Below are 115,343 nucleotides of genomic sequence, written 5' to 3'. Positions count from 1 at the left end.
ACGGGATAGCCAAACAATACCACCAAAGGATGCCGTTGGGCCCGGTAAACCAGGCGCTCCCGCGGTGTCGCCACTTGCCACATACGGGTGGTTATGAGCGGGAAGGCCCCGACACTGGAGGCACTGACTTTACCAACGTGACCATGGTGATAATTGTGACTTTCAAGCCAGGACGTGGTTGGCGCCAGGGTAAGAGCTCCGAAGGAATGAAATAGCCAGTGGGCGACCCGGAATTCTTTGAGAATCGCACCGTGCAGGTAATCATGAAAGGTTATAAAGGAGCGCACGATCAGCAGTGCTCCCAGTATTGAGAACACCAACTTCAGCGGCCACCACTCCAACATTCCCGCGACGGCTAGAGCGGAAATCATTAACACAAAGGTTGAGCCGACGTACCACCAGCTTTTAGCTGAAGACTCTTCAACAAAAGGTTTGGTGGCTTCGAGCAATTCCCTGCCTACCCGGACGTCCGCACTATGCTCTGGCAAGCTCTCGTCCGCTGCTCGGACGTTATACTGATGCATCACCAACCTCCCCCTTTCACCTTAAAACTAGATCCACTGACATGAGAATTCCAACAGCATTATGGAAGAGTGAATTTCGGGGTCTACCTTTGCCCTCCCGACAGTAAAAACTGGAAAGTAAAAGACAAGACCTGATCCCGGAAGCTCGTAAAATAGATCTGTCCGGGTTTCCACTGGTTTTTAAGGCCGCTGTCGCCCGCGCATTAAGCGTGCTGCCCACGGTCGCTGCGCCATTCGCTGGGTGTCTGGCCGGTCCAGCGCCGAAACGCTCGAGTGAAATTCGCCGGATTGAGGTAGCCAAGACGGGTTGCCACATCCTGCAGCTGTAGCGTTCCTTCCTCAATCATCGCGCAGGCGTCTCGCCTTCGTGTTTCATCTAGCAGCTGTTGAAAAGACGTGCCTTCATCACTGAGCTTGCGCGCTACCGTGCGGCTGGTCATATGCATTTCGTGGGCAATGGTTTCGAGGCTGGGGTATCCACCGTTGGGAGCTTGCACGAGCTTGGCGCAGACACGCAGGCCGATGCTGTCACCGGCGCTTCCTAATTGTGCCAGCTCGCGTTCACAGAGCTCAATTGCCTGCTTCGATGCCTGAGGATCTGCCATAACCGGTTGCAGGTCGAGAAGCGCGGCAGGAAAACGCAGCAGGTTTGCATTCTGGGAGAATACAACCGGTGGGAGACGATCACGGTAGGCGTCGTGGTATGGCGGTTTCCGCCAGTCGAAACAAACGTCAACCTCGAATGCAGACAAGGGCTTGCCAAGGATGGCTGCTGCGCCACGAGCCATACCGATCAAAATATGTTCATAAAAGAAAGAGCGAAGTGCTGGAATTTCGTGTTTTTCACGAAGCCGAACAATTGCGTTTGAGCCTTCAATGAACAGCTCCATGGTGAAGTTGCGCTGGCGTGATTCGAAGTAGCGCGCGGTGAGTTCCAGGGCTTCACGCATCGAACTGCAGCTCATGATGGCGTAACCCAGAAAACCGTTAACGGTTGGGCGCATGCGTAGCCCGCATTCGTACCCTAGCCCCTCGTCATCACAGAGTGTCATGGCGCGGTATACCGCCGCGCTCCACTGTAACGGGGAGATGCGCGCATTGGTCTGTTCCAGCACCGTAGGGGCGATAGGCAGACCTGCCAGCAGCGTGGCCTGGTTGTGCCCGCGATCATTTACCACTTCCAACAATAATTGCAGGTAAGACGCAGGTATAGAGGGCTTGTCGAGTCCGATTAGTGCTTTCATGTCTGATAATGATAAGCGATCTGTCCGGCCTTCGCCTCATGTTTGATCGCTATTTTACGCGAGACTGTTCTCCAACAACTGACTCACAAGGAGAAGAACCATGAGTAGTTTAGCAACGACCGTATTGGGCAAGGGTGCAAAGAACAACGCTTCGGCCCCGGCCAAGGGCGCTGTAGCAAATAATTCAATGGTTACTGCCCGTGTGGCGAACTTGAGAACACTGGCCGAATCGGACCCGCAGGCGGCCCAGGATCAAACCTGGACCTGGCTGCAGGAACTCGGTGAGCGGCCGTCCGCGGATGCGGCGCAGCACGACCTGATGGCCCTGCTGGACCTTGGCGTGCCGGCTGATGTGGATGGCCGTTCCGACGGGGTTTTGCTGCGTTGGGTCGACGACAACAACCTGAGCCGCGGCGGGCGGCTCCTGTTCCCTTTGGTTAAGGGTTACGTGGCTGCGTTCGGCAGTCCGTGGCTGGGCAAGAAATACGACCAGGCGAATGGTCGCGGCACCAACACCCTCACCCCGGCCGCAAAACGCCTTACGCGATTGATTGCCCCGCGCTACCGGATGCACCGGAATGGCGACGTGTATGAGGGGTTCGAGATGTACACTCGTGTCCAGGAAAGCGTACTTGTGCCCGGCAGCAAAGTCCTGGTTCTCGATTTCCAACCCGCCGAGTTGGGTAATCCCTGGCCGGTTAACCTGATTCACGACGAGGTCGTCGAGATTGCTGCGGGTGTGTTCCTGGGCACCAAGACCCTGCGTGTGAATGGCGGCTACCAGCAAGTGGCCTGGTGGGCCACCAAGAACCCAGTGGAGGCATAAATATGAAAGCTATCACGCTCGAAGGCGCTAATGTTGCCATCACGGGAGCGGCGCGCGGCATTGGCCTGGCGACCGCCCGAGCTTTTGCCGCCAAAGGCGCCAAAGTCTGGATTGGCGACCTAGACGCCGCCGAGGCCAAGGTCGCCGCTGAATCCGTGGGCGGCCAGGGGTTCGCCCTTGATGTTCGCTCGAAGCAGTCCTTCGCCGATTTTCTCGGCCAGGTGGACGGCCCGCTGGACATCCTCGTCAACAATGCCGGCATCATGCCCATGGGGTCATTCCTGGAAGAGGATGACAAGGTGACCGAGGCGATCCTCGACATCAACACGCTGGGTCCGATCTGGGGCATGAAGCTGGCCCTGCCCGGTATGGTCGAGCGCGGCCAGGGTCATGTCATCAACGTGGCGTCCTACATGGGCAAAGTACCGCTGGCTGGTGTTGCCACCTATTCCGCCAGCAAGCATGCAACGCTGGGCCTGAGCGAGGCGGTGCGGGACGAGCTGGCCGGCACCGGCGTCACCGTCACCGCGGTGTTGCCATCGGCGGTTCGCACGGAACTCGTTTCGGGTGTCCAGCTTGGCGGCGTGCTGCCCACGGTGGATCCCGAGGATATCGCCAATGGTATTGTGAAGTCCTGCCGTACCCGCGAGCCCGTCATGGCCATTCCCGGGTGGATGCGTCAGTACGAACTGATCGCCGCGATTGCGCCGGATACTTTAGTCGGCAAAATTCGTGGAAGCCTGGCACGAAAACGGACACTGGAGCACCTCGATCAGGGTAGTCGGGCGTCTTACCAGAACCGCGTCCGCAAGCTGAGCAGCAGTGGTGACGAGGGTTGAGCAAAGGTTCTTCCACTGTTCTGCTTGGCGAGCCACCAAGGTCGTGAGTAAGGAAACGAACGACACGGGATTAACCTCCTGTCGATAGGTGCATGGGAAGTGGCTGGCGGAATCATCAAGAATGCCACTTCCAAAACGCCCGGCAGGGTTTGTCACCGACGAATTGCTCGACGGCCACGCACCAATCACTTGGGCAGGCTCGCCGCAGATCATATCTGCAATCGGTACATTTCGGCGAGGGGAAAGCCTGGCTGCCAGAAGAGAAAGAGCAAAAGACAAGACCCAGAAAACTCATGTTGGGCACTAGATTGCCGAGAATCCAGGGAGCCTCTGAAAGACAGAGATGATCCGGAGTTGTTCAGAGGCTCACTAGGATTAGTCCTATTTCAGGAAGGGCAATTCCTGCTGACTCAGCTTACCCAGCAGCCCTGGCACCAATCGTTTGCCCAGGTACATCCCCCATGCTTCCGGTGATACCGGCTGAACCGCGATGTTTCGTTTCACCGCCTTGAGGATCGCGTCGGCAACGTGGTCAGCGGAGTAGTTTCGCTTCTCATAGAACTGCACGACTTTTTGCTGCACATCCCCCTCACCCATAGCGCCCTCCATAATGGTGTTTTGAACGATCGGCGTGTTAATAACGCCCGGGCAGATGGCGCTGACACCGATACCATGGCTTGCCATATCCGCTCGCAGCGATTCGGTCAAACCGAGAACGGCGAATTTGCTGGCCGCGTAGACCGGCATTTCCGCTCCCGCAAAAAAGGCGGCTGCCGATGCGGTATTGACTACGTGCCCACCTTGGGCGCGCTTTACCATCGCCGGCAAAAAGGCCTGGCAGCCATGCACTACGCCCATCAGATTGACGTCCATGACCTTGTGCCAAGTGTTCAGGGAGACATCGAGAAATCGCCCAGCACTGCCGATACCGGCATTGTTGACGAGGATGTCCAATGCCTCAATCTTCGCATGTACCTGTTCAGCCATCGCTTGCACGGAGTCCGGGTCGGCGACGTCGCACACCAGCGTTTGCGCCGAACCTCCGGCCTCGCGAATCATCTTGGCCGTATCGGCCAGACCCGATTCGTTCAGGTCCGACAGCCATACCTGCGCACCGGCCCGGGCAAAGGCCAGAGCGGTGGCCTGTCCAATACCGCTGGCTGCACCAGTAACCAGCACCTGTTTGTTGTTAAATGATTTCATTCAGTTCTCCTTACGATCTGACAGCCCTAACCATCGCCTTGAACCTCAGGAATATCCGTATCAGATTGGGTCAGACTGATTTTTAGTATTTCAGGGTCTTGCCTTTTGCCCCCTCGTGCAGAAGCATAAAATCGAGAGCAAAAGGCAAGACCCGACCCCGAAGCTTCTCGAAGCTTCTGGGAAAATCGGAACAGATTTATTTAAGAGGCTGTCAAACAAGTGAAAATAGTTCTGTCCCGGTTTCCTCTCACTCAAGACTCGGCCCCGATTCTCTATCAACCCCAAGCCTCCAGGGCACTGCGTACGGTTTGTGTTAACGGCTGCGGATAAATCTGGGTCAGTGTGACCGAATCACAGTTCTGAAACAGAAGGAACTGCGCGACGGCGTCAACCAGGGCCGAGATCACCGCATCGGTGTCAGAGCTGCGGGGTTCCAGGTGCAGGGATTTGATTTCCAGTTGCCTGATTCTCCGGTGGGCCTTGCAATCCATCCGGCCTATAAATTCATCGCGGTACAACAATGGCAAGCAGAAGTAGCCATACTGCCGCTTGGCTTCTGGTACATAGCATTCAATCTGGTAGTCGTACTGGAACAGGGCCTTGAGCCGGTCACGCTGGATCACGCTGTTGTCAAAGGGAGACAGAATTTTCAGCCGCTGTTTCAGCCTTGGAAGAGACTGTTCAAATGCCCCCGCTTCCAACAGGAACACGTCGCCGCCATTCACCTGAACCTGCTCCAAGGTACCTTGCGCGAGCCGATCGTTGACCTGGACTTTCACCGCCTTGCGCAGTTCGGTGTTGCGGCGCAGGTACGTCAGCCCCTTAAGTGACACCATCCCATGGCAACGCAACTGTTGATCAATCAGGTGCGTGGCAAACTCTTCCACGCTGGGCATGGCTGTATTAAGGTGAGCCGGCAACACCCGCTCGGTCAGATCGTAGGTTTTCTGAAAACCATCCCGATCACTGACCATCAGGTCGCCTTCCATGTACAGCTGTTCGAGGGCTTTCTTGGCGGGCTTCCAGTCCCACCAACCGGCCTGTTTTCTGGCGCCGGCCTCCACGTCCCGGGACCTCAAAGGGCCATCGGAACGGATGCGGGTAAGCAGCTCCCTCATCAGTTTCCTGTCCGGGTTTCGGTACCAGTGGGTTTGCCCGCTCTTGATGGCATGTTTGTAGGGTAAGGAAAAACGATAATCGTCGATTGGCAGAAAGGCGGCTGCGTGAGACCAGTATTCGAAGATGTCGCGACTGCGCAACAGCCGGTCGATCATCGCCGGTTCGAACCCGGGTACCCGGGAGTGAAGCACGTGATGGTGCGCACGCTCCACCACCGAGATGGTGTCGATCTGCACATAGCCCACGTGGTTGATGGCTCTGCGTGCCCCGGCCAAACCACGCCCAAACGGTTGGTTCTGCAACAACCCCTGGGCGTTCAGGGCCAGGCGACGCAGTCGCGCCAGATCCTTTGGCCGTCGAACTTCTATCATAGTCCTGCCACCTTACTGTTGGCCTCGCGCCTTGTTGGTATGATCACTTAAAAACCGGAGCAGGTTTATTTTAGGGCCTGCCACGTGACAAGGGGTCAGATTGAATTATAAATAATCAGTCTATAGAAAACCGGGACAGAGTAGAAAGCCGGGACAGTATTATTTAAGAGCCTGTCAAACCAGTGAAAATAAGTCTGTCCCGGTTTCCCTTCATGTTTGTGGGTTAGGTTCCGTTGCGAGCATGAGGGCCGGGTCTTGCCTTTTTCCCTCCCCATCCTCAAAGGCAAAAGGCAAAAGGCAAAACTTGAACACCCCAGCAGCTCTCGCTCTATCGGTCATGACGTGTTGACAAGGATTACTCTGCCGGGAGCCTGGAATACAGGCGAGCACTTCCGCAAAGGTTGCAGCTTGATAAGCCAAAGGTATTGAAGAGCGATACTTTCTGTTTGTATTGGTCCGTGTTAGTCCGTGGCCCACCTTGCCCTGGGCAGTTTCCCCTGAACGGCGTTGCGAAATATTGTCTCCAGGTCATTGGCATCGACGGACCGCGGGTTGCCCGCGGCCGAAGGGTCCTCTGCGGCGAGGCGACCAACCTCCTTGGCCTGGTCGAGCGGTACATCCAGCTCCGCCAGGGTATGGGGGATGCCCAGGTCCCGTCGGAACGCCAGTACCCACTGCAATACCGCCTCGAAGCTTGTCTCCGCCAGGCCGACAACCTGGGCGATGGGTTTCATGCGATCTTCAATGTGGTCCCGGTTATGCACCATGACATAGGGCAGCACGATGGCATTGGTCAGGCCGTGGTGGGTGCGGTACATCGCCCCGACGGCATGGGAGATGGCATGCACGCCACCAAGCCCTTTCTGGAAGGCAATAGCCCCCATGCTTGCCGCGGCCAGCATTTCGGTACGTGCCTTCAGGTTATGCCCGTCCTGGTAGGCAACCGGCAGCGCCCTGGCCACCAGGCGCATACCTTCCAGGGCAATGCCATCGCAAATCGGATGGAAACCCGGTGCGCAGTAGGCCTCGAAGCAGTGTATGAACGCATCCAGCCCGGTCGCGGCGGTGACCGGGGCCGGCAGCCCCGTGGTCAACTCGGGGTCGAGGATGACGGTCACCGGTAGCATCCTGGGATGAAAAACGATCACCTTGCGCAGTTCGGCTTCGTTCGAAATGACCGCGGCCCGGCCGACCTCGGAGCCGGTGCCGGCGGTGGTGGGGATGGCGATGACGGGCGCGATGCCTTCCGGGTCGGCGCGTTTCCAGTAATCGCCGATGTCCTCGAAATCCCAGATCGGACGCGTCTGGCCAGCCATGAAGGCAATGGCCTTGCCCACGTCCAGGCCGCTGCCGCCGCCCAGGGCGACCACGCTGTCATGTCCGCCCGCCCGATAGGCGGCCACGCCGGCCTCGACCATACGTCCGGTGGGGTTGCCCTCCACGTCGGCAAACAGGTCGGCGTCCAGGCCGGCGTCCGTCAGCGCCTTCAGCGTTCCAGTCACCATGGGCAGGTTGGCCAGGCCACAGTCGGTGACCAGCAAGGGGGCCTTGAAGCCCAGTTCGTTGCACAGCAATGGCAACTCCTGCAAGCGGCCAGGGCCGATCAGCATACGATTGGGCAGGCCCCAGTTTGCGATCAAGGATTGTTCCCGGCTCATCTAGCCTCCACTGGGTAGTCTCAAATGAAAACTCTTGGGTTGGGTCAGGGCGTCATAGCCCAGTTCCGACAAGGAGGCACCGTGGCCGCTGTGTCTCACGCCGGTCCAGGCCAGGGCGGGGTCGAGCACATCACAGCGGTTCATGAACAGGGTGCCGGTTTGCACCTGGCGGCCCAGGCGTTCGGCGGCCTCCAGGTCCGGTGTCCAGATCGAGGCGGAGAGCCCGAACTCGCTGTCGTTCATCAGCCGGATGGCTTCGTCGTCCGAGGCGACGGCCATCACGCCCACCACGGGGCCAAAACTTTCCTCAGTCATCACCCGCATGCCATGGTCCACACCGGTCAGGATCTGTGGTGCCATATAGGCGGTGCCCGGCTTGTCTTGGGCAAAGTGCTTGGGGTCGATCACGGCGGTGGCGCCGGCCTGGACCGCCTCGGCGACCTGGGCGCGCACGAAGTCGGCGGCACCCGCCCTCACCATTGGCCCCAGGGTGGTGCCCCGGTCCAGCGGGGTGCCCAGGGACAGCTTCAGCGCTTCGGCCGCCAGGGCCTCGACAAAGGGTTGGTAAACGTCCCGATGGACATAGAGGCGCTCCACCGAGCAACAGGACTGGCCGCTGTTGAAGAAGGCACCGTCCGCCAGGTTGACCGCGGCGTCGGTTATATCCGCGTCCGCCCGGACATAGGCCGGGTCTTTGCCGCCCAGTTCCAGGGCGGTGCCGGCGAATTGACCGCTTTGTGCCACCGCTTGCTGAATGTTGCGGCCACCGCGCACCGAGCCGGTAAAACTGACAAGGCGAATGGCGGGTTCCCGTAACAGGGCGGCGGTGGTGCAATGGCCGAGGTGCACCGCCTGGAAGACCCCCTCGGGCAGGCCTGACTGCCGTAATACCCGCTCCAGGCGTTCGGCGCAGATCAGGGTCTGTTGCGCGTGTTTCAACAAAACGGCGTTGCCCGCGGCCAGTGCCGGCCAAACCGAGTTGACCGCCGTCATGTAGGGGAAATTCCATGGCGCGATGGTCAGCACCACGCCAACCGGGTCGCGCAGGATGTAGCGTTTGAATCCGGCCTTGCCCGCGATCTCGATCGGGGCCAGCGCGCGGGGCGCTATCTCAAGCATGTAACGGGCGCGTTCGGCGAACCCCCTGGCTTCCCCGGGGCCCTGGGCTATGGGGCGGCCCATTTGCCAGGCCAGTTCTTCCGATAACTCATCCTGCTGTTCCAGCAACGTATCCACGGCGTTGTCCAGAATGCGCAGGCGTTCATCCAGGGCGGTGTCCCGCCAGGCCCGCTGGGCCTCCGTGGCCCGACTCACGGCCTGCCGGGCCTGGGATTGGCTTAAATAGGGCCGCTCGGCATAAAGGGAGCCATCCACAGGGCTGATAATGCGTGCCATATCCGACATAAGCGTTTCCACTCCATCAGATGATTTCAAAATAACGTTGCAGTTCCCAGTCGGTAATGGCCTTGCGGAATTCCCGCTCCTCCCACTCACGGGTCGCCGTGTAATGGTCGACGAAGGCGTCGCCGAAGTAGTCCCGTGCCACCTTGGACTGCCGCAGGCGGGCCGCGGCCTCCGTCAGCGTGGTGGGCAGTTGGCGTTCCGGGGGAAAGGTCATGTCGTAGGCGTTGCCCTCGATGGGAGTATCCGGCTCGACGCGGTTTTCGATTCCCCACAGCCCCGAGGCCAGGCTGGCGGCCAATGCGATGTAGGGGTTTATGTCCGCCGCCGATATGCGATATTCCACCCGCTGGGACTTGGGCAAACCGGGGATGGCCCGCAGCGCGCAGGTGCGGTTCTCAATGCCCCAGCTGGCGGCCGTGGGCGCCCAGGCGCCCGGAACCAGGCGAGTGTAACTGTTGACAGTGCAGGCGACCATCGCCAGGAGCTCCGGCATCAGGGTCTGCTGTCCACCGATGAAATGGCGCATGGTCTCTGACAGGTGATGGGGCGTGTTGCTCTCCTCATGAAAAGCCGAACCGCCATCGGGTTTGTGCAGCGATAAATGGATGTGGCCACTCTGGCCGGGATAGTCCGGGGACCATTTCGCCATGAAGGTGGCCATCATCCCGTGGCGTTCGGCATACACCTTGGTAAAGGTCTTGAACAGGGCGGCCTTGTCGGCAGCCCGCAGGGCTTCGTCCACACCCAGGGCGGCCTCGAGCACGCCGGGGCCGGTTTCAGTGTGGAAGCCTTCCATCGCCATGTCCAGGTCCCGGCAGTAGGTCATGAAGTCGTTATAGAACTCGCCCATCACCGAGTTGCGCAGCACGGAATAGCCGAAGAAGCCCGGCGTGATGGTCTTCAGTTCGCGATAGTTCTTCTCCCGCACCGACTGGGGCGTCTCCTGGAACATGAAGAACTCGAACTCGAAGCCGGTAAGGGTTTTGAAACCCAGTGAGTCCGCCCGTTCCAGTACCCGGCGCAGCAGTCCACGGGGGCATATCGCCTCGGTGCGCCCGGTGAATTCGCACAGGAAAAACAGGGTATTGCCTTCGAAAGGGATCTCGCGGCAACTGTCCGGAACAATACGAGCCCAGGCATCCGGATAGGCGGTGTGCCAGCCGGTGAATGCCACGTTGTCATAGAGCTGGTCGTTGCTGTCCCAGCCGAATACCACATCGCAGAACCCGAACCCGTGTTCCAGCGCGGAGAGAAACTTGTCCCGGCTCATGTACTTGCCGCGCAACACGCCGTCGATGTCGAAGGCCCCCACCTTGACCTGGGTGGCTTGGCGATCTTCGACGATGGCCTTGGCATCCTCAAGGGTTTTCACATCTTCGGGCTGCATCTGATATCTCCGCCTGTTTTCGTTCGGCTGTAGCTATTCAATTCAATGTTCTATTTATTTCGTCCGTGCAGGTCCGTGTCGTCCGTGGCTCAAACAAATACCTTCAGAACATTTTTAGCCACGGACGACACGGACTTGCACGGACAAAGACGATGGCTTTTTCAAGCAAGGCCAACTGAATAGTTATGTTTGGCTTAGTATATTCAGCTTAGCCAAGCCGAAGCGCCCTGCCACGCCATTCGGCTTCCATTCCGCCATTGGGTATCGAACAGTGCTACCTTTTCAAGGCAAACAACCAACATAAAACCGCATAAAACCGGGACAGATTTATTTTATGACCTATATCGGTGTCATGCGTGAGAATGGAGATCAGGATAAACGATGCTCTCAAAGATCATAAGTGGTGGACAAACCGGTGCTGATCGGGCGGCACTGGATGCAGCTCTTGAGTTGGCTTTTCCAATCGGCGGAAGCTGCCCTGTTGGAGGAATGGCGGAGGATGGGCCAATCAATGACGGGTACACGTTGACGGAAATCGGTGGTGGTTATCGCCAGCGAACGAAGCAAAACATCATAGATTCAGACGGTACCGCTATTTTTTATGAGTCTTATGTGGGTGGAGGGACGGAAACAACCGTTCTTTTTTGTATTCGGCAGAATAAACCGTACAAGCTTATTGATATTGCTTTGGTTGAACCTCTACTGGCAGCAGAGCTTCTTGGCGAGTTCGTCCGTGATTTCAACGTAAGTGTTTTGAACGTAGCTGGCCCCAGATCGGGCAACTGCCCTGCTATATACGACCACGTAAAGCGCTCGGTGGGGCTTGCCATCCAACAATTAACATAACCAAGATTGGCACGGCAAAGTATTCTGCATTTCGGGGTCAGATACCCTTTTGCCCTTCCCACCTGAGGGAAAACCAAATTAGTAAAAGATAAAACCTGTCCCCGATATTGCTAACACTTTTACCGACAACTTCTTTAAAAATTGAGGACCATGGATGCTACATGCCACGCCGACGAAAAAGGGTACCGGGCTCGCATTATTCGGGCACGCAGATGATCTAGAGAATCTTCACGAAACGATTCACTATCTGTGCGATGCTCCCAATGGAGCCGCGGATCAGCACGAACATGCATTGTCTGTGGCCTACGAAATCCGAAAGGCCTTTGAGCGCCAACGGGAAACACGAAAATCGCCGTCCGGGACGCAGTTCGGCACCCGTTTTGTATGGCCCCACATCATTTTTTACACCTCCTACCTCCGTCAACTTGCGGCATACCGTCCCACGAACAAAGAGCACCAGTCCAACCTGGCCAGGCTCGAGTACTGTGTGGAATCGGCTCTTGTCGGGTACGATCCGAAGGTTGGTAGTGAGGTGGTCTCAATCTATCCATCAATCGGGGCCGTAACCCCGGATTTCTTGGATGGCTACGTTACAGATGTGGCCTATTCGTACCTCTACGAAGGTGGCTCTGGTAAGCTGAGATTCCGCCGCTTGCCAGCCCTGATTCGATCAATGGCCCAGTGGTCGCCTGAGTATCTAGAATATTCCGCTATGCTTGAGCGGGAGGCCAAGAAGCATGGGTGTTCTCCCCACGAGCTACATGATTCTCGCGAATGGCCAGATATTGAATGGTGACCTCTAGGGAGCCTCTGATTAACTCCGAATCGCCTCTGCGCGATCTGAAGGCTGTAGATGCAAGACGCGGTTCGCAGCCAATGGCCCTGTTTTGATAAAGAACTTGGCCTTGGCAAGGGCCGCAACGCCGCAGGTGCAGCCTTCAGAGCGCGCCCTGCGGGGCGTTCAGAGCCATCCACACTCGGCGTTGCGCCTTTTTGCAAGGTCCAGACATTACTGCCAAGTCCAGACATGACTAAAAAGTCGCGCCTTGATTGTGAATGGCTCTGAATGCCAGAGGTGATCCGGAGTTAATCAGAGGCTCCCTAGCTTTGTTGCTAGACAAATTTCGGGCCAGGTCTTTCCTTTTGCCCTTCCCCACTCCTGATGGCAAAAAGATAAAAAAGCTAAAGACAAGACCTGTCCCCTAAATTCTCGCCCAATGATTCCAGACACCATCCGCTAGCCGGCCAATGCAGCGACTGGTTGGGAAGAACGGTTACTCTTGGGGTGACAGCCGGAAAAGATTAGCAGGACTCCGAGAGTGCCACAGAGTTAGGGAGACTCTGAATAAGTCTCGAAATCAGCGACAATACGGCCATCACCAACCACATAGGATTCGTTGCCACCATGGATCAGATGACCTTCTCCGAAGCCGAATACCAGAACAAGAAGCGCAAGACACGTCGCGAGATATTTCTGGAACGGATGGAAAAGTTGATTCCGTGGAAGCAGCTGGAGAAGAAGGTAGCCCGTTATTACCCTAAGGGCCAGAACGGAAGGCCTCCGTACCCGCTGTCTGCCATGCTGCGAGTTCACTGCATGCAGTTGTTCTATAACCTCAGTGATCCCGCCATGGAAGACGCCCTGTACGAGATCGAATCCATGCGGCACTTTGCCGGTCTGAAGCTGGATCGCTTGCCGGACGAGACTACCATTCTCAATTTTCGGCATTTCTTGGAGCAGCATGGCCTTGGCAAGGAGTTGTTCAAAGAAGTGAACAAGCACTTGGAGAAAAATGGCCTGATACTGCGCGAAGGCAGCATTGTAGATGCCACTATCATCTCTGCGCCCAGCTCCACTAAGAACAGTACCGGCAAACGTGATCCGGAGATGCACCAGACCAGAAAGGGCAACGAATGGCATTTCGGCATGAAGATGCACATTGGTGTCGATGACACGCTGGGCCTGATACACAGCATCGACACCACCGCTGCCAACGTTCACGACATCGTGCCCACCGACAAGCTGCTGCACGGTGAAGAGCAACGAGTTTTCGGCGATGCCGGATACCTTGGCATTCAAAAGCGGGGAGAGCATAAACACCGCGAAAACGTTTCTTGGTTCATTGCCAAACGACCTGGTTCCCGGAAGAAGCTGGATGCCGACAAACTGAAAGCTGAAAAGATCAAAGCCAGTGTTCGTGCCAAAGTGGAACACCCCTTCCGGTACATCAAGCAGGTCTTCGGTTATAGCAAGGTCCGCTATCGCGGCCTTGCAAAGAACAATAACCGGCTGCATTTGCTGGCTGCGTTCAGCAACCTGCTGATTGGTGAAAAATACATGCTGGCGTAAGGCCAGTGCGCCTGTTTTCCGCCAAAATGGCGGGAAACGGGCAAAAAAACACACAAATATTGGGAGAATCGCGTCTGAATCTTCAGATTTTTGCCGGCTAAAGCCAATGTCAGCAAAAATTAGCAGTTATTCAGACCTTCCTTAGCAGTGTTGTTCCGCGTGGAGTAATAAAGTGCCATTAGGATCGCCTGATCTTCGGCATAGAAGACTTTTTTCCCTGGTGTCGTGATCTGAAACAACTCCTTCAGAACCAGAGTGCATATTCCCTGGGAATAGACAGACTTACCATCATCATTATTCACCAGCCTGAAGTTCACGAAGTGTTTGCCACAACGGGCTTGCAGTCGACAACGCTTAAACTCACTCTTCCGGTGCCAATAGCCCCGGGCCTCTAAAATCTCCTCGGCTTCCTCATCAACACGGACTCTCTTTGAGAGCTCGTCAATCAGATCCATATAGCGATCGTTGATCAGCACTTCAATCCATAATGGACGCTGCCAACCGAATACCGGCTTGGTCAAAAGTACAATATTCATATTGCACGAGTTACCTATTGCATTTATTGAATAACCCTTTGAGTAATATAGAGAAAACCTGGACAGATATATTTTAGGAGCTCAGTTTCCTATCAGTCACAGGTGACTCCCGGCGGCGTTTCAGTGGGTTCAGGATCGCTGACGCAATCTCTCAAAGGCGGCGAAAAAATATAATCATCTTTGCAGGTTGCTGCTAATTGAAAATTCGAAACATTTGATAAGCCTGATCTATGACCGCTGTGTAGCGTGCTGATGGGCTTACACCGGTGCGGACTGCGCGTTGGCCTCTAAACTCAGTTGTTTTGCGATGGCCTGCAACGCTGGAATCACTTCGTAGATCAATTCATCCTTGGGGAAGTTTTCATAGGCTGAGTTCATCGCGATAACCACCTTGCGCGCGGGGTTGATGTAAAGAAACTGGCCGTAGATTCCAATCGCAGAAAAATCCCCACCATCCCGTTCGGTAGGAATCCACCATTGGTTTTTATAGCCCCAGGGGTAATTGGACATCTCCGGGTACGCGCTGGGCAGGGATTGCGGGGTATCGGTGGTAGTGGAGCGCTGCAGCCACTCTTCCGAGACAACACGCTCGCCGGTCATGGAGACACCGCCGTTTAGTACCATCTGCCCTACCCGGGCCAAGTCACGTAAACGCAGTGAAGAACCGGCGAAGGACATGCCCTCACCGCAGGCATCCTGCAGCAAATAGGCATCAGATTCAGCACCGATTTTTGACCAGAGTTTGTCGCGAAAATAATCCACAAAGGGCACTCCGGTGACCTTACGAATAATCCAGGACAGAATATGTGTGTGGATGCTGGCGTAATGGTTGTAGGTGCCAGGCTCGCGTTCTCGCACCATGGTTTTTGCGAACTCATCCATGGAGCCACGCAGCATGGCTACGGTCATCCGCACGATATCGGAATTGAGGTCATCGTATACTTCTGTGAAGCGAATGCCGGTGGTCATATCCAGCACCTGCTGAATGGTTACGCCGTCATAGCCGGAACCTTTCAGCTCGGGGATGATGTCGACTACCTGGGCGTCCAGGTCGGGAATCAGCCCTTCGTCGCGGGCGATGCCAAAGATGATGGCGGTCAATGATTTGGTGACAGAGAATTCAATGTGATGATCCTCTGCGGAATTACCGCGCGCATAATCCTCATGAACAATGTAGCCGTTCTTAAGAACCACCATGCCGGTCCAGTGGAAACGGCGCAGCAAATCCCCCAGATCTCGCTCTTCACCGTTGTAGGTATAGCTTTGGGGAAAAACCTGTTTCACCCGATCGTATTCAAAGCTCTGTATCGGACCGTTATTGGGAATACGGACTGAGGGACGCTCCAGGTGAAAATTGCGGAAGTTTCTATCGATATTCTTTGGCTTGAAGGACGCGGCGTAGGTCATGACCGCTTTAATATCCATCAATTTGTTCCAGACCTTACTCAGCCACGAGAAGTATCCTGTAGTCAGGGTCAGATCGCTCATATTGAATTACTCCAGCCATTGATTGTTGTTGGTTACTGGTCCATCCATGGGAGCGCTGTGCAGTACATGGGACGAGGTCCATTTGGATGAGGGAGCAATATAGAGGACTCACTAAGGCATGACTTGAATGTCCCTGCTACGGCAAGCCAGGTGAGAAGGCGGCTAAGCCTGAACTACGGGGAGACGGTCATGGCAACGGCGATAAAAACAGAAGAGACTTCCTAACACCGATGCAACGACACTTCTGCATCATTGGCGAGGAAAGACGGAGTGACGGAATAGTGCTGCTGAAGTGTGCGAGTGAAATGTGCCGAATCGGCGAAGCCCGCTCCTAATGCGATATCAGTGAGCCGACGTCCAGAAGTCAATTCTCCGATGGCGCGTCGCGCTTTGGCCCATAGAAGGAAATTGCGCATGCTGATACCCAGCTGCGCGGTGAACAAGTGGCTCAGGCGGCCTGCCGAAAGCCCCAGTTCGGTCGCTAGAGCATCGGCGTTTACGCCGCTTGGAAGTTCTTCGCGCAAACGATTTGCAACGCACAGCACTCGAGCATCAGCTTGTGGAAAATTGTAATAGTCAGGACAAATGGCTTGAAACAAGGCCTTAATTTGGCCGGCCAAATAACCGCAAGAGGAAGGCGTGTTGAGAATTTCCGTGAATACCGGTGCGTACTGCTGTACCAGGGCATCTGGTAAGTGCATCTTGCCACCATGCTCGCTCAGAACTTGTGACAGTGCGTGGAATTCCCGGCTGTGAGGATCCCAATTCACGCTCATGAAGGGTCTCAGCGAGGCGTGAAGCGTGGCTTTGATTCGCGGCAACACCAGAAGAGCGCGGCTGCTTATCACGTCACCGGTGGCCAGCGTGACATCCATCGGCTTCCCATCCAGTGACATCATCATAGTCACGGCATAACGATTGGAGACGTTGTCGGTGGCCAGACTGCCCATCCAGACGAACTGATCGTCCCATAAATAAAGTTCCGCGCCCACAACCGAGACCCTCTAAAAACTGGGACTGATTCGTCAGAAAAACCAAGACTGATCTATTTTCACTAAAACCGCGACAGATTTATTTGGGCGTAGGCTGGTAGTCGGCACACTCACCGCCGCTACGGGAGGCTGACATACGAGCATGAGGGCCGGGTCTTGCCTTTTGCCCTTCCCCACCCCGGAAGGTAAAACGATAAAAATTTCTTTATTCCAGACATCAAAAAACCCGCCAACCGGCGGGTTTTTTGGTGGTGCCTTATCGGAGTTAGCCTCCCAACAAGCCCAGGAGATCACCCAGCAACGGAGCATCACTCAGCTGCTCCTGGTTGAGCAGATCGGTTAGTGGAGCAAGAGGGCTGTCCCCACCCAGATCGCCACCTTCCAGCAGTGCGGTCAGCTCACCAACCAGCGGGAATGACCCACCGCCACCCTCGCTCAGGGCAATCAGCTGTTCAACCAGGTCACCCAGAACCGGGATGGAGGCCAGTGGGTTGCCGTCAAAGTCACCCAGGTTGGATGGGTCCAGCAGCATGATCAGGTCACCGAGTAGTGGCAGCTGTTCAGCGCCGCCATCTGGAAGCTCACCCGGGAAATCGTTGGGCAGCGCTGACAGAATATCGCCGATCAGCGGCAGGGTTGCCGGATCGAACTCAAAGTCTTCCGGCAGCTGCAGCATGTCGGCCAACTCACCGAGACGTGCAGGGTCCAGCGGGAAATCTTCCATGTTCAGCAAATCACCAATCAAGGGCAGATCCTCGGGTGACAGAGGCAGATCACCACCTGGCAGCTCAGGCGCTCCCGGCTCGGGAATCATGCCGAGCAACAGGTCGAACAGGGCGCCGCCGAGATTGAGCACGCCGTCTTCACCAATAAACGTTTGCGTGCCACTGAGAACATCCACAGAGACCAGTCCACCCAGATCAACACCCAGCAGGGAACCTTCCAGCAGGCCCAGATCGACGATTGACTTGCCATCATCCAGGTTGAACAGCTCTCCCAGTACCGGAATGGCATTGAACGCATCCAGCACCATCAACAGGGCGTCTTCAACCTGAGCAGGCAGTGGAATGCCGCTGTCGTCCACCAGGCGCAATTCGACGCCGAGTCCGTCGTTTCTCGGGAACAGCTGACCACCCAGAACATCGGAGAGCTCCTGGGGCAGGTTGTTGAAGTCACCGGAAGCGAAGGTCTCCGCCATGGCCTGTATCAGCACCGGAATCTGCTCTGGATTACCGCCGGTGAAGGCATCGGCCAGACTCTGGAGTTGCGTTACGTCCAGACCCAGATCCAGAGCCAGCGTGCAGTCCGCAGACGGATCGGTGGTGGTGACTGATTTCGGGTCACACACGGCAACCAGTGCAGATGAATACTGGGTAAAATCAGTACCTTCCAGAGTTGGCGTCTCTCCAGCATTCAGACTGGTCAAGGCCGTGAGAAGGTCTTCCACCAGAGGAATCTGCAGGATCAGCGCATTGTCGAGGCTGTTCAGGCCGTCCTCGGAATCGCCAAATTCCAGTGCGGATAGCAAGGTGCCGCCCAGTGAATGCAGGCCGTCAACCAGCATGCCGCTATCGAAACCGTCCGCACTCTGGGATGACTTCGGCTGTGCCAGCAGGGTGTTGTCCAGCAGGACGACCAGACCACCGGTACGGAAGGTATAAGTCTCGGACTGGACCAGACCGTTACCGGCGAGATCGGTGATGGTGGTATCCACCGTAATCTCGTAGAAGGTCTGGAAGCTCAGATTGCTGTCGGGATTAAACTCGATGGAGTTGCCCACCGGATTGATCACACCTTCTACAGTGCCAACCGGGTTGCCGTTCTCGTCGATCTCGGTAACGGTAAAGTTGCCAGAGTTGACGGACTGAGGATCGATCTCTTCGTCGAACTCGACATAGATATTGGTGTCGGTCGGAGCGAGCGTTTCACCATCCTCTGGGGAGGAAGCAACCGCTGACGGTCCCTGATTATCGACCTCGCCGCCCGTTCTGAATGCGGCGGAGTCGTTTGCGGTCAGGTTCTTGACCAGGTCACCTTCCTCGTCACAGAGAGCCCGCAGGTCCGTCGTGGCGGTTACCTGGTAGTCGGTATTGGGCATCAGGTCCATATCGGGGTTGATGACGACGGCCTTGCCCAGAGTGTTGTAAGACGCTGAGACCACGATTGCGTTGCCGTTAATGGTCAGCGGCAGGGAATTCTGGCTAACAGAAGCTGCGTCAACATCGGTGTTGAAGGTCACCCGAATGCTGCTGTTGAGGGCTACGTCCTGCTCGCCATCCTCAGGCACGAATTCAGACACTTCAAAAACGGTGCTCTCGGATGTGCAGAAAGTTTCCTGCACGCCACCCACAGTGCTGTCACCACCACCATCGGACGGCGAGTTTTCGGCCGGAATCCGAGGGTCGCTAGGACCGCTGCCACCGCCGCAGCCGGCGATGAGAAGGGCGAGTGCCGTCACGCCGATCCCCAGGTGAGATTTGAAATGAGTCATGGTGAGCCCCTTTTTTATTTCTGCATTATTTCAGTGTGTTTACCGGTGAGGATGGCCTCAACACGCCGGTTTGTAGCGCGGCCTTCATCAGTTGCGTTGTCGGCAACAGGCTGTGATTCCCCCATGCCCGTCGTCGAAATGCGCTCGGAACCAATGTTGAATTCCTGAACCAATACCTTCATGACAGAGTCTGCGCGGCTCTGGGAAAGATTCTGGTTGTAGCGTGAGCTGCCGGTACTGTCGGTGTGACCCTCAAGCAGAATCCGGCTGGTCGGGTACTGGGTCATTAATTCCGCCAGTTTTCCGATGTCATCGAAGTACTCCGGCTTGACGTCCGTGCCGTCGAGGTCGAACTCAACGTACAGGGTTTCCTTGATTTCACGGGTCAGCTCCCGGGCGCAGCCATCTTCATCCACCAAGGCACCCCGGGGGGTGTTGGGGCACAAGTCGCGTGGGTCGGGAACACCATCGCCGTCGGTGTCGGCGGGCGGAGCGACAGGCGGAGCGACGGGCGCAGGGAGCTCGGGAAGCTGGTTTCTGGGAGCCTGCGGATAAGAACGGTTGAACAGGAACTGAACGCCGGCAAAGACCTGGCCATCAACGTAGCCATCTTCCAGTTCTGTACGGGCACGCGCACCGGCTTCGAAAACAATACGTTCACTTACCATGCGCTGGAAGCCGCCTTCGAGGTACAGGGCGTCTTCGGTTTTTGAATCAAGTGCGCCGTCGACGTCAATGTCGGTGTAGCTGTAGCCCAGCCCCGCAAACGGACGCCAGTTGGCGAGCCGGAATTTCCCGGGATGAATGCGACCGGCGATTGAGCCCCGCAGAATTTCGGTGTCGATATCGGTTGAACGGGTCTCAGCGTCGCCATAGCTGAATGCCCCCATCAACGTGAAATTGGGGTTGAACTGATGCCCCAATGTAAGGCCGTATTCCGGGTAGTTTGCGAGGTTATCGATATTGGACGACTTGTCTTTCGAATTGCCGGAGTCGACAAAACCGACTTCAGCACCAACGAAGCTGTAGGACAACGGAAAATGATTGGTGTCAGCGTGCGCCCAGTTAAGGGGGAGTGCTACGCATCCAGCCAGCAGAAGCTTGGGAAGTTGAGTCATGGAAGCGTGATACCTTTCACGTATTTGGTTTTTGGCTGTCGCCCGAAGGGTCCTTGGCGAGTAATATTCTTGCTAAGCTCACAGGAATGTGACTGAATGTTTCTTTTTGTTAATGGGCAAGAAAATATATTAGTGGCCCATAAAGCAGCATTGGCCCGTAAGCTGGATACCGCTGTCAGTTCGACCAAGTCAGACTGTGGTAACCGCCTGATTTTACAATGGTTCACATTTTGACGTGATGCGGTGGGAGCAACTCAACGGTCCGTCAGATTGAATTCGATGATCCGATTTTGTTGTAAGCCCTCCGGAGAAGTCCCATCAGCGACCATGCGTCTTTCGGGTGCGCCCTGGTCGGCCAGATATCGCCCCACAGCCACTGCCCGCGCGGTGGACAGCTCCCCAACTAAAAGAGCAAAGGGGGTCAACGGGATTCTGGACCTCCCCTAGTCCACTCTGCCCCAGCTTCCCCAGCGAAAAACCGGAGCGAAAAACCGGGACAGATTTATTTAATAGCCTGTCAATCAAGTGAAAATAGTTCTGTCCCGGTTTCCGTTGCCCTAACGCGGAGCTGGCCCGGATAAGTAAGCAAGGCCCGCAGATTGACTTCGATACTTATCAAAGTATGATATGGTTCGAAACCCATCGAACTGAGGTGAAGCATGGCCAAGCAATCCCCTATCCCTTCCTGGGCGGAACAGCATGTTCCGGAGCAAGCCGGAAAGATCTTTCTGATTACCGGCGCTAACAGCGGTATCGGCTTTGAGGCAGCCAAGGTACTGGCGGCGAAGGGGGGCAAGGTCATTATGGCCTGCCGTAATCTTGCCAAGGCGGAGGAGGCCCGCGACGCCATCATCGGGGCGGTCGGGGCCGCTGACATTGATCTGATCGCGCTGAACCTGGCGGATCTGAAATCTGTGAGCGTCTGTGCCGAGAAACTCAACCAGCAGTACGAGCGTATCGATGTGTTGATCAACAACGCCGGTATCGGCTGGATTCAGCGTCAGCAGACCGTCGATGGCTTTGAGATGCAGCTCGGCACCAATCACCTCGGTCACTTCGCGCTCACGGCCCAGTTGCTCGGGTTGCTGCGCAAGTCGCCGGATGCGCGCGTGGTCTCCACCGCCAGCCTGGCGCATTGGGCCGGCAAGATCCATTTTGACGACCTGCAACTAAGCCGGAAGTACAACGGCGCCACCGCCTATTGCCAGAGCAAGCTGGCCAACCTGCTGTTCGGCCTGGAACTGCAGCGCCAGTTCGCCAACCATACGGTGCCGATTCGCTCGATCATCGTCCATCCCGGCTTGTCCTCCACCAGCCTCGCGAATGCCGCACTGGCCGAGCGTCACGCCGCCCTGGTGAAGATCAGCGAGCGCGTCGCGCCATTCGTCTCGCAAGCCCCGGACATGGGTTGTTTACCGACGCTGTATGCCGCTACCTCGGAACAGGTCCAGGGCGGCGACTACATCGGGCCTAAACACCTTTTTGAGATATTTGGGCCGCCGGCCAAGGCTAAAATTGCACGCCACGCCCAAGACCCGCGCATCGCAGCCCAGCTTTGGGCGGTTTCAGAGTCCTTGACGGGCCAGAATTACAAGACCGCACTGGCGGCGATCTAGCGAAAAAAGGCATTGAAAAGGGGCGGGTTGTGTTTTATTTAACAATTCGCCCTCCCCCGAAGCCCGGTACTGCTGAACCGCATGGGTGTTGACCAGCATCAGCTGGTAGCCGGCAGGCCGTCCACCAGCCAGTGTCAGTTGAAGACGGACTCCACCGCGACGGTGTAGAGATCCTCCCGGAAAGGTCGCAGTGCCCGTTCGATGACGGACAGTTCGTTGGGTAGGCGTTGCTGGAACAGTGTGGGCGTCAATGGCGCATTAAGCTCATGCCAGCCTCCTGTAGCGGCGCTGAGTGTGCCGACTACCAGCCTACTCCGGATGACGGGCAACGGGAGGCTGGCCACATGATTTTCAGATTTATCCTAAGGCCAACCAAGCCAGCGAAACAGTTCGGTCCCGGTTTTCGCCTTAAAATTTGGGGCTGCCGTTGGATTCAGTAGAGCTTCAGCCCCCCTGCGCCATTCTTTCGAGCAGTTCCTCGTATTGTTGACGCGCCAGCGGATAATCCCCCAGTGCCAGGGCTTCCTCGTAGTATCTCCTGGCTTCTTGCAAGCGCCCTTGCCCAAGAAGGAAGTGCGCATAGTTCCCTCTCACGTGCGGGCTCAAAGGCTCAAGCTCCATTTCCTGCCAATAGGATTCCTCCACCACCGCATAATCTTCCTGGGCGCGGGCGATACGACGCTCCTGCCGTAGAACCCATCGTAGCTCGAAGTTTTCGGACGCCTCATTTCTTGCCCAGTTGAGTGATTATCCCGACGTACAAGTTGTGTGCGCGCAAGTCGATTCCACATTAATTGCGGGTGGCGTTATGGTAAAAACTCCTGAGTCTTTTCCCTTGTAGAGCCTGGTCGCCTTACAGCCTAGCGGTCAACTGCTAGGCTTGTGAGAAGGCTCAATTGGGACCAAAGCGCATAGTCTCGGATTAGTTTTCCGCTGCGCTCCAAGCCAGCCGCAACTTCGGGCGATGGGTCGCTTTTTAATCACAGAGGAGAACTGCCATGTCCGACAAGTTAAACATTCTTTTAGTACACGGCGCTTGGGGTGACGGCTCCCATTGGCGTCATGTTATTCCGACGCTACATAACAAAGGCTACCGGGTTCGTGCTGTACAAAATCCGCTGACTTCGCTGCCAGATGACATCGAACGAACCAGTAAACTCGCCGCCGCTTTAAATGGTCCAACCCTGTTGGTCGGCCACTCTTACGGCGGCATGGTCATTACCGGCGCCGGTCATACACCTAATGTCGTAGGACTGGTGTATATCGCCGCATTTGCACCGGATGAGGGTGAAAATCCAGGCGGCCTGTTCGCGATGAGAGAAGCGCCTCCGGGAGCAGCGATTATTCGTCCAGATGACAATGGCTTTCTCTGGCTAGACACAGAGAAATTCCGTGAAAACTTCTGTCAAGATGTTGACGACACCGAGGCACTGGTCATGGCTTTAAGTCAAAAGCCAATCGCAGCCCGATGCTTCGAGGACAAGTCCGGTGCTCCGGCATGGAAAGAAAAACCTAGCTGGTATCAGGTATCTGCGAATGACCGCATGATTCCACCAGAAACGGAAGAATGGTTTGCCGAGCGCATGAAAGCTCAAAAAACGATCACTTTACAAGCAGGCCATGCACCCATGGCCTCGCATCCGGGTGAGGTTATTGCGTTAATTGATGAAGCTGCCAGCTCTTTCGGCTAAGTTCGGTTAACACGCCCTAGGCGGAAAAGTCGAAACCGAAAGTCGAAACCGGGACAGATTTATTTTAAGGCTATGAAGTCAGCGAAAATGGATCAGCCCCGGTTTCCACGCGGTTTAGTTGCCACAACTTTCACAATTTCTACAAGCGAACGCTCAAACGAAAACCCCGTACCATTGCTACACTATTGCTACACTAGGGAGAACGACCGCCCAAGCGCATTCGCCAGGCTCTAGTAAGCACAGGGAAGGCCATGTTTCGAGCTTTCAATAACCTCCTACTCCTGCTGCTCCTGGTACCGTTCTTCATCGCTTCCTGTAAGGAGGATTTCATAACGGCGATGCAGCTATGGCCGCTGTTTCTGGGATTCGCCATTTTCTGTGTCGTGGTTTCTGTGCTGGTTATTGCGCTTCATAAGCTTGGGGAGTTTTTACTGAGGCAGGTGCGGGAACGATATAGGGGTTAACTCACAGCAATAGCTCCCTCAACTATAGTGCTGGTGATATATTGGTTAAATACAGCCAAACCCCATCTCGTTGGTAGTGAGAACAAGCGCGCGGACAGAGTGCGTGTTTCCTGCTGTCAGCTCCGCCTGCCACTTGTTATCTCCTCTAAGTTAGCCCGTAGGGCGAAGGCTTCCCGGCCATTCCTGCCGTTGAGGGTATTTGACGGCCCCGGTCATTGAGGAGTGAGCTTATGAAAACCGCGCTCAGTCAACGTCACACCGCCTGTTCCATCTATGCTTTGGCACTTATTGGCCTTAATGATTTGGCATTCGCCACCGAGCCATCGATGTTCAATGGCCCGCCAGTGGCGGTGGGCGACGGGACGGCTCGCGTGATGGTCGTGGTCAACGACACCAACGAACCCGAGTCCATTTCTGTTGTGATGACCAAAGACGCACTTCAGGGGCTGCCCGAAGCCCAGGCGGATCAATCGGTATGGATCTTCCCGCTACCTCTGCCGGATGCCGGCCCCAACACGGGTTATGACCACGTGGTTCTTGACTGGAACCCGGCAGGGCACGAGCCCGAAGGGGTCTATTCCGTCCCTCACTTTGATGTGCATTTTTATCTGATCGACCATGAAACCCGTGAGGCGATCACGTTCCGCGGGGAGGATCGAGCCATGGCCATGGCAGCGCCAGACCCACAACTACTTCCCGAAGGGTATGTCATTCCACCCGATACGGAAGTGGAACAAATGGGAATGCATGCCCTCGACCCTGCCGGTGAAGAATTCCATGGCAGGCCCTTTAGCCACAACCTCATCTATGGCTATTACAAGGGTCAATTGATTTTCATTGAGCCCATGGTGTCATTGGCTTTTCTCCAGTTGCTCCCCGAGATGACGGCGTCGATAAAAAGGCCGCAAACATACAGCTATCCGGGGTGGTATCCGGCGAGCTACCGGATCGAGTTCGATGTCGGTAACGGTGAATACTCCATCGCGCTGGAGAAGCTGCAAAGGTTTGACTGAAGGGCGGCACCACTCGATATCCCGATCCCCCAAACGACCCAGGCCTATCCCAGGGTTTCCTTTTGATTGACACCCGCCCCGGACCTGTGATGTTATCACCGTTAACTATGTTAACACCTTTAACATTCAATCCTATCAGGTAAACCATGCCCAGACCGGCCTACCACCACGGCGACCTTCCCCAGCAAGCCCAGCAGCAGGCACTGGACATCTTGCGGACGGAAGGCGATACCGCCATCAGCCTGCGGGCCATCGCCAAGCGGATCGGCGTCAGCGCCCCAGCGCTTTATCGCCACTTTTCGGACCGGGAAAGTCTGCTGGCCGAGTTGGCGATTACCGGGTTTCAATTGTTACGGGACCGGTTACGGCGGGTGGATCAGACCGATCCCCGCCACGCGCTGCTCCATATCGGGCTGGCCTACGTCGCTTTCGCCGAGGACGAACCCAACCTGTACCGGCTGATGTTCGGCGGGCGGATACTGCCCAAGGGCGCGCACCCGCGACTGGACGAAGCCGGGCTCGAGGCCTTTCGGGTACTGGAGGAAACCGTGGCAATGGGACAGGGCGTGGGCTATCTCAAACCCCTGCCCTTGCCCCTGATGACAGCCACTGCGTGGTCGCTGGTGCATGGGTTTTCCGAACTGACCATCGACGGCCACCTGCCCGGCGCCGACATAGAGCCTACCCTGGCGGAGGGTGTTCTCACGCTTCTCCTCGACGGCTCCCGAAACGACCAATCACAGCAATCACCTCAATAACAGTAATAACACCAATAACACCAATAACACCAATAACACCAATAACACCAATAACACCAATAACACCAATAAGAGGAAACCAGCCCATGAGCAGCCCCAAACCCAGCACCATTCGAGTCGGTCGCCGCTACCGGGCCAACCGCCTGGACGGCCCCTACGACGCCATCGTCATCGGCTCCGGCATCGGCGGCCTGACCACCGCGGCCTGCCTGAGCAAACTGGGCAAGAAGGTGGTGGTATTCGAGCAGCACTACACCGCCGGCGGCTTCACCCACAGTTACGACCGCAACGGCTACGAATGGGATGTGGGCGTACATTACATCGGCGATATGGGTGCCGATCACACCCTCAGCAAACGCCTGTTCGACCACATTACTGACGGCCAGCTGAGTTGGGCGCCCATGGATGCCCACTACGACCGCATCTACCTGGGCAACAAACACGTCGACCTGGTGGCTGGTCCCGAGGCTTTTACCACCGAACTCAAGGCGGCGTTTCCCGGCGAAGAGCAGGCCATAGACACCTACCTGAAGTACCTGAAGCAGGTGGCTGGCGCCATGCCGGGCGTGGTGCTCGGCAAAGTCCTGCCCAATCTGCTGTCCAGCCCCTTCCGGGCATTGGCCAAGCGCAAGGCCCCCGAATTCCTGAACCGGACCACCCGGGAGGTGCTGGAAAGCCTGACGGACAACCAGGAACTGATCGCCGTGCTCGCTGGTCAGTGGGGCGACAACGGCCTGCCGCCGGCGGAATCCAGCTTCATCATCCACGCCCTGATCGCCCGCCATTACCTGTACGGTGGCTACTACCCCATTGGCGGAGCCTCGGAAATGGCAAAAACCATCATCCCGGTGGTCCAGCAAAGCGGTGGCGAAGTCTTCACCTACGCCGACGTCACCGACATCCTGATTGAAGACGGCAAAGCGGTGGGCGTCCGCATGAAGGACGATGAAGAGGTACGGGCACCGCTGGTAATCAGCAACGCTGGCGTGTTCAACACCTTTGGCAAACTGCTGCCGGCCAATGCCCCACACCAGGACTTCTATCTACAGAAGCTGCAGCACGTAAAGCGCTCCATGGCCAGCGTCTGCCTGTATGTGGGCATTCAGGACACCGCCGAAAATCTGGAACTACCAAAGACCAACCTGTGGATCTATCCGGGGCCAGATTACGAAGGCCAGGTTCAACGCTTCCTGGACGACCCGGAACACACCGACATTCCGCTGACCTACATCTCCTTCCCCAGCGCCAAGGACCCCAGCTTCGCCGAACGCTATCCCGGCCGGGCCACCATCGAGATCGTCGCCCCCGGCCCCTTCGAATGGTATGAAGCCTGGGCCGAAAAGCCCTGGGGCAAGCGGGGCGACGACTACGAGGCCAAAAAGGAGGCCTACGCCCAGCGGCTGCTGGAGAAACTCTACGAAAAAATGCCTCAGATTCGCGGCAAGGTTGACTACTACGAGCTGTCCACGCCACTGTCCACGGACTATTTCTGTCGCTACGAGCACGGCGAAATCTACGGTCTGGACCACACGCCGGAACGTTTCGAGCAGGACTGGCTCAAGCCAAAAACCCGCATCCCCGGCCTGTACCTGACAGGCCAGGACGTAATGACCTGCGGCGTGGTGGGCGCGATGATCGGCGGGCTGCTGACCACCGTTGCCGTCAGCGGCTTGAAGGGCCTGCCGCTGGCGAAACGCATGTTCGTGGGTTAAGGAAATCAGGGGCAGAGTCACATATCACTGCCCCAGTTTTCCTACTGCTCCCAATTCCCTCTCGACCTTAGGCCCGTCCTTGCCCGCCGCGGGTTTACTTCCCGGATAGCCAACTCCTGAAGGGGTACAGGAACTGCCCCACAATCCCTTCGGGCACGTCGTTGGAGCGGGTGCCGTAGCGGGAGGCCGTGGTGGTCGGCAGATAGGTGGTGCCGAACAGGACGTCGTAGACCGGCAGGAAACCGGCATAGTTCTTGTCCACTGCGGCGTCTTCGGAAGAATGATGCCAGTGGTGAAACTCCGGGGTGGCGATCAGCCAGCGCAGAACCGGGAAGCGCAAGCGTACGTTGGCGTGGATGAAGATGGCGTGGAACGACACGAACACCAGGTAGGCGTAGACCGCCGACGGCGCAAAGCCGAGGATGAAGATCGGCAGGTAACCAGCAAAGCGGTTCGCCAGGATTTCCAGCACGTGCAGGCGGGAGGAGGCCAGCCAGTCCATCTGTTCGGTGGAATGGTGCACCGCGTGGATCTTCCACAGCGCCGGGACCTCGTGCATGGCGCGGTGAATCCAGTAGGTGCCGAAGTCCACGACCAGCAGGATCTCGATGAACTGCAGCCAGATCGGCTGGGCGGCGATCCACTGCTGCAGCTCCCAGTTGGAGGCTTGGTGCAGGTAAACCTGGATCGGGATGATGGTAAAGAAGCTGATCAGCTGGATGCCCAGATGGCTGACCATGAAGTACTTCAGGTCGGTAACCCAGCCCTTGCGCAGTACCTTTTGTTCCGGGTCCTTGGGGAAGGCACGCTCCAACGGAATGAACACCAGTGCCAAGATCACTAGGGAGCCTCTGATTAACTCCGGATCACCTCTGGCATTCAGAGCCATTCACAATCAAGGCGCGACTTTGCAGTAATGTCTGGACCTTGCAAAAAGGCGCAACGCCGAGTGTGGATGGCTCTGAACGCCCCGCAGGGCGCGATCTGAAGGCTGCACCTGCGGCGTTGCGGCTCTTGCCAAGGCCAAGTTCTTTATCAAAACAGGGCCATTGGCTGCGAACCGCGTCTTGCATCTACAGCCTTCAGATCGCGCAGAGGCGATTCGGAGTTAATCAGAGGCTCCCTAGAGTAAGGATGAAGTAGTCCAGGCCAACGTAGAGGTTGCGGGTATCGATCCGCGGCGCTTCAATCTGACCCGATCCCACCAAAGCTGCACAGGTAGCGAGTAACATGCCGGTCAGGCCATAGCCCAGGGATTGATGTTTCAGGGCACAGTAGAGGCCAAAGCCAAAACTGATGGCGATGCTAATCTGCAGCGCCACACGCAACGTGAATTCATCGTAAAAGCCACGGAAGTCCGGCGTGGTGAGCAGCTCAGGCCAGACGAAACAGAAGGCGCCCAGCAGCGCCAGCGTGCCGATGCCGATGGAAATGACAGCGCTGCCCTTGCCCTGTCCGGGGGTGAGATCCACGTTCTCATAATACTTCCTTAGGGTTTTGCTCATTTCTGCAGGTCCTTGGTTGTCGTTATTCTTCCTGGTACGAGCGATATTCAATCACAGGCTTGTACCGACCGACAGGCTCGGGCGAAAAGTATTGAGAGCTAAGCAACTGGGTATTGTTATTCGATACCATGGCTGAAACGTTGCGGTCGGATTGTGAATCGACGGTATCGATGTCCGTACGACCGGGGCTTGGTCAATCGGTCCGGTTTTCGACAGATCCTACAGAGTACAGGCCTTGCGGTTCGCCTTAACGAACGCCATGACGCTACTGGCCGTAAGCTTGAGCGTTGGCGAAATCTCCATACCCCCACTCTTCAGCGCCTTCGCGGCCCACTTGTTACTGGTATTAAGCAAGTGGTATCGGCCTTCACCCTCATAGAACTGGCTGTCACCATAGACCCCGCGCTTGAGTTCAACCAGGTTGTTACCAGCGTCCTGGGTGAAACTGTTGGCTAGATACCGCTTCAGGGAGTCGGTTTGTTCAGGGTTGAGGCAGGTGTCGACAACGTCACTGCCAGGGAAGTAGCGATCCGGTGAAACCGGCAGTGCGGCAACGTGCATGACGGCGCCCCGCGACCAGAAGATCGCCTGGAGAGTCACGCCTGTCGTAATCTCCCGAGCTTGGTAGAACCCCTCATCACCCCAGCCAAGTTCGTAATACTCAGCCCCTCCAAATCGTGCTTTGAGTTCCGGAATCATCGGGTTAAGTTCGTCGGCGGCAATCACGAGCCCTACGTGCCAGCCATGGCCAACAACGTACAGTCTGGTCGTACGAGAACTGTCAGCATTGATCTCTGGCTCAAGGACATAGGGTTTTCCGGAGCATCCGTAAAGGGCGACCAAAACGAATAGAAGGCCAGCCGCTTTCATCCTGATACCCCGCTGAGACAGGCTTCGGTAATCTACACTAACAGAGAATGGATGGGGCCGAACCGAATCGGGCGGATTGAACCCAACCCGGTTTTATACGGTTAGGGCCTGGCCCGGGAGGAATTGAAAACGATCAAAGAATTGGCGGCGAATGGTATCGCTCAGTTGGGGATGCGGGGTATTACGGTCGTTTTGATCAACCAAAAACCGAGCGAGCATATATGACCACCCCTTTAGCTGTAGTAATTCAGACTTTAGCATACAGAACCCCGGCGTTACCGGGGTTCCAAAATTCGGGACTCACTCATTATTCGGCAGAAACACTCTCCTCAAATTCGTCCCGATCAATCACGCCATCCTCATTCGCATCCTCGACCTCAAGGGGATCGACGTTGCCTGCGGCAGTGGCGCCATAGACGTTCAGCTCTTCGGCACTGATAAGGCCGTCAGCATCGGTATCCAGATCTTCAAAGCGCGGCGACTGCGCACTGGTAGCGCCTTGCTGTTCTGTCCAGCTGCCCTGCTCGTCTTTCTGTTCCCCGTATCCGGCGAACGCCATGGGGGTCATCAATGCGAACGACATTGCGGTTGCAACGGTTAGGGTCTTGATATTCATAATGCACCTCCCGGGTAGAAAACTGGTGGCGATTCTCTGGAAGGGAATCTGATTCGCTCTCTACCCTACGATTCCATTCAACTCCGGCTTTCCATTAACAGCCAGTGAAGATTGGTTAATATGCAACCGGCTTTGCCATCGTGTTGGAGTATTACCTGGGGCCGGTTCTGCCGGTCCCGGTTTTGTCATTACTCGAAATTCCGGTCAGGTTTTTACCGTGGCCTGTCGAATCCCAAACGGGTTGTGCGACTACAGGAAGATACCAGGCGGTGTAACCGCCTCAATCACCAAGGAGTGAGTGACAATGACCCGGATGATATTCGTAAACCTGCCCGTTACCGACCTGCCAACCGCCATGGCGTTTTATCAGGCCCTGGGTTTCGAAAACAATCCCCAGTTTACCGATGAAACCGCAGCCTGCATGGTCTGGAGCGAATCGATTCATGTCATGCTGCTGACCCGCCACAAGTGGCGCACCTTCACCGATCGCCCAATCCCCCGTCGACGTCCAGCGAAGTAATGTTGGCAATCAACTTCAACAGTACCGAGGCCGTCGATGCCATGGTCACCACAGCCGCAAAGCATGGCGGTATTGCCGACATCAATCCGCTGCAGGATCTGGGGTTCATGTACAGTCGCCACCTGGCCGATCCTGATGGCCACGTCTGGGAAATGTTCTGGATGGATGTCGCGGCGATGACGGCGGGCTGACGCTGCCACTGAAGGCTGGTCTGCTCATGCCGCGCCTGTATTCATCGGGCGTAACCCCCATGAGTTTCTTGAACATGGCAATGAATGAGGAGGCGCTAGCGTAACCTAAATCCAAAGCAATACGTTCCACCTTAATACCCGCTTCAAGACTTTTCATGGCCTCCACGGTCCGGAGCCGCTGACGCCACTCCGATAGGGGCATGCCCAGGTCTCTCCTCGCCCTTCGCATCAGCGTCCGCTCTGTCGTGTGAAACTGTCTCGCCAACTCAGAAAGCGGGCGAACGTCGCCAGGAGCTTCCTCGATAAAGGCGAGAACCGAACCGAGCAGTGGGTCGGCCGAACCGGGTAGATAACTCCCTGCGCATTTCGCGGAGATGAGTTGATCAACAAGCACCCGAAGCAATCGCTCTTCAGCTGGGGAATACGGTGACGACAACGACTGCCTCTTGAGGTGTTCGAGGATACTTCGGGTTAACTGGCTGACTTCCAGGGCGCAGGGCACCTTTGGCAGATCGTCAGTGAAAGGTGCGGAGACATACAGCGAGCAGTGGCTAGCCTCATAGCGATTCAATCCTTGATGCTCAATTCTGGGTGGGAGCCAAAGCCCATACTGGGACGGTGCGAGGTAATGTTGCTCACCAATTTTTACCTCCATCACGCCGCTGTATGAGTAAACAAACTCTCCCCAATCGTGGGAGTGTCTCGGGGCCATCCTGGTATGGCTGTACACATGGGTGCAACGCGAACGTTGGTCCCTTGCGGAAGGAAATTGGAAACCTGGCCTATGGGTCGGTTTTCTGTTCGCCGTAGAGTACCTGTTCCTGGGTGAAGCCCTGAGGCATACCTCTGCCTCTCACGCTGTGGTATTTCTGTACACCGCACCAGTATTTGCGGCCCTGATTCTGCATTTCCTGATTCCGACGGAACGCCTGAACGGGCTGCAATGGAGCGGTATCGGATTGGCGTTTGCGGGTACAGCCGTTGCTTTTTGGGGCACGGATGCAGCCTTGTCCCCAACGAGTCTTTCCAACATGCTTCTCGGTGACACACTGGCCATACTGGCTGGAGCTGCCTGGGGCGCAACCACCGTTGTAATCAGGACCTCCCGGCTGGCGGGGGCCTCACCAAGAGAAACACTCCTTTATCAACTGGTGATGGCGTTTGTACTCCTCATTGTTGCCGCCTTTGCAACAGACCAGCTCAGCTTCGTTCCGAGCACGATTGCTATTGGCAGCATTGCTTTTCAGAGCATCTTTGTTGCTTTTCTCGCCTTTCTTATCTGGTTCTGGTTGCTTCGGAATTACCACGCATCCCCAATCGGCATTATGTCCTTTATGACACCGATATTTGGGGTTTTGTTGGGGGGCTGGTTGCTCCCCGAGCCGCTGGAGCCCGCATTTATGGCGGGTAGCGTCCTTGTGATTGCCGGCGTGATACTTGTAAGTGGCCAGAGCCTCATCAGGTCAAGTCTAGGAGCACCGAAATAACTCCGAATCGTCTCTTCTCAGTCAAAGACGCGAAGCGCCAGATGCGCCCACCTGAAACCGGTCCGTTTTAGGTCATATTGCCATTAGTTGGTCCTATGGAAGAACGAATACGTTTAAGAATCAGGCCGGGCGGACGGCCTTCGGGGCACCGGCTTGACTATACTGTATTGCAAGGTTAGCCAAAGACGATAGGGAGATCGTTATGAGCGCAACCCTTGAGGAACGCCTGCTCACCGTCCGTGATTTGAGACTGTCCTATTCCTCCATCCTACCCGCGGCAGTCACGGCCATTCCCGCCATCCTGGAGCGGGCCGCGCTCGTCAATGCGACACTCATTGCCGGCGACTTGTCCGCGGCCCGTCAGTACGCCACTGACTGCGGCACCTTAGGCCACAATTTGTGGCAGCAGATAAGGGGCAACGCAGAACTTGAAAGCGCGGTTGTGACCGCAGTGAGAGCCTCCGCAACGCCGCTCCAGCAGGCCGTTGATGCCTTACCCGGAGAACTATCCGCCGACCAACTGGTCGCCAGGGCCCTCGCCCTGGCACAGGCGACGACCAATGACCTCCCCGACAACCTTGAGGACATCCTGCACTCGGTCCTGTCCGAAGCTAACAACCATATAGAAACGGTCCTCGGCAGTTACAACCTTCGACACTACCAGGGCTTGCGCAGACTTTCGGCAATGTCCGCCATATTCGGTGAACTTCGCGCCACCTGGATCCACTGCCTCGCGGACTTCAATGCGGCGGTACAGAGCATTCCCATCCTCTTGAAGGGGCAGCCGATCTTTAACAACGCCATTTTCCTCCAGCATCAGCAGGTCATTGCGGACTTTCGCCACAACCTGACCAGCGCACAGCGGTCCATCAAGGAATCAGCGAGCAATGACGAAACCCTCACACGTGCAGACGATCTTGTGGTCCAAGTCAAAGTCGGTTTGCCGAACCTGATCAGCGTGGAGGCGCACCTTTATGTCCTTGGGTTTGTGCTGCGACGGCTGGGAAAAGGCGAACAGAGCGAACAGGTCGGAAAGACAGCGGCAGAAGCCGGTCTGCTATTGCGTGAAGCCCTGGCTTCGATAGCTGCCGCCAAACGCATAGCAGCACACCTGATTGGCCTTTATCAGGATGACGACGTCCTTGAGCTGCTGAATGCCGCTGGAACGCGCCCGTTTGACGACAGCTCTCTGCCTAACGGACGGAACACGCCAATTCATAATCTGGGCGACAACGACGATGGCGACTTTGTCGAGGTTCGAGGCTACGTCCAGTCTATCAGCACCGGTCGACTTGGTTCCGATGCCAAGCTGATCAGCCGGGCGCGGCTGAAGGACCCGTCCAGTGGCGCCTCGACGATGGTCGCCGGGCTCTTTGTCCATTTCCGGCACCTCGGCATTTCGGGGGGTAGCTACCTGATTGCCAACGGCATCTTCCGTTCAGCGTCCAACCTGGTCGGGAACGAAGCGGCGGTCGAGCTGGACCGCCTGAGTCTGTCGGAACTTGCCGGTAGCCGCTGGCGTATCGGATTTCTTCGGCTGTCGGACCCCTGGTTTCAGCAATGGCGCAACGGCGCCAACATGAGTTGGTCCTGGGGCGTGCACCGCCCACTGGCCAAGACGGAGGGGGTGGGACCCGAAGGAGCATCGGAGCCGATTTTCACGCCTTTCTTGCGAGGAAGCTGACATGGCCGCTACTGAATGTATTGTTGAAGAGATTGCCTTTCACGACGCCCTTAAAGACTTCGAAAAGGCAGCCAATGCGGCTGAGAGTGTGCAATGGGGAGAACTGGGCCTCAGCGTGCTGACTGCGTATGCCGGTGCGATTATCGGCGCTCTATCGACAAAGAATCCTCTAGGGATTGCTGGCGGTGCCGCGCCGGGCCTGGTTGGTGCCTACAGGTCCATCATGAAGGATATCGAGGACGTGCCGGCTGCCAATGCTGCGGCGGACGCAGTGAAGGAGGCCTTTAAAAAGCTGCAGGAATGCCGCGAGGACCACAAGAACGAAGATGGCGAGGACCCCTTCGGCGATGCGCCGACCCTTTCCCCGTTCGACGACGGCTTCCTAATCATCCCCTTCGCTGAACCCGACCCGGATCCAGAAGTCAGCGATGACGAAATCATCATCTTCGACGAGGAAGACATCGAGGCCACGGAGACCGAGGATGGGGACATCATCATTATCGAGGACGAATAACCGCACCGGTATGACGTTCGTCGCCAACCTGCGGTCAGAAACGATCGAGGCCTTTGCGGCGCAAGAGGCGTCGCTGGCAGCCTACCTGTTGTCCTCCCACCGCGTATCTCCAGCGGCATTGGAACAAGCCCGTCTGGTGCGGGACGCCAACCTCCCGCTGTTCGCCGACAATGGCACCAAACCGCTCATCGACCAGGTGATTGACAAATTCCAGCACGACGCCAAAGTCATCAGCGCCCAGATCCGGGAAATCCGCCACGAACTGGGACACGTGCCACGGGGCCAGGAAATTCCCGCCATCCTCTGTCAGCGGGCGAACGAATTGGCCGCCGAGGTGGTCGAGCATGCCACCCAGGTGTCGGAGGCCGTCGACACCGAGCAGTTGCTGGCCGCCCAATTGTCGATGGCTCCAACGGACCTGATTGCCCAGGAGGATTTTGCGACTGCATGCCTCATTGCGCTGAATCTGGAGCGGGAGACCACGCACTGGCCAATCCCGCGTATTGATAGTCGTAACCGTCGCTCCCTGCGACTGTGGCGGCGCATTGCCGAGGATGCTCGTTGTCAGGGTATTCGGGTTTACGCGGTGCTGAGCGCGATGGACTACAACACCGCCCGGTCCGCTGGGCGCCTGGCCGCACGAGCCGGAGTCACCCACGCCGCAATTGGTATGGCCGGCGTCGCGAGTGACTCGAGTGCCGTCGACTTTTTTGTCGTCCACACCGCCAGCTTCAGTCTGGATAAGCCCGCACCACGGCGTTATATCAGGCTGGCACAATTGCTGCGAGGTATCACCAATGGCTACGCGGAAGCCGGCGGTGACCTTCACCGTTTTCATTGTCTCGGCCTCGGTGCCCCCTTTATGATGCCGGTTCTGGCAGCCGCACTCGACGACACAACCGCGATCACCACAGACGCCACCAGCCCGATTCACGACGCCGTCCGCGACCATGTGTTCTATGATCCGGAACACGCAGGGGATCGAGCGAGCACCCGGGAGATCGTCGTGCGGATTGTCAACGGCGGGAACTGGCCGTTTATGAGTCCATTCACGCAGGCCTTCCGCGATCAGTTCGGACACGATCCCGAGAGCGCTCGCCGGTGGTTCGCAAGCCTTGACCAGCCCCACATCACAAAGGCCCATCTGCGTACTCCGAGTATACTCACACAGGCACTACCCTTGTTTTGCGAGGCCGAGCCAGACACCTCAAGGGTAGCCTCGAAGACCCGTATTGCTCACAATCACTGGTTCCTCAACCGATTGACACGCGAGTTAGGCTCAACGGCTGAACGTCGCGACAAGGCGCTCCTGGCAATTCACGATCTCGTCGCGAGCAAGAAAACCATAACCACCCGTGGCCTGGTTGGAGCACTTAGCGTATTCGCCGAAACCAACCCGCGCAGAAGGTGAGAACACCAAGTCAATGAAATAGCCACCAGCCTCCGTGCCGATGCGCTGCTGGTACTCCACAAAAGCGAATGCTTTTCCCATTCCCAACAGACTCTGTTGCAAGTGGCCAATAATGGCCTGCCCCAGATCGTTCTCCCGATGAGTTCTATCCTGCAAGTTGAGGAAATCGAAGAGAGCAGTGGTTATAACTCTCACCAATCAAGTCGGTAAATTCGTATAGGCCAGCCAAGACGCAGGCGCCAAAAAACTGGATAATGGCGGCCTTAGTTTTATAGCCCGCGTCATTCTCCAACCCAGGTAGCCCTCGTAATGGAAATCAACGTCAACTTCCTCGACAACCTCCGCCTGGAAGCCAAGTTTGATGACTTCACCGTCATCACCGACCAGCCCATTCGCTACAAAGGCGACGGCTCCGCGCCCAGTCCGTTCGACTATTTCCTGGCGTCGTCGGCGCTGTGTGCGGCCTACTTTGTGCGGGTCTACTGTCTGGCGCGGGACATTCCGACCCACAACATCCGGCTGTCGCAGAACAACATCGTTGATCCGGAGAATCGCTACAACCAGATCTTCAAGATTCAGGTGGAGTTGCCGGAGGATATCTCCGACAAGGACCGGCAAGGCATTCTGCGCGCCATCGACCGCTGCACGGTCAAGAAGGTGGTGCAGACCGGCCCCGATTTTCAGATTGAAACCGTCGAGAACCTGGACGAGGACGCCCAGGCCCTGCTGATGGTGAAGCCCGACAGCGAGCATCACACCTTCATCGAGGGCAAGGACCTGCCGCTGGAACAGACCATCGCCAACATGACGGCGATCCTCGCGGACTTGGGTATGAAAATTGAGATTGCATCCTGGCGCAACATCGTGCCCCACGTGTGGTCGTTGCACATCCGCGATGCCGCCTCCCCCATGTGCTTCACCAACGGCAAAGGGTCCACCAAGGAGAGCGCCCTGTGCTCGGCGCTGGGTGAGTTCATCGAGCGCCTGAACTGCAACTTCTTCTACAACGACCAGTATTTTGGCGAGGACATCGCCAACAGTGACTTCGTTCATTACCCCAACGAGCGGTGGTTCAAACCGGGTGCGGACGACGGGCTGCCAGCCGGCATTCTTGATGATCACTGCCTGGCCATCTACAACCCGGACGGTGACCTGGCTGGCTCCAACCTGATCGACACCAACTCCGGCCGGGTGGATCGTGGTATCTGCGCCCTGCCCTATGTGCGCCAGTCCGACGGTGCGGTGGTGTACTTCCCCTCAAACCTGGTGGAGAACCTGTTCCTGAGCAATGGCATGAGTGCCGGCAACACCCTGTACGAAGCCCAAGTACAGTGCCTGTCGGAAATCTTCGAGCGGGCGGTGAAAAAGCAGATCATCGAAGAAGAGCTTACCCTGCCGGACGTGCCGAAAGCGGTACTCGCGAAGTACCCGGACATTGTCGAAGGCATTGAGGCGCTGGAACGTCAGGGCTTCCCGGTGCTGGTAAAAGATGCATCCCTGGGCGGCCAGTTCCCGGTGATGTGCGTCACCCTGATGAACCCAAGAACCGGCGGCGTGTTTGCGTCCTTTGGCGCCCATCCCAGTTTCGAAGTTGCCCTGGAGCGCAGCCTGACCGAACTGTTGCAGGGCCGCAGCTTCGAGGGCCTGAACGATGTCCCTCCCCCCACCTTCAACAGCCAGGCAGTAGCCGAGCCCAACAACTTTGTGGAGCACTTCATCGATTCCACCGGGGTGGTGTCCTGGCGTTTCTTCAGCGCGAATTCGGACGTCGAGTTCTGTGAATGGGACTTCTCCGGCAGCAACGAAGACGAAGCGGCCACCCTGTTCAAGATCCTTGAGGATCTAGGCAAAGAGGTGTACATGGCGGTGTACGAAGACCTGGGCGCTCCGGTGTGCCGGATACTGGTGCCAGGCTACTCAGAGGTCTACCCGGTCGAGGAACTGATTGAGGATAACACCAATGTGGCGCTGGACTACCGCGAAGACATCCTCAATCTCCATGCCCTGAATGACGAACAGCTGGCCGATCTGGTGGAGCGGTTGGAAGAAAGTCAGCTCGATGACTACATGACCATCATCACCCTGATCGGTGTCGAGTTCGACGAGAATACCGTGTGGGGCCAGCTCACGATCCTGGAGCTGAAACTGCTGATCTGCCTGGCCCTGCAATGGCACGAAGAAGCCCAGGAGTTTGTCGAAACCTTCCTGCAGTTCAACGACAACACGGTGGAACGCGGCCTATTCTACCGCGCAGTTCAGGCGGTGCTGGAAATCACCCTTGATGACGAACTGGAACTTGGGGATTACCTGGTTAATCTCCAGCGCATGTTTGGCGAGTACACCATGGCCGCCGTGGTGGGCTCGGTGGATGGCAGCGTGCGCTTCCACGGCCTCACCCCGACCAATTCGCAGCTGGAAGGACTGGAAAAACACCTGCGGCTGATCGAAAGCTATAAGAAGCTGCATGCGGCGCGGGCGGCCAACTACCGGGTTGGCCGTTCTGAAGAATCAACAGAATCCGCGGTCTAGTTCGCCGATAACTCTCCGGTCCACCAGTCCCTAACACGAAATACACGGGAACAGGTTGAGCTGTCATTGAACAGCCTGTTCCCGTGTGGGATCCCCACCGGGCGATCCCACTTTACCCCTCCGTTCCCCGTTATCCGCTTTTTTCTACCGTTTCTGCGTATCCCCGTTTGCCCCTTATCCCCATCCAATCGACCAGCTGGCCGCTCGATCACTGCTGATGTTTCAGGATATTCAACAAGCACCAAACGCTAATTGACATCTCATTCTGCCATGACCTAGAGTCCTCTTACATTGCAGTATCGTATTTCGCTCTGAAGAATTTTAAGTCACAAATACAACAAACGGAAAGAGGAAGACGTAATGGCAAATCTGAAACGGCACCTGCTCGCCTTCGCTTTGGCAACCACCCCTGCTCTGGCCTTCAGTGCGGACGACATCGAACTTCCGGGCACCCTGGGTATTACCGCTTACGGCACCGGTTCTGCGGGATACAGCCAGATGGCTTCCATCGGCAACCTGCTCCAGAACGAATACGGCGTCTCCCTCCGTATCTTGCCGGGTGAAAACGACGTTTCCCGCATGACGCCCCTCAAGACCGGACGTGTGCCTGTTTGCGCGTGCGGAATCGCCGCCTTCTACGGCGCTGAGGGTGTGCTGCTGTTCGCCGACAGGAACTGGGGGCCTCAACCCATCCGGGTGGTGACCACCTCCATCGGCAGCTTCGGCCTGAGCATCGCCGTCGCCGGTGATATCGACGCAGAAACGCCCTATGACATCAAAGGCAAGCGCGTTTCCTACCTGCGCGGCGATGACGCCAACAATCTGGGCACCGAGGCCATGCTGGCGTTTGGCAACCTGACCTGGGACGACGTCGAGCGGGTGGAGTTTCCCGGGTATGGGCGTTCCTTTGAGGGCATCGTCGCCAACCAGAGCGACACCGCGTTCTCCGCGACCGTTGCCGGCGGTCCCCAGCAGTTGGCGGCCAGCCCCCGGGGCATCAACTGGCTCACCCTGGATCCAGAAGACAAGGAGGGCTGGGCCCGGCTAAAGGCGGTCGCGCCCTACTTCCAGCCCCACAAGGTCACGTCCGGTGCGGACATCAGCCAGGATAATCCCTGGACCGGCTCCAGCTATCCCTACCCCATCGTGGTGGCCAATGCCGACACCGACAGCACGCTGGTCAAGAGCCTGCTGAGGGTCTTCACCGAGGACTACGACAAGTACAAGGATGCCGCGCCAGGTAACGAAGGCTATGCCCTCGAAAACCAGAATATGGAGTGGGTGGTGCCGTTCCATGATGCGGTGGTTGAGTACTACAAAGAGATTGGCCACTGGACCGAGGCCATGCAGCAACACCAGGACATGCTGGTACGCCGGCAGCAGATTCTGCAGGACACCTGGCAGAGCTTTACCGCCGGCGAAACTCCAGACGAGGACGAGGCGTTCCGGGGCGCCTGGATGGCGGCACGGGCCGAGGCCCTGCAAGCGGCAGGAATGTCCCCCATTTTCCGCTAAGCCACATCCACCCCAGGCGGGAGGCGTGATCGTCTCCCGCCGCCAGGCCTGATTGGAGTTACCGCACCATGACGCAAGCACAAGCACCCGGCCGGGACGAAGCAACGGTATCCGGCATCCGGCAACTGGACGGTGTATGGCGGTGGGTTCCCCGCCTGGCCACACTGGCGCTCACACTATTCACCATCGACTACCTGTTCAACTTGCGGTTGATCAACCTGGTCACACAGGTGGAAAGTCAGTTTTTCTACATGGTGGTGGCGCTGATGCTGCCGCTGGTGTTCCTGCTGTGGCCGATGAACCGGCTTGCGGCCCGCAACCACCTACCCTGGTACGACATAGTGCTGTTTTTCGCCTCGGCGGTGATCTGCGGTTTCTTCGTGTACAACGCCGAACAGGTTCTCGACCGGGGCTGGGAATACGCCGCTCCGTCCTACGCCGTGGTGATGAGTTTTCTGTTCTGGGTAACCGTGGTGGAAGCCATCCGCCGGGCCGGCGGCCTTCCCATTGCCACCATTGTCGGTTTGGCCAGCCTGTACCCGATTTTTGCGGACGTTGTGCCGGGCCCGATACAGGGCTTTCCTTCGTCACCGGAACAAACCGCCATCTACCTTGCCATGAGCCGGGAAGGCATTATGGGCATTCCGCTGCAGGCCTTCGCCAACCTGGTCATCGGCTTTCTGCTGTTTGGCGTGGCGCTGCAGAAAACCGGAGGCGGCAAGTTCTTCATCAACCTGGCCTTTGCGCTGCTCGGCCATGTCCGTGGCGGCCCGGCTAAGGTGGCGGTATTCTCCAGTGGTTTGATGGGGTCCATGAGCGGCAGCGTCATCACCAACGTCATGACCACCGGGGTGATGTCCATTCCCGCCATGCGTCGGGTCGGCTTCGGCAAATCCCACGCCGCGGGTGTGGAGGCTTGCGCCTCCACCGGCGGTGTGCTGATGCCACCGGTGATGGGGGCGACTGCCTTTATCATGGCGGCGTTTCTCAATATTCCCTACGGCACCATCGCGTTGGCGGCGGTGGTGCCCTCGGTACTGTACTTCCTCGGACTGTTCATCCAGATAGACGCCTACGCCGCCCGCCACGATCTCAAGGGACTGCCCGCGGAAGAACTGCCGTCGCTTCGGGACACCCTGAAGGAAGGGTGGTACTTCATCTTCGTGTTCGCGCTGCTGATCTGGATGCTGTTCTTTCTTCGCCAGGAGGCGACCGCACCCTTCTACGCCACCGCCTTGCTGCTGGCAATCAACCAGGTGCTGCCCTACCAGCGTTGGTGCTGGCAGGATGTGAAGGATTTTCTGTCAGACGCCGGCAAGCTGTTCGCGGAGCTGATTGCCATTCTCGCGGGCGTGGGCCTGCTCGTTGGCGCTCTGTCAGTGACGGGGTTATCCGGCACCATCGCCAACGACCTGATCTACCTCGCCGGCGGCAACACCTTGGTGCTGTTGCTGATGGGAGCGCTGACCAGTTTTATCCTGGGCATCGGCATGACCGTGACCGCCGCCTACATCTTCCTGGCCGTGGCTCTCGCGCCCGCACTGGTGAATGGCGGTGGCATGAATCCCCTGGCGGTACACCTGTTCATCCTCTACTGGGGCATGCTCAGTTTCATCACCCCACCGGTGGCTCTGGGGGCCTTCGCCGCAGCCACCATTGCCGGCGCTCGGGCCATGGAAACCGGGTTTCAGGCCATGCGGTTGGGCAGTGTTATCTATTTCATTCCGTTCCTGTTCGTGCTCAACCCCGCGCTGATCTTCCAGGGTAGTTGGGACGAAATTCTGGTGGTCATTTTGCAGGCTCTGGCAGGGGTCGTTCTCATCGCAGGCGCCATGCAGGGCTGGCTGCTGGGCATAGGCCGCCTGACCGCCGGCGGCCTGCTGCAATGGCCAATGAGAATCGCCCTGATCCTCGGCGGCCTGCTGTTGGCGATTCCCGGTGGCGGTCCGGTGCCCCTGAGCAATCTCCAGCTGTCGCTGATCAGTGCCGTTCTGATCATCCCCGCCATTGCCGTAGCGTCGCTGACTCAGCGCCATGACCTTGGATCCACCGCAAACGACCAATCACTGGCCAGCTGAATCGACGATTATCCACCTCGGGGACAGGCTTCGCCTCGAAGCCTGTCCCGCATTTTCGGCCTTTCAGAACCGACAATTAAATCGGGCTCGGCTTTTATTCGGTATACTCTTGGGGTTTTTAGTTCGCTTCTGAAACTTCCAGCACATACCGAAATTATGAAACCAGCAGAATCCCAATCGACGTTTGTCACAGCCCTGATCACAGAACACGCTCCGGAAGAGGTGTTGCAGCTCGGCCTGGGGGACGTCAATTTGACACTCTCGGTCTGTCAGGCGCTTGAACGACTGGAAAATTCGGCGCTGACGCTGATCACGCCAACCATCGCTCAGCACGCCAGCTTTCTGAAAGAGCTGAAAAAACAGGAGGCAACCTCGCTCGGTAACCTGGTGGAGTTGATCAGAACGCCGGCCGATGAGGTACTTCCGGATTTTTATTTCCAGAACCGATCCGTCGACCTGGCCATCATCAACGATACCGCGCCATTCGACCAGGCGCTGGTTGCGCTGTATTACGTGGACAAAATGCTGGTGTCCCGGGGCACCGTCGTCATCAATAACGCGACTCACCCGGTGATGAGAAAAATCTGCCGTTACCTGCTGACGGAACGGGACTACACGCTACAGAAGTCCCTGGACGCTGCCACCAGGCAACCCTTGCTTGCCCGCTTTCTGCGCAGTCAGTTCAACCGGGCTCCGGACTTCATCAAAGGTACGGTCAAAAACGTTATCCATCCTGATCTGCTCATGACGGATGACGACCTGGGCCTACAATGTTCAGTGGTCGCGTTGACCAAACCCACGGTCGAAGGCGAGATAGACATGGACTTCGATACGCTGTTGGCGTCGATTATGGACGAAAACAGTTCGAACCCATGACGAACCCATCCCCCGGGCTCACGCTCCCGCTGAATCGAGACGCAGTTCACTGCCCCATCTGTGGGCAAGAGAATCAGTGTGCCGTCACCGCCGGTAAAAACCCGGCCAGCTGCTGGTGCTTTGCGCCGGACATTACCGTTGGTGACGCCGTAACGGCGGCGGTGCCAACGGCAAAAAAACGCACCGCCTGCGTCTGTGCCGACTGTATTTCCCGCCTGACCGCCGGGCAATAAACAAACACCCTGCCATCGTTTGCCAATCCTTCATCCCCTGCCAATTTTTCATATCGCCGGCCAAGGTTCCAAATCGCCCTCCAGCATTCCCTAAGCCACCAGCGTTTCCTAAGCAAGAGCGTGCGAAAAGCGTTCCATGAGAAATCCATGCGAGTGCCCTGCGAGCGCAAAGAGGGTTCCAAGAGGGTTCCAAGAGGGTTCCAAGAGAGTGCCAGGAGAGTGCCAAGAGAGTTCCAAGAGAGTTCCAAGAGAGTTCCAAGAGAGTTCCAAGAGAGTTCCAAGAGAGTGCCAAGAGAGTGCCAAGAGAGTGCCAAGAGTCTGAAAAACGGCCTACCATAAATAACCAGGCCATATCCCAGCCGGCGCTATGGAAGCGTAAGGTCGCTTACTCCGTATTGAAGGGCGTCGGTCCAAACAAAGGAGAGACACCATGCCCAATCATCCCGTAGTCTCGCAGCAGCAATGGGTAGAGGCCCGCAAGGCCCTGCTCGCCAAGGAAAAAGAACTGACCCACTTGCGCGACGAGTTGGCCCGACAGCGACGGGCGTTACCCTGGGTGAAGGTCAGCAAGCCCTATACCTTCGAGGGGCCGCAGGGAACCCGGTCTCTGGCGGAGCTGTTTGGCTCCCACAGCCAGCTGATCGTCTACCACTTCATGTTCGGTACTGACTGGGATGAAGGCTGCCCAAGTTGCTCGTTCTGGGCGGACAACTTCGAGAGTATCCCCATTCATCTGGCGCACCGGGATGCATCCCTGGTGGCCATCTCACGGGCCCCGTACGAGAAGCTGGCCGCCTATCGCCGCCGTATGGGCTGGACGTTTCCGTGGTACTCGTCCTTTGGCAGCGACTTCAACTTCGACTTTCAGGTGTCCTATACCAAGGCGCAGGTGGACTCCGGCCGGGCCGAGCACAATTACGCGCCGATGAAGGTGTTGGAGGAGCTGCCCGGAATCAGCGTGTTCTACCGGGATGACGCTAACGATCTGTACCACACTTACTCTACCTACCAGCGAGGCCTGGATATGCTCAACGGCGCCTATCACTACATGGACCTGCTGCCCAAAGGGCGTAATGAGGACGATCTGCCCTGGACCATGGCCTGGTTGCGTCGCCATGACCAATACGACGACTGAGCGAGTGCGGGACGCCCGGTGAGGCGCCGTCGAACGCCCTTCGCCCTGACTATACTGTGTCCTAAGGAGCCTCTGAACAATGTCAGGATCTTCTCTGCGCGACCTTCTAGGTGTTCAGAGCCATCCAGGAGTTGTTCGTAGGCTCCCAGACACAGCGGCCCCCAAACGCCGGTCATAGCCCCAGGAGGTAAGATATGAGCGTTCAGGATCAGCTAGAGAGCACCATCAAAGCCCTGGTTCAGGACGGCAAGGGCATTCTTGCCGCCGACGAAAGCAGCCCCACCATCGCCAAACGATTTGCCGCCATCGCCGTGGAATCCACTGAGGAGAGTCGCCGTGACTACCGCTCGCTGATTCTGTCGACGCCCGGTCTGGGCCAATACGTTAACGGTGTGATTCTGTTTGAAGAAACCCTGACTCAGACCGACAGCCAGGGAACGCCGCTGCCGGACGTGGCCAGTAACCAGGGTATCGTGCCCGGCATCAAGGTGGACAAGGGCAAGGTGCCGCTAGCCAATGCACCCGGTGACGAAATCACCCGCGGGCTGGATGGCCTGGAGGCCCGGCTCGAAAGCTACATCGGCCGGGGTGCCCGCTTCGCCAAATGGCGCTGTGTCTACCATGTTGCAGGCCATAACCCCGGCCGCCTGGCGGTGGAGGCCAACGCCAATGTACTCGCCAGCTACGCCGCCGTCTGCCAGTCGCTGGGCGTCGTGCCCATTGTCGAACCCGAAGTGCTGATCGACGGCGACCACAGCATCGAGCGCTGTGCGGATGTTATGGAGAGCGTGCTCCATGAGGTCTTCCATGCGCTGCATCGCAACCGGGTGGCACTGGAGTATATGCTGCTCAAACCCAGCATGGTGACACCGGGCAAGGACCACCCCCAACAGGCCTCCCCGGAGCAAGTCGCCACCGCCACCCTACAAATTTTCCGCCGTACCATACCCGCCGCAGTACCGGGTATCAACTTCCTCTCCGGAGGTCAGACACCCGAAGAGGCAACTCGTAATCTAAACGCAATCAACGGCCTGAAAAACCGCCCCTGGAACCTGAGCTTCTCCTATGGGCGAGCCTTACAGGAACCGGCGCTCACGGCTTGGCGGGGTGATCCCGGGCGGGTACAGGCAGCCCAGCAGGCGTTGCTCCACCGGGCCCGGATGAACAGCCTGGCGGCCCGGGGCCAGTACAGTGACGATCAGGAGCAGGACACCGCTTGGGAGCTGTAGGCCATGGCGCAAGGAGCTAGCAGCCCGCCCGACAATCGCCCTCGGCGTCGAATTCCATGGTGCGCCCGCTCAGCGGAACATGCACCGGCATCATGCTGGCCTGAATGAACTGTTCGGTTCGGGTGCCAGCCAGCACCTTACCGTCGCGGGTCGCCGCTTCGTTGGCGTGGGAGGCGATGACGGCGTTGGGCCGCAGCAATTCGTTGACCACGTACGCCGCCTCGGTGGGGCCTGTGGTATAGGTATCACCGATGTTCACCACCGCCAGTTTGGCGCCGTAATGGCCGGCCACCACCAGCTTCTGGTCGGCCATAATGCCGGTGTCCCCGGAGAGGTAGACCACCAGACCATTGGAGAACGTCAGGACATACCCGGTGGGCGGGCCAACGCTGGCATTCACACCGGCCGCCTGCAGATACTCCGCCAACGGCCCGGTCAGGTAACCCGGCGCCAGACCATTACTGTGGGCGGCCGGTATGGTGGTGATCTCCACGTTACCGAGGATCAACCGTCCGCCGAACCGCACCAACAGGGAGTCGTCCGCGTTACCATCGATAGCGGCCATGCGGATGGCAAAGAATCGTGGCATGTCGCTCCCGGTGACAATCTTGGCGCCCTTGGCCACGGCGATTCTGACCGAATTGGAGTCCGGCAGCGCGTCCTCGTCTGTCTCCGGGGCCGCACAGCTGCCGCTGTTCACCTTGCGAATATGACGGTCGCCGATGTGATCTCCATGGACATGGGACACCAGAACAATATCGATGTCTCCCAGGCGAGGATCATTTGGTCCCGCCACGGTGCGGCCGGCATCGTAAAGAATGCGGGTGCCGCTGGGATCTTCCAGGATCAGCGCCCGATCTTGGCGGCAGAACTCCCCGGAATGACTCCCCAACGGCGTAATCTTAACCGTACCAGACGCCGCCAGACTCGCTGGACTGAACAACAGCAGAGACAGCATTAACGCAGTGAGAATATGCAGTTGCTTCATGGTTCCGCTCCCAAGGTCATGGCGGGAAACGGCGACCACATCCCGCCAGAGGTGATCTTCCAAAGGAAAGCTTAGCCTCAGATCGAAAAAGCGGGAATCCGAGGCGCTCCTGAAGCCAAAATCAGCCGCCGATCAGGCGGCCGAACAGACCGTTTGGGTGGATGTTTCCAGGCAGCCATAGAACGGCGCCACGTCGCGAATCTTGCGGGCCTGCGGCCAGACTGCCTCCGCTTCCGGATAGCCCTTGCGGAGGTAGTTCAGCCACTGTTTGAGCCGCCCGGTGACGTAGCGGTCCCCTAAACGCGGCTCCAGCTCTGCCCCATAGGCTTTGATCAGTGCCACCACCTCGGACCAGCGCATGACCGGCACCGTCTCACCGGCTTGGCTGGCCTTGATTTGCCGGGCCAGGTCGGGACGGGTGATCAGGCCACGGCCGATCATCACGTCATCACAACCGGTGACCTCGCGACAGCGCCAGTAGTCCGCCACCGTCCAGATCTCACCGTTGGCGATAACCTGACAAGTCACCGCCTCCCTCACCCGGGCAATTTCTTCCCAATAGGCGGGGGGCTTGTAGCCGTCGACCTTGCTGCGGGCATGGACCACGATCTCGGCAGCACCGGCCGCCGCCAGCGCCTCGGCGCAAGCCACCGCCATGGAGCGGTCATCGTAGCCCAGCCGCATCTTGGCGGTCACCGAAACCTCGGCCGGCACCGCGGCCCGCACAGACGCCGTGATGTGGTGCATCAGTTCCGGCTCACGCATCAGCACACAGCCGCCCTTGTGGCGATTGACGGTCTTGGCCGGACAGCCAAAGTTGATATCCACCTGGCGGGCGCCCAGCTCCGCGGCCTTGGCGCCGTGGCGGGCCATCATCACCGGATCGGAGCCCAGCAACTGCACCGCAACCGGCACGCCGGCCTGTGTCCGCGCGCCCTGATGGAGCTCCGGTGCGTACTTGTAGAAAATGCGCGGTGGCAGCATGCCCTGCGTGACCCGGATAAATTCCGTCACGCTGCGGTCGATACCGCCTACCCCGGTGAGAATTTCACGAATGGGGGCGTCGACCAGCCCTTCCATCGGGGCGAGGATAATTCGCATGGGTGCTCCGCAAACCGATCAAATGATGAACAGCCGCGCATTCTAACGGTTTTGAGACCAAATGAAAGCCGGCCTTTGCGATACGGGAGCCAACGGTTGGTTATGGCGGCACGCTCGGAATCGGGGGGGTTATTGTCCGAGCGCGTAGTTAACCCAGTAATCCATCAACAAGGCCATCGCCACGGCAGGCTTGCGAGGTACGGCTGCGGCGCGCGGTTTCATTGACGGTCTCCTTAAGACTGAGTCTATAAGATCAATCTAGATGAGAACTGCGCGTTTGTGTAGCCATTTTCGTAACACAAGAGGACAGATTTCGAATCTGTCCTCCCGAAATAAAAACAAAGTCTTAAAGCCGTTCGATGCCGGCAAATTTGCCCTGTTCATCGAACTGGATTTTAAAGCTGCCGTGAATGCCGTCGCAGAGGAAAAAAGGCGAGAGTATCCGGGCCGGGAAACGGACCGACCGTCCGTCCCGGGCCCGGGCGTGTACATCCCGGGCAGCCCCTTGGTAGAGCTTTATCCACTCATCGGGGCTGATCGAAAGGTCCACCACGATCTGCTGCATGGCAACCGTTAGTTGGCCAGTTCGAGCAGCAGTCGGTTCAAGCGGGCGACATAAGCCCCCGGGTCCTGCAACTGCTCACCACTGGCCAGGGTGGCCTGGTCGAACAGTACCGCGGACAATTCACCGAATCGAGTCTCGCCCTGCTCGCTTTCCAGACGCTGCACCAACGGGTGGTCGACGTTGATTTCGAAGATCGGCTTGCTGTCGGGCACTTTCTGGCCCGCCGCTTCCATGATCTTCTTCATCTGCGCGCCCATGTCGTGGTCGCCCACCACCAGGCAGGCCGGAGAGTCCGTCAGCCGGTTAGTGACCCGCACTTCCTGCACCCGGTCCTCCAGGGCTTTCTGGATGCGCTCCAGCAGGTCCTTGTGGGCCTTAGTGGCCTCTTCCTGCTGTTTCTTGTCCTCTTCGGTCTCGGTCTCGCCCAGGTCCAGCTCACCACGGGCCACGTCCTGGAACGGCTTGCCGTCGTATTCGTTGAGGTAGCCCATCATCCACTCGTCGATGCGATCGGAGAGGATCAGCACCTCCAGGCCTTTCTTGCGGAACACCTCCAGGTGAGGACTGCTCTTGGCGGCGACGTGGCTGTCGGCGGTGATGTAGTACAGCTTCTTCTGGCCGTCCTTCATCCGGCCGATGTACTCATCCAACGACACGTTCTGGCTGGCTTCGCCGGTATGGGTGGAGGCGAAGCGCAGCAGGCCGGCAATCTTCTCACGGTTACCGAAGTCTTCGGCCGGACCTTCCTTCAGCACGGTTCCGAACTCGTCCCAGAATTTCTGATACTGTTCCGGCTCCTTCTTGGCCAGCTTCGACATCATGTCCAGCACACGTTTGGTGAGCGCGGACTTGATGCTCTCCACGGTACTGTCGTTCTGCAGGATCTCACGGGATACATTAAGGGACAGATCGTTGGAGTCGATGACGCCCTTGGTGAAGCGCAGGTACAACGGCAGGAACTGCTCGGCATCGTCCATGATGAACACGCGCTGCACGTACAGCTTGAGGCCACGGGGTGCTTCCCGGTTGTACAGATCAAACGGCGCCCGGGCTGGCAGGTACAGCAGACTGGTGTAATCGAGCTTACCTTCCACCTTGTTGTGGGACCAGGTCATCGGGTCTTCGAAATCGTGGCCGATGTGCTTGTAGAACTCCTTGTACTCCTCGTCCTTGATTTCGGTACGCGGCAGGGTCCACAGGGCGGTGGCGTCGTTGACGGTCTCTTCCTTCGCCTCTTCGCCTTCTTCGGTGGCTTCCACCTTCATGATGACCGGGAAGGAGATGTGATCGGAGTACTTTTTCACCAGCGACCGCAGGCGCCAGCCACTGGCAAACTCCTTCTCGTCGGCCTTCAGGTGCAGGACGATTTCAGTACCACGGGTTTCACGGGTGACTGGCTCAAGGGAAAATTCGCCGTCGCCTTTGGATTCCCAATGAACCCCCTCTTCCGCCGGAGCACCGGCCTTGCGGGTAAAGACTTCGACGCGATCCGCCACGATAAAGGCAGAGTAAAAGCCGACCCCGAACTGACCAATCAGCTTGCTGTCTTTTTTCTCGTCACCGGACAACTGCTTGAGGAACTCAGCGGTGCCGGACTTGGCGATAGTACCCAGGTTGGCAATGACGTCGTCGCGGGACATACCGATGCCGTTGTCGGTGAGGGTTACGGTGTTGGCCGCTTCGTCGTAATCCAGACGAATGCTCAAATCCGGGTTACCCTCGTACAACGAGTCGTCCTTGAGGGCCGCAAAACGCAGCTTGTCTTGCGCATCGGAGGCGTTGGAAATCAACTCGCGCAGGAAGATTTCCTTGTTGGAATAGAGGGAATGGATCATCAGGTGGAGCAGTTGCTTCACCTCGGTCTGAAATCCCAGGGTTTCTTTTTGTGATTCAACCGTCATGGCTTGATAGTCTCCTAACTGCAATGAAACACACGGAAGGCGACCACCGGACAACCGTTGGCCGGTCGTCGCCTTCAACACTTATTCGATGCAATCAGAAGTGGGGCCGGACGGGAGCATTTCAAGCCCTAATCGCTCAGCGCTCTAGTCTTCCAGCAGGAAATGAGCGCGGGCGGTGGCGATGGGCTGGCTGCGGGATTTCTGCCAGGCGGTGATCATGACGTTGGCGACCCGGTTGCCCTGGCGGGTCAGACGGCATTCGGCGTAGGTTTCCCGGTCGAGGCCGGCACGGAGGTAATCCAGGGAGAAGTCGACAATTCGCGGCATCCGCAGCACTTCCTGGGACATCATCAGGTAGATGGCGGCAGACAGTTCCATGAACCCACCGATCACGCCACCGTGGATGGCCGGCAGGATCGGGTTACCAATATTGGAATCTTTGCGCGGCAAGCGGAAAATCAGGTCGTCTCCAAACCGCTCGCACTGCAGCCCGATGAACGTGGCATAGGGAATTCCCCCCAGCAACCGGGAAAAATCGCCCGTTTCCTGGGTGTAACGCAAGACTTCGGCGGTGGTCATGCCTCTCCTCCAACGATCAGGTCGCGAAAGGACTTCGGCGTGGCCTCCTGGCCTATGCGCATAAAGGTACCGACACAGTGGGCAATCACCTTGTCGGTATCCTGATAGGCCTCGCAACGGGTGAATATGATGTTCTGGGTGACCCGGTAAGCCTCCGCCCGGGCATAAACCGGCCGATGGGGTTCCGCCGGACGCATGTAGTCCACCCGCAGGTCCAGGGTCGGACACAGTTCGAACTCCGGTAAGGCACAAATCATCACCGAGCCGGAAGCGGTATCCATCAGGGTTGTAATGGCACCACCGTGGATCACCCCGGTTTCCGGGTTGCCGACGATCTGCTCACTGTAAGGCAGACACAAAACCAGCCGGTTCTCATCGGCCTCTGCCACCGTCAGCCCCAGCGCCCGGGATTGGGCCAGGGTGTCGATAAACCGGTTCACCCGGTCTCTACGTGTGTTATTGGTCATGCTTGTGGGCCTTTACGTCGTCTTGCTGTCTGATGGTTAGGGCTTGTCCGCGGCCCCTTCGGGCTCCTCGAACACCTTGCCGGCGCGCAGCGCTGTCAACGCCTCGGAACGGAACTCCCGGCGATACAGCACCGCCACCACTAGGGTGGACGCGGCGATAAAGGCCGCCGGGTGAATGAACCAGGCGACCACCGCCAGCGCATAATAATAAGAGCGTAGCCCCAGATTGAAGGTATCCCCAGCCATGTTGCAGACCTTGGCGGCACTTTGGGCGAAGGCTTCGCGGGCTGCGGGACTGACCGTCTTGTCCCCCGGCGATGGTGCGCCGCCGATCAACACCGAGACAAAGTTGTACATCCGCATCGACCAGGTGAACTTGAAGAACGCGTAGATAAAGACGATCAGCAGCACCACCATCCGCAGTTCCCAGATTTCCCGACTGGGCAGGCTGCCAAACGGCAAGGTGCTGAAGATTTCCATCACCTCCTGGGAATAGCCCAGAGCGGTGATGATACCGGCCAGAATCAGTAGGCAGCTGGACGCGAAGAAGGCGCCGTTCCGTTCCAGGTTGCCCACAACGGAGGCGTCGGAGATGCGGTTCTCCCGCCGCAACATCACCCGCATCCAGTCTTCCCGGTACAGGTCCAGGGTGTTGGACAGGCAAGGACGATCGTCCGCACGCCTCTTGGAATAGGTGCTATAACCCAGCCAGCAGATCACAAACCAGACCAGCGCCAGTAAATCCAGGTATTCGGTCATTAATACAGGTTCCGGGGACCAGGGACTGAAACTCAGAGGCAAGACGCGCATCATACCCGAAGGGACCCTGGCGCTCCACAAGCCGCCAGGACGAACCTCATCCTGACTTCGGGAATGTGGTATAAGGGGCCTAGCGGGCGTCAAGGGTGAAACAGGGAAATACCCAGGGCATCTGCCTACACCTCATCTTAGAGGGTGGCTGCCAACAAGACCAATCAGTATGGAAGGGAGTGAAGAGTGAGAAACCGCTTTTACCTGCGCTGGATAGCGCTGATGCTTGCCATGGGGCTGATGACCGGGTGTGCGGTGAATCCGGTAACCGGAGAAAGCCAGCTGTCGTTGATTTCCGAGAGCCAGGAATGGTCGCTCGGAGCGGAACAGTACGTACCCACCCAACAAACCCAGGGCGGGCAGTTCTATCTCGACCCTGAGCTGACCATCTATGTCCGGGATGTGGGCCGAAAACTCGCGGCGGTCAGTGACCGTCCCGATATGCCCTACGAATTTGTGGTGCTGAACAACGGCGTTCCCAATGCCTGGGCCTTGCCTTCCGGCAAGATTGCCATCAACCGGGGACTGCTGGTGGAGCTGGAAGACGAGGCCCAGCTGGCCTCGGTGCTCGGACATGAAATTGTCCACGCCGCTGCTCGCCACAGCGTCCAGCGTATGCAGACCGGCATGATCATCAACGCAGGTATCGCTGGCGTTGGCATGGCGGTGGCTAACTCCGAGTGGGGGCAGATGGCAATGGGCGGTGCCGCCATGGGCGCACAACTGGCCCTGGCCCAGTATGGCCAGTCGGACGAACTGGAATCCGACCATTATGGCATTCGCTACATGGTGGAGGCAGGCTACGACCCGATGGCCGCCGTGGAATTGCAACAACTGTTCGTGGAAATGTCCAAAGGCCAGGAGAGTAATTATCTGACCAGCCTGTTTTCGACCCATCCGCCCTCCCAGGAACGGGTAAACCGCAATCTGGCCTTGGCCCGGGAACTGGGTAGCAACGGCTACCGGGGACGGGATGTGTTCGAAAAGCGACTGGCCTTCCTGAGAAGCCGCCAGCCGGCCTACGATGCCTACGATGACGCCATCAAGCAGATCCAGAGCGAAAATTTCCAGAACGCCCTGACCAACGTAAATAAAGCCATCAAACTGGAGCCTGGCGAAGCCATGTTCTATGCCCTGCGCGGCCAGTTACTGGAGCACCTGGACAAACCGGCCGCCGCCGCCGAGGACTTCGACAAGGCGGTGTCACTGTATCCGGAAATGTTCCGCTACCGCCTTCAGCGGGGACTCAATGCCTATGGCCGAGGCGACCTGGCCTTGGCCAAGAGTGACATCACGGACGCCAACCGCCTTGTGCCAACCGCCATCGGATACCTTCGCCTGGGAGACATCGCGGTGCGGGAAAACCGCCGGGATGACGCCGTCGCTCTTTACAGCACCGCGGCGGAAGCCGGCGGCAGTGTGGGCGAGGAAGCCCGCCGCAAGCTCGCCAAACTGAGTCAGGGCTAGCTCCTCCAGGCCCCACCGCCTACTTAGGCGGCGGGGCTCAGGTTCAAACGATCCAGAACCAGCGTGGCGATTTCTTCAGGCCGCTCCAGCATGAAGCAGTGGCCGCCGGGCACCCGTTCCGCTGTCACCAGCGAGGACTGCTTTTGCCACCGCAACGCAGACTGCCCCACGAACGGGTAGGTCTTACTGCCATAGATGATGTGGGTCGGAGTCTTCACTCGTCGCAATAACGGCCACAGCCGGCGTGGGTACGAACCAAAGACTTCCGACTCACGCTCGGGCCGGCACTTGAGGGTCACCCCACCCTGTTCCGCCGGCTTCAGACCGTGGTCCAGGTAGCTCTTCAGGCTGCGTTCGTCCCACCCCCGAAATATCCCCCGATTGTGAAAATTCTCTAGGGCATGCTGCGGCTCCGGCCAGTGGGCTCGTCGCTTGCGCGCGCGGCTGGCCATGGCGTTGCGCTTCCATAGGCCGACGGCCCCAGACAGCGCCATGAGCCGAAGCATGTTGGGAGAAAACAACACCGGGTCCAGCAACACCGCCCGCTGAAACAGGTCCGATGAGCGCGCCATCATCAGCGCCGTCATCACGCCACCGAAACTGTGGCCCAGTCCCAGCACCGGCACCGGTTTGCCCTCCCCGTCCCTATAGTCAGGTAAATGGTGACGCAATACCTCTTCGCACAGTGCAGCCGTGCCATTCCAACCGTGAAAGCGGCCACCGTGGTCACTGTCACCATGGCCCTGGACATCGCTGATAAAAAGATCGGCGTGATCAAGCAACGGCGCCAGCATATGTTCATAGACCAGCCCCGCATAGCCATTGCCGTGGACAAAATGAATCAGCGGCCGCCCGCTGGGCTCGGTCCGCCAGCCACGCAGGGTAAATCCGATGGATGTGCGATAACTCCAGGGCTGCAGTTGCCTTGGTAGTTGGTGGTTGCTGTGTTTGGCCACGGATCTCCGCCCCCTTTCTGTGACAATTGCAACGTATCTTCTTTGAAAAGCACCGGTTGAACAATTGCCTTTGCTATCAGATTAGCCCTTCAGACCGACTTTTACGGCACTCGGGGGGACAGTTGCCGGGCTGACGGCGATGCTGCGTCAGCTTTCGCATTGACATCTAGAGCAAAAACTCTAAAAATCGATTTACCCTAACAACAACCGGACGAATTCCATGTTAGCCAGACGAATGCAACCCATGGCTTTCCAGGCCCGGCGCCTGTACGTCGAATTGATGTTCCAGGTGATGGGCAATGCCCTGCAGGCCATCAGTGAAATCGATTCCACGGTACGGGAAGAAGCCAAAAGCCTACCTGAAGGTTTCCTGTTCGAGATGATGGTGATGCCCAATGGCGCCAAACTGATCATCGAGCACTTGGGCGAAGGTCGCTTCCGGTACCACCGTGGCCAGGCCCCACGCCCCGTGGACCTGTCGATTAAGTTCAAGCACATTGCCCATGCGTTTCTGGTGCTCTCGTTTCAGGAGAAAACCTCTGTGGCGTTTGCCAACGACCGCATGCTGGTGGACGGCGACATCAGCTACGCCATTCGCATGACCCGGGTACTGAACCGACTGGAGGCCTTCATCCTGCCCCGCCTGATTGCCGAGCGCGCGATCAAGGAGTACCCGAAGAACCTGCACCTGCCCGAGAAGGTCCTCAATGCGGCGAGGATTTACCTGAAGGTGGCAACCCAATTCGTTGAGACGGTGGTAGCGTAATGACAAACAAATACTATGAATTCTTCTGTCCGGTTAAAGTCATCGCCGGCAAAGCGGCACTCGAGCACATTCCTTACGAACTGAGCGGCCTGGGCGCACAACGGCCGATGATCATCACCGACAAAGGCGTTCGCGCCGCCGGTCTGCTGGAGCCCGTCGTGGCCGCCTGCGAAGAGAGCGACCTGGAAATTGTCTGCATCTACGACGACGTGCCACCGGATTCGTCCACCGGCGTCGTTCGGGACATCGCCAAGGTCTACCGCAGCGAAAAGTGCGACTCGATCATTGCCGTCGGCGGCGGCTCCGCCATTGATACCGCCAAGGCAGTCAACATTCTGGTTTCGGAAGGCGGCGACGATATTTCCGAATACGCCGGTGCCGGTGTGCTCAAGCGTGCCCTCAAGCCGTTCTTTGTCGTGCCGACCACCGCCGGTACCGGCTCCGAAGTGACCGCGGTCGCGGTGATTGCCGACACCGAGAAATCGGTCAAGCTGCCGTTTACCTCTTCGTTCCTGTTGCCCAACGCGGCCATCATTGACCCGCGCATGACGCTGACGCTGCCGCCACACATTACTGCAGCCACCGCCATGGACGCCATGACCCATGCAACCGAAGCCTTCACCTGCATGGCCAAGAATCCGCTCAGCGACGCCTACGCTACCGCTGCGGTGAAGAAAATCAGCAGCTCCCTGCTAAGCGTCATGGACAACCCCAAAGACGCCGACGGCCGACTGGAACTGGCTCAAGCCTCGACCATGGCCGGCATTGCCTTCTCCAACTCCATGGTTGGCCTGGTCCATGCCTTGGGTCACGCGACCGGCGCGATCTGTCACCTGCCCCACGGCCTGTGCATGAGCCTGTACCTGCCCTACGTGCTGGAATATAACCTGGAAAGCATCCGTGCTCCCCTGAGCGATCTGCTGCTCTACCTGGAGGGTCCGGAAGCTTATGCCGCCACGCCGGCCAACCGCCGCGCCGAGGCCTCGATTGCGGCCATTCGCCGGTTGCGCGATGCCCTGTACAAGCACTGCAAGCTGCCGCGCACCCTGAAGGAAACCGGTAAGGTGGACGAGTCGCAACTCGACGCCATCGCCGCGCTGGCGCTGGACGACGGCTCCATCATGTTCAACCCTCGCGAAGCCTCGCTGGAGGATGCGCAGGCGATTTTGCGCAAAGCCTGGGCCTAATCACGTCGCCTTATTGTGGCCCGGCAATCCGTCCGGGTCACAGCCCCCCCCTCCCATTCTTTTTACCCCAAGCCATTGAATTCAGCCGGGCAGACGTTAATACTTCCGGTAGTGGCGCATGGATGCAACGACACAGCCGTCAACAGCTCACCGTAGAGCCGTAGCAGCCCGAGAAGGGCTAAACCGGTCCCGCCATGCTGGACCTTAACCTATCCAGAATCCAGGGTTCCTGCGCCTATGTCCGCTCTGTCACGCCACTTTCAGGCCTTTTTCGCCACGGCAGCCATGCTGCTTGCGACGGAAGCCTGGGCAAACGAGACGCCGGTCTCCGAGAGTGCCGCGACGGAAGTTGATGGCATCCTGCGGCTTAACGTGTCTCCCAAAGGCTACCCGCCGTACCTGATCATCGACGACGACCGGATGTCAGGGATTATCTGGGACGTGGTTGCGCGCATCTCGGAGCAGTTGCAATACCAGATCGCCCCCATCAAGATCCCCCGTAAACGGGTCGATGAATTGGTGTACAAAGGCTATGTGGACGCCACGCCCCGCGCCATCGAATGGACTCAGGAGCCGGACCGCTTCCTGTTCACCGACCCGATTGTTAACGTTGAGGAAGTCTTTTTCTATCCCGCCGGCAAGGAATTTCAGTTCCAGACCCCGATGGATCTCGAAGCCAAGACCATCGTGACCCACCTGGGCTACCGCTACCCGGCGCTACGACAGATGTTCGACCACGGTCTCGCCCAACGCTTCGATGTGAACGACGATGTCGACCTGTTCCGCTACCTGTTGGACAGCGATCGTTTCGACGCGGCCATCGCTGACCGCCTGGTCGGCCAATGGATCATCCGTAACCACCCCAGCATGGACGGCATGCTTAAAGCCACCGCCAACTCCTTGAGTGATTATGGTTTTCGGCTGATGGTCCGCAGGGACCTGGACGGCTTTGTCGCCGCCTTCAACGATAAATTGGCGGAGCTCAAAGCAAGCGGAGAATTGGAACAGATTCTCTCGGCCTACCGTTAAACGGCCGGTTCACTCCAGCCTGCGCAACAACAGCATGGGCGAGACATTCAACACTGGCGCCAACTGCCAGCGGCCAAACACCGCCAGCAGCATCGAACTCACCAGCGGAATGGGCAGAATAACCCCCCAATGCCACTGAACATCCCCTTCGAACATGCGCTGTTGCAGCGCCCACACGGCGGCCTCTGCCGCGAGCACCCCAAGCACGCCGGCAATGAACCCCAGCAGCGCAAACTCCAACATAGTGCTGCGTACCAGCAGCTGTTGCCGGCCACCCAGGGTACGCAACAACGCCCCTTCACGCTGTCGGTCCCGAAGGGTGGCGCTGACCACCGCCGCCATCACCACCAGAGCGGCCGCCAGGATCAGTGCCAGGATCGCCTCCACCGCCTGAGTGACCTGACGCACTATGGCCTGGATCCGCTCGATGATATGGTCCACTTCCAGCACCGATACCGTCGGATAACGAACCGCAAATTCATTCAACGCCGACTTCCGCTCGCTGGGCAGGTGGAAACTGGTCATCCACGTCGCCGGCAACCTGCGCAACTCACTGTCTGGAGGGAAGGCCATGTAAAAGTTGGGCTTCATACTGTCCCATTGAACCGTCCGAATACTGGTCACAGGTTCAGTAATCACCTCGGACCCAACGGTGAACCCGAGCCGATCGCCGACTCGTAAGCCTAGCCGCTCCGCCAGCTGGGCCTCCACCGAGACACCTACCCTTGCGCCGTCATCAAACCACCGCCCCGCCACGATCTGGTTGTCCTCCGGTAGCCGAGCCATCCAGGTCAGGTTCAGTTCCCGATTCAGCTCACGAACCTCACGATCCTTGCTGACCGCCTGCCGCACTGACTGATCGTTAAGCTCGGTCAGTCGACCTCGTACCATGGGATACAGCGCCTCCAGGGGATAGCCGCGTTCACTCCAGAAGGCCGCGACGCCAGCCACATCCGAGGGTGCAATATTAATCAGGAAGTGATTTGGCGCCTGCTCAGGAAGCTGGTTCTGCCAGTCGCTGAGCAGGGATGTGCGCACCAGCAACAGTGTAGATGCCAGCATGATGGTCATGGCGAACACCGAGATCTGAGACAAGGTACTGCGACGATGGCGATACAGCGCCACCAGCGCCAGACGCCAGGCCGTGGCGCCACCAGCGACCCGACGCAACACCAGGATCAACCCCCAGGCCACCAGGGCCAACACCGCCAAGAGCATGGTCAAGCCCGCCAGCAAAGCCATCACCAATGAGACTTCCTGCGCATACAGCCAAACCAGCACCGCGATCGCGCCACCGGCCAACAGCATGTCCGACCAGGCCCTGCGGCTGGCCTCACCCGGCTCGCTACGCAGAACCCACATGGCGGGCACCTTCTGAAGACGGCGCACTGGGGGATAGGCGAAGGCGAACAGCGACACCAGCGCCGTCACCAGCGCCGGTACCAGCCCCCGGAGCTCCAGCGTGCTGTCGATGGGCCGCGCCAGCACCTGCTCCAGGACCTCCGCCATCGCCCAGTACACCGGCAACGCTACCAGCAGGCCACCAAGGCAGCCCGCGCTGCCCCACAGCAGTAACCGGCGCAGGTACAGGCGCCCGATGCCCGGACCGGTCATTCCAAGCGTTTTCAGCAAAGCCACGGTATCCCGCTGCCCCAGCGCATACTCCCGGCTGGCAACCGCGACCGCCACCGCCGCCAGCACCACCGCGAGGCTGCCGCCGAGCAGCAGGAAACGCTCCGCGCGTTGCAACGATCGCGACAGGGTTTCGCCATCCCGCACACTCTCCCACTCATGACCGGGCTCCAGCTGCGGCCGCAGCCACTGGTGGTACCCTTCCAGTGCGGACTCGTCACCGGCAAACAACGCCACGTACTCCACCCGACTGCCTTCCTGGATCACCCCTGTGGCGGCTACATCGTCAGCGTGCATCATGATTCTTGGCGCCAACGACGCCATGCTGAATCCGCCATCGGGCTCCCGCAGCAGCAGACCGCTCACCGTCAAGCTGAGATTCCCGACTTCCAGGCTATCCCCTACCGCCAGCGCCAGCAGCCGCATCAAACGAGGATTCAACCAGACTTCGCCTCGCCGCGGACCCTGACCGACGAATTCCCGGTCGGCACTCGCATCCGGCTGCATTTCAATCTCGCCACGCAGCGGGTAATGATCGTCCACCGCCTTGACCGACACCAACTGAAAGCCCGCGTCGCCAAACACCATGGTGGAGAAACGCACCATGTGGGCGGTCCGGATGTCCCGCTCGCTGGCCTCCTGCCACCAGGCTTGCGGTATCGGCCGACCATGCTCTGCCTCCAGCTGTCGGTCTGCGGCAAGAAACGCACTGGCGGACGTGACCAGCGTCTTCTGCAGCAACGCGGCGAACAATCCAATGGTGGCCACGGTGGCCACCGCCACCACCAATGCGAGAATGACCACCCGGACATCCCGCTCCCTAAGGTCCCGTCGCGCCGATGCCAGTTTGTCCCGGCTATGCATCACAGTGCTCCCTCGAATTCCTGCACCCGACCGGCTTCGATGGCGAACCGGCGCTGACATCGGCTGGCCAGCTGGTCGTCGTGGGTCACCAGTATCAGGGTGGTGCCCTGCTCCTGGTTCAGCGCCATTAACAGCTCGGAGATGGTACGGCCGGTGTGGGTGTCGAGATTGCCGGTGGGCTCGTCAGCGAACAGCACCGAAGGGTTGGACGCAAATGCCCGGGCGATTGCCACCCGCTGTTGCTCACCACCGGAAAGCTGTCTGGGTGTATGTAGCAGGCGCTCGCCCAAGCCGACCCGATGCAGCAGGTCCCGAGCCTGCTCCGCCGGGGCCTGGTGGCCAGCCAGCTCCAGCGGCAACATCACATTCTCCAGTGCCGACAACGCCGGCAACAACTGGAACGACTGGAATACGAATCCCACCCGGTGAGCCCGTAACCGGGCGCGCTGGTCTTCGTCCAGTTCACTGATGGCTTCGCCATCGAGCTCGATGCGCCCCTGGGACGGACTGTCCAGCCCAGCCATCAGCCCCAGCAAGGTGGTCTTGCCAGACCCGGACCGGCCCACAATGGCCACCGATTCGCCCCGCTTGATTTCGAAGTTGACGCCCTGCAAGATCGTTAACGTATCAGAGCCAAGGTTCACTTGGTGGGTTAGTTCAGACACCTTCAACAGAGTGTCCCGGGAAGCGGAGGGTTGCTTGCAAGCGCTGGGTTGATTGCAAGCGCTGGGTTGATTGCAAGCACCAGATTGACTGAGAGATTCGCTCACTACCACTCCTTGTACCTGAACGGTATCTTTAGGCTGCTTTGCCGCAGCCGGAATTGATGGAATTCGTCACTCGCGAAGAGACTTATGGATACGGTAAAAACCACGCTTAGAGCAACCGTTTTTCTCATCCTCACGGCGTTAGCAGTGCCCCTGCAAGCAAACCAGGGTACCGTACTGGTGCTCGGCGACAGTCTGAGCGCGGCCTACGGCGTTCAGCTGGAGAAAGCCTGGGTATCGTTATTGCAGCAGCGGTTGGCCAATGCCCAACTGGCCAACTGGCAGGTGGTGAATGCCAGCATCAGCGGCGAAACCACCGATGGCGGGCTGCGACGACTGCCCGAGTTGCTGGCACGGCACGCACCGGATGTGGTGATCATTGAACTCGGCGGAAATGACGGCCTCAGGGGATTTCCACCGTCGATCATTGAATCCAACCTGTCCCGGCTCATCGCGCTGTCCCAGGATGCCGGTGCCCGGCCCCTGCTGGTTGGCATTCGCATCCCGCCCAACTATGGCGCTCGGTATACCTCGGTGTTCGCCGATATCTATCCCACCCTGGCGGAGCGTTTTCAGGTGCCCTTGGTGCCATTTTTTCTCGACGGCATCTACAACCGGGATGGCATGATGCAGCGTGATGGCATTCACCCGACCGCCGAGGCCCAACCCCGGATGCTGGACAACGTCTGGCCGCACCTGGAGATCTTGCTGGAGTGACGCACCCTTGTCAGCGAATTAACCAGACGGCACTCTAGCTCACCAGCGAATCCAGGAACGCCACCGCCCGACGTTCCGACCAGTAGTAACCATCCCGGGCATGTTCCACAAACCCCACATGCCCGCCCCATCGCGGAGCTTCCAGAGTCACCGAGCTACCGAGCACTCTACCGTCCCGAGGAAAGCACTGCGGCGACAGAAACGGATCGTCCACGGCATTAACAATCAACGACGGCACCCGTATCGCTTTCAGGCGACCCAGGCAGGAGCACTGCGCCCAATAATCCTCGGCGTCACGAAAGCCGTGCAGCGGTGCGGTATAACGGTCATCGAACTCTCGAAAGGTGCGAATACGGGAAAAGCCCTCAACATCGATGACACCGGGGAAGCGTTCGGCCTTCACCAACATCTTACGGTGTAGATCCCGCAGGAACCGCTGCATGTAAATGCGCCGGGACGGCCGTGCCAACACCTCGGCGCTGCCGGCCAGGTCACAGGGGACGGAAAACGTCACCGCTCCCCGAATACGGGTATCCAACTGTGCCGCCTGCTGAGCCAGATACAGCATGGTGAGATTGCCCCCCATACTGAAGCCCGACAACGCCAGGCTTTTGTAATCCTTCTGCAAGGCATGCTCGACAACGCGGGCCAGATCTTCGGTGGAGCCGCTGTGATAGAAACGCGGCAACCGGTTCATTGCACCGCCACAGGAACGGAAATTCCACGCCAACACATCCCAACCCGCCCGCAGCAGGGCCCTTGCCAACCCCAGCATGTAAGGACGGCGACTGTGGCCCTCCAGCCCATGGGATAAAACCGCAAGTCGGCGATGACCGCTGCGATACCAGTCCAGGTGGAGCTCGTCGCCGTCTGAAGTTGTTACCCGTTCCTGCTCGGGTTCCATCAACGATACGTTGCGAAACAGGGTGGGCCAAACGGATTGCAGATGGCCGCTGCGTAGCCAGCCAGGGGGGCGATAGTGGTACACCCGGTGGCCGGTGCCCAGTGGAATGGGATGGGGTTCATGCGAAAAACTGTTCATACTTCAATCCTGCCTGGTACAGCCATGACAAATCAATTTTGAACAAGATTTAACCATTTAATTCAGGGGGTTGACCCGAACCGATAAAGCCCTTATGATGCGCGCCTCACTGATGCTGTTCCCCGATAGCTCAGTTGGTAGAGCAACGGACTGTTAATCCGTTTGTCGCTGGTTCGAGCCCAGCTCGGGGAGCCACCTATTCGAAAAAGCCGCTGCACCTCAGCGGCTTTTTTTTGGATCGCCGATAACCGCGCCTTACTGTCCTTTTTACGACGACTTGTGCCCGCCAGGCAAGCCCTACCCTCATGAGCAGGGCCAGCCTGACAACAGCCGACCAATATCAACCCACCTGCGGCCGGTTCATAAACGCCCTTAAAACCTGGTACAGGGTGTAGCTGTCCCTGGCGCCAGCCAACTCACGAATCGAATGCATGCCGAATTGCGGCACACCGATATCCAGTGTAGTGATCCCTAACATCCCGGCGGTCAACGGTCCGATGGTGCTGCCGCAAGCCATATCGCTGCGAACCACAAAGCTCTGGTGAGGCAAACCAAGCTCGTCACTGATGTGACGGTACAGGGCTGCCGATCGGCTGTTGGTGGCGTAGCGCTGGTTGTGGTTGACCTTGATGACTGGCCCCTGGTTGATCACCGGGCCGTGATTGGCGTCGTGCCGGTCGATGTAGTTGGGATGGATGCCGTGGGCATTGTCCGCCGAAATCATCATCGAGCGGGCAATGATCCGGGTTTTGTCCTCATTTCCGCACCAGCGCTCCAGCACCGAACTGAGGAAGGGGCCCTGGGCCCCCTCGGCAGACACACTGCCCACTTCCTCATGGTCGTTACAGACGAACAGCGACGGCTCGCTGCCATCTCCTGCCAGTAGGGCCTGGATGCCGATATAACAGCTCAGCAGATTATCCAGCCGCGCCGACGCGATGAACTCATCCCGCAGCCCCACAATGCTGGGAGGCTGGGCATCGTAGAAGCTGAGCTCATAGCCCAGCACCCGATCTACCTCGAGACCCGGGCTTTCGGTTGCAATTTGCGCCTTCAGCAGGTCGGTAAAGCTGGTGCTATCGCTCTCAGGCACCTGCATCAGGATCGGGGGCAGATCAGTCTGAGGATTCACCGAACGGCTGTTGTTGGCCTCCCGATCGAGGTGAATCGCAAGGCTCGGGATGAACGCCACGGGCTTGCGGAAATCCACCAGGGTATCGGCAACCTGGCCGGCGTTATCCAGATAGGTGACCCGTCCGGCCAGGGACAGATCGCGATCAAACCAGGGATTGAGCAGAACGCCACCGTACATCTCCACCCCCAGCTGGAAGTAGCCTTTGCGGCGAATCTCCGGGTTGGGTTTTACCTTCAGGCAAGGGCTGTCGGAATGCGCACCCACCATCCGGATGCCCCGCTCGATGGGCCGTCCGGACCCGGTCCTGAACGCGACCAGTGAGGAGCCATTACGGACCACGTAGTAGCCACAAGAAGATTCCAGCTGCCAGGCATCCCGCTCGTCAAGCCGCTGGAACCCGGCTTGATCCAACTGTTCCGCCATTCGCGCCACCGCGTGCCAGGGCGTTGGCGAGCGCTCCAGAAAGGTGAGCAGGTTTTGATTAAAGTCCTGGTGTTCCATGATGCCTCTAATTAGCTGAAAATCAGTGTAATAGTATGGCATGATGCCATGTCTTCCGATAACACAGAAATGCCCTGGCCCTTAGCCGCAGGCAGGAGTTCACGTGTCCGTTCCCCGTTTTCTCGATATCGAATACTGCCAGTCCGATGAGGTGTTTTTCCCCACCGCCATCGCCTGGTCCCTGGCCGATGGCCGCCTGAAAACCGTGATGATCGAGCCGGACGAAAGCTGGCTGCCCACCGACTTCGATCCCCCGGATGTAGACCTGCAGCTGCTGCAGGAACAGGGCGTGCCCCTGATCGAACTCGCCCGCGCGCTGCACGAAGACCTGCCCGACGAAACCGTGTACACCGACGGCCTCGATCCCGATGAAACCCTGGTGGACCTGATTTTCGAGGCGGTGGGCATGGAATCCCCGTTCGAGCTGGCGCCGGTCAGTGAGCTGATCACCGGACTGGATCGCCACGACATCGAGGATCGCCGCCGTGACCTGATGTTCCAGCAGGGCCTGGACCCCCAATTGCCGGAGAACGGTGTCTTTGCCTTACTGTTGCTGGCGCAGGACGAAGGTCTTATCGCCCCGCAATGACTCGCCACCCTTTGATACGCCAGCACCGCACAGGGCTCGACTATTTGTGACCTGAGTCGACGCAACATTCGGTTACAGAAGGCAGAATCTGCCAGACTCCGCCTATTGCCAGGAACCACCATTACCATGAACAAGCTGTTGTCCGCTCTTGCGCTGCCCCTCGCCCCCGCCCTTCTGCTGCCAGCCCCCCTGGTTCTGGCGGACGAGCAGGTGCTCCGGGAAGAACTGCACTACGTTGGCCTGCTGGCGACGGCGCTGAACCATCGTTCCATCGGCGAGACCACCAAAGGCGCAGCGTGGAGCAATGCCGGTACCCTGGTGGTGGGCGGGCACCTTAGCGAGCTGTTCCATGCCGAGCTGCGCGCCGGCGGAGGCCTGTCGGAAGGCACCGTGGACGGCGAACTGGAGCTGGACATCGACTATTTCGCCAGCTGGTACATTGGCCTCCACTATCCAGTCACCTCCTACGCCAATGTCTACGGCCAGTTCGGCTTTTCCCACATCAGTGGAGACGCCGAGCTGACGGCCAAGGGGCTGGCCCGCCAAGCCGATCCGGACGACGCCTCGCCCTACGCAGATCTGGAAAGCAAATACCCGGACAGCGAATTCAGCGTTAGCTGGATCATTGGCGCCGACGTCCAGGTGTTCGATAACGCCTACCTGGTCTTGGAAGGGGGCCGCCTGTTCAAGGACACCGGCACCGGCGCCAATACCTTCCAATTCTCCAGCGGTGTTCGCTACGAGTTCTGAATGATCCCGCCCCCGCTAACGGCGGAACACCGCGCGGTGGCGAATCTGCCAGCACCGGTGAATCCTGGGATTGCGCTTGAAGTCCCGGTCGATGGTTGCCGGACTGATTTCCTCTATCGAATACGCCTGCTCCAGCTCGGCATCCAGCTTGAAGCGACGGAAGTTGTTGGAAAAAATCAGCAAGCCATCCTCCGCCAGACGCGCCATGGCCTGGCGGATGAGCTGACCGTGATCGCGCTGGATATCCAGCACGTCGGCCATCCTGGCGGAATTCGAGAAGGTGGGTGGATCCATGAAGATCAAGTCAAACTCTTCGCCCCGGGCCGGCGGCTGGGCCAGCCATTTCAGGCAGTCCGCCTGCTCCACCCTATGGGCCTGGCGGCTGGCGCCGTTCAGCGCCAGGTTTTCCCGCGCCCAGCGCACATAGGTGTTTGACATGTCCAGACTCAACGAACGACGGGCCCCGCCCACGGCGGCGTGAACCGACGCCGCACCGCTGTAGCAAAACAGATTCAGAAAACGTGTGCCGGCGGCATGCTGCTGAATCCAGTGGCGAACGGGCCGGTGGTCCAGAAACAATCCGGTATCGAGGTAGTCCTTCAGGTTGACCCGCAACTGGCAGCCATACTCATGGACGGTCATGAAGTCGCCGGATGCCCCCTGCTTCTCGTACTGGCTGACACCCGACTGCCTTTGCCTCTGCTTACACACCATCCGGTCCGGCTCGATACCGAGCGTCTCGGGAATCACCGCCAAGGCTTCAGCAAGGCGATCCCGCGCCGCTCGGGCATCCACGGACTTGGGTGCCGCGTATTCCTGCACATGCACCCAGTCGTGGTAGAGATCGATCGCCAGCGCAAATTCGGGCATGTCGGCGTCGTACAGTCGATAGCAGTCAATGTTCTGTTTTCTTGCCCACTGGCCAATGAGTTTCAGGTTTTTCTTCAAGCGATTGGCGAACATGGCGGCGCGCTCAGGGTTGCGCACACGGGGCAGCAATACTCCCGACTCTGCGCCGTCCCGGGGAATCATTTCACTGGCCTGGTCGACATTGAACAGCAACAGCTGTGCCGGTAACTTGCCATTGAACAGTTTGTATTGCTTGAAACTGCGCAGGCCAATGTACTTGCCGTACTCCGGAGCGCCGGTAAACACCGCCAGTCGCCAGCCGGTGGCGCAGCGTTTGACCGAGGCTCCCAATTGGCGGTAAAGCTCAGGCAATTGACGGCGTTCATTCAATCGCTCCCCATACGGCGGGTTGGTCACCACCAGGCCAAATTCGGACGGCTGGGCGTCGAGTTCCAGCGCCTCAACGTCACGGCGCTCGACATGGACGACGCCCTCCAGACCGGCCCGCTGGACATTGCGCCAGGCGGTGGCGATCACCGACGGATCCTGGTCAAAGCCGGCAAATTTAAGGGCCGCCATGGATTTCCCCTCATCGGCCCGGCGCTCGGCCTCCTGACGCAACGCCAACCACAGCTCGGGCTGATGCCCCAGCCATCGCTCAAAGCCAAAGCGTTGGCGCTGTCGTCCCGGCGCCAGGTCCAAGGCCATCATCGCGGCCTCAATAACCAGAGTCCCGGAACCGCACATGGGGTCCACCAATGCCCCCCCCTGGCGCGCAATGTCCGGCCAACCCGCGCGCAGCAGCAGAGCCGCCGCGAGGTTTTCCTTGAGCGGTGCCGCACCTTTTTCGGTGCGATAACCGCGTTTGTGCAAGCTGTCACCGCTCAGGTCGATACCCAGTGCCAATCGGCCCCGGTGCAACCGTGCGGAAATCAGCAAGTCCGGGTCCGTCGCCGCCACCGAAGGCCGCTCGCCACTGGCGGTTCGCAACTTATCAACCACCGCATCCTTCACCCGCTGGGCGCCAAACTGGGTATTGCGGATAACCTGGCTCTGACCGGAAAAGGCCACCTTGAAGGAGGCTGTCACCGCGAGATGCTGGCTCCAATCCACCGCCAGCACGCCCTCATACATGGCATCCACGGAGCCCGCGTCGATCTCGTCCAGCTGGAGAATGACGCGGTTGGCCAGTCTGGACCACAAGCAGGCACGATAACCCGCGCTCAGCTCGCCCTTAGCCCATACGCCGGCAGGCGCATTACGCACCGGCTCCAACCCGAGTGTGGCCATCTCATCCGCCAGAAGGTATTCCACCCCCTTGGGGCAGCTGATAAAAAACAATTGGTTGGACAACTCAAACTCCTCGGATTATCGATCGCCGGCATAGTCTGCCAGAAATGGCGTTCCGCTTCCCTGCTATTTACCGTTGTCCGCCCCCGTTAAGGCCGGGCTGGCAAAGGTAAACCGGTGTTCTTTATTTCATACAAACATAAAGAAGCCGACATCTAGATGAAATAATTAGTGTACATCCGCGCAGAGTTCATCATACCTTGTAGGTGACGCGTCAGATATTGGAGCCAACGATGAGCTCCAGCAACAGGATCCTGACTGCCCTGGTTTCATCCGGAATGATCCGTGTGGGTTCGAGTGAGAACACCGGTTTCGGAAGGGTCCACGGCAGGTGTGCATTGATTTGCTCTGATTAAATCCATCATGTGAGGAACAGCATGAAGAGACAGAAAAGAGATGTGTACGCTCGCGCATTCAAACGGGGATATATGGCCGGAGTGTCCGGAAAATCAAAAGACAGCTGCCCAGCAGAACAGGCTGAATTGAGACAAGAATGGCTGAATGGGTGGCGCGAAGGCCGAACAGATAACTGGGAGGGCATGACCGGAGTATCAGGCATCCATAAAATGTCCAATGTAACCGCCTGATAGACGAGCAATAGACCCTGGCATTTGAGCGTCTGAGTAAACCCATTAAAGCGGGCGTAGGAACGCCCCCTAAAAAAGCAACAACGCAGAAGAAACTTAAACCAGAAAACCAAACGGGTCCCCCCGACCCGTATCACACCAAGAAACGCCACGGGGTTTGTTCCCCGCAAGGGCCCGCTTAGCGGGCCCATTCTTTTTATGGCGTCGGTGATCTGGCACCGGCACTCCAATCAGGTTATTTGAGGGCGCGAATCGCTTCCACCGCCTCTGCAATCAGCTCCGGTCCCCGATAGATGAAACCGGTGTACAGTTGCACCAGCTTAGCGCCCGCACGGATCTTTTCAGCGGCAGAGACACCGTCGGTAATGCCACCCACACCGATAATCGGCACCGCATCGCCCAACTCGGCGTAAAGCCCCTCGATCACCCGCAACGACGGCCCCCGCACCGGCGCACCACTCAAGCCGCCAGCCTCTTTCGCTAACCGATGACCGGCTACCGCGTCCCTGGAGATAGTGGTATTGGTGGCAATGACGCCATCCAACTCGGCCTGGCGCAATTCATTGGCGACAAAACGGATGCCTTCATCATCCATATCGGGCGCAATTTTCACCGCGATCGGTACGTATCTTCCGTGCTCGTCACTCTGGATACGCTGCTCTTCCTTGATGGCCGCCAACAGCCCCTTCAGCGAGTCGCCAAACTGCAGGTCACGCAACCCCGGCGTATTGGGCGAGGAAACGTTGACCGTGATGTAATTGGCCCGACTGTAGACCGCCGCAATCCCCTTACGGTAATCGCTGTTCGCGTCTTCGGCAGCGGTGAGCTTGTTCTTGCCCACATTAATACCGAGCACACCCTGAAACCGCATTTTGTCGACCTGCGCCAACAAATGATCAAGACCTTCATTATTGAAGCCCATGCGATTAATCACAGCCTGGTGCTCCGGCAAACGGAATAGCCGGGGCTTGGGATTGCCTGGCTGGGGCAAGGGCGTTACCGTACCAACCTCGACAAAACCGAACCCCAACGCCCCCAAGGCATCCACGTGATCCGCGTTTTTGTCCAGCCCGGCAGCCAAGCCGACGGGGTTCGGGAATTTCAGCCCCATCACTTCCACCGGCATGGGTTTGACCTCCGGTACCAGTGCAGAGAGCAACCCCATGCTGTGCGCCAGATCGAGGCCTGTGAGGGTCAGGCCGTGAGCGGTTTCTGGCGGTAACCTGAAAAGCAGGTGACGAAGCAGGCCGTACATGAGATAACTCCTTGCAGTAATCTTGGGGCGCTGAAAGGCCAGACAGCCCGCGCCGGTCGTGAGCGCGCAGTATACCGAAAGTTTTCCACAGACGCGCCTACGCCATGCCAATGACAGCTAAATGACTGTCTCATTAAGGTCCTGTGATGTTTTCCACGATTTCTGTGGATAAGTCTGTTGAAAATGAACCGCGACCTTTGGCTAAGCCTTACGGCATGCGCCAATCTACAAATTGGCTACTTTTTGATCAACCGTAACCACCTGAAAGTTGGTGGATTTGCAAGCTAATTTCAAGCGTTTTTTCATAGAGGCAATTAATTGTCACCTTCTTGTAACATTCTTTGGGTGTGCATAAAGATGACACTTGCCTCACAATTTAAGCGGTAGCCAGACTCAGGGAGTCGAGCGATGACGGAGCCTCTCTCGACCGTCGACAAAGCGAACCAGCTGGCCGGCGAAGCAGCGGCCGCAAGCCGCGTCACGGTCATCGGCATGATTCTGGATTTGGTGCTGGGCGCCATCAAGTGTGTGGCAGGCGCTCTGTTCCACTCCCAGGCGCTGATGGCGGACGGTGTCCACTCACTGTCGGACGCCGCCTCCGATCTGATCGTCATTGCGGTGATGAAGGCGTCCCGACGCGGCCCGGATCAGGGCCACCCCTATGGTCATCAACGCATAGAAACCCTGGGCACCATGCTACTGGGCAGCACCCTGATTGCCGTAGGCGCCGCGTTAGCCTGGGACAACATCCTGCGGCTGCTGGATGACCGCTCGCCTCCCCTGCCGGAATGGCCAGTTCTGGCCGCCGCCGCCCTCTCCATCGCCGCCAAGGAATGGATTTACCGTTATACCCGGCGGGTAGGACAGGCCATCCGTTCCGAACTCATCATCGCCAATGCCTGGCACAGTCGAACCGATGCCCTTTCGTCCATCATCGTACTGGCATCTGTTGCCGGCGCGATGGCCGGGTATGTCTGGCTCGATGTGTTGGCAGCCATCGTCATTGCGGTGATCGTGGGTCACATTGGCTGGGGCTTCGCCTGGCGCAGCGTCAAGGAACTGGTGGATTCGGGCATTCCCTCTCAGGAGATCGAACGGCTGACGTCCATTGCCCGCTCAACCGAAGGGGTTCGCAACGTTCATGAACTGCGCAGCCGTAAAATGGGCCGTGATATTCTACTCGATGTGCATCTGGTGGTGAGCCCGGACATCAGCGTCTCCGAAGGACACCAGATTGGCATGCAGGTTGTCGAACGGATGCGCGAATCCCTTAGCGATCTGGCCCAGATCACCTTTCATATTGATGCCGAGAACGATGAAGCGGGACCGCCAACGTCCATTCGGCTACCCAGTCGCCAGGATATAGAACGGACGGTGGCCGACCATCTGGGTGAAACGCTAAAACACGACCGGCTGCGGCTGCATTACCTGCGCAACAAGGTGCACCTGGAACTGTTCCTGGGCGGCCGGCGGTCCTTGGCCGAACAGCAGCCCCTTGAGCAACTGCACCGCCATCTGGAGGCCCAGCCGTGGTTTGGCAGCCTCCGTATCTGGCAATCCGATCGGCACTAGCGCATCCGCTAGCGCCGACGCCGGGCCTCCATCCGCACCAAAAACTCCTGCATGATCAACGAGTACAGCTCACCACCGAGAAAGCGATCCTCGACACCGGCGTCAATGCTGGGGTTGTCGTTGACCTCAATCACGGCAATGCGGTTACCCGCCTGCTTGATGTCGACGCCGTAGAGGCCGTTGCCGATCAGTTTGGTGGCGTTGAGTGCGGCCTGGATCACCTTGCGAGGGGTCTCGTAGGTGGGCAGAGTCTCAAAATCGCCGCTGTCCACCTGCTGATTGCCCCCGTGCTGGTATATCTGCCAGTGGCCTTTGACCATAAAGTACTTGCAGGCGTAAATCGCGCGCCCGCCCAGCACCCCGATGCGCCAGTCGTAATCGGTGTACAGGTACTCCTGCGCCAACACCAGCGCGGATTGGCGGAACAGCCCAGCCAGCGCCCGACGCAACGCCGGTTCGTCCTCGGCCTTGATCACACCGCGGGAGAACGAACCGTCTGGAATCTTCACCACCACCGGAAACCCGATCTGGCCGACAATTTGCTCGACCGCATCCTTCTGGTCCCGGGACAGGATCAACGTTCGAGGCGTCGGCACCTTGTTGTGTTTCAGCAGGTCCGCCAGAAACACCTTGTTGGTGCAGCGCAGGATCGACACCGGGTCATCAATCACCACCAGCCCCTCCGCCTCGGCCTTACGGGCAAAGCGATAGGTGTGGTGATCGATGGCGGTGGTTTCCCGAATGAACAGGCCATCGTATTCCGGCAACCGGCTGTAATCCCGCTTGGTGATCTGCTCGACATGGATGCCCAGCTTGCTACCGGCCTTGGTGAAGCGCTCTAGCGCCACCCCATCGCTAGGTGGCAGCGACTCCTCCGGATTGACCAGCATGGCCAGATCGTAACGGTAATGTTTGCGGCCGCGGGGCTTGCGCCAGATGACCCGGCTGAACCGATCCAGCGATTCCGCAAAGGCATCCTCCTCGGCATCGGTCAGGTCGGCGGGAGACAGCGGTTTCATGGAATCGATCTGCCAGGTGCGTCGACGCCTGAACACCACCTCCAGAATCGGACACGGGAAACGCTCAAACAGCGACCGGGACACCCGCTGCAACTCGGACTGGGGAATCCGACCGAAATAGGTACGGACCCGCACCTTGTCCGCCGCCGGTTCGGCACCCGCGTGCTTGTCCAGCCAGTCCAGCGCTTGCGAATCCAGCTCGCTGAGTTCCAGTGAGAACAGGCCCTTGCGGCTCAGATCGTTGAGGGTCGCCACCGAAGGCACCACCTTCTGGCGCCGGGCTTCCGCCAGCAGCGAACAGTAATAGCCGCGACTGAGGTAGCGTGCGCTCTGGCATAAATTGATAACCCGAGTACGGTTGCTTTCCCGGTGCGGCAGGTTGAGGTACTGGTCAAAGGTCAGCACATCGTCACTGGGAAAAAACGGCGCCCAGTCCTTCTGATGATCAACGACAATGAGCAATCTGGACATCCGTGACGGGCCCTCCCTCAGATAGACGCCAATCGGGCCACCGGTGCGGCCCGTAGAGCGAACAATACACCGGCCCAGCACGGCCGGGAAGCACTGGAAGATGCGTGCATTTACGCATGCCCGACGGGGCTATTCAGGAAGCAGTTTGTCGATGATAATAAAGAAGCCACCTGTTTGCGGATACCGCCGTGAATCCTAGCCATCTGGATACCCAATCCGATCCTGAAACCTGCGCCGCCACCACAATCCGGCCGCACCTGAGAGCCGCCGTCAAAACCGATCTGGACGCCCTGGTGGCCCTGGAAGAACGGCTGTTTGATACCGACAGGATCTCTCGCCGAAGCTTTCGCCGCTTCATCACTATGCCGCGGGACCGGCTGTTGGTGGCCTTGGTGGATGACGCCTTGGTGGGCTACTGCTTGGTGTTCATGCATGCAGCCACCCGGCTGGCCCGGATCTACTCTATCGGCGTGGCACCAGAAGCCCGTGGCCAGGGTATCGGAGAGGCGCTGATCCTTGGGGCCGAGGCCACGGCGCAATCGGCTGGCCGTATTGTCATGCGCCTGGAGGTGCGCTCCGACAATGAGGGCGCCATAGCCCTCTATCGTCGGCTGGGCTATCGCCAGTTTGGAACCTACCGGGATTACTACGCGGATCATGGGGACGCGCTGCGTTTTGAACGGCGTATTTTGTTCTACGAACCGTCCCAGGACTTTCCGCTGGTGCCCTACTACCCTCAAACCACCGAGTTCACCTGCGGCCCGGCCGCCCTGATGATGGCGATGGCAGCCGTGAACCAAAAGCAGCCGGTGACCACCCTGGAGGAACTGCGCATCTGGCGGGAGGCGACCACCATTTTCATGCTCGCCGGCCACGGCGGCTGCGGCCCCCATGGCCTGGCCCTGGCTGCCTGGTCCCGGGGCTTTGAAGCGGCCGCCTATGTCAGTAAGGAAGGCCCCCTGTTCACTCAAACCGTTCGGCACGCCGACAAAAAGCGGGTGTTGGAACTGGTGCATCAGGGCTTCCTGCGGGACATCGCCGAGACCGACATCCAGCTTCATCACGAATACCTGTCGCTGTCACAGATGTCCGCCGCCCTTGCGCAGGGCCGGATCCCGGTGATCCTGATCAGCAGCTGGCAGCTGAGCCAGAGCCGGGTTCCCCACTGGGTCACGGTCTGCGCGGTGGACGACCAGTTCGTCTATCTCCACGACCCGGAAGTGGATAGCGCCAGCGGCGAGACCATCGCTGACAAACAGTATCTGCCTATCGATCGACGCATCTTCGAACGCATGAAACAGTACGGCAAGCACTCGCCGCTGCAGGCGGCGGTGATTATCGGTCCCAAGCGCAAGACCTGAGCGCCTCAGGCGGTGCGGATCGCCGCCTCTTTCAGCTCGGCGATTTCGTCCCGCAAACGGGCTGCGTTCTCAAAGTCCAGGTCCGCGGCCGCCTTGTACATCTGGTCTTCGAGGACGGCAATGTCCTTGAGCAGCTGTTCAGGGGAATGGCCGGCCGCCTTGGTCCGGTATTTCTCGGCCTCTTCTGCCGCCTTCTGGCCAGGGCGCTCGGCCCGACGCCGTCCGCGACCGCCGCCACCGGCCCCCTCCATGATATCGGCGATTTTCTTGTTCAGGCCCGTTGGCGTGATGCCATGTTCCTCGTTATGGGCGGTTTGCCTGGTTCGACGGCGCTCGGTTTCGCCCATGGCCCGCTGCATGGAGCCAGTCACCCGGTCACCATAGAGGATCGCCTTGCCATTCACATTTCGAGCCGCCCGACCGATGGTCTGGATCAGCGAGCGCTCCGAGCGCAGGAAACCTTCTTTGTCGGCATCGAGAATGGCCACCAGGGACACCTCCGGCATGTCCAGCCCTTCCCGCAGCAGGTTAATCCCCACCAGCACATCAAACTCGCCCTGGCGCAGGTCACGAATAATTTCTACCCGCTCCACGGTGTCGATATCGGAATGGAGGTAACGTACCCGTACATCGTGCTCCAGCAGAAAATCGGTCAGGTCTTCAGCCATGCGCTTGGTGAGCGTGGTGACCAGCACCCGCTCAGCCACAGCCACCCTGGCCCGGATCTCCGACAGCAGGTCGTCGACCTGGGTGGAGGCCGGTCGCACCTCGATTTCAGGATCGAGCAGACCGGTGGGCCGCACCACTTGCTCCACCACCTGGCCGGCGTGTTTTGCCTCGTAATCACCCGGAGTGGCCGAAACGAAGACCATTTGCGGAGCGATCCGTTCCCACTCGTCGAAGCGCATGGGCCGGTTATCCAGTGCCGACGGCAACCGGAAGCCGTATTCCACCAGCGTTTCCTTACGCGAGCGGTCGCCCTTGTACATGGCGCCAATTTGCGGCACGGTCACGTGGGACTCGTCCACCACCAGCAACGCATTGGGTGGCAGGTAGTCGAACAAGGTTGGCGGCGCCTCCCCAGGCCGGCGGCCAGACAGGTAGCGGGAGTAGTTCTCGATGCCGTTGCAGTAGCCCAACTCCAGCATCATCTCCATATCATAGCGAGTGCGCTCCTCAAGCCGCTGCGCCTCCACCAACCGGTTATTGTCCCGCAGCTGGGTCAGACGCTGATCCAATTCGGCTTTAATCTGGTCCACCGCATCGAGCACCGTTTGGCGCGGGGTGACATAGTGGGATTTGGGGTAAATGGTTACCCGTGGCACCCGGCGCAGAACCTCGCCGGTAAGCGGGTCAAAGTAACTGAGGTTCTCCACTTCGTCATCGAACAGCTCGATGCGAATGGCCTCCCGTTCCGATTCGGCAGGGAATACATCAATGACCTCACCCCGAACCCGGTAATTGGCACGGTGAAACTCGACGTCGTTACGGGTGTATTGCAACTCCGCCAGGCGGCGCAGGATGAAGCGTTGATCCACCTGGTCGCCCCGGTCCAGATGCAGCATCATTTTCAGGTAGGACTGAGGATCGCCCAGTCCGTAAATGGCCGAAACGGTCGCCACGATGATCGCGTCCTGGCGCTCCAGCAATGCCTTGGTGGCAGAAAGGCGCATCTGCTCAATGTGCTCGTTAACCGACGCGTCCTTCTCAATGAAGGTATCGGAAGACGGCACATAGGCCTCTGGCTGATAGTAGTCGTAGTAAGAAACGAAATATTCCACCGAGTTGTCGGGAAAAAACTCCCGGAACTCACCGTAGAGCTGAGCGGCCAGCGTCTTGTTGTGGGCCATGATGATGGTGGGACGCTGCACCTGCTCGATCACATTGGCAACGGTAAAGGTCTTGCCGGAGCCGGTGACCCCGAGCAGGGTCTGGTGGGCGAGCCCGGAATGAATGCCATCCACCAGCCCGGCAATGGCCGTGGGCTGATCACCGGCCGGGGCGTAAGCAGAGTTAACCTTGAACATTTGACGCTTGGAGATCGCGTCCACATCTGAATTAGCCATTTGAGCTCAATAACCTCTGCATTCACAAGACAACTTATCGTCTGACAGCCTTCATGGTACCATCTGCGGGTTAAGGAGCCGCTGAATAACGCCTTCGCTCTCGCAGTACCGCATCACGGCGGCGAGGACTTATTCAGCGGCTCCATAAACGCCAGGTACGTTCGTCAATCCACGGGTACCGACGTAGTCTCATCAGACGCAGCTTTTAAGGAGCGCAAGTTTGGACCTTCAACTATCCAGCCGAGTACAGGCCATCAAGCCATCTCCCACTCTCGCAGTCACCAACAAGGCCGCGGAACTCCGTGCCGCAGGGCAGGACATTATTGGTCTGGGCGCCGGGGAGCCGGATTTTGATACACCGGATCATATCAAGAACGCCGCGATCGAGGCGATCAATGCCGGTCAGACCAAGTACACGGCTGTCGATGGTACACCAGCGCTGAAGAAGGCGATCATCGCCAAGTTCAAGCGCGACAACGGCCTCGATTACGAGCCCAACCAGATTCTTGTATCCAGCGGCGGCAAGCAGAGCTTTTTCAACCTCGCCCTGGCCATCCTCAACCCTGGCGACGAAGCCATCATTCCGGCCCCGTACTGGGTTTCCTACCCGGACATGGTGCTGGTCGCCGAAGGCAAGCCGGTGGTCATCGAAACCTCGGCGCAAACCCGTTTCAAGATCACTGCAGAGCAGCTGGAAGCCGCCATCACCGAGCGCACCCGCCTGTTCGTGATCAATAGCCCATCCAATCCCAGCGGCATGGCCTATACCCTGGAAGAGCTGACGGCGATTGGTGAAGTGCTCAAGAAGCACCCTAACATCATGATCGCCACCGACGACATGTACGAGCCGATTCTGTGGACCGGCCAGCCGTTCTGCAACATCCTGAATGCAACGCCGGAGCTGTATGATCGTACCTTCGTGCTCAACGGCGTGTCCAAGGCCTATTCCATGACCGGATGGCGGATCGGCTATGCCGCCGGACCGGCCAAGGTCATCGGCGCGATGAAAAAGATTCAGTCCCAGAGCACCTCCAACCCGGCCTCCATCTCCCAGGCCGCCGCCCAGGCTGCTCTGGACGGCCCCCAGGATTGCGTTGGCGAAATGGTCAAGGCCTTCAAGGAGCGCCACGATTATCTGGTGGAGGCACTCAACACCCTGCCCGGCGTGGAATGCCTGTCCGGTGACGGCACCTTCTACGTGTTCCCCAGCTTCCAGCAAGCTATTGACGCGGCGGACGGTGTCAACACCGACGTGGAACTGGCCGAGAAGCTGCTGCAGGAAGCCGGCGTAGCGCTGGTGCCGGGCTCCGCTTTCGGCGCGCCCGGCCATATGCGATTGAGTTTCGCCACCAGTCTGGACGTGCTTAAAGAGGCGGTCGCCCGCTTGCAGAAAGCTTTGAGCTAAATCTGCAATTTAGGGGTTGACGAGGCGCGGGCCTGCCCTTAATATACGCGCCTCGTCACACGACGACGTTCCCCGATAGCTCAGTTGGTAGAGCAACGGACTGTTAATCCGTTTGTCGCTGGTTCGAGCCCAGCTCGGGGAGCCACTATTTAAAAAAGCCGCTTTCTCATTGAGTTAGCGGCTTTTTTCGTTCTCACTCCAGCGATTTTTTCTGCCTGGCAATCTCCGTGGCCGAGCCGTGCGGGAACCTCTTTCCAAGAAACGCCGCAAGTACGTCCATGCAAGCTCGACCGTGGCCATCCATGGCCACAGACGGTCTTGGAAAGAAACTCCATACAACTCTATCCCACATCGGAGTTAACTCAGAAGCGCTACCACAGGAGCTCAATGCGGGCAGTGGAGGGGCTTCTGGAGCAGCGGCATGGATGCCGCGGTGCCCGGCCAGGTGCATGGACGCACCTTAGAGGGCAGCGGAAGAAGCCCCTCCACTGCCCGCTAACACCACCTCTAACAGGTCAAGAATCCCGAAGAACCAGCCTTAACTAGCGACAATCTCTTGATGAATAGCTTCCAATGCTGCCAAAGGGTCAGAAGCCTGGGTAATAGGCCGCCCAATCACCAAATAATCACTCCCAGCAGCCAGCGCATCAGCAGGCGTCATAACCCGCTGCTGATCCCCCCTGGCCGCGGACAACGGCCGTATCCCCGGCGTCACCAGCTTGAAGCCCACACCCCGCTCCGCCTTCAAGATCGGCGCTTCCTGGGCAGAGCAGACCACCCCATCCAGCCCACAACTGGCCGTCAAGGCCGCCAACCGCGACACCTGCTCAGCGGGGGACACAGACACACCAATGCCCCGCAAATCTTCCGTCGCCATGCTGGTCAACACCGTCACCGCAATCAGCAACGGCCGATCTGCACCGAACGATTCCAGGCGGGTACGACAGGCCTCCATCATCTTCTCGCCACCCGAGGCATGGACATTCACCATCCACACCCCCAAGTCCGCCGCCGCCGCAACTGCTGCCGACGTCGTGTTGGGAATGTCGTGAAACTTGAGATCCAGGAACACCTCGAAGCCCCGCGCCTGAATCGCCCTGACGAACTGCGGACCGGAGCGGGTAAACAGCTCCTTGCCCACCTTCAGCCGACACAACTGCGGATTCAACGTATCCACCAGCGCTAACGCCGGCTCCTCGGACGGAAAATCCAGAGCCACAATAATCTTCGGATCAGTTACCTTCTGCACGCAATCATTCCCACACTTAATTTAATCATCGGTTTACTCGGCTTCCACACCCTGTATCGGACGCACCGATTCCCAGGTTTTGCAGCTTGGACACAGCCAATGCAACTGCCGCCCGGAAAACCCACAGTTCACACAGCGATAGATCGGGCGGTTAGCCAACAATAAGTGTCCAATCCGACTAACCAATCGCCCCTCATCCGAGGTCATCCCTTTCTCATATCCGGCCAGTTCCACCAACCGCAGCAAGCCCCTGACACTGGGGCGAACTTCCAATTCTTTCCGCAACAGGTCAATTGCTGCCGCCCGGCCCGAAGCACGCTCCACCGATTCGACCACCGCCAATAACAGGCTGGTGCTTGGCCAACGCTCATAGAGCTTCGACAACTTTCGGGTCAAGCGCTTGACATCGCCATGCTCCCGCTCAAGCCCCATTAAGCGCTCGATGGCTTCCGAGCCAAAATCCGTATTCTGCTCAAACACCTTGAGACACTGAGCGGCCGCGTCCCTAAAACTGCCCTGGCGCAACAGAATCTTGACCTGAATAAAGGTGGCGCGGACGCAGGAGCGATCATAGTCCAGGGCCTCCTTGACCAACTTGCCAGCCCCCCAGCGGTCGTCCTGCTGCAAAGCCAGATCCGCCATCTCACAGTTAATATAGGCGAGCACCTTATCCAGCTCCGGACTCAAACCTCCGTCACGCAGGGTACGGGCCACCTGCCCCGCCTTGCCCCATTCTCTCTCCTGCTGATACACATCGATAAGCTGGCCCGCTGCTTTGCCGCCGTATTCCTTGTCCCCCATCAGTTGGTGAAAGAGAGATTCGGCACGGTCCAGCAAACCGGCATTGAGATAATCCAGGGCTAACTCAAAGGTGACTTGGGGCGAAAACCGGGTGGGCAGCTCAGGGCGCGCCAACAGGTTCTGATGAATCACGATGGCCCGCTCAGTCTCCCCCTTGTTACGAAAATGGGCGCCGATGGAAAGGTGGAGACCGACCGTTTCCGGATTGACCGCCAAGGACTGGACAAAATTCTCAACGGCCTGGTCTGAGTAATTGGTAAACAGGAATTGAAGCCGATCTCGAACCGACGCTTCATCGGATATAGCACGCCGGGACCGCGCACTCTGTCGCCCAGCGCGCCCCATAAACCAGCCAGCAGCCACTGCGGCCGTTAACAGCAGCCACTGAAATACTATATCCATTAGATAGTCCGGTTATTCTCGGCCCTTGAATGCGCGAGCGCACGCTCGGCACGGGTCAGCCGCTTCTGCAATTGCCGGCGAGAGACCGAGGCGCGCACGCTTGCTAACAGGGTTATCAGAATACCAGCCAGGGCCCCCAGCACGAAAGCAAGAATAATCCAGACCGCAACGCCATGGGAGGGAGTTTCGAAAACCAGAAAATTCAGCGATACCGGCTCCTGGTTGTTCAGGGAGAACACCAATGCCAACAACGCGAGGAAAAGTAACACCAATAAAATCAGAAGCTTGCGAAAGCCGGCCATAAAAATTTGCTCCTTCCAACTCAACGGCATTCGCCACACAGCATGAACCGGCGTCCAGCGGCAATCAGAAGCCCTGTTTCAAACTGTCGTTGACCTGCTCCCGAAGCTCCTTGCCCGGCTTGAAATGAGGCACATACTTCGCCGGCAACTGAACCGCCTCGCCCGTTTTGGGGTTTCGCCCCACCCGTGCGGCACGGTGGTGCAGCGAAAAACTACCAAAACCACGAATTTCGATCCGTTGCCCATTCGCCAGAGACTGGGACATGTGCTCGATGATGGTTTTCACCGCCAACTCGACATCTTTTACGGATAGCTGAGTTTGCTTGGACGCAATCAGCTCGACCAGTTCAGACTTCGTCATGAGGCTAATCCCTCTGTCATTCTTATGGGGAGCCACCAAGCCAGCTCCATGACCCTAGTTTAGCCAAACCTAAAAAAAACACAAAAAAAACGGGCTGTTACAGCCCGTTTTTTTATGACCAAAAGGAGAATTAGTCCTTATTGGCGTTTTGCTGCTGCATCTGCTCCTTGATGAGATCACCAATGGTGGTCGCACCGGAAGTTTCTGCCGCCTTGCTGCGAACGTTCTCGAGAGCCTGCTTGTCCTCTTCAACGTCTTTGGACTTCACAGACAGGTTGATAACTCGGTTCTTGCGATCGATGCTAATGATCTTCGCCTCAACCTCGTCACCTTCGTTCAGCGCATTGCGAGCGTCTTCGACGCGGTCACGACTGATCTCGGAAGCCTTCAGTACTGCCTCAACTTCGTCGTTCAGAGCAATGGTTGCCGCCTTGGCGTCAACGGAAGATACGGTGCCCTTAACGATGGAGCCCTTGTCGTTCAGCTGAACGAACTCGGCAAACGGATCGCTTTCCAGCTGCTTGATACCCAGGGAGATACGCTCACGCTCTGGATCAACAGACAGGATAACGGTTTCGACTTCGTCGCCCTTCTTGTACTCACGAACGGCTTCTTCACCCGTTTCGTTCCAGCTGATATCGGACAGGTGCACCAGACCGTCGATGCCGCCATCCAGACCGATAAAGATACCGAAGTCAGTGATGGACTTGATCTTGCCGGAGATGCGGTCGCCCTTGTTGAAGTTGCTGGAGAAGTCTTCCCAGGGGTTGGCTGCACACTGCTTGATACCCAGGGAGATACGACGACGCTCTTCGTCGATATCCAGGATCATCACGTTCACTTCGTCGCCAACCTGGACAACCTTGGACGGATGAATGTTCTTGTTGGTCCAATCCATTTCGGAAACGTGAACCAGACCTTCAACACCTTCTTCAAGCTCAGCGAAGCAGCCATAGTCGGTCAGATTGGTAACACGGGCCGTGACCTTGCTGTTCTCAGGGTAACGAGCCTTGATTTCAACCCAGGGATCTTCGCCCAGCTGCTTCAGACCCAGGGAAACACGGTTACGCTCGCGGTCAAACTTCAGGACCTTGACGGTGATTTCATCACCAACATTAACGATTTCGCTCGGATGCTTGATGCGCTTCCAGGCCATGTCGGTAATGTGCAGCAGGCCGTCAACACCACCCAGATCTACGAAGGCGCCGTAGTCGGTCAGGTTCTTGACGATACCCTTGATTTCCAGACCTTCAGTCAGGGTTTCCAGCAGTGCGTCACGCTCAGCACTGTTCTCGGCCTCGAGAACCGCACGACGGGATACCACAACATTGTTACGCTTCTGGTCCAGCTTGATAACCTTGAATTCAAGCTCTTTGTTCTCCAGGTGCGCAGTGTCGCGAACCGGACGAACGTCTACCAGAGAACCAGGCAGGAAGGCACGGATGCCAGCCAGGTCGACGGTAAAGCCGCCTTTAACCTTGCCGTTGATCACACCTTTAACCACTTCCTCAGCCTCGAAAGACTTCTCGAGAACTTTCCAGGCTTCGGCGCGCTTGGCTTTTTCGCGGGACAGACGGGTTTCACCGAAGCCGTCTTCAACAGCGTCGAGAGCTACGTCGACAACGTCACCGATCTGGATTTCCAGTTCGCCTTTATCGTTCAGGAACTGGGACGCAGGGATAACACCCTCTGACTTCAGACCAGCGTTAACAGTAACCCAGTCGTTGTCGATATCAACCACGGTTCCCTGGACGATGGAACCCGGCTGCATGTCAATTTCTTTCAGGCTTTCTTCAAAAAGATCCGCAAAGCTCTCGCTCATTATGTGTCCTATGATCAACGCAAGTTAACTCCGTGTTACCAGCAACACGGTCTGTTAGTAAGTTACCGAATACGGCCAATGGCTGGCGGTTTTACACCGAATCCGGCATTCCAACGACAAAAAGGTGCGATTAGGCCTGACCTGCCGCGGCGATCACCCTACCCAACACCTCTTCGATGCTTAAACCTGTAGAGTCAATGACTTGCGCATCCTCTGCCGGTTTAAGCGGGGCGGCAGAACGGTTCATATCCCGGTCATCGCGCGCCCGAATCTCTTCTAAAAGGGCATCAATATTAACACTGAGCCCTGCGTCCTTCAACTGACCGTAGCGCCTGCGGGCCCGCTCCTCGGGGCTGGCGGTCAGGAAAATCTTGGTGGGTGCGTCCGGAAAAACCACGGTCCCCATGTCCCGACCATCGGCCACAAGGCCGGGTGCCTGGCGAAAATCCCGCTGGCGCTGCAACAAGGCATCCCGTACCGCCTGAATCACCGCGACCCGGGAGGCATTGTCACCGCAGCCTTCCGTGCGAATATCGTCGGTAACGTCCTCGCCCGCCAAAATGACCTTGACCGGCTCCCCCGCCGGCGTGGGTTCAAAGGACACATCCAGTGACGCCGCCACCCGCACAAGGCCGGCTTCATCATCAAACTGCACGCCCTGCCGGAGCGCGGCCAGGGCGGTCAAACGATACAGCGCGCCGCTGTCCAACAGGTGCCAGCCCAGCCTGCGCGCCAACATCTGGGTAATGGTGCCCTTACCCGACCCTCCGGGTCCGTCAATGGTGATCACGGGAATGGATAACTCGGCCATAGCTCACACTCCCTCTGCGGCAATCTGGATTCCGGTTTGCCGCGCCAGCTCGACAAAGCCCGGGAACGAGGTGGCCACATTGGCACAGTCAGTCACCTGAATTGGCCCGGTGGCGCGCAAGGAGGCGACGGCGAACGACATGGCGATACGATGATCACCATGACTGTCGACAGTACCGCCCGCAATTTCCTGACCACCCTGGATGACGATGCCGTCTGGGGTGACGGTGGATTCGACGCCGACAGCGGCCAGCCCATCGGCCATCACCTGAATACGATCGCTTTCCTTGACTCGCAGCTCCTCGGCGCCACGCAGCACGGTCTCGCCTGTGGCGCAAGTAGCGGCAATGAACAACACCGGGAACTCATCAATGGCCAGCGGTACCTGATCTTCGGGGATGTCGATCCCGGTCAGCTCGGCAGAACGTACCCGCAGGTCCGCGACCGGCTCGCCACCGATCTCACGCTCGTTGAGAATCTCGATATTGGCACCCATCAGCCTCAGGATGTTGATCACCCCGACCCGGGTCGGATTCATGCCGACGTGGCGCAGCGTCAGGTCCGAATCCGGTGCGATGCTGGCCGCAACCAGGAAGAACGCGGCCGACGATATGTCGGCCGGCACATCAATGGCCGTTGCCGCCAGCCGGCCGCCGCCACTGACGCTGGCAGTCGCACCTTTGCGGTGTACGTGGTAGCCAAAACCGTCCAGCATTCGCTCGGTATGATCTCGGGTTGGTGCCGGTTCGGTCACCGAGGTGACCCCACCGGCATAGAGACCCGCCAGCAACAGGCAGGACTTCACCTGGGCACTGGCTACCGGCATCTCATAATGAATACCGGTCAGGGGTTGCCCGCCGCGAATCTTCATGGGCGGACGCCCACCTTCGGCGGTATCGATAACCGCGCCCATTGCCCGCAACGGATCGGCCACACGCCCCATGGGACGGCGGGACAGACTCTCGTCTCCAGTCAGCTCGGAATCAAACCCCTGTGCCGCCAACAAGCCGGCAAACAACCGCATGGCGGTTCCGGAGTTACCCAGGTACAACGGCCCCCGGGGCGCCTGCAACCCGTCGATCCCCACACCATGAATCCGCACGAAGCCGTTATCGGGCCCCTCGATGGTGACCCCCATGTCGCGGAACGCCTGCAAAGTCGCCAGGCTGTCTTCACCCTCCAGGAACCCCTTGACCTCGGTAATGCCGTCCGCCAGAGCACCCAGCATGATCGAACGATGGGAGATGGATTTATCACCCGGCACCCGGATATCGCCAGTGACGCTGCCACCGGGCTTGAGCTGGAAAGTTACCTGATTCTGACTCATGTCTGTCACGTACGCCTGTCCTGAAAGCATTTTTGAAAAATGTTCCCGAGCCGCCTTGGCGCGACTGAAAACCCTAAGCAGGGTAGCACTGTCCTGCTGCGCTATGGCCGTACGAAGTTGGCCCAGGTCACGAGTAAAATGGTCAATGACCCGCAGTACCGCCTGCTGGTTGGAAAGGAAAATGTCGTGCCACATAACCGGGTCGCTGGCGGCGATTCGGGTAAAATCGCGAAACCCGCCAGCGGCATAGCGGAAGATGTCCATGTTCTCATCCTCCCCCGCCAGCGTATCCACCAACGAAAACGCAATCAAATGCGGCAGGTGGCTGGTGGCCGCCAGAACCTCGTCGTGATACGCCACCGACATGGTCAGCACCGTTGCGCCACAGCCTTCCCATAACGCGGACAGCCTCGCCAGCCGGTTGGGCTCGGTGTTGTCCGCTGGGGTGAGAATGATCTTGTGATTAGCAAACAGATCCGGGTTGGCTGCGCGAACCCCGCTTTTCTCGGAACCGGCAATGGGGTGACCGGGAATCACGTGGGGGCCAACCTCACCGAACACCGACTGCACCGCACTGACAAAACTGGCCTTGGTACTGCCAACATCGGTCAGCACCGCATCGGCAGACAGATAGGGTTTGATTTCCTGAAGCACCGCTTCGGTCGCCCGCACCGGGACCGCGACCACCACCAGGTCGGCACCACGAACGGCCTGCTCAAGGGTCTCCGCCGCCTCATCAATGATGCCAAGCTCCAGGCCGGTCAGAACATCGTCGAATCGCTTGTCGGCAGCCACCACTTCGCCCGCCAACCGGTTCGCGCGGACGGCCGCCGCCAAGGAGCCACCGATGAGACCCAGGCCAATCACCGCCATACGTTGAAAAACAGGGCCCGAATCAGCCACCCAAAGCTCCTTGGTCAACCTGCCCCAATGCCACAGTCAAGGCATCCAGAAGACGCTGGTTTTCTTCAGCCAAACCAATCGAGACCCGTAAATGGCGGGGCATGCCGTAGCCTGCGATGGGCCTTACTATGACCCCTTGCGCCAACAACGCCTGATAGATATCGCCGGCCCTGTCACCGACCTCCACCGCGATAAAGTTGCCCGCAGAGGGAATGAAATCGAGGTTCAACGCCTTGAACCCCTGTTCGAGCTGGGCCATGCCGGCGTCGTTAGCGGCCCGGGAGCGCTGCAGGTAGTCCTCGTCGTCCAATACGGCCGTTGCGGCAGCCAATGCGATGGAGTCAACATTAAACGGCTGACGAACCCGGTTGAGGATATCGGCAATGGCCGCCGAACTGACGCTGTAGCCAACCCGCAGCGCCGCCAGCCCCCAGGCCTTGGAAAAGGTCCGGGTTATGATCAGATTAGGAAAACGCGCCAGCCAGCGCACACTGTCGCCTTCGCGGTCTTCCAGATATTCACAGTAGGCTTCGTCCAGTACCACCAGAACCCGGGACGGCAGCTGCTCCATAAAGGCTTCGACAGCCTCGGCGTCGTGTACCGTACCGGTCGGATTGTTGGGATTGGCGATAAAAATCAGTTTGGTACGCTCAGTGACGGCTGCCGCCATGGCGTCCAGATCATGACCCCAACCCTTGGCAGGCACGCAGACACCTTTGGCACCGATGGCCTGGGTAACCAGGGGGTAGATCGCGAAGGCGTACTGGGAATACACGACCTCCGCCCGAGCATCGGCAAAACAACGGGCGATGACTTCCAGGATGTCGTTGGAACCGTTCCCCAGCGTCAGTTGCTCAGGCGACACCCCAAGCCGATCGGCCAACCTGCTTTTCAGGCTGAAGCCATTGCCGTCGGGGTAACGACAGAGCTCGTCGAGCGCCTGACGCGCCGCGGCCAGCGCCACCGGGCTGGGCCCCAGGGGGTTCTCGTTACTGGCCAGCTTGACGATCCCCTCGGGATCCAGGCCAAACTCCCGGGCAAGCTCCTCAATGGGCTTGCCCGGCTGATACGGCGACAGCGCCTGGACGCCGGCTACCGCCAGCGCCTGATAATCAACCGACATACTTTGAGCCTCCCGAGCCGGATTCCCGGAGGAGCCGGCCGAAAAATTTGGAACCTAGAGCACACCAATAGGATAAGAGCCGAGCCGCTTCAGCTCCACCGCTTCGTCGTCGATCTCAGCCAGCACCTTGCTCACAGCCGGATCGTCCATATGCCCTTCAAAGTCGATGTAGAACACATAGGCCCAGGTGCCGCTGGGAGATGGCCGGGTTTCAATGCGGGTCAGACTGATGCCGTTACGATGGAACGGCTCAAGCAGCTGATAGAGAGCGCCAGGCTTGTTGCGCATGGAAACGAGGATCGAGGACTTGTCCTGACCACTGGTCCCCACGCTTTCCCGGCCAATAATCAGGAAGCGTGTGGTGTTGTCTGGGCGATCCTCAATGCTGCCAGCCAGTTTCTCAAGTCCGTACAGCTCGGCGGCCATATCGCCGGCAATGGCGGCGGTACCGGGTTCTTCCGCCGCTCGCCGGGCTGCTTCGGCATTGCTGCTGACGGCCACCCGCTCGACGCCGTAACGATTGGCATCCAGCCATTGACGACATTGGGCGAAGGACTGCTGATGGGAATAAATGCGGGTAATCTTGCCGTCTTTGTTGTCCTCAGAGGCCAACAGGTGATGATGAATCCGCAACTGCACCTCGCCGCAAATCTTCAGCGGCGAAGACATGAACATATCCAGGGTGTGGTTGATCATACCCTCAGTGGAGTTCTCCACCGGCACGACCCCGTAATGCGCCGCGCCAGATTCCACCTCCCGGAACACCGCATCAATGGCGGGCAGCGGCACACTGATCACCGAGTGACCAAAATGCTTCAGCGCTGCGGCCTGGGTAAAGGTACCGGCAGGCCCCAGAAACGCAATGTGCATGGGCTTTTCCAGCGCCAGACAGGCCGACATGACCTCCCGGAACAGGCGGGCCATCTCTTCGCCAGACAAGGGGCCGGGATTCTGTTCTTTAATCCGTCGCAGCACTTGTGCTTCCCGCTCCGGCCGGTAGAAAAACACGTCCTGGCCGGAATTGTGGCTCAGCTTGACCTCGGCCACTTCCTGGGCACAGCGAGCCCGGGCGCTGATCAGGTCCATGATTTGCTGGTCCAGATCGTCGATCCGGTCGCGGAGTTCTCCCAGACGGGTTTGCTCGTCACTCATGATCAGCCCCGCTCCCTGGCGAACGTCGCCATATAGTCGATCAGGGCGTCCACACCGGCCTCTGGCATGGCGTTATAGATGCTCGCCCTCATGCCACCAACGGAACGATGCCCCTTCAGGTTCAGCAATCCCCGCGCCTCAGCGCCTTCGAGGAAGGCGCCGTTCAGGGCCTCATCTGCCAGCGTGAAGGGCACATTCATCCACGACCGGAAGCGTGGCACCACCGGATTGGCGTAGAAATCATTGCCGTCGATGAAGTCGTACAGTTTGCTGGCCTTGCGCTGGTTGATCTCGCCCATGGCAGCGACACCGCCCTGCTCCTTGAGCCACTTGAACACCAATCCGGCAAGGTACCAGGAATAGGTGGCCGGGGTGTTGTACATGGAGCCGTTATCGGCGATCACCTGGTAGTTCATCATGGTCGGGGTCTCTGCCCGGGCCTTGCCGAGCAGGTCCTTGCGGACCATGACCACCACCAGCCCGGAGGGACCGATGTTCTTTTGTGCGCCAGCGTAGATCAGACCGAACCGGGAGACGTCCAGCGGCCGTGACAGGATGGTGGACGACAGGTCGGCAACCAGCGGCACCTTGTCACTGTCCGGCACGAAGTCAAACTCAACCCCACCGATGGTTTCGTTCGGCGTGTAATGCAGGTAGGCGGCGTCCGGATTGATCGACCAGGACGCCGGATCGGGTACCGTGGTGAAATTCTGCTCGGCACTGCTGGCCACCACATTAACCTGGGCATAGCGACTGGCTTCGGCGATGGCTTTCTTGGACCAGATACCGGTGTTGACGTAATCGGCAGAGCCCTTCTCACCCAGCAGGTTCAGCGGGATCGCGGCGAACTGACTGCTCGCCCCACCCTGCATGAACAGCACCGCGTAATCGTCGGAAACCCCGGCCAATTCCCGCAGGTCCCGTTCCGCCGTTTCAGCAATCTCCACGAACTCGTCGCTGCGATGGCTCATTTCCATCACCGACATGCCGCTGCCCCGCCAATCCAGCATTTCTTCCCGCGCCTGGGTCAGCACGGTTTCCGGCAACGTGGCCGGACCCGCACAAAAGTTATACGCCCTGCTCATACTTCACTGATCTCTCACAATAATCGGTATTCGTGCACCCCGGCGGGCGAATTCCACCTGCCGGCGCGGGGTTGCGGCCTTACTCTTCGCCAGCCTCTTCGATGACACCCTGAGGCGAACCGTCTTCGTCACTTTCCAGGTCATTAACCGGCTCAGCATCGCTCTCGGCAATACGTTCAACCCCCACCAACCGCTCATCTTCCTGAGACAGCTTGATGAGACGAACCCCTTGGGTGTTACGACTCAGGATCGAGACTTCGTCCGTCCGGGTACGTACCAGCGTGCCCTTATCGGAAATCAGCATCATCTCGTCGCCATTGAACAACTGCAATGCCGTCACCAGGTTACCGTTGCGGTCGGAGCACTGCATCGCAATGACCCCCTGACTGCCACGGCTGTAGGTAGGGAATTCCTCGATCGAGGTGCGCTTGCCGTAACCATTCTCACTGGCGGTGAGAATCACCCCCTCCGACTGCGGGATGATCAGCGAGACCACGTGATGGCCCTCAGGCATGCGGATGCCGCGAACACCGCGGGCGGTCCGACTCATTGGACGCACGGCCTCTTCGTTGAAGCGCACCGCCTTGCCCGCTGACGAGAACAGCATCACCTCGGCATCGCCCTCGGTAATCGCCGCACCAATCAGGGTGTCGCCGTCATCCAGACTCAGGGCGATCAGGCCGTTGCTGCGAGGACGGGAGAAGTTAGGCAGCGGCGTCTTCTTGACCACACCGTTGGAGGTGGCCATCAACACGTAATGATCTTCCGGGTAATCCCGCACCGGCAGGAACGTGGTAATCCGCTCACCGTCTTCCAGCGGCAGGATGTTCACCATTGGACGGCCGCGGGAAGCCCGGCTGGCCCGGGGAATTTCAAACACTCGCAGCCAATAGACCTTGCCCCGGTTGGAGAAACACAAAATGGTGTCGTGGGAATTGGCGACCAGCAACTTCTCGATGAAATCCTCTTCCTTCATCGACGTGGCGGCCTTGCCCCTTCCGCCGCGGCGCTGGGCCTGGTAATCGGTCACCGCCTGGGTCTTGGCGTAACCTCCATGGGAAATGGTGACCACCAGATCTTCCTCGTCGATCAGGTCGGCGATGGTCAGGTCACGACGGGAACTGGTGATCTCGGTGCGACGGTCATCGCCGTACTCGGAGACCACTTCGTTCAGCTCGTCACGGATAACCTGCAACAACCGCTCCGGGTTCCCCAGGATATCCAGCAGATCCGCGATTTTCTCCAGGATATCCTTGTATTCGTTCTGCAGCTTCTCGGTTTCCAGCCCGGTCAAGCGGTGCAGACGCAAGTCCAAAATGGCCTGGGCCTGCTCCGGAGACAGGTGATAGAGACCATCCCGCAAGCCATAGATTTCCGGCAACTCGTCGGGGCGACAGGCGTCTTCGCCGGCCCGCTCCAGCATCGCCATGACGTCACCGGGCGCCCAACCGCGAGCCATCAGCTTTTCTTTCGCTTCCGCCGCGGACGGCGAGGTCTTGATCAGCTCGATGATTTCATCAATGTTGGCCAACGCAACGGTCAGGCCTTCCAGGATGTGGCCACGCTCACGGGCCTTGCGCAGCTCATAGATGGTCCGACGGGTCACCACTTCGCGGCGGTGACGCAAGAACGCATTCAGCAGCTCCCGGAGGTTCAGGATCTTGGGTTCGCCATCAATCAACGCTACCATGTTGATACCGAACACGGTTTCCAGCTGGGTCTGGGCGAACAGGTTGTTGACGATCACGTCCGGGTTCTCGTTACGGCGCAACTCGATCACCACCCGGATACCTTCCTTGTTGGACTCATCCCGCAACTCGGAAATGCCTTCCAGCTTTTTGTCCTTGACCAGCTCGGCGATCTTCTCGATCAGACGGGCCTTGTTCAGCTGATATGGCAGTTCGGTGATGATGATGGCGTCACGACCGGTCTTCTTGTCGTGCTCGATTTCGTGACGGGCACGGATGTAGATACGTCCGCGACCGGTGCGGTAGGCCTCCACAATGCCGGCACGGCCGTTGATGATGCCCTGGGTGGGAAAGTCCGGCCCTGGGATGTAGTCCATCAGCTCATCGACGGTCAGCTCCGGATTGTCGATCAGCGCCAGACAGCCGTTAACCACCTCGGTCAGATTGTGAGGCGGAATGTTGGTCGCCATCCCCACCGCAATGCCTGATGAACCGTTGACCAGCAGGTTAGGTACGCGGGTAGGCAACACTTCCGGAATCTGCTCGGTGCCGTCGTAGTTCGGCACGAAGTCCACGGTTTCCTTGTCCAGATCCGCCAACAGGGAGTGGGCAATCTTCTCCATGCGAATCTCGGTGTAACGCATGGCCGCTGCGTTATCACCATCGATGGAACCAAAGTTACCCTGTCCATCCACCAGCGGGTAACGCAGCGAGAACGGCTGGGCCATCCGCACGATGGTGTCATAGACCGCGGAGTCGCCATGGGGGTGGTACTTACCGATGACATCACCCACCACACGTGCCGACTTCTTGTACGCTTTGTTCCAGTCGTTGCTCAGCTCGGACATGGCGAACAGAACGCGCCGGTGTACGGGTTTGAGACCATCACGAACGTCTGGCAGAGCCCGCCCGACAATGACGCTCATGGCGTAGTCGAGATAGGACTGCTTCAGCTCGTCTTCAATATTTACCGGCAGGATCTCTTTGGCTAGTTCACCCATCGAGAAAGGTTCCTTTGCAGTGCTGGAAGTCGTGTTGGGGAACCGGCCGTTCGACCCTGAACGCCAGGCGCGATGACATCGGCAGGTTCCTAGTTATTCTTGAACAAGCGCCCGATACTACCACAATCAGACATTGAGCTCAGTCAAAAACCACCGTCTTGTTTTCAAACGTAATCACGCGATCCTCAATGTGCGCCCGCAGCCCCCGGGCCAGTACGTTTTTCTCCACATCCTTGCCCAGGCGTACCATGTCTTCGATGGAATCGCTGTGATTGATGCGGATCACGTCCTGCTCAATGATCGGGCCTTCGTCCAGGTCCTGGGTCACGTAGTGGCAGGTGGCTCCGATCAGCTTGACGCCGCGGCTATAGGCCTGGTGATAAGGGCGGGCGCCGGCAAACGACGGCAAAAAGCTGTGATGGATATTGATCACCTTGCCTTCGTATTTGGCACACAACTCCGGTGGCAAGATTTGCATGTAGCGGGCCAACACCACCACATCCGCCTGGTACGAATCGATCAGGTTGCTGACTTCGCTGAAAGCCTCTTCGCGATTGTCCTTACTCACCGGCACGTGGTGATAGGGAATGTCGTGCCACTCGACCATCCGACGCAAATCGTCGTGATTGGATACCACCGCGACCACTTCGGCATTGAGCTCGTGACTGTGCCAGCGATGCAACAGGTCGGCCACACAGTGGGACTCCTTACTGCACATCAGAACCACGCGTTTGGGCTGCGCAGTGTCCGACACATGCCAGCGCATGTCGAACTCCCGCGCAATCGGCTCAAAGGCCGCCCGAAACTGGTCCAGCCCGAAAGGAATGGAGCTGGCCTTGATTTCGTGACGCATAAAGAACCACCCGGTCTGGGTATCCGAGTGGTGACTTGCCTCCGTAATCCAGCCGTTATAGGTGGACAGGAAGTTACTGACCTTGGCAACAATCCCGACCCGATCCGGGCAGGAAATCACAAGTCGATAGGTGTGCTCCATAAGGCCTTTCCTTTCTCAACCAGGGAAAGCGGGTCCGCGATCTGGCAGCCCCGTAAAAATGACCGGCTATAATAGCGTATCTCGGCACCAGAAACGAAGGCCCCGGGCTGCCATGGCTCAGGCCGATCCGCGGATACCCGCAGCGACCAGCAACGGCGCGCCGACTCCCGACCACCTACCCGCCACAAGGACACGTAGCCATGACCGCCCATCAAACGCCCCTGCCATCCATACGCCTGCTCTGCCTGCTCGCCGCTGTGCTCTGGATACCGCCCCAACTGGCTACCGCCGCAGCCATACTGGAGGGCGAGCGCCATCATCCGGCTGAAGCCCGTAACGGCATGGTTGCCACCAGCCACCACCTCGCCACCGACGTTGCCCTGCAGGTGCTCAAAGACGGTGGGAACGCGGTAGACGCTGCCGTCACCGCCGGTTTCGCGCTGGCGGTCACCCAGCCCCGTTCCGGCAATATCGGTGGCGGCGGTTTTATGTTGATCGCGCCGGGTGACGGGCGCCCGGTCACCGCCATCGACTATCGGGAAACCGCGCCCGCCGCCGCAACTGAAACCATGTTCCAGGACAGGAGCGGCGAGGTGGTCACCGAGCGTAGCCGATTCACCCACCTCGCAGCTGGCGTGCCCGGCACGGTCGCCGGCCTGGCGCTGGCCCTTGAACAACACGGCACCATCACCCTGGCGCAAGCCCTGGCGCCGGCCATCCGCCTGGCCTCGGAAGGTTTCGAGGTGCCACCAAGATTTACCCGCGGATTGGACAGCGTCCGCGAACGCCTGCAGCGCTGGCCCGCCAGCCTGGCCACTTTTTACAAGGAAGACGGCAGCGCCTATCAACCCGGCGAAGTGTTTCGCCAGCCGGAGTTGGCCGCCACCCTACGGCGCATAGCCGACCTGGGCAGCCAAGGCTTTTACGAAGGGGAGACCGCCCGCCTGATTGTCGATGAAATGCAGCGCCACAACGGCCTGATCACCCTGGACGACCTGAAGAACTATCGCCCTGCCGTGCGGCAACCGGTTCACGGTCGGTACCGCGGCCATGACATCTACTCCATGTCTCCCCCCTCCTCCGGCGGCACCCACATCGTGCAGATTCTGAATATTCTGGAGGCATACCCCATGGCGGACTATGGCCACAATTCTGCCCAGAGCATTCACCTGATGGCCGAAGCGATGAAACTGGCTTACGCCGATCGCGCTCAGTATCTGGGGGATACCGACTTTGTCGAGGTACCCCTGCAAGGCTTGGTGGACAAGCGCTACGCCGACGACCTCAGGGATGGCATTGATTCAGACCGGGCCCGCCCGTCTCTTGATATCCGTGCTGGCAGCCCGGCTCGATATGAAAGTGACGAAACCACCCATTTCTCCATCGTCGATCAATGGGGGAACGCGGTGTCCAACACCTACACCATCAATTTCAGCTACGGCTCCGGCATCACCGTGGCCGGTGCCGGCTTCCTGCTCAACAACGAAATGGACGATTTCAGCGCCAAGCCGGGCGTTGCCAACGCCTATGGTCTCATCGGTGGCGCCGCCAACCGGATCGAACCGGGCAAGCGCATGCTCAGCTCGATGTCCCCCACCATCGTGCGCCGGAACGGCAAGAACCTGCTTGTGACCGGCAGCCCCGGGGGCTCACGCATCATTACCACGACTCTGCAGGTGCTGATGAATGTGATTGATTACGGCATGAACATCCAGTCCGCCGTCGCCGCACCGCGAATCCATCACCAGTGGCTGCCAGATGAGATCCGTGTTGAGCACGGCGTCAGCCCGGATACACTTAGATTGCTGGAGGCAAAAGGCCACACGGTGGCTCTCAAGCCAGCCATGGGGGCCATCCAGAGCGTGCTAATTGGCGACGACGGCACCCTCTATGGCGGCGCCGACCCCAGGCGCAGCACCTCCTCGGCCCAGGGCTACTGAACCGGCCGGTAACTTACTTCAAGGGCACCTCGGTACGGGAGGCCTGGACCAGGTCGTAGATCTCAGCGGGAAAAACGGGCTTGCTGAACAGGTAGCCCTGGCCGTAGTTGCAGCCCAAACCTTGCAGGAACTGCAACTGACGTTCGTCCTCGACGCCCTCGGCCACCACCTCCAGGCCCATACTATGGGCCATGGAGATCACCGCCCGGACGATGGCGGAGTTGACGCCATCGTCCGGCACCCCACGCACGAATCCCTGATCTATTTTCAGCGTATCCACGGGCAGCCGGGTCAGCTGCCCCAGCGACGAGTAACCGCAGCCAAAGTCGTCAATCGCCACCACTGCGCCCATCCTCTGAAGTTCCAGCAACGCCGATACCGCGCGCTCGCCTGACTGCAGCATGGTTTCGGTGACCTCAAACTCAATTGCCCCGGCAGGCATCTCCAAGCCCAATGACTTCAGACAGTCCCGGAACGTCGCAGGTACGTTGCCATAGAGCAGCTGGCGGCCAGACAGGTTGATTGCCACCTTGAGGGGCGTCAACCCCTGATTGAGCCAGAGCCCATATTGCCTGCACGCCGCCCTCAGCACCCAACTGCCAATGTCGTTGATGAGGTTGCTTTCCTCGGCAACGGCAATGAACTGATCGGGCTCCAGCAAACCGCGCTCGGGATGACGCCAGCGAACCAACGCCTCCACCCCGACCACCGACAAGCCGTCCAGCGCCCACTGGGGCTGGTAGTGCAGCTCAAATTCATCGTTCAGCAGCGCCTGACGAAGCGCAGCTTCGGTTTCAAAACGCTCAGTGGCCTGATGGGTCATATCCTCGTTATAGAACTGATAGGTATTGCGTCCCTGAGACTTTGCCCGGTACATCGCTGCATCGGCCGCCCTGGAAAGCTCGCTGGCGCCGCGCCCGTCCCGGGGGAACATGGCAATACCAAGGCTGGCAGTGGTGATGAATTCCTGCCCCTCCAGCACCATGGGCTGGTCCAGCGCCTGAATCAGGTTGTGAGCGATGATCGCCGCATCCTCGCCAGTGGCAATGTGCTCGATCAACACGGTGAATTCGTCGCCGCCGAGACGGGCGACCACATCTTCAGACCTGACGCACCCAAGAATCGCTTCGGCAACCCGCTTCAACAAGCGGTCGCCAACCGCATGCCCCAGGGTGTCGTTCACCAGCTTGAAACGATCCAGGTCCAGGTACAGCAACGCCAGCCCATAGTCATGACGCTTAGCCCGGTCGATGGCCTTGCCCAGGGCAACTCCGAAGGCGCGCCGATTGAGCAATCCGGTGAGCGAATCTTCATTAGCCAGTTGCGCCAACCTGGATTCCGCATCTTTCAGAGTGCTGATGTCGGAAATGATCGAGATGTAGTTTTCAACCTGACCATGAGCGTTCTCGACGGTGGCGATATTTTCCCAGGCGGCATACACCTCGCCGCTTTTCCGACGATTCCATATCTCCCCGGTCCAGCTGCCTTCCGCGTCCAGTGCCCGCCACAGTTTTCGGTAGAAAGCCTGATCGTGATGACCGGACTGCTGAATGCGAGGATTCTTGCCAATCACCTCTTCCCTGGCAAACCCGCTGATCTTGGAAAAGGCAGGGTTCACATCAAGAATCTTGCCATCGCCATCGGTAATGATGATGCCCTCTGCCGTGTTCAGGAACACCGCTTCAGCTCGCAACAGGCCTCTTTCCGTCGCCTTCCGCTCGGAAATATCCCGGAAGAATCCTTGCCACCCACCATCCTTCAGGTAGTGGGAGCTGACTTCCACGGGCAACGTTGTGCCGTCACCACGCTCAATCACAATTTCGGTAACCTGTATGCCATCGTCCTCGTCGACCGCCTCCAAGTCGTCGCGCAACCGGCCCTGACACTGTGCGAGCAGGTCTTCCATCGGCGTCGCCAGCAGCTCGCTCCGCTCCCGACCGAAGATCAGGCAGGCCGCCTTGTTCACATCCTTACAGGTCAGTGCGGCGTCCAGCTGGATGATGCCATCGGGCGCATTGTCCAGCAGCGCCGTGGCATTGGTGTCGCCTCTTTGCAGTGCAACCAGGGCCTGCAACTGGCTGGTACGGACACGGGCAATCAGCAGACTGACAGCCAGCGCCAGCAGCAACATAACCTTGGCCGAACCGGATTTGAGGCTTGCCATAAACTCAGCGGTGAGCCATTCATCCGTAGGCACCTGGCTGACCAAAAACCAGCGCGCGCCCCCGACCGCCGCCGACGGCTCCGTGCCACTGACCGCCAGCAGCGGGTCCAGCGCCCGATAGACGAACGTTTCCCCGCCGGCCTTCACAATGCCGTCCGCCCTGCTGGGGGCCCGCAACTGGGCCCACACCTCTGGGAACAGCTTGCCGAAGTTTGGACCTTGATCCCGCAGGACTCCCCAGCGCAAGCGCTCGTTTTCGCTGAACAACCAGTAGCCGTCATTATTCAGGATCATGGCGCCGCCCGCACTGCCACTCAGCACACCCTGAAACCGCTTGATCAAATGCTCGGCGGAATAATTGAATACCAGAGCGCCCTGGGGCCGGGGTTCATCGCGGAAAATTGGAATCACCAGCCTGAGCGTCGGCCGAAAAGGCCGCTCGATCTGGCCGCCTTCCACCTTCCTGTCAAGGGCCGACAGATAGAACTGCCCCCGCCCCAGCGCCATGCCTTCACGAAAGTAATTCTGATCCGATTTGTCCTGAAGCGCGGCCTGCTCGACAACCACCGGCCCGACGGAGCCAACCTCAAGGCGAACCAGCTCCCTGCCATTGGCTTCCAGAACCCGGGCCTGCTGGTATTCCGGGGCATAACGCAACAACAACAGGAACAGCCTGATCACCTCTTCCCGGTGGGACTGACTAGGCTCTTGGAGAAAGTCTGAAACGGGCTGGCTGGCCGCCAGTTGCTGCAATGGGGAAGGCAAACGCCCGAGCTCATGAGACATCAGGGCGTGGACATGGCCCAGCATGATCGACTCGTGCTGCTCCCGATCACTCACGCTTGAGCGGGCACTCGTGAAGGCCAGGAGCAACCCGGCCAGTGCCGCCAGTAGAAAACTGCCGAGAAAACAGACCGCAAAGCGGAACCCAAACTCCCGAGACTCCGTGGACTGCAAGAGTTCTCCCATTGAGCATACTCCAACACTGTGCCACCACTGCAAAGACCACGAACAACGGCTAAAGAACCACTCGGGAACCTCGGCGGCTGCTCCCCCCCTACAACTATAGACATGCATCCGGTCCCAGGAGGGCAATCACCGAAGAAATAGGCCTAAAACTTAGATTCAGCTACGTTTCAGCGCCCGGAAAGCACCCGCGCCCGATGAGTCCTTTCAGGTCAAAATCGGTCTTGTCAGACTTGGCCGCCGATCCAAACCTGCTAGTATCCTGTAGGCACAAACCGTGATGAAATCAACGCGTGATGACACTACGCGTGACGACAGTACACGTGACGACAATAACAGAAGCAGCATACACATAAGGATGGCTCCATGAACGCGGCAACACAGCTGTCGACCTCTCTGCACTACTTCACTCATTGGGCGAGAAAGAAACCAAGTGAAACCTTTTTGATCCAACCGTTCCCGGACGGTCGCGTCGAGGAGATCACCTGGGGCCAGGCTGCCGATCAGGTGGCGCGCATGGCAACCCACCTGCGCTCGCTGGCGCTCCCTGAGCACAGCAATATAGCGATCCTGGGCAAGAACAGTGCCCACTGGATTCTCGCCGACCTGGCGATCTGGGCGGCAGGGCATGTCTCGGTTCCGCTCTACCCGACGCTGAATGGCGATACCGCCGGCTACATTCTCGAGCACAGTGAGAGCAAGTTACTGTTCCTCGGCAAGATGGATGGCACGGTCGATGGCTGGAATGACATCAAGGGCGTCATCCCCGACAATCTGCCCATCATCTCCCTCCCCATGTCACCGAGAAGCGACACCGAAACCTGGGATGGCATTGTCAAGGCGACCAACCCAGAGGCAATTCAATACCCCTCCCCGGCGGATCTGGCCACCATTGTGTATACCTCAGGTAGCACTGGCAGGCCCAAGGGAGTCATGCACAGTTTCGAAACCATGATTTCCGTGGGTGGTGGCCTCAAGCAGCTGTTCCCCGTAGGCGAAGACGACCGGATGCTCTCGTACTTGCCCCTGGCCCACGTAGCGGAGCGGGCCGCGGTCGAAACCATGTCACTGTTCTATGGCTTCCAGCTCTACTTCGCCAATTCGCTGGACACCTTCCAGGAAGACCTTCAGCGGGCGCGTCCAACGCTCTTCTTCTCGGTTCCGCGGCTGTGGATGAAGTTCTACCTGGCCATCAACGAAAAGCTACCGCCGAAGAAACAGAAGCTTCTGTTCAAGCTCCCGATCCTGAACCGCCTGGTGAAGAAAAAAATCCTGACCCAGCTCGGACTCAACCACTGCCGGGCGGCGCTCACAGGCGCGGCGCCGCTGGCTCCCGAGATTATCGGCTGGTACCGCAACCTGGGTCTTGAGTTGCTGGAAGTGTACGGCATGTCCGAAAACTTTGGTTATTCTCACAGCAACCGTCCCGGAGAAACTCGAGTCGGCACGGTCGGCGTCCCTAACCCTGGCGTCGAGCAACGCCTGGGCGAGGGCGACGAAGTACTGGTTCGCAGCCCCGGCCAGATGATCGGCTATTTCAAAAACCCGGAAAAGACCCAGGAAGACCTCACCGAGGATGGCTTCCTGAAAACCGGTGACATGGGCGAGATCAAGGATGGTTACTTGCGCATCACCGGCCGGGTAAAAGATCTGTTCAAGACCTCAAAGGGCAAGTACGTGGTGCCGGTTCCGATTGAAGGCCGCTTCAATCATCCCAAGGCGGAGGTGGTCTGCGTTGCCGGCGCCAACCAGCCACAGCCCTGCGCCCTGGTGCTGCTGTCCGATGAAGCCCGGGAAGAACTGGCGGCCGGAGCCAGTCACGATGAACTGGAGCAGGAGCTGACCGAGGTGCTTGATCGGGTCAACGCCGAGTGCGAGGCCCACGAAAAACTGGCCTTCCTGGCGGTGGTTAACGAGCCCTGGACGATGGAAAACGGCATGCTGACTCCAACCATGAAAATCAAGCGTAACGTGATCGAGAACCATTACGCCGACCGCATGGGAGCCTGGTACGGTCAACGCAAGAAAGTCATCTGGGAATAATCCCTGAGCGCCTGGAGTCTCCGATGTACGGGGGCTCCATCAATCACCTCGTCAATCACCCCCACAACCGCTACCGCAGCCTCCGGAATCACCGCTGCAGCCGCCCCCACAACCCGAGCCGCAACCGATGTGGCCCGCACAATAGCCATTCGTTCCCGCCTTCTTGCAGTCCAGCTCATACCGAAAGCCATCGGCGATGTTCAGTTGCGCGTCCAACGCAAACAGTAACGGCAATGCCCTGGGTGCTTTCGGTGCGATGTTTTCCCGGTGACAAGCCAGCTTCCATGCAGTCTTGATGCCCTTCTGGGCAACGGTGGGCGAACTCATGGCCTCGGCCGGGGTATGGTGCAGGAAACGACCCAGAGCCTTTTTGCAGAACAGCTCGTACTCGCGGGTATACAGGATGAACTCATGCCAGGCCACATCCACAACCTGGGACGGCATAGCCACCATGCGAGGCCCCGCCAGGTTGCACAAGTGGAAATACTCCCTGAGCCCTGCCATGACCCGCTCAACGCCATTTTCATCCAGGTGGGGATATTTCCCGACCACCTTTTCCGGGATCATCTTGGGGAAAGTGAACGCCTCGATCAGTCGCTGCCGTCGGGCGACGCGCGCACGGTGATACATGCCGTACCCCAACGATCCCATGATGATCAGCACCCCCAGAAAAACGACAAACGCCATCGCTGCAACCTTGCCTTTACCTGCCTTGTGATCGCGACATTAGGCCTTGGGACGGAGCCAGGGCTCAAGCAAAATCCGTAACACGGCGGGCGTTAGGCATCGTGAGTCCAGAAGAAGCTGGCACCCTGCTCCGGTGTGCTGGCCTCCTTTCGCAGCCAGCCAAACAACTCCCGCCCCAATCCATGCCGGTTTTCAGACAACGCTTGTATCGCCGCAGACCGGCGCCGCCATTCGGCTTCCGGTACGTCCACCGTCAGCCGCCCGGCAATGGCGTCGACACACACCCGGTCGCCATCCCGCAGGCGTGAGAGCGGGCCACCCCGGGCCGCCTCGGGGTAGACATGAATGGCCGCCGGCACCTTGCCGGAGGCCCCCGACATGCGGCCATCGGTGACCAGAGCCACGCGGTAGCCGCGGTCCTGGATCACGCCCAAATACGGTGTCAACTTGTGCAGCTCGGGCATACCGTTGGCGTTTGGGCCCTGGAACCGAACCACCACCACACAGTCACGGTCCAGTTCACCAGCCATGAACGCCGCTTCGAGATCATTCTGATCGTGAAAGATGACCGCCGGAGCTTCCACCCGATGATACTCCGGCGCAACTGCCGAGATCTTGATCACCCCCCGGCCCAGATTGCCGCCCAGGACCCGCAGCCCGCCATCCGGTGCAAAGGGGTCATCGGCACCCCGCAGTACTCCGGTATTGCCGCTGCCGTCCGGCACCGGTTGCCACACCAAGCGCTCGCCCTTCAGTACCGGCATCTGGGTATAACGCTCCAGGCCAGGCCCCACCACGGTCTCCACATCGTCATGCAGACAGCCGGCGGATAACAGCTCGCGGATCAGGAACGGGGTGCCACCCGCGTCGTGAAAAGCGTTCACATCCTCCTGCCCGTTGGGATAGATGCGGGTCAACGAGGGAACCACGGCAGACAGTTCCGCGAAATCATCCCAATCAATCAGTATGCCCGCAGCCCGCGCAATCGCCACCCAGTGCATGGTGTGGTTGGTGGAACCGCCAGTGGACAGCAGAGCCACCAAGGCATTGACGATGCTTTTCTCAGTCACCATGTCCGCCAGCCCGAGCTGGCCGCCATTGGGCCGTGACAGCCGGATCACCTGTTCCGTGGCGGCACGGGTGAGTGCATCCCGCAGCGGGGTGTCGGGATTGAAGAACGCGGCGCCCGGCAGATGCAACCCCATCACCTCCACCAGCAACTGATTGCTGTTGGCGGTGCCATAAAAGGTACAGGTACCCGGACTGTGGTACGACTTGCTCTCGGTTTCCAGCAGTTCCTCGCGACCGACCTTGCCTTCCGCATAAAGTTGGCGCACCCGCTGCTTTTCTTTATTGGGCAGCCCAGTGGGCATGGGGCCGGAGGGGATCAAAATGGTAGGCAAGTGCCCAAAACTCAACGCACCGATCAACATTCCCGGCACAATCTTGTCGCAGATTCCCAACAGTACCGTGGCGTCAAACATATTGTGACTCAGGGCCACCGCCGTGCTCATGGCGATGACATCGCGGGAGAACAGACTCAGCTCCATGCCGGGCTGGCCCTGGGTCACCCCATCACACATCGCAGGGGTGCCACCGGCGAACTGGGCAACTGATCCCATACCATGGGCCGCAGCCCGGACCAGATCGGGAAACCGATGGTACGGCTGGTGCGCAGACAGCATGTCGTTGTAGGCGGAGACAATGGCCACGTTGGCCTTATTCATGAACTTGAGCGTGTCCTTGTCGCCAGACTGGCAGGCGGCAAAACCATGGGCGAGGTTGCCACAGGACAGACGACTGCGCTGAGGCGATTGCTGCCTCATGGCCTCCATTCGGCCAAGATAGTCGCGGCGAGCACCACGGCTCCGATCCACGATACGCTGAGTTACCCGTTCCACCGTTGGATGCATGCACTTGCCTCCCCATCATCCATCTTCAAGTTTGCACTCGGCATTAAACGTAGGATTTACTTCTTTTGATCATCCTAACACGGATGTCATCCTTACAAGGCCCACCAAGATTGTTATAATTACTACATAACGCCACTACTTCGTGGAGAGGCATCATGACCATTCGCATCGCAATTAACGGCTTTGGGCGAATTGGTCGCAACGTACTGCGTGCGCTGTATGAAAACCATTACCGCGACCGGATTCAGGTGGTTGCGATCAACGACCTCGGCAGCCCCGAGGGGCATGCCCACCTTTTCAAATACGACAGTGTCCACGGCCAGTTCCCCGGTATCGTCAGCTACGACGCCGAATCCATTTCGGTGAATGGCGATCACATTGCCGTCACCACCATCAGCCAGCCTGCAGAGCTGCCGTGGCGCAGCTTCCATATCGATGCGGTGCTGGAGTGCAGCGGCCGCTTCACCAGCGCCGACAAGGCGCGGGGGCATCTAGTGGCAGGAGCCCGTAAAGTCATCATCTCCGCGCCAGCCTCCGAGGTCGATGCCACGGTGGTCTACGGCGTAAACCACGATCAACTGCGCCGGAATCACCAGATCATTTCCTGCGCGTCATGCACCACCAACTGCCTCGCACCGGTGGTTAAGGCCCTGCACGAGAGCGTTGGCATTGAAAGCGGCCTGATGACCACCATTCATGCCTATACCCATGACCAGGCACTGACGGATGCCTACAGCGGCGACCTATACCGGGCCCGAGCGGCTGCGCAGTCCATGGTTCCCACGCGCACCGGCGCCGCGGGCGCGATTGGCCGGGTGATCCCTGAACTGGCCGGCAAACTGGACGGCCTGGCGGTGCGGGTTCCTACCCTCAACGTGTCACTGGTGGACCTGAGTGTGGTGGTCTGCCGGGAAACCGATGCCTCCGAGCTTAACCAGATCATGAAACAGGCAGCCCAACAATCCCCGGTACTGGGCTATAACGAGGACAAACTGGTGAGTGTCGACTTTAATCACAATGCGCTGTCTGCCATCTTCGATGCGAACCACACTCACGTACTGGGCCGTCACGCGAAAGTCATGGCCTGGTACGACAATGAGTGGGGATTCTCCAATCGTATGCTGGACAATACCCTGGCGCTGATGAATGCCAGCCACTGAAGGAGCTCCCCCATCCAGCCTACTCCCGCACTGCCCGGCCAAGTCTGCCAGAATGTGTTTCAATATCCATACCCAAACCCAAACCCAAACTCGATAAGGATGCGTCTATGCTGAGGCGAACCAAGATCGTCGCCACCCTGGGTCCGGCAACGGACTCCCCCGAAGCGCTCTCCGCCATCATCAAGGCCGGCGTCGATGTCGCCCGCCTGAACTTTTCCCATGGCAGCGCCGCCGAGCACCTTAAGCGGGCACAGCAGGTCCGCGAATCAGCGCGCGCTCAAGGTCGCTATACCGCGATACTTGCCGACCTCCAGGGCCCAAAACTGCGAATTGCGCGCTTTCAGGACAATAAGGTGACGCTCAGGAGCGGGCAGACCTTCGTTCTGGACGCCGCCATGGACAAAGCTGCCGGAGACAGCTCCCGGGTAGGCATTGACTACGAGCAGCTGATCCAGGATGTCGCGCCAGGCGATATTTTGGTGCTGGACGACGGCCGTATAGAAATGCAGGTGACGGCGGTAGACGATTGCAGCATCACCTCCACCGTTCTCATTGGCGGCCCACTCTCCAACAACAAGGGCCTGAACAAGCGTGGCGGCGGGCTCTCAGCGGAAGCACTGACGGAGAAAGACAAGCAAGACATCCGCACGGCCGCCCAGCTCGACGCCGATTACGTTGCGGTTTCATTTGTACGCACCGCCGAGGACTTGCACACCGCGCGGGCACTGCTACGGGAGGCAGGCTCGGAGGCCGGGCTGGTAGCCAAAATCGAACGGGCCGAACTGGCTCACAACGATGCCGCCCTCGATGACGTCATCCAGGCCTCGGATGCCGTGATGGTGGCCCGTGGCGATCTGGCGGTGGAGATCGGCGATGCCGAGCTGGTCGGCGTTCAGAAGCACATCATTGCTCGGGCCCGCGCCCTGAACAAGGTGGTCATCACCGCCACCCAAATGATGGAGTCGATGATCGAAAACCCCATGCCCACTCGCGCCGAGGTGTCCGATGTGGCGAATGCCGTGATGGACTACACCGATGCCGTGATGCTATCGGCCGAAACCGCCGTGGGTGATTATCCCAGAGAGGCCGTGGAAGCGATGGTACGGATCTGCCTGGGCGCGGAAAAACACCCGTCCATGGCGCAATCCAAACATCGCCTGAACGAAACCATGAGCCGGGTGGATGAAGCGATTGCCCTGTCCGCCATGTACGCGGCCAATCACCTCGACGGCATTTCCGCGCTCGTGTGCATGACTGAAACCGGTGCAACGCCCCTGCTGATGTCGCGAATCAAGTCGAGCCTGCCAATATTCGCCTTCTCCCGCCACCCCAGCACGCAGCACCGGGTTTCCCTGTATCGCGGCGTACAGACCGTACCGTTCGATACCACCGAAATTCCCAACCATGAGACCAACGCCCGCGCTGTCGCCAGGCTGGTGGAGCTTGGCATCGTGCAGGAGGGAGATCGAGTGATCATCACCAAGGGCGATTACGCAGACGCCCAAGGCGGCACCAACTCGATGAAAATCGTCCAGGTGGGTCAGGAAATCCGCTAACCCAGCGGCACCATCAGGCCCACCTGCGCAGGGCGGCCAGGCTGTCGCGGGCTATCGCTGAAATGGTCGGCCATTCGCCAGCCGCGACCGCCTCGCTCGGGGTCAGCCAGGTACCGCCAACGCCAAGAACATTATCGAGCGCCAGATAATCGCCGGCGGTGTCCAGCCGAACCCCACCGGTAGGGCAGAAACTGGCGTCCGGGAAGGGCCCGGCAATCGCCTGCAGGGCGGCCGGCCCACCGGCCACGGCAGCAGGAAAAAACTTGAACTCCCGATACCCCAGGTTGTAGCCCAACATCAGCTCGGACACCGTGGCGACACCGGGCAGCAACGGAACGCTTGAGGTGAGGCCAAACTCCAACAATGGCTCCGTGATCCCCGGCGTCACCACGAACTGGGCGCCGGCAGACTCCACGGCGCGGTACTGAGCCGGAGTCACCACGGTGCCAGCCCCAACCCATATATCGGGCAAGGCCGCCCGCAACAACTCAATGGCCGCCAGGCCGTGCTCGGTGCGCAGTGTGATTTCCAGCGCACGAATACCACCTTCCACCAATGCCCGACACAAGGGCAGCACATGATCTGGGTGTTCAATGGCAATCACCGGCATCAGCGGGCAGGCGCCAAATACGGCATGAATTCGGTTACGATGGTCTTCGGACAGTTGCTGCATGCACGCCTCCAGCTCGGCTTATCAAGCACTCCAGTAAACAACCAGACCCAGCCGGAGAAACACCCTGATTGGCATCTCCGCCACGTCATCGAGCTGATCGCACGCCAGCTTCAAGGTTTCGGCCTTGTCCATCCCCCGCAGGTGCAACGCTTTGTACCTTGCCCCCGCCAAGGCGCGCAAGCTCAGCGACACCCGGGCATGGGGCTGGGACGGCGGCGTCAAGGTCACCACATGGTTGGGCCGCTTCACATCCATCGCCTGGTACAGTTCAGGCGCATCGGGAAACAGTGAGGCAGTGTGGCCATCATTACCCATACCCAGCACCAACGCGGTCAGTGGCCACTCAATTGCGGCCAAGGCCTGATCGGCGTCGGCGCTGGCATCGACCGGAGACATGCCGGCGCGCCAGAACGACAGAAAATTGGCCGCTGCGGCCGGCCCCTGGATCAGGTAACGCTTGACCAGGGCCGCGTTACTGGCCGGATGGGTCTCCTCCACCCAACGCTCATCAGCCAGGACGACGTCAACCCGCGCCCACTCAATCGGTTTTCGTGCCAGCAATTCAAAGAAGGCAACCGGCGTACGTCCACCCGATACCGCCAGACTGGCCCTTCCTGGTTGCCGTAACCGGTTCGCCAATACGCCTGCCACCTTCTCGGCCAACATACTGGCGACAGTGTGGGCATCCTCGGCGGTGACAACATCCACCCCTTCCGGCACATTAATATCCAGCGTCTTCATACCAGCTCCTGCCATCCCTTGTTATCAGAGCAATCGATGCCACCGGTCCCCAAGTCCCCGCGGCATACCGTTTCAGCGGCGCGCCCCGCCCATTCCAGTTGGCGATGATGCCGTCAACCCAGCGCCAGGCATATTCAACTTCGTCACGCCGGACGAACAGATACTGATTCCCTTTCATCACTTCCCATAGCAGGCGTTCATAGGCATCGGGAATCCGCTCGGTTTCAAAGGCTTCTGAAAAGGTCAGCTCCAGCGGTCCTTGGCGCAATCGCATGCCCTTATCCAGCCCCTGGTCTTTATTAAGAATCTGGAGCGTCATCCCCTCGTCCGGCTGAAGACGAATGATCAGCCGGTTATGGGCAAGGTGCTTCTGATCCAGATCGAAGATGTAGTGCGGTGCAGGCTTGAAGTGAATGACGATCTGCGAGAGTTTTTCCGGCAACCGTTTGCCGGTGCGGATATAGAACGGCACCCCCACCCAACGCCAGTTCTCGATTTCAACCTTCAGCGCCACGAAGGTTTCAGTGCTGCTGCTTCGGTTGGCCCCCTCCTCTTCCAGATACGCCGGCACAGCCCGCCCAGAACTTGCGCCAGCACTGTACTGACCGCGGACCAGGTGGGTTTCCATGATGTCCGGCGTGATCGGTCGCAAGGCCTTCAGCACCTTAACCTTTTCATCCCGGATACTGTCCGCGGACAAATCGGCCGGTGGATCCATGGCGATCAGACACAACAACTGAAGCAGGTGGTTCTGAATCATGTCGCGGACCTGACCGGCCTGATCGAAGTACCCCCACCGCCCCTCAATGCCAACACTTTCCGCCACGGTAATTTCAACGTGGGAGATGTGATTCTGGTCCCACTGGGAGGAAAACAGGTTGTTGGCGAACCGCAAGGCGATCAGGTTCTGGACGGTTTCCTTGCCCAGATAGTGATCAATGCGGAACAACTGGTCTTCGTTGAACACTTCCGCCAGCTGATCGTTGATATTCCGGGACGACTTCAGGTCATGGCCTATGGGTTTTTCCACGACCACCCGGGTCTGGGCGGTACAGCAGTCGGCGGTACGCAGATTACGGGCTATCAACCCGTACATGTCCGGTGGCGTCGCCAAATAGACGATCAGCACATTGCCACTGTCCTGGCGCCACTGCCGCAATGCTTCGAAGTCGTCAGCGTCGCTGAAATCCAGCCGGCAGTACTCCAAACGGCTGAGGAATTGCTTCAGCGTAGCTGCCTCCAGCTCCCGCTCAGGAATGGACTCTCTCAGGTGTTGGGAAACCTGGTTGCGAACCTCGGCTGTGGTCGTCTGCCGCCGGGCCAGAGCCAATATCCGGCTGTCCCGCGACAGCAATCCGGAACGCTCAAGCTGGTATAGTGCGGGGAACAGCTTGCGACGGGCCAAATCCCCCAAGGCACCGAAAATCATCAGATCACTGCACGTCTTTACGTGGTCTTCCATGAGGCTCTCGCTCGCCTTCGACACCGGACAACTTCGCCCTCGACTCCCCACAACACCCGAATCGGCCCTGGCGGTTTACTGAAGCGTCCTGCCATGGTCATGTAGTAATTTTATCTAAATAATGACACTACAAACGGTTATTGCCAATTCCAAAGGCCGAATGTGACAACTTTACTACCGCATCCCAGGCCGAAAGAGGCTATAATCCGCCGAACGAACGACCGATAGTACCAGGGAGCCTGCAACGCCGCAGGACAACCACAACTCGGAGAGCAAGCGAATGTCAGCGCCCCATACGCGCCGAGATGAGAACCTGCTGGAAGATATCCAGGACCGGCTGGACTCGCTCAACAAGTCGGAACGCAAGGTCGCCGAGGCCATACTCCGCGATCCGTCCGCGGCCACTCGCTACAGCATCGCCGCCCTGGCTCGCTCCGCCAACGTGAGCGAGCCGACCGTGAACCGCTTCTGCCGTGGCTTTTCCGCGTCGGGCTTTCCCGACTTCAAGATCCGTCTGGCCCAGAGCATCGCCACTGGCACGCCCTACATTGGCCAGAACATCGAGCCCGATGATACCGTGGCCGAATTTGCCGATAAGGTCATGCTGACCACCATGGCCAATCTCGACAAGGCCCGGCAAGCCCTGAACCCGAAGGACCTTGCGACGGCCATCGATTACCTGATCCAGGCCAAGCAGATCAACTTCTTCGGGATGGGGGGCTCGGCCCCGGTCGCCTTGGATGCCCAACACAAGTTTTTTCGCTTTAACATTCCGGTGATGTGCTACGACGACGCGCTGATGCAACGAATGGTCGCTGCCGGCAGTGGCACCGGCGACGTCATCGTGATGATTTCCTACACCGGCAGAACCAAAGAGTCGATCGAAATCGCCCGGGACGCCCGCAACAATGGCGCCACCGTCATCGGAATTACAACGCCAGCCTCGCCACTGGCGGAAGTTTGCACGGTGGTGCTGGGCGTGACCGCCTCGGAAGACACCGAAGTGTACATGCCCATGGCTTCGCGAATTATCCATCTGTCGATTATCGACATCCTCGCTACCGGTGTGACCCTCAAGCGTGGCGAGGATTTTCGTGATCACCTGAAGAAGATCAAGGACAGCCTGAAAGCCACCCGACTGCCACCGGTCTGACAACTCGCTCGCCAACGACAAAAAAAGCCCGGGGCATTTCGCCACCGGGCTTTTTGTAGGCTAGCCTGAATGCTGGAATCAGGGCCGCTCGACCTCTGCCTGCTCACGCAGGTACTGTTGGTAGGCCGTGTATTCACGCTGGCCCTGAAGGGTCGCCATGAAACGACGGAGTTGGGTAACCTCCTCACTCTCGCGATCCACTTCGCCCTCGCCGACCTTGTCCAGGGCGATGACCACTAGGTCGCCAGCAGCCATAGCGTGACCGTACACCGGCGCATCGGCCTGGGGCTTGGGCATGGCAAAAACGGCACTAAGTACCGCCGGGTTCAAGCCGGCACTGTTACGCCCCTGTTCGGAATAGCTCTGCCATTGAGCGGACACCGACTCAATCTCGGCGAGGTCCTGCCCGGCTTCCAGCGCCGCCACAACAGCTTGCGCCTCAGCCTGCAACACCTTGCGGATTTCCTGTTCAGTCAAGGCTGCACGAATGTCACCCAAGACCTCCTCCAACGGCAGCTGACGGGCTGGAAAATGCTCTTTGACCCGAGCCACGATGGAGACGTTGTCGCCAACGTCGATCACTTCGGTATTGTAGCCGCCCTTCAGCACATCCTCAGAGTATACCTGGCGAACCAGGCCGGCGTGATCAAACGGCGCGCTAGCACCCTCTCGGCTCAGACCGTTGCGCTCGTGAATCTCCAGCCCCAGGGCCACTGCAGGCTCGGCCAGATTATCGGACTCATAGGCAATGTTGGACAGCTCGGTACGTGCCGCCGCATAAGCCTCATCAGCCTTGGTCATTGCCAGCTCGTTTCTCAGCTCTGCTTCCAGCTCGCTCAGGGACGGCACCTCAGTCTCACGCACCTCCAACAGCTTGATCAAGTGAGTTCCGTAGGGCGTGATCACCGGCTCGGACACCTCACCGATCTCCAAGGCAAACATCGTCTCTTCGAAGGCCGAATCGAACATATTACGCCCTGCAAAGCCCAGATCGCCGCCATCGGCGGCGGTTGCCACATCGGCGGAGTAGGATTCGGCGAGCGCAGCGAACGCTTCGCCCTCAGCCAGTTTCTGCTGGATTTCGGCGATCTTTTCGTCTGCGTCGTCGCCCTGCTCGATCAGGATATGAGCGGTACGACGCTCTTCATCCGCCAATTCATCGGCACGGCTCGCATACAGGGCTTCCACTTCCTCCTGGGTCACGCTGGCCGGGTCCGCCAATGATTCGAGGCTGAGTGCTATGTACTGTACGTCCACCGTCTCAGGGCGCATGAACAGCGCAGCGTTGGATTCGTAATACTCGGCGATCGCCTCCGCCGACACCGACACCTTGTCAGCCACATCACCGGAGGACAGGGTTACAGTGCGGAAATCCCGGGTCTGGTTCTGCAAACTCAGCAGCTTTTCGGCACCGGCCTCAGCCACAAAGCCACTCTGACTCACACCAGAGCGGATTTGATTGATGACATACTGCTTGCGCATGGCTTCGCGGAACTCGGCGACGCCCATTCCCAGGTTACGCACGGTAGATACGAAACGGTCTCGGTTGAACTGGCCATTCACCTGGAACTGCGGCATCTGGGTGATCAGGGCGTCGACATCGGCGTCGGACAGCGCCAGCCCCTGCTCAGCGGCATCCTGGGTGAGGACTCGCTCCTGAATCAACAACTCCAATACTTCCCGACGAATCTGCTCGTCATCCAGCAACGTAGGGTCTGGCCGATCCATCTGCGCAAGTCGTCGCTGGCTCTCGATCTGAACGATACGCAGGAATTCGCGCTCGGAGATGTCTTCGCCATTCACCGTGGCGACTTCGGGCTCCCCCGAAAAGCCGCCGATGATGGCGTCCATACCCCAAATGGAGAGCGAAACTATCAATACAGCAATGATGATTTTGGCAATGGTGCCTTGGGCATTATCCCGAATATTCTGAAGCATGTTCCTCCCGGACCGCCAAGCCTGTCTGCACCCACTTGGGCCAGAGTATGCCAGCGTCAGGCCTCTGTTCCGTGTCGTCTGATATCTCAGATGGTCCCGCATCCTGCCCAACTAAGTCGGGCGTTCCCGGGCTCTGAACGTAAAAAGGCGCACCCTGATCGGAATGCGCCTCCTTTTAATTCGGAGTGACGTCCGACGAAAGTGTCAGCGTCACCCCTGGCAACGCCAATCATCCGGCGCCACCAGGCGAAAGAGCCTTACTTAACGGCGTCCTTCAGAGCCTTACCAGCCTTAAAGCCAGGCACTTTGGAGGCCGGAATCTTGATCTCCGCACCAGTTTGCGGGTTACGACCGGTACGAGCCGCACGCTCTTTAACCGAAAACGTACCGAAACCGATCAGAGTCACCTGATCGCCTTTTTTCAGTGCGCCGCTAACGGCGTCGGTCATGGCGTCCAGTGCACGACCAGCACTTGCCTTGGAGATGTCGGCGGACTCTGCGATTGCATCGATTAGTTCGGACTTGTTCACACTAAACCCCTTCGATTTCAGGTTGAAGATGTTATCGGTTGGTTTGTTTTTTTCTAGGACGTTCCCGACTATCGCATAAGCGGTCAGAGAATTCCATTCTTCACTTTTCTTATTCCATTCGGTTACATACCGGAATTCGGAATAGGCATCAACTGCGCGGGAGCCCTTGGTATTGGCTGCTTCACGGCGAAACAGTTATACCAACGGGCTCTCGCGCGTGTCAACAAAACTGCGCGGGTTTAATGGGTATTTATCCGCTCTGAGGCATCGCCCTCATCTTCCCGAGGTTTACCGGAAGACGACTCGCTGGCGACCCCTTTGCGGAGGGGCTCCGGGGCGTACGCCAGTGCGATATCCAGAACTTCGTCAATCCATTTGACCGGCTTGATTTCAAGCGATTCCTTTATGTTGTCCGGTATCTCTTTGAGATCGCGGACATTTTCATCAGGAATTATGACGGTCTTTATGCCGCCACGGTGGGCCGCCAGGAGCTTCTCCTTCAACCCGCCAATGGCCAGCACCCGGCCTCGGAGCGTGATTTCACCGGTCATCGCGACATCCGCTCTTACTGGGTTCTGGGTTAATGCGGAAACCAACGCGGTGCACATGCCAATACCCGCACTGGGGCCGTCCTTGGGCGTGGCACCTTCGGGTACGTGAACGTGGAGGTCGTGCTTCTCATGGAAGTCGTCGCCAAAACCGAGACCCGCCGCCCGACTCCTGACGACAGTCAGAGCAGCCTGGATGGATTCCTGCATGACGTCACCGAGAGAGCCGGTCTTGATCACTCGACCCTTGCCCTTGGTCAGTGCACATTCGATGGTCAGCAACTCGCCGCCGACCTGGGTCCAGGCCAATCCGGTCACCTGACCAATCTGATTCTTCTCTTCCGCCAGGCCGTACTTGAACTTCTGAACGCCGGAATAGTCTTCCAGCATCTCTGGCGTCAGGGTCAGTGTGTTTTTCTTTCCGGCCTCGACGTGCTCCCGGACCACCTTACGGCAGATTTTGGCGATTTCACGCTCCAGCCCACGGACACCGGCCTCCCGGGTGTAGTAGCGGATCAGGCTGCGAAGCGTCTCCTCCGGCAACTCCAGCTCTTTGTTACCCAAGCCGTTCGCCTTGATCTGTTTCGGCAACAGATAGCGCAACGCAATGTTGACCTTCTCATCCTCGGTATAGCCCGGTATGCGAATGATCTCCATACGGTCCAACAATGCCGGTGGTATGTCCATCGAGTTGGACGTACAGACGAACATGACATCCGACAGATCGTAGTCCACCTCCAGGTAATGATCATTGAAGGTGTGGTTCTGTTCCGGGTCCAGTACTTCCAGCAGGGCGGAAGCCGGGTCGCCCCGGTGGTCCATCCCCATCTTGTCAATTTCATCAAACAGGAACAGTGGATTCTTCACGCCAACCTTGGAGAGCTTCTGCAGCAACTTACCAGGCAGAGCGCCAATATAGGTTTTGCGGTGCCCACGGATCTCAGCCTCATCACGAACGCCGCCCAAGGCCATACGGGTGTACTTTCGATTGGTCGCACGGGCAATGGACTGCCCCAGCGAGGTTTTGCCCACCCCTGGAGGCCCCACCAGACACAACACGGGCCCCTTGACCTTTTTGACCCGGCTCTGAACCGCCAGGTACTCCAGAATCCGCTTCTTCACCTCTTCCAGGCCGTAGTGATCCTGGTCCAGGATCTCCCGGGCCTTCTCGAGGTCATGACGTACCCGGCTGCGTTTCTTCCAGGGTACCGCCAACATCCAGTCAATGTAGCCACGAACAACGGTGGCTTCAGCCGACATCGGCGACATCATCTTGAGCTTGCTCAGCTCGGACTCGGTCTTCTTGCGGGCCTCTTCTGGCAGACCAGCCTCTTCCAGCTTCTGCTCCAGCTCGTCAATATCGCTGGCCCCCTCGCCAAGCTGGCCCATCTCTTTCTGAATGGCCTTCATCTGCTCATTGAGGTAGTACTCCCGCTGGCTGCGCTCCATCTGCTTCTTGACCCGGCCGCGGATGCGTTTTTCCACTTCGATCAGATCAATCTCGCCATCCAGCTTGCCCAGCAGCAAGTCAACCCGTTGTCGAACGTCCAGCGCCTCCAACAGCTCCTGCTTCTCGGGAATGCGCAGCTCCAGGTGAGCCGCCATGGTATCCGCCAGCCGCTCCAATTCGTTGATGCCAGTGAGCGCGCTGGAAACCTCCGCTGGCACCTTTTTGGAGAGTTTGACGTACTTTTCAAACTCTTCCATCAACGTCTTGACCAGCACATCCCCTTCCCGCTCAGGCAACGAGTCTTCATCCATCAGCCAGGCTCGTCCGGTGAGGTACTCAGCCTCTTCAATGCTTTCGATCCGGGCACGGGTATTACCCTCAACAAGTACCTTCACCGTACCATCAGGCAGTCGCAGCAGCTGCAGCACGGTTGCCAGAGTCCCCATGTCGAACACATCTTCAGCCCCGGGGTCATCCGTTCCCGCATCACGCTGAGCCACCAGAAGGATCTCTTTGGTTCCCTCCATCGCGGCTTCGAGCGCCTGTATTGATTTGTCTCGCCCCACGAACAGCGGAACCACCATGTGCGGAAACACCACCACATCCCGCAGCGGAAGCATGGGGTACTCTTGCACAGATTCTTCAGGAATCAGGGTCATAAGGAATCCTCTGACTTTGTTTCTTTCAGCTTAACATCGATCATTGGGGCGCTTGGCGAAATTGCAATATTTTTACGGAATTAAAGCCTGCTTCGCTGAATGGCAGACGCATAGTCGCGGGCAAGGTCACGGGATCACTGAAGCCCCAAACTGCAGACGAAAAAAAAGGGCGTTGCCGCCCTTTTCAGTGATTTGCCCCGTCAATCTTCCGACGCGGCTTTGGCATGGTCGTTACTTGCGTAGATTTTAAACGGCTCAGAGTCGCCGTCGATGACACTCTCATCGATGACCACCTTGGAAACATCGGTTTCCGACGGAATCTGATACATGGTATCAAGCAACGTCGCCTCCATGATCGACCGCAAGCCACGAGCGCCGGTCTTCCGCTCCATCGCTTTACGAGCCACCGCCTTAAGCGCATCTTCGCGGAAATCCAGTTCGACCCCCTCCATGTCAAACAGCTTCTGATACTGCTTGGTCAGGGCATTCTTGGGCTCGGTCAGAATCTGAACCAACGCTTCCTCATCCAGCTCGGTGAGCGTCGCCACGACAGGCAAACGCCCCACAAACTCAGGAATCAGGCCGTACCTGACGAGGTCTTCGGTTTCCACATCCTTGATGATGTCGCCGGTGCTCTTGCTGTCATCCTGACTCACCACGGATGCGGAGAATCCAATGCTGCTTCGTTCTGAGCGATCCCGAATCACCTTATCCAGCCCGGCAAAAGCACCTCCACAGATGAACAGGATGTTGCCAGTATCCACCTGGAGGAACTCCTGTTGCGGGTGCTTGCGACCACCTTGCGGAGGTACCGACGCAACGGTGCCTTCAATCAGCTTCAGCAGTGCCTGCTGCACACCCTCACCGGATACGTCCCGGGTGATGGAGGGGTTATCGGACTTGCGGGAAATCTTGTCGATTTCATCGATGTAGACGATACCGCGCTGCG

General features: G+C 58.5%; 95 protein-coding genes, 2 tRNA genes and 1 pseudogene (2 of these 98 cut by a window edge). 41 read left to right on the top strand and 57 right to left on the bottom strand.

Features of this window, described 5'->3' with window-relative positions:
• On the bottom strand, positions 1-524 hold the 5' portion of the coding sequence (locus tag N6L25_RS13525; protein ID WP_271981241.1) for a fatty acid desaturase family protein. Its footprint begins 520 nt before the window's first position; the window shows 524 of its 1,044 coding nt (coding positions 1-524); its start codon is at positions 522-524; its stop codon lies beyond the left edge, outside the window.
• Positions 525-727: 203 nt separating this feature from the next.
• Positions 728-1,768 (bottom strand): AraC family transcriptional regulator, encoded by a 1,041-nt coding sequence (locus N6L25_RS13520; protein ID WP_271981239.1) that lies wholly within the window; start codon positions 1,766-1,768, stop codon positions 728-730.
• Between the two features lie 202 nt (positions 1,769-1,970).
• On the opposite strand from N6L25_RS13520, the gene N6L25_RS13515 reads away from it, so the two are divergent.
• Positions 1,971-2,594, top strand: a complete 624-nt coding sequence (locus N6L25_RS13515) for a hypothetical protein (protein ID WP_271981237.1) — start codon at positions 1,971-1,973, stop codon at positions 2,592-2,594.
• 2 nt (positions 2,595-2,596) lie between these two features.
• The gene (locus tag N6L25_RS13510; protein WP_271981235.1) at positions 2,597-3,433 is read left to right on the top strand and encodes an SDR family oxidoreductase; all 837 of its coding nucleotides are present in this window, start codon (positions 2,597-2,599) and stop codon (positions 3,431-3,433) included.
• 381 nt (positions 3,434-3,814) lie between these two features.
• Here N6L25_RS13510 and N6L25_RS13505 read toward each other — a convergent pair whose 3' ends face one another.
• The 5 genes from N6L25_RS13505 to N6L25_RS13485 form a co-directional block, all read right to left on the bottom strand.
• Complete coding sequence (locus N6L25_RS13505; protein ID WP_271981233.1) at positions 3,815-4,636, bottom strand: SDR family NAD(P)-dependent oxidoreductase; 822 nt, start codon at positions 4,634-4,636, stop codon at positions 3,815-3,817.
• Between the two features lie 275 nt (positions 4,637-4,911).
• On the bottom strand, positions 4,912-6,126 hold the full coding sequence (locus N6L25_RS13500) for a winged helix-turn-helix domain-containing protein (RefSeq protein ID WP_271981230.1): 1,215 nt from the start codon (positions 6,124-6,126) through the stop codon (positions 4,912-4,914).
• A gap of 461 nt (positions 6,127-6,587) precedes the next feature.
• Entirely contained in the window at positions 6,588-7,784 is a 1,197-nt protein-coding gene (locus tag N6L25_RS13495; protein ID WP_271981228.1) for an iron-containing alcohol dehydrogenase, read from the bottom strand.
• Positions 7,785-9,188: an aldehyde dehydrogenase family protein gene (locus N6L25_RS13490; protein WP_271981226.1), complete on the bottom strand. Its 1,404-nt coding sequence runs from the start codon at positions 9,186-9,188 to the stop codon at positions 7,785-7,787. It abuts the gene before it with no gap.
• A 16-nt stretch (positions 9,189-9,204) separates the two neighbouring features.
• Positions 9,205-10,575, bottom strand: coding sequence for a glutamine synthetase family protein (locus N6L25_RS13485; protein ID WP_271981224.1), 1,371 nt, complete (start codon positions 10,573-10,575; stop codon positions 9,205-9,207).
• A 381-nt stretch (positions 10,576-10,956) separates the two neighbouring features.
• Here N6L25_RS13485 and N6L25_RS13480 point away from each other — a divergent pair, with 381 nt between their 5' ends.
• From N6L25_RS13480 to N6L25_RS13470, 3 genes are all read left to right on the top strand, one after another.
• A complete protein-coding gene (locus tag N6L25_RS13480; RefSeq protein ID WP_271981222.1) occupies positions 10,957-11,421 on the top strand; it encodes a YpsA SLOG family protein in 465 nt (154 codons plus the stop codon).
• 154 nt (positions 11,422-11,575) lie between these two features.
• Positions 11,576-12,217 carry a DUF6904 family protein gene (locus N6L25_RS13475; RefSeq protein WP_271981220.1) on the top strand — a complete coding sequence of 214 codons (642 nt, stop codon included), beginning with the start codon at positions 11,576-11,578 and terminating at the stop codon, positions 12,215-12,217.
• Positions 12,218-12,826: 609 nt separating this feature from the next.
• Positions 12,827-13,771 (top strand): IS5 family transposase, encoded by a 945-nt coding sequence (locus N6L25_RS13470; protein ID WP_271981218.1) that lies wholly within the window; start codon positions 12,827-12,829, stop codon positions 13,769-13,771.
• A gap of 119 nt (positions 13,772-13,890) precedes the next feature.
• Here N6L25_RS13470 and N6L25_RS13465 read toward each other — a convergent pair whose 3' ends face one another.
• The 5 genes from N6L25_RS13465 to N6L25_RS13445 form a co-directional block, all read right to left on the bottom strand.
• Entirely contained in the window at positions 13,891-14,307 is a 417-nt protein-coding gene (locus tag N6L25_RS13465; RefSeq protein ID WP_271981215.1) for a hypothetical protein, read from the bottom strand.
• 258 nt (positions 14,308-14,565) lie between these two features.
• Positions 14,566-15,795, bottom strand: coding sequence for a serine hydrolase domain-containing protein (locus tag N6L25_RS13460; RefSeq protein ID WP_271981213.1), 1,230 nt, complete (start codon positions 15,793-15,795; stop codon positions 14,566-14,568).
• Positions 15,796-16,016: 221 nt separating this feature from the next.
• Complete coding sequence (locus tag N6L25_RS13455; protein ID WP_271981211.1) at positions 16,017-16,787, bottom strand: helix-turn-helix domain-containing protein; 771 nt, start codon at positions 16,785-16,787, stop codon at positions 16,017-16,019.
• A 265-nt stretch (positions 16,788-17,052) separates the two neighbouring features.
• On the bottom strand, positions 17,053-19,278 hold the full coding sequence (locus N6L25_RS13450; RefSeq protein ID WP_271981209.1) for an Ig-like domain-containing protein: 2,226 nt from the start codon (positions 19,276-19,278) through the stop codon (positions 17,053-17,055).
• A 14-nt stretch (positions 19,279-19,292) separates the two neighbouring features.
• The gene (locus N6L25_RS13445) at positions 19,293-20,396 is read right to left on the bottom strand and encodes an OmpA family protein (protein WP_271981207.1); all 1,104 of its coding nucleotides are present in this window, start codon (positions 20,394-20,396) and stop codon (positions 19,293-19,295) included.
• 659 nt (positions 20,397-21,055) lie between these two features.
• Between N6L25_RS13445 and N6L25_RS13440 the strand changes: the two genes are divergently transcribed.
• The gene (locus N6L25_RS13440) at positions 21,056-22,012 is read left to right on the top strand and encodes an oxidoreductase (RefSeq protein ID WP_271981205.1); all 957 of its coding nucleotides are present in this window, start codon (positions 21,056-21,058) and stop codon (positions 22,010-22,012) included.
• A gap of 444 nt (positions 22,013-22,456) precedes the next feature.
• Here the strand turns inward: N6L25_RS13440 and N6L25_RS13435 are convergent, their stop codons facing one another.
• Complete coding sequence (locus N6L25_RS13435; RefSeq protein WP_271981203.1) at positions 22,457-22,660, bottom strand: hypothetical protein; 204 nt, start codon at positions 22,658-22,660, stop codon at positions 22,457-22,459.
• Between the two features lie 350 nt (positions 22,661-23,010).
• Between N6L25_RS13435 and N6L25_RS13430 the strand changes: the two genes are divergently transcribed.
• The 4 genes from N6L25_RS13430 (at position 23,011) to N6L25_RS13415 (ending at position 27,650) form a co-directional block, all read left to right on the top strand.
• The gene (locus N6L25_RS13430) at positions 23,011-23,703 is read left to right on the top strand and encodes an alpha/beta hydrolase (RefSeq protein WP_271981201.1); all 693 of its coding nucleotides are present in this window, start codon (positions 23,011-23,013) and stop codon (positions 23,701-23,703) included.
• A 694-nt stretch (positions 23,704-24,397) separates the two neighbouring features.
• Positions 24,398-25,180 carry a DUF5602 domain-containing protein gene (locus N6L25_RS13425; protein ID WP_271981199.1) on the top strand — a complete coding sequence of 261 codons (783 nt, stop codon included), beginning with the start codon at positions 24,398-24,400 and terminating at the stop codon, positions 25,178-25,180.
• A gap of 146 nt (positions 25,181-25,326) precedes the next feature.
• Positions 25,327-25,938: a TetR/AcrR family transcriptional regulator gene (locus N6L25_RS13420; RefSeq protein WP_271981198.1), complete on the top strand. Its 612-nt coding sequence runs from the start codon at positions 25,327-25,329 to the stop codon at positions 25,936-25,938.
• Positions 25,939-26,024: 86 nt separating this feature from the next.
• Entirely contained in the window at positions 26,025-27,650 is a 1,626-nt protein-coding gene (locus N6L25_RS13415; protein WP_271981195.1) for a phytoene desaturase family protein, read from the top strand.
• Between the two features lie 94 nt (positions 27,651-27,744).
• Here N6L25_RS13415 and N6L25_RS13410 read toward each other — a convergent pair whose 3' ends face one another.
• The 4 genes from N6L25_RS13410 to N6L25_RS13395 form a co-directional block, all read right to left on the bottom strand.
• A complete protein-coding gene (locus tag N6L25_RS13410; RefSeq protein ID WP_271981194.1) occupies positions 27,745-28,491 on the bottom strand; it encodes a sterol desaturase family protein in 747 nt (248 codons plus the stop codon).
• 271 nt (positions 28,492-28,762) lie between these two features.
• Positions 28,763-29,155: a hypothetical protein gene (locus N6L25_RS13405; protein ID WP_271981192.1), complete on the bottom strand. Its 393-nt coding sequence runs from the start codon at positions 29,153-29,155 to the stop codon at positions 28,763-28,765.
• Positions 29,156-29,374: 219 nt separating this feature from the next.
• Positions 29,375-30,025 (bottom strand): TIGR02117 family protein, encoded by a 651-nt coding sequence (locus N6L25_RS13400; protein WP_271981190.1) that lies wholly within the window; start codon positions 30,023-30,025, stop codon positions 29,375-29,377.
• Positions 30,026-30,332: 307 nt separating this feature from the next.
• On the bottom strand, positions 30,333-30,641 hold the full coding sequence (locus N6L25_RS13395; RefSeq protein WP_271981188.1) for a hypothetical protein: 309 nt from the start codon (positions 30,639-30,641) through the stop codon (positions 30,333-30,335).
• A gap of 304 nt (positions 30,642-30,945) precedes the next feature.
• On the opposite strand from N6L25_RS13395, the gene N6L25_RS13390 reads away from it, so the two are divergent.
• Together N6L25_RS13390 and N6L25_RS13385 are read left to right on the top strand one after the other, a co-directional pair.
• On the top strand, positions 30,946-31,161 hold the full coding sequence (locus N6L25_RS13390) for a VOC family protein (protein ID WP_271981186.1): 216 nt from the start codon (positions 30,946-30,948) through the stop codon (positions 31,159-31,161).
• On the top strand, positions 31,110-31,352 hold the full coding sequence (locus tag N6L25_RS13385; protein ID WP_334312398.1) for a VOC family protein: 243 nt from the start codon (positions 31,110-31,112) through the stop codon (positions 31,350-31,352). Before N6L25_RS13390 ends, N6L25_RS13385 begins: the two co-directional genes overlap by 52 nt.
• Here N6L25_RS13385 and N6L25_RS13380 read toward each other — a convergent pair.
• Entirely contained in the window at positions 31,267-32,064 is a 798-nt protein-coding gene (locus N6L25_RS13380) for an AraC family transcriptional regulator (protein ID WP_271981184.1), read from the bottom strand. The genes N6L25_RS13385 and N6L25_RS13380 overlap by 86 nt on opposite strands.
• A 22-nt stretch (positions 32,065-32,086) precedes the next feature.
• Between N6L25_RS13380 and N6L25_RS13375 the strand changes: the two genes are divergently transcribed.
• The 4 genes from N6L25_RS13375 to N6L25_RS13360 all read left to right on the top strand — a co-directional run bounded on the left by N6L25_RS13375 (position 32,087) and on the right by N6L25_RS13360 (position 36,448).
• The gene (locus tag N6L25_RS13375) at positions 32,087-32,839 is read left to right on the top strand and encodes a DMT family transporter (RefSeq protein WP_271981182.1); all 753 of its coding nucleotides are present in this window, start codon (positions 32,087-32,089) and stop codon (positions 32,837-32,839) included.
• Between the two features lie 202 nt (positions 32,840-33,041).
• On the top strand, positions 33,042-34,523 hold the full coding sequence (locus tag N6L25_RS13370) for a hypothetical protein (RefSeq protein WP_271981180.1): 1,482 nt from the start codon (positions 33,042-33,044) through the stop codon (positions 34,521-34,523).
• Between the two features lies 1 nt (position 34,524).
• Entirely contained in the window at positions 34,525-35,037 is a 513-nt protein-coding gene (locus N6L25_RS13365) for a hypothetical protein (RefSeq protein ID WP_271981178.1), read from the top strand.
• Entirely contained in the window at positions 35,006-36,448 is a 1,443-nt protein-coding gene (locus N6L25_RS13360) for a hypothetical protein (RefSeq protein ID WP_271981176.1), read from the top strand. The genes N6L25_RS13365 and N6L25_RS13360 overlap by 32 nt, the downstream gene beginning before the upstream one ends.
• A 12-nt stretch (positions 36,449-36,460) precedes the next feature.
• Here N6L25_RS13360 and N6L25_RS17675 read toward each other — a convergent pair.
• A pseudogene (locus N6L25_RS17675) lies at positions 36,461-36,643 on the bottom strand (PDDEXK nuclease domain-containing protein); the annotation flags it as partial.
• Between the two features lie 114 nt (positions 36,644-36,757).
• On the opposite strand from N6L25_RS17675, the gene N6L25_RS13355 reads away from it, so the two are divergent.
• From N6L25_RS13355 to N6L25_RS13325, 7 genes are all read left to right on the top strand, one after another.
• The gene (locus N6L25_RS13355; RefSeq protein WP_271981174.1) at positions 36,758-38,977 is read left to right on the top strand and encodes an OsmC domain/YcaO domain-containing protein; all 2,220 of its coding nucleotides are present in this window, start codon (positions 36,758-36,760) and stop codon (positions 38,975-38,977) included.
• Positions 38,978-39,337: 360 nt separating this feature from the next.
• The gene (locus N6L25_RS13350) at positions 39,338-40,492 is read left to right on the top strand and encodes a TAXI family TRAP transporter solute-binding subunit (RefSeq protein WP_271981172.1); all 1,155 of its coding nucleotides are present in this window, start codon (positions 39,338-39,340) and stop codon (positions 40,490-40,492) included.
• A 68-nt stretch (positions 40,493-40,560) separates the two neighbouring features.
• Positions 40,561-42,570: a TRAP transporter permease gene (locus N6L25_RS13345; protein ID WP_271981169.1), complete on the top strand. Its 2,010-nt coding sequence runs from the start codon at positions 40,561-40,563 to the stop codon at positions 42,568-42,570.
• A gap of 156 nt (positions 42,571-42,726) precedes the next feature.
• Entirely contained in the window at positions 42,727-43,446 is a 720-nt protein-coding gene (locus N6L25_RS13340; protein WP_271981167.1) for a class I SAM-dependent methyltransferase, read from the top strand.
• On the top strand, positions 43,341-43,679 hold the full coding sequence (locus N6L25_RS17725) for a cysteine-rich CWC family protein (protein WP_442915244.1): 339 nt from the start codon (positions 43,341-43,343) through the stop codon (positions 43,677-43,679). The genes N6L25_RS13340 and N6L25_RS17725 overlap by 106 nt, the downstream gene beginning before the upstream one ends.
• A 430-nt stretch (positions 43,680-44,109) precedes the next feature.
• The gene (locus N6L25_RS13330; protein ID WP_271981163.1) at positions 44,110-44,814 is read left to right on the top strand and encodes a DUF899 domain-containing protein; all 705 of its coding nucleotides are present in this window, start codon (positions 44,110-44,112) and stop codon (positions 44,812-44,814) included.
• A gap of 194 nt (positions 44,815-45,008) precedes the next feature.
• Positions 45,009-46,043 carry a class I fructose-bisphosphate aldolase gene (locus N6L25_RS13325; RefSeq protein WP_271981161.1) on the top strand — a complete coding sequence of 345 codons (1,035 nt, stop codon included), beginning with the start codon at positions 45,009-45,011 and terminating at the stop codon, positions 46,041-46,043.
• 16 nt (positions 46,044-46,059) lie between these two features.
• Here the strand turns inward: N6L25_RS13325 and N6L25_RS13320 are convergent, their stop codons facing one another.
• The 7 genes from N6L25_RS13320 to N6L25_RS13290 form a co-directional block, all read right to left on the bottom strand.
• Positions 46,060-47,031, bottom strand: a complete 972-nt coding sequence (locus N6L25_RS13320) for an MBL fold metallo-hydrolase (protein ID WP_271981159.1) — start codon at positions 47,029-47,031, stop codon at positions 46,060-46,062.
• Between the two features lie 132 nt (positions 47,032-47,163).
• A complete protein-coding gene (locus N6L25_RS13315) occupies positions 47,164-48,132 on the bottom strand; it encodes a tRNA dihydrouridine synthase (protein ID WP_271981157.1) in 969 nt (322 codons plus the stop codon).
• A gap of 346 nt (positions 48,133-48,478) precedes the next feature.
• Positions 48,479-48,697, bottom strand: coding sequence for a DUF2835 domain-containing protein (locus N6L25_RS13310; protein ID WP_271981154.1), 219 nt, complete (start codon positions 48,695-48,697; stop codon positions 48,479-48,481).
• A gap of 8 nt (positions 48,698-48,705) precedes the next feature.
• Positions 48,706-50,598, bottom strand: coding sequence for a molecular chaperone HtpG (gene htpG / locus N6L25_RS13305; protein ID WP_271981152.1), 1,893 nt, complete (start codon positions 50,596-50,598; stop codon positions 48,706-48,708).
• 144 nt (positions 50,599-50,742) lie between these two features.
• Positions 50,743-51,177 (bottom strand): PaaI family thioesterase, encoded by a 435-nt coding sequence (locus tag N6L25_RS13300; protein ID WP_271981150.1) that lies wholly within the window; start codon positions 51,175-51,177, stop codon positions 50,743-50,745.
• Complete coding sequence (locus tag N6L25_RS13295; protein WP_271981148.1) at positions 51,174-51,644, bottom strand: PaaI family thioesterase; 471 nt, start codon at positions 51,642-51,644, stop codon at positions 51,174-51,176. Before N6L25_RS13295 ends, N6L25_RS13300 begins: the two co-directional genes overlap by 4 nt.
• A 36-nt stretch (positions 51,645-51,680) precedes the next feature.
• The gene (locus N6L25_RS13290; RefSeq protein WP_271981146.1) at positions 51,681-52,403 is read right to left on the bottom strand and encodes a DUF599 domain-containing protein; all 723 of its coding nucleotides are present in this window, start codon (positions 52,401-52,403) and stop codon (positions 51,681-51,683) included.
• 273 nt (positions 52,404-52,676) lie between these two features.
• On the opposite strand from N6L25_RS13290, the gene N6L25_RS13285 reads away from it, so the two are divergent.
• Positions 52,677-53,921 carry a M48 family metalloprotease gene (locus N6L25_RS13285; protein WP_271981259.1) on the top strand — a complete coding sequence of 415 codons (1,245 nt, stop codon included), beginning with the start codon at positions 52,677-52,679 and terminating at the stop codon, positions 53,919-53,921.
• A gap of 23 nt (positions 53,922-53,944) precedes the next feature.
• On the opposite strand, the gene N6L25_RS13280 is transcribed toward N6L25_RS13285, so the two are convergent.
• Positions 53,945-54,877 (bottom strand): alpha/beta fold hydrolase, encoded by a 933-nt coding sequence (locus N6L25_RS13280; RefSeq protein WP_271981144.1) that lies wholly within the window; start codon positions 54,875-54,877, stop codon positions 53,945-53,947.
• A 220-nt stretch (positions 54,878-55,097) separates the two neighbouring features.
• On the opposite strand from N6L25_RS13280, the gene N6L25_RS13275 reads away from it, so the two are divergent.
• The 3 genes from N6L25_RS13275 (at position 55,098) to N6L25_RS13265 (ending at position 57,859) form a co-directional block, all read left to right on the top strand.
• Complete coding sequence (locus N6L25_RS13275) at positions 55,098-55,643, top strand: hypothetical protein (protein ID WP_271981142.1); 546 nt, start codon at positions 55,098-55,100, stop codon at positions 55,641-55,643.
• Positions 55,643-56,830 (top strand): iron-containing alcohol dehydrogenase, encoded by a 1,188-nt coding sequence (locus N6L25_RS13270; protein WP_271981140.1) that lies wholly within the window; start codon positions 55,643-55,645, stop codon positions 56,828-56,830. The genes N6L25_RS13275 and N6L25_RS13270 overlap by 1 nt, the downstream gene beginning before the upstream one ends.
• Positions 56,831-57,067: 237 nt before the next feature.
• Positions 57,068-57,859: a substrate-binding periplasmic protein gene (locus N6L25_RS13265; RefSeq protein WP_271981138.1), complete on the top strand. Its 792-nt coding sequence runs from the start codon at positions 57,068-57,070 to the stop codon at positions 57,857-57,859.
• Positions 57,860-57,868: 9 nt separating this feature from the next.
• On the opposite strand, the gene N6L25_RS13260 is transcribed toward N6L25_RS13265, so the two are convergent.
• Positions 57,869-60,355 (bottom strand): ABC transporter permease, encoded by a 2,487-nt coding sequence (locus N6L25_RS13260; protein WP_271981136.1) that lies wholly within the window; start codon positions 60,353-60,355, stop codon positions 57,869-57,871.
• Positions 60,355-61,029 carry an ABC transporter ATP-binding protein gene (locus N6L25_RS13255; RefSeq protein ID WP_271981257.1) on the bottom strand — a complete coding sequence of 225 codons (675 nt, stop codon included), beginning with the start codon at positions 61,027-61,029 and terminating at the stop codon, positions 60,355-60,357. Before N6L25_RS13255 ends, N6L25_RS13260 begins: the two co-directional genes overlap by 1 nt.
• A gap of 180 nt (positions 61,030-61,209) precedes the next feature.
• On the opposite strand from N6L25_RS13255, the gene N6L25_RS13250 reads away from it, so the two are divergent.
• Positions 61,210-61,839, top strand: coding sequence for an arylesterase (locus N6L25_RS13250; protein WP_271981134.1), 630 nt, complete (start codon positions 61,210-61,212; stop codon positions 61,837-61,839).
• A gap of 34 nt (positions 61,840-61,873) precedes the next feature.
• Here the strand turns inward: N6L25_RS13250 and N6L25_RS13245 are convergent, their stop codons facing one another.
• Positions 61,874-62,881: a YheT family hydrolase gene (locus N6L25_RS13245; RefSeq protein ID WP_271981132.1), complete on the bottom strand. Its 1,008-nt coding sequence runs from the start codon at positions 62,879-62,881 to the stop codon at positions 61,874-61,876.
• A 119-nt stretch (positions 62,882-63,000) separates the two neighbouring features.
• On the opposite strand from N6L25_RS13245, the gene N6L25_RS13240 reads away from it, so the two are divergent.
• A tRNA-Asn gene (locus N6L25_RS13240) sits at positions 63,001-63,076 on the top strand.
• A 145-nt stretch (positions 63,077-63,221) separates the two neighbouring features.
• On the opposite strand, the gene N6L25_RS13235 is transcribed toward N6L25_RS13240, so the two are convergent.
• A complete protein-coding gene (locus N6L25_RS13235; RefSeq protein WP_271981129.1) occupies positions 63,222-64,517 on the bottom strand; it encodes a M18 family aminopeptidase in 1,296 nt (431 codons plus the stop codon).
• Positions 64,518-64,620: 103 nt separating this feature from the next.
• Here N6L25_RS13235 and N6L25_RS13230 point away from each other — a divergent pair, with 103 nt between their 5' ends.
• Together N6L25_RS13230 and N6L25_RS13225 are read left to right on the top strand one after the other, a co-directional pair.
• On the top strand, positions 64,621-65,106 hold the full coding sequence (locus tag N6L25_RS13230) for a hypothetical protein (protein WP_271981127.1): 486 nt from the start codon (positions 64,621-64,623) through the stop codon (positions 65,104-65,106).
• 126 nt (positions 65,107-65,232) lie between these two features.
• Positions 65,233-65,856, top strand: coding sequence for an outer membrane beta-barrel protein (locus N6L25_RS13225; protein ID WP_271981125.1), 624 nt, complete (start codon positions 65,233-65,235; stop codon positions 65,854-65,856).
• A gap of 15 nt (positions 65,857-65,871) precedes the next feature.
• Here N6L25_RS13225 and rlmKL read toward each other — a convergent pair whose 3' ends face one another.
• Positions 65,872-68,058: a bifunctional 23S rRNA (guanine(2069)-N(7))-methyltransferase RlmK/23S rRNA (guanine(2445)-N(2))-methyltransferase RlmL gene (gene rlmKL, locus N6L25_RS13220; protein WP_271981123.1), complete on the bottom strand. Its 2,187-nt coding sequence runs from the start codon at positions 68,056-68,058 to the stop codon at positions 65,872-65,874.
• A 374-nt stretch (positions 68,059-68,432) separates the two neighbouring features.
• On the opposite strand from rlmKL, the gene rmf reads away from it, so the two are divergent.
• On the top strand, positions 68,433-68,642 hold the full coding sequence (rmf, locus tag N6L25_RS13215) for a ribosome modulation factor (RefSeq protein ID WP_271981121.1): 210 nt from the start codon (positions 68,433-68,435) through the stop codon (positions 68,640-68,642).
• Between the two features lie 235 nt (positions 68,643-68,877).
• On the opposite strand, the gene N6L25_RS13210 is transcribed toward rmf, so the two are convergent.
• The gene (locus N6L25_RS13210; RefSeq protein WP_271981119.1) at positions 68,878-69,897 is read right to left on the bottom strand and encodes a quinone-dependent dihydroorotate dehydrogenase; all 1,020 of its coding nucleotides are present in this window, start codon (positions 69,895-69,897) and stop codon (positions 68,878-68,880) included.
• Between the two features lie 408 nt (positions 69,898-70,305).
• Between N6L25_RS13210 and N6L25_RS13205 the strand changes: the two genes are divergently transcribed.
• Positions 70,306-71,469, top strand: coding sequence for a cation diffusion facilitator family transporter (locus tag N6L25_RS13205; protein ID WP_271981117.1), 1,164 nt, complete (start codon positions 70,306-70,308; stop codon positions 71,467-71,469).
• Positions 71,470-71,477: 8 nt separating this feature from the next.
• Here N6L25_RS13205 and N6L25_RS13200 read toward each other — a convergent pair whose 3' ends face one another.
• On the bottom strand, positions 71,478-72,959 hold the full coding sequence (locus tag N6L25_RS13200; protein ID WP_271981115.1) for a RimK family protein: 1,482 nt from the start codon (positions 72,957-72,959) through the stop codon (positions 71,478-71,480).
• Between the two features lie 245 nt (positions 72,960-73,204).
• On the opposite strand from N6L25_RS13200, the gene N6L25_RS13195 reads away from it, so the two are divergent.
• Positions 73,205-74,320, top strand: a complete 1,116-nt coding sequence (locus N6L25_RS13195) for a GNAT family N-acetyltransferase/peptidase C39 family protein (RefSeq protein ID WP_271981255.1) — start codon at positions 73,205-73,207, stop codon at positions 74,318-74,320.
• 5 nt (positions 74,321-74,325) lie between these two features.
• Here N6L25_RS13195 and uvrB read toward each other — a convergent pair whose 3' ends face one another.
• A complete protein-coding gene (gene uvrB, locus N6L25_RS13190) occupies positions 74,326-76,347 on the bottom strand; it encodes an excinuclease ABC subunit UvrB (RefSeq protein ID WP_442915247.1) in 2,022 nt (673 codons plus the stop codon).
• A gap of 259 nt (positions 76,348-76,606) precedes the next feature.
• On the opposite strand from uvrB, the gene N6L25_RS13185 reads away from it, so the two are divergent.
• Together N6L25_RS13185 and N6L25_RS13180 are read left to right on the top strand one after the other, a co-directional pair.
• The gene (locus N6L25_RS13185; RefSeq protein WP_271981110.1) at positions 76,607-77,791 is read left to right on the top strand and encodes a pyridoxal phosphate-dependent aminotransferase; all 1,185 of its coding nucleotides are present in this window, start codon (positions 76,607-76,609) and stop codon (positions 77,789-77,791) included.
• Between the two features lie 69 nt (positions 77,792-77,860).
• Positions 77,861-77,936 (top strand) — tRNA-Asn (locus N6L25_RS13180).
• A 393-nt stretch (positions 77,937-78,329) separates the two neighbouring features.
• Here N6L25_RS13180 and pyrF read toward each other — a convergent pair.
• The 12 genes from pyrF to purU all read right to left on the bottom strand — a co-directional run bounded on the left by pyrF (position 78,330) and on the right by purU (position 92,811).
• The gene (pyrF, locus tag N6L25_RS13175; protein ID WP_271981108.1) at positions 78,330-79,040 is read right to left on the bottom strand and encodes an orotidine-5'-phosphate decarboxylase; all 711 of its coding nucleotides are present in this window, start codon (positions 79,038-79,040) and stop codon (positions 78,330-78,332) included.
• A 33-nt stretch (positions 79,041-79,073) separates the two neighbouring features.
• A complete protein-coding gene (gene lapB, locus N6L25_RS13170; protein WP_271981106.1) occupies positions 79,074-80,243 on the bottom strand; it encodes a lipopolysaccharide assembly protein LapB in 1,170 nt (389 codons plus the stop codon).
• Positions 80,243-80,545 (bottom strand): LapA family protein, encoded by a 303-nt coding sequence (locus N6L25_RS13165; protein WP_271981105.1) that lies wholly within the window; start codon positions 80,543-80,545, stop codon positions 80,243-80,245. The genes lapB and N6L25_RS13165 overlap by 1 nt, the downstream gene beginning before the upstream one ends.
• A gap of 64 nt (positions 80,546-80,609) precedes the next feature.
• Entirely contained in the window at positions 80,610-80,906 is a 297-nt protein-coding gene (locus tag N6L25_RS13160; protein WP_271981103.1) for an integration host factor subunit beta, read from the bottom strand.
• Between the two features lie 130 nt (positions 80,907-81,036).
• Positions 81,037-82,728 carry a 30S ribosomal protein S1 gene (gene rpsA, locus N6L25_RS13155; RefSeq protein ID WP_271981100.1) on the bottom strand — a complete coding sequence of 564 codons (1,692 nt, stop codon included), beginning with the start codon at positions 82,726-82,728 and terminating at the stop codon, positions 81,037-81,039.
• A gap of 130 nt (positions 82,729-82,858) precedes the next feature.
• Positions 82,859-83,539 carry a (d)CMP kinase gene (gene cmk, locus N6L25_RS13150; RefSeq protein WP_271981098.1) on the bottom strand — a complete coding sequence of 227 codons (681 nt, stop codon included), beginning with the start codon at positions 83,537-83,539 and terminating at the stop codon, positions 82,859-82,861.
• A gap of 3 nt (positions 83,540-83,542) precedes the next feature.
• Positions 83,543-85,738, bottom strand: a complete 2,196-nt coding sequence (locus N6L25_RS13145; protein WP_271981253.1) for a bifunctional prephenate dehydrogenase/3-phosphoshikimate 1-carboxyvinyltransferase — start codon at positions 85,736-85,738, stop codon at positions 83,543-83,545.
• A 22-nt stretch (positions 85,739-85,760) separates the two neighbouring features.
• Positions 85,761-86,891: a histidinol-phosphate transaminase gene (gene hisC, locus N6L25_RS13140; RefSeq protein WP_271981097.1), complete on the bottom strand. Its 1,131-nt coding sequence runs from the start codon at positions 86,889-86,891 to the stop codon at positions 85,761-85,763.
• 54 nt (positions 86,892-86,945) lie between these two features.
• The gene (pheA, locus tag N6L25_RS13135) at positions 86,946-88,043 is read right to left on the bottom strand and encodes a prephenate dehydratase (RefSeq protein WP_271981094.1); all 1,098 of its coding nucleotides are present in this window, start codon (positions 88,041-88,043) and stop codon (positions 86,946-86,948) included.
• A 2-nt stretch (positions 88,044-88,045) separates the two neighbouring features.
• Positions 88,046-89,128 carry a 3-phosphoserine/phosphohydroxythreonine transaminase gene (gene serC / locus N6L25_RS13130; RefSeq protein ID WP_271981092.1) on the bottom strand — a complete coding sequence of 361 codons (1,083 nt, stop codon included), beginning with the start codon at positions 89,126-89,128 and terminating at the stop codon, positions 88,046-88,048.
• 79 nt (positions 89,129-89,207) lie between these two features.
• Positions 89,208-91,817 (bottom strand): DNA gyrase subunit A, encoded by a 2,610-nt coding sequence (gyrA, locus tag N6L25_RS13125; protein ID WP_271981089.1) that lies wholly within the window; start codon positions 91,815-91,817, stop codon positions 89,208-89,210.
• 139 nt (positions 91,818-91,956) lie between these two features.
• Positions 91,957-92,811, bottom strand: coding sequence for a formyltetrahydrofolate deformylase (gene purU, locus N6L25_RS13120; protein WP_271981087.1), 855 nt, complete (start codon positions 92,809-92,811; stop codon positions 91,957-91,959).
• Positions 92,812-93,011: 200 nt separating this feature from the next.
• On the opposite strand from purU, the gene ggt reads away from it, so the two are divergent.
• The gene (gene ggt, locus N6L25_RS13115) at positions 93,012-94,751 is read left to right on the top strand and encodes a gamma-glutamyltransferase (protein WP_271981085.1); all 1,740 of its coding nucleotides are present in this window, start codon (positions 93,012-93,014) and stop codon (positions 94,749-94,751) included.
• A gap of 13 nt (positions 94,752-94,764) precedes the next feature.
• Here the strand turns inward: ggt and N6L25_RS13110 are convergent, their stop codons facing one another.
• Positions 94,765-97,884 carry a bifunctional diguanylate cyclase/phosphodiesterase gene (locus N6L25_RS13110; RefSeq protein ID WP_271981083.1) on the bottom strand — a complete coding sequence of 1,040 codons (3,120 nt, stop codon included), beginning with the start codon at positions 97,882-97,884 and terminating at the stop codon, positions 94,765-94,767.
• 363 nt (positions 97,885-98,247) lie between these two features.
• Between N6L25_RS13110 and N6L25_RS13105 the strand changes: the two genes are divergently transcribed.
• A complete protein-coding gene (locus N6L25_RS13105; protein WP_271981081.1) occupies positions 98,248-99,924 on the top strand; it encodes an AMP-binding protein in 1,677 nt (558 codons plus the stop codon).
• 51 nt (positions 99,925-99,975) lie between these two features.
• Here the strand turns inward: N6L25_RS13105 and N6L25_RS13100 are convergent, their stop codons facing one another.
• Positions 99,976-100,611 carry a glycine-rich domain-containing protein gene (locus tag N6L25_RS13100; RefSeq protein ID WP_271981078.1) on the bottom strand — a complete coding sequence of 212 codons (636 nt, stop codon included), beginning with the start codon at positions 100,609-100,611 and terminating at the stop codon, positions 99,976-99,978.
• Positions 100,612-100,703: 92 nt separating this feature from the next.
• Positions 100,704-102,524 (bottom strand): phosphogluconate dehydratase, encoded by a 1,821-nt coding sequence (edd, locus tag N6L25_RS13095; RefSeq protein WP_271981076.1) that lies wholly within the window; start codon positions 102,522-102,524, stop codon positions 100,704-100,706.
• Between the two features lie 155 nt (positions 102,525-102,679).
• On the opposite strand from edd, the gene gap reads away from it, so the two are divergent.
• Together gap and pyk are read left to right on the top strand one after the other, a co-directional pair.
• A complete protein-coding gene (gene gap / locus N6L25_RS13090; RefSeq protein WP_271981074.1) occupies positions 102,680-103,684 on the top strand; it encodes a type I glyceraldehyde-3-phosphate dehydrogenase in 1,005 nt (334 codons plus the stop codon).
• Between the two features lie 107 nt (positions 103,685-103,791).
• On the top strand, positions 103,792-105,240 hold the full coding sequence (pyk, locus tag N6L25_RS13085; protein ID WP_271981071.1) for a pyruvate kinase: 1,449 nt from the start codon (positions 103,792-103,794) through the stop codon (positions 105,238-105,240).
• A gap of 13 nt (positions 105,241-105,253) precedes the next feature.
• Here pyk and eda read toward each other — a convergent pair whose 3' ends face one another.
• Genes eda through zwf form a run of 3 tightly spaced genes read right to left on the bottom strand, consistent with a single transcriptional unit; the run spans position 105,254 to position 108,116 of the window.
• The gene (eda, locus tag N6L25_RS13080) at positions 105,254-105,913 is read right to left on the bottom strand and encodes a bifunctional 4-hydroxy-2-oxoglutarate aldolase/2-dehydro-3-deoxy-phosphogluconate aldolase (RefSeq protein ID WP_271981069.1); all 660 of its coding nucleotides are present in this window, start codon (positions 105,911-105,913) and stop codon (positions 105,254-105,256) included.
• Positions 105,914-105,934: 21 nt separating this feature from the next.
• Positions 105,935-106,654 (bottom strand): 6-phosphogluconolactonase, encoded by a 720-nt coding sequence (gene pgl, locus N6L25_RS13075; protein WP_271981067.1) that lies wholly within the window; start codon positions 106,652-106,654, stop codon positions 105,935-105,937.
• Positions 106,635-108,116, bottom strand: a complete 1,482-nt coding sequence (zwf, locus tag N6L25_RS13070; protein WP_271981065.1) for a glucose-6-phosphate dehydrogenase — start codon at positions 108,114-108,116, stop codon at positions 106,635-106,637. Before zwf ends, pgl begins: the two co-directional genes overlap by 20 nt.
• A gap of 280 nt (positions 108,117-108,396) precedes the next feature.
• Between zwf and hexR the strand changes: the two genes are divergently transcribed.
• Positions 108,397-109,269, top strand: a complete 873-nt coding sequence (hexR, locus tag N6L25_RS13065) for a transcriptional regulator HexR (protein ID WP_271981063.1) — start codon at positions 108,397-108,399, stop codon at positions 109,267-109,269.
• A 78-nt stretch (positions 109,270-109,347) separates the two neighbouring features.
• Here the strand turns inward: hexR and N6L25_RS13060 are convergent, their stop codons facing one another.
• From N6L25_RS13060 to clpX, 4 genes are all read right to left on the bottom strand, one after another.
• Positions 109,348-111,207 (bottom strand): SurA N-terminal domain-containing protein, encoded by a 1,860-nt coding sequence (locus tag N6L25_RS13060; protein WP_271981061.1) that lies wholly within the window; start codon positions 111,205-111,207, stop codon positions 109,348-109,350.
• A 257-nt stretch (positions 111,208-111,464) separates the two neighbouring features.
• Positions 111,465-111,737: an HU family DNA-binding protein gene (locus tag N6L25_RS13055; protein WP_271981059.1), complete on the bottom strand. Its 273-nt coding sequence runs from the start codon at positions 111,735-111,737 to the stop codon at positions 111,465-111,467.
• Positions 111,738-111,976: 239 nt separating this feature from the next.
• Positions 111,977-114,394 carry an endopeptidase La gene (gene lon, locus N6L25_RS13050; protein WP_271981056.1) on the bottom strand — a complete coding sequence of 806 codons (2,418 nt, stop codon included), beginning with the start codon at positions 114,392-114,394 and terminating at the stop codon, positions 111,977-111,979.
• Between the two features lie 200 nt (positions 114,395-114,594).
• Positions 114,595-115,343, bottom strand: partial view of an ATP-dependent Clp protease ATP-binding subunit ClpX gene (clpX, locus tag N6L25_RS13045; protein WP_271981054.1) — the 3' portion only. It continues 535 nt past the right edge of the window; only the last 749 of its 1,284 coding nucleotides appear in the window; the start codon falls outside the window, past its right edge — the gene reads right to left on this strand; the stop codon is at positions 114,595-114,597.

Source organism: Marinobacter sp. SS21 (assembly GCF_028369065.1).
Lineage (GTDB): Bacteria > Pseudomonadota > Gammaproteobacteria > Pseudomonadales > Oleiphilaceae > Marinobacter.
Note: the sequence above shows the minus strand (reverse complement) of the source record. Positions and strands in the feature narration are given on the sequence as shown.

What these genes read in the sequence shown, in the direction of transcription:
- N6L25_RS13200 (WP_271981115.1), bottom strand. Translation starts at nt 72,959, where the DNA reads ATGTCCAGATTGCTCATTGTCGTTGATCATCAGAAGGACTGGGCGCCG.
- N6L25_RS13060 (WP_271981061.1), bottom strand. Translation starts at nt 111,207, where the DNA reads ATGCTTCAGAATATTCGGGATAATGCCCAAGGCACCATTGCCAAAATC.
- N6L25_RS13445 (WP_271981207.1), bottom strand. Translation starts at nt 20,396, where the DNA reads ATGACTCAACTTCCCAAGCTTCTGCTGGCTGGATGCGTAGCACTCCCC.
- N6L25_RS13475 (WP_271981220.1), top strand. Translation starts at nt 11,576, where the DNA reads ATGCTACATGCCACGCCGACGAAAAAGGGTACCGGGCTCGCATTATTC.
- pgl (WP_271981067.1), bottom strand. Translation starts at nt 106,654, where the DNA reads ATGAAGACGCTGGATATTAATGTGCCGGAAGGGGTGGATGTTGTCACC.
- serC (WP_271981092.1), bottom strand. Translation starts at nt 89,128, where the DNA reads ATGAGCAGGGCGTATAACTTTTGTGCGGGTCCGGCCACGTTGCCGGAA.
- ggt (WP_271981085.1), top strand. Translation starts at nt 93,012, where the DNA reads ATGACCGCCCATCAAACGCCCCTGCCATCCATACGCCTGCTCTGCCTG.
- N6L25_RS13310 (WP_271981154.1), bottom strand. Translation starts at nt 48,697, where the DNA reads ATGCAGCAGATCGTGGTGGACCTTTCGATCAGCCCCGATGAGTGGATA.
- N6L25_RS13295 (WP_271981148.1), bottom strand. Translation starts at nt 51,644, where the DNA reads ATGACCAATAACACACGTAGAGACCGGGTGAACCGGTTTATCGACACC.
- N6L25_RS13165 (WP_271981105.1), bottom strand. Translation starts at nt 80,545, where the DNA reads ATGGCCGGCTTTCGCAAGCTTCTGATTTTATTGGTGTTACTTTTCCTC.
- N6L25_RS13480 (WP_271981222.1), top strand. Translation starts at nt 10,957, where the DNA reads ATGCTCTCAAAGATCATAAGTGGTGGACAAACCGGTGCTGATCGGGCG.
- N6L25_RS13520 (WP_271981239.1), bottom strand. Translation starts at nt 1,768, where the DNA reads ATGAAAGCACTAATCGGACTCGACAAGCCCTCTATACCTGCGTCTTAC.
- N6L25_RS13235 (WP_271981129.1), bottom strand. Translation starts at nt 64,517, where the DNA reads ATGGAACACCAGGACTTTAATCAAAACCTGCTCACCTTTCTGGAGCGC.
- rpsA (WP_271981100.1), bottom strand. Translation starts at nt 82,728, where the DNA reads ATGAGCGAGAGCTTTGCGGATCTTTTTGAAGAAAGCCTGAAAGAAATT.
- rmf (WP_271981121.1), top strand. Translation starts at nt 68,433, where the DNA reads ATGAAGAGACAGAAAAGAGATGTGTACGCTCGCGCATTCAAACGGGGA.
- purU (WP_271981087.1), bottom strand. Translation starts at nt 92,811, where the DNA reads ATGGAGCACACCTATCGACTTGTGATTTCCTGCCCGGATCGGGTCGGG.
- hexR (WP_271981063.1), top strand. Translation starts at nt 108,397, where the DNA reads ATGTCAGCGCCCCATACGCGCCGAGATGAGAACCTGCTGGAAGATATC.
- N6L25_RS13290 (WP_271981146.1), bottom strand. Translation starts at nt 52,403, where the DNA reads ATGACCGAATACCTGGATTTACTGGCGCTGGTCTGGTTTGTGATCTGC.
- N6L25_RS17725 (WP_442915244.1), top strand. Translation starts at nt 43,341, where the DNA reads ATGTTCAGTGGTCGCGTTGACCAAACCCACGGTCGAAGGCGAGATAGA.
- N6L25_RS13395 (WP_271981188.1), bottom strand. Translation starts at nt 30,641, where the DNA reads ATGAATATCAAGACCCTAACCGTTGCAACCGCAATGTCGTTCGCATTG.
- N6L25_RS13380 (WP_271981184.1), bottom strand. Translation starts at nt 32,064, where the DNA reads ATGGCCCCGAGACACTCCCACGATTGGGGAGAGTTTGTTTACTCATAC.
- cmk (WP_271981098.1), bottom strand. Translation starts at nt 83,539, where the DNA reads ATGGCCGAGTTATCCATTCCCGTGATCACCATTGACGGACCCGGAGGG.
- N6L25_RS13350 (WP_271981172.1), top strand. Translation starts at nt 39,338, where the DNA reads ATGGCAAATCTGAAACGGCACCTGCTCGCCTTCGCTTTGGCAACCACC.
- htpG (WP_271981152.1), bottom strand. Translation starts at nt 50,598, where the DNA reads ATGACGGTTGAATCACAAAAAGAAACCCTGGGATTTCAGACCGAGGTG.
- N6L25_RS13210 (WP_271981119.1), bottom strand. Translation starts at nt 69,897, where the DNA reads ATGTACGGCCTGCTTCGTCACCTGCTTTTCAGGTTACCGCCAGAAACC.
- gyrA (WP_271981089.1), bottom strand. Translation starts at nt 91,817, where the DNA reads ATGGGTGAACTAGCCAAAGAGATCCTGCCGGTAAATATTGAAGACGAG.
- N6L25_RS13420 (WP_271981198.1), top strand. Translation starts at nt 25,327, where the DNA reads ATGCCCAGACCGGCCTACCACCACGGCGACCTTCCCCAGCAAGCCCAG.
- N6L25_RS13345 (WP_271981169.1), top strand. Translation starts at nt 40,561, where the DNA reads ATGACGCAAGCACAAGCACCCGGCCGGGACGAAGCAACGGTATCCGGC.
- N6L25_RS13370 (WP_271981180.1), top strand. Translation starts at nt 33,042, where the DNA reads ATGAGCGCAACCCTTGAGGAACGCCTGCTCACCGTCCGTGATTTGAGA.
- N6L25_RS13400 (WP_271981190.1), bottom strand. Translation starts at nt 30,025, where the DNA reads ATGAAAGCGGCTGGCCTTCTATTCGTTTTGGTCGCCCTTTACGGATGC.
- N6L25_RS13260 (WP_271981136.1), bottom strand. Translation starts at nt 60,355, where the DNA reads ATGCATAGCCGGGACAAACTGGCATCGGCGCGACGGGACCTTAGGGAG.
- lon (WP_271981056.1), bottom strand. Translation starts at nt 114,394, where the DNA reads ATGACCCTGATTCCTGAAGAATCTGTGCAAGAGTACCCCATGCTTCCG.
- N6L25_RS13110 (WP_271981083.1), bottom strand. Translation starts at nt 97,884, where the DNA reads ATGGGAGAACTCTTGCAGTCCACGGAGTCTCGGGAGTTTGGGTTCCGC.
- pheA (WP_271981094.1), bottom strand. Translation starts at nt 88,043, where the DNA reads ATGAGTGACGAGCAAACCCGTCTGGGAGAACTCCGCGACCGGATCGAC.
- N6L25_RS13205 (WP_271981117.1), top strand. Translation starts at nt 70,306, where the DNA reads ATGACGGAGCCTCTCTCGACCGTCGACAAAGCGAACCAGCTGGCCGGC.
- N6L25_RS13250 (WP_271981134.1), top strand. Translation starts at nt 61,210, where the DNA reads ATGGATACGGTAAAAACCACGCTTAGAGCAACCGTTTTTCTCATCCTC.
- N6L25_RS13160 (WP_271981103.1), bottom strand. Translation starts at nt 80,906, where the DNA reads ATGACGAAGTCTGAACTGGTCGAGCTGATTGCGTCCAAGCAAACTCAG.
- N6L25_RS13355 (WP_271981174.1), top strand. Translation starts at nt 36,758, where the DNA reads ATGGAAATCAACGTCAACTTCCTCGACAACCTCCGCCTGGAAGCCAAG.
- N6L25_RS13365 (WP_271981178.1), top strand. Translation starts at nt 34,525, where the DNA reads ATGGCCGCTACTGAATGTATTGTTGAAGAGATTGCCTTTCACGACGCC.
- zwf (WP_271981065.1), bottom strand. Translation starts at nt 108,116, where the DNA reads ATGGAAGACCACGTAAAGACGTGCAGTGATCTGATGATTTTCGGTGCC.
- N6L25_RS13340 (WP_271981167.1), top strand. Translation starts at nt 42,727, where the DNA reads ATGAAACCAGCAGAATCCCAATCGACGTTTGTCACAGCCCTGATCACA.
- N6L25_RS13100 (WP_271981078.1), bottom strand. Translation starts at nt 100,611, where the DNA reads ATGGCGTTTGTCGTTTTTCTGGGGGTGCTGATCATCATGGGATCGTTG.
- uvrB (WP_442915247.1), bottom strand. Translation starts at nt 76,347, where the DNA reads ATGTTCAAGGTTAACTCTGCTTACGCCCCGGCCGGTGATCAGCCCACG.
- edd (WP_271981076.1), bottom strand. Translation starts at nt 102,524, where the DNA reads ATGCATCCAACGGTGGAACGGGTAACTCAGCGTATCGTGGATCGGAGC.
- N6L25_RS13145 (WP_271981253.1), bottom strand. Translation starts at nt 85,738, where the DNA reads ATGGCGGTGATTGGCCTGGGTCTCATCGGTGGCTCCTTGGCGGCGGCC.
- N6L25_RS13245 (WP_271981132.1), bottom strand. Translation starts at nt 62,881, where the DNA reads ATGAACAGTTTTTCGCATGAACCCCATCCCATTCCACTGGGCACCGGC.
- N6L25_RS13415 (WP_271981195.1), top strand. Translation starts at nt 26,025, where the DNA reads ATGAGCAGCCCCAAACCCAGCACCATTCGAGTCGGTCGCCGCTACCGG.
- N6L25_RS13490 (WP_271981226.1), bottom strand. Translation starts at nt 9,188, where the DNA reads ATGTCGGATATGGCACGCATTATCAGCCCTGTGGATGGCTCCCTTTAT.
- lapB (WP_271981106.1), bottom strand. Translation starts at nt 80,243, where the DNA reads ATGGATATAGTATTTCAGTGGCTGCTGTTAACGGCCGCAGTGGCTGCT.
- eda (WP_271981069.1), bottom strand. Translation starts at nt 105,913, where the DNA reads ATGCAGCAACTGTCCGAAGACCATCGTAACCGAATTCATGCCGTATTT.
- N6L25_RS13425 (WP_271981199.1), top strand. Translation starts at nt 24,398, where the DNA reads ATGAAAACCGCGCTCAGTCAACGTCACACCGCCTGTTCCATCTATGCT.
- N6L25_RS13500 (WP_271981230.1), bottom strand. Translation starts at nt 6,126, where the DNA reads ATGATAGAAGTTCGACGGCCAAAGGATCTGGCGCGACTGCGTCGCCTG.
- gap (WP_271981074.1), top strand. Translation starts at nt 102,680, where the DNA reads ATGACCATTCGCATCGCAATTAACGGCTTTGGGCGAATTGGTCGCAAC.
- N6L25_RS13460 (WP_271981213.1), bottom strand. Translation starts at nt 15,795, where the DNA reads ATGAGCGATCTGACCCTGACTACAGGATACTTCTCGTGGCTGAGTAAG.
- N6L25_RS13470 (WP_271981218.1), top strand. Translation starts at nt 12,827, where the DNA reads ATGGATCAGATGACCTTCTCCGAAGCCGAATACCAGAACAAGAAGCGC.
- N6L25_RS13450 (WP_271981209.1), bottom strand. Translation starts at nt 19,278, where the DNA reads ATGACTCATTTCAAATCTCACCTGGGGATCGGCGTGACGGCACTCGCC.
- pyk (WP_271981071.1), top strand. Translation starts at nt 103,792, where the DNA reads ATGCTGAGGCGAACCAAGATCGTCGCCACCCTGGGTCCGGCAACGGAC.
- N6L25_RS13510 (WP_271981235.1), top strand. Translation starts at nt 2,597, where the DNA reads ATGAAAGCTATCACGCTCGAAGGCGCTAATGTTGCCATCACGGGAGCG.
- N6L25_RS13275 (WP_271981142.1), top strand. Translation starts at nt 55,098, where the DNA reads ATGTTAGCCAGACGAATGCAACCCATGGCTTTCCAGGCCCGGCGCCTG.
- N6L25_RS13320 (WP_271981159.1), bottom strand. Translation starts at nt 47,031, where the DNA reads ATGAAGCAACTGCATATTCTCACTGCGTTAATGCTGTCTCTGCTGTTG.
- hisC (WP_271981097.1), bottom strand. Translation starts at nt 86,891, where the DNA reads ATGTCGGTTGATTATCAGGCGCTGGCGGTAGCCGGCGTCCAGGCGCTG.
- N6L25_RS13505 (WP_271981233.1), bottom strand. Translation starts at nt 4,636, where the DNA reads ATGAAATCATTTAACAACAAACAGGTGCTGGTTACTGGTGCAGCCAGC.
- N6L25_RS13325 (WP_271981161.1), top strand. Translation starts at nt 45,009, where the DNA reads ATGAGCGTTCAGGATCAGCTAGAGAGCACCATCAAAGCCCTGGTTCAG.
- N6L25_RS13270 (WP_271981140.1), top strand. Translation starts at nt 55,643, where the DNA reads ATGACAAACAAATACTATGAATTCTTCTGTCCGGTTAAAGTCATCGCC.
- N6L25_RS13330 (WP_271981163.1), top strand. Translation starts at nt 44,110, where the DNA reads ATGCCCAATCATCCCGTAGTCTCGCAGCAGCAATGGGTAGAGGCCCGC.
- N6L25_RS13405 (WP_271981192.1), bottom strand. Translation starts at nt 29,155, where the DNA reads ATGAGCAAAACCCTAAGGAAGTATTATGAGAACGTGGATCTCACCCCC.
- N6L25_RS13225 (WP_271981125.1), top strand. Translation starts at nt 65,233, where the DNA reads ATGAACAAGCTGTTGTCCGCTCTTGCGCTGCCCCTCGCCCCCGCCCTT.
- N6L25_RS13465 (WP_271981215.1), bottom strand. Translation starts at nt 14,307, where the DNA reads ATGAATATTGTACTTTTGACCAAGCCGGTATTCGGTTGGCAGCGTCCA.
- N6L25_RS13430 (WP_271981201.1), top strand. Translation starts at nt 23,011, where the DNA reads ATGTCCGACAAGTTAAACATTCTTTTAGTACACGGCGCTTGGGGTGAC.
- N6L25_RS13495 (WP_271981228.1), bottom strand. Translation starts at nt 7,784, where the DNA reads ATGAGCCGGGAACAATCCTTGATCGCAAACTGGGGCCTGCCCAATCGT.
- N6L25_RS13485 (WP_271981224.1), bottom strand. Translation starts at nt 10,575, where the DNA reads ATGCAGCCCGAAGATGTGAAAACCCTTGAGGATGCCAAGGCCATCGTC.
- N6L25_RS13360 (WP_271981176.1), top strand. Translation starts at nt 35,006, where the DNA reads ATGGGGACATCATCATTATCGAGGACGAATAACCGCACCGGTATGACG.
- N6L25_RS13285 (WP_271981259.1), top strand. Translation starts at nt 52,677, where the DNA reads ATGCTTGCCATGGGGCTGATGACCGGGTGTGCGGTGAATCCGGTAACC.
- N6L25_RS13105 (WP_271981081.1), top strand. Translation starts at nt 98,248, where the DNA reads ATGAACGCGGCAACACAGCTGTCGACCTCTCTGCACTACTTCACTCAT.
- N6L25_RS13315 (WP_271981157.1), bottom strand. Translation starts at nt 48,132, where the DNA reads ATGCGAATTATCCTCGCCCCGATGGAAGGGCTGGTCGACGCCCCCATT.
- N6L25_RS13300 (WP_271981150.1), bottom strand. Translation starts at nt 51,177, where the DNA reads ATGACCACCGCCGAAGTCTTGCGTTACACCCAGGAAACGGGCGATTTT.
- N6L25_RS13390 (WP_271981186.1), top strand. Translation starts at nt 30,946, where the DNA reads ATGACCCGGATGATATTCGTAAACCTGCCCGTTACCGACCTGCCAACC.
- N6L25_RS13265 (WP_271981138.1), top strand. Translation starts at nt 57,068, where the DNA reads ATGTCCGCTCTGTCACGCCACTTTCAGGCCTTTTTCGCCACGGCAGCC.
- N6L25_RS13440 (WP_271981205.1), top strand. Translation starts at nt 21,056, where the DNA reads ATGGCCAAGCAATCCCCTATCCCTTCCTGGGCGGAACAGCATGTTCCG.